This is a genomic window from Tritonibacter mobilis, from assembly GCF_001681715.1.
GTDB classification, from domain to species: domain Bacteria; phylum Pseudomonadota; class Alphaproteobacteria; order Rhodobacterales; family Rhodobacteraceae; genus Epibacterium; species Epibacterium mobile.
Map to the genome: position 1 here is coordinate 115343 of NZ_LNWY01000014.1, position 109661 is coordinate 225003.

123 protein-coding genes, 5 tRNA genes and 1 pseudogene (2 of these 129 running past the window's edge) are annotated in these 109661 nt (G+C 58.7%); 45 read left to right on the forward strand and 84 right to left on the reverse strand.

What is annotated here, in order from left to right; genetic code table 11:
- A protein-coding gene (locus UB90_RS14050; protein ID WP_065324036.1) for a helicase HerA-like domain-containing protein crosses the window boundary here: on the reverse strand, positions 1-303 show its 5' end (the start). The gene continues 1242 nt to the left of window position 1, outside the view; only the first 303 of its 1545 coding nucleotides appear in the window; the start codon lies at positions 301-303; its stop codon lies off the left edge, out of view.
- 538 nt (positions 304-841) lie between these two features.
- On the opposite strand from UB90_RS14050, the gene UB90_RS14055 reads away from it, so the two are divergent.
- Positions 842-1486 (forward strand): invasion associated locus B family protein, encoded by a 645-nt coding sequence (locus UB90_RS14055; protein WP_005615507.1) that lies wholly within the window; start codon positions 842-844, stop codon positions 1484-1486.
- 66 nt (positions 1487-1552) lie between these two features.
- Here UB90_RS14055 and UB90_RS14060 read toward each other — a convergent pair whose 3' ends face one another.
- The 4 genes from UB90_RS14060 to UB90_RS14075 are packed head-to-tail and all read right to left on the reverse strand — an operon-like array spanning position 1553 to position 5838.
- Positions 1553-2761: a beta-ketoacyl-[acyl-carrier-protein] synthase family protein gene (locus UB90_RS14060; protein ID WP_065321818.1), complete on the reverse strand. Its 1209-nt coding sequence runs from the start codon at positions 2759-2761 to the stop codon at positions 1553-1555.
- Between the two features lie 34 nt (positions 2762-2795).
- Positions 2796-3053, reverse strand: coding sequence for an acyl carrier protein (locus tag UB90_RS14065; protein ID WP_005615501.1), 258 nt, complete (start codon positions 3051-3053; stop codon positions 2796-2798).
- Positions 3054-3104: 51 nt separating this feature from the next.
- Complete coding sequence (gene lpxD, locus UB90_RS14070) at positions 3105-4178, reverse strand: UDP-3-O-(3-hydroxymyristoyl)glucosamine N-acyltransferase (protein WP_065324035.1); 1074 nt, start codon at positions 4176-4178, stop codon at positions 3105-3107.
- A 37-nt stretch (positions 4179-4215) separates the two neighbouring features.
- A complete protein-coding gene (locus UB90_RS14075; protein WP_065331982.1) occupies positions 4216-5838 on the reverse strand; it encodes a L,D-transpeptidase family protein in 1623 nt (540 codons plus the stop codon).
- Positions 5839-6195: 357 nt separating this feature from the next.
- On the opposite strand from UB90_RS14075, the gene UB90_RS14080 reads away from it, so the two are divergent.
- On the forward strand, positions 6196-6762 hold the full coding sequence (locus UB90_RS14080; RefSeq protein WP_039983777.1) for a YcbK family protein: 567 nt from the start codon (positions 6196-6198) through the stop codon (positions 6760-6762).
- Between the two features lie 203 nt (positions 6763-6965).
- Positions 6966-7042: transfer RNA gene (locus UB90_RS14085), tRNA-Arg, on the forward strand.
- Positions 7043-7100: 58 nt separating this feature from the next.
- Here the strand turns inward: UB90_RS14085 and UB90_RS14090 are convergent.
- Complete coding sequence (locus UB90_RS14090) at positions 7101-7289, reverse strand: hypothetical protein (RefSeq protein ID WP_065324033.1); 189 nt, start codon at positions 7287-7289, stop codon at positions 7101-7103.
- A gap of 72 nt (positions 7290-7361) precedes the next feature.
- Positions 7362-8072 (reverse strand): enoyl-CoA hydratase/isomerase family protein, encoded by a 711-nt coding sequence (locus tag UB90_RS14095; protein ID WP_065331983.1) that lies wholly within the window; start codon positions 8070-8072, stop codon positions 7362-7364.
- Between the two features lie 434 nt (positions 8073-8506).
- Here UB90_RS14095 and aroQ point away from each other — a divergent pair, with 434 nt between their 5' ends.
- Together aroQ and UB90_RS14105 are read left to right on the forward strand one after the other, a co-directional pair.
- Positions 8507-8956, forward strand: coding sequence for a type II 3-dehydroquinate dehydratase (gene aroQ / locus UB90_RS14100; protein WP_009178967.1), 450 nt, complete (start codon positions 8507-8509; stop codon positions 8954-8956).
- Positions 8953-9708, forward strand: coding sequence for a helix-turn-helix transcriptional regulator (locus UB90_RS14105; protein ID WP_065324031.1), 756 nt, complete (start codon positions 8953-8955; stop codon positions 9706-9708). Before aroQ ends, UB90_RS14105 begins: the two co-directional genes overlap by 4 nt.
- Positions 9709-10135: 427 nt before the next feature.
- Here the strand turns inward: UB90_RS14105 and tsf are convergent, their stop codons facing one another.
- The 5 genes from tsf to UB90_RS14130 all read right to left on the reverse strand — a co-directional run bounded on the left by tsf (position 10136) and on the right by UB90_RS14130 (position 13932).
- Positions 10136-11011, reverse strand: a complete 876-nt coding sequence (tsf, locus tag UB90_RS14110) for a translation elongation factor Ts (RefSeq protein ID WP_009178823.1) — start codon at positions 11009-11011, stop codon at positions 10136-10138.
- Between the two features lie 80 nt (positions 11012-11091).
- Positions 11092-11862, reverse strand: a complete 771-nt coding sequence (rpsB, locus tag UB90_RS14115; RefSeq protein ID WP_009179269.1) for a 30S ribosomal protein S2 — start codon at positions 11860-11862, stop codon at positions 11092-11094.
- A gap of 169 nt (positions 11863-12031) precedes the next feature.
- Positions 12032-12883 (reverse strand): lyso-ornithine lipid O-acyltransferase, encoded by an 852-nt coding sequence (olsA, locus tag UB90_RS14120; RefSeq protein ID WP_065324030.1) that lies wholly within the window; start codon positions 12881-12883, stop codon positions 12032-12034.
- Positions 12880-13641 carry an L-ornithine N(alpha)-acyltransferase gene (gene olsB, locus UB90_RS14125; protein WP_065324029.1) on the reverse strand — a complete coding sequence of 254 codons (762 nt, stop codon included), beginning with the start codon at positions 13639-13641 and terminating at the stop codon, positions 12880-12882. The genes olsA and olsB overlap by 4 nt, the downstream gene beginning before the upstream one ends.
- A gap of 108 nt (positions 13642-13749) precedes the next feature.
- On the reverse strand, positions 13750-13932 hold the full coding sequence (locus UB90_RS14130) for a DUF3553 domain-containing protein (RefSeq protein ID WP_005615470.1): 183 nt from the start codon (positions 13930-13932) through the stop codon (positions 13750-13752).
- 29 nt (positions 13933-13961) lie between these two features.
- On the opposite strand from UB90_RS14130, the gene UB90_RS14135 reads away from it, so the two are divergent.
- Positions 13962-14558, forward strand: a complete 597-nt coding sequence (locus tag UB90_RS14135) for a histidine phosphotransferase family protein (protein ID WP_005615468.1) — start codon at positions 13962-13964, stop codon at positions 14556-14558.
- A gap of 64 nt (positions 14559-14622) precedes the next feature.
- Here UB90_RS14135 and UB90_RS14140 read toward each other — a convergent pair whose 3' ends face one another.
- From UB90_RS14140 to UB90_RS14170, 7 genes are all read right to left on the reverse strand, one after another.
- Positions 14623-15888 carry a glutamate-5-semialdehyde dehydrogenase gene (locus UB90_RS14140; RefSeq protein ID WP_009178747.1) on the reverse strand — a complete coding sequence of 422 codons (1266 nt, stop codon included), beginning with the start codon at positions 15886-15888 and terminating at the stop codon, positions 14623-14625.
- Positions 15889-15978: 90 nt separating this feature from the next.
- Entirely contained in the window at positions 15979-17085 is a 1107-nt protein-coding gene (gene proB, locus UB90_RS14145; RefSeq protein WP_065324028.1) for a glutamate 5-kinase, read from the reverse strand.
- Positions 17073-18119: a GTPase ObgE gene (gene obgE, locus UB90_RS14150; protein ID WP_009179226.1), complete on the reverse strand. Its 1047-nt coding sequence runs from the start codon at positions 18117-18119 to the stop codon at positions 17073-17075. Before obgE ends, proB begins: the two co-directional genes overlap by 13 nt.
- 165 nt (positions 18120-18284) lie before the next feature.
- Positions 18285-18821, reverse strand: a complete 537-nt coding sequence (locus UB90_RS14155) for a GNAT family N-acetyltransferase (protein WP_005611264.1) — start codon at positions 18819-18821, stop codon at positions 18285-18287.
- Positions 18822-19048: 227 nt separating this feature from the next.
- Positions 19049-19318 (reverse strand): 50S ribosomal protein L27, encoded by a 270-nt coding sequence (gene rpmA / locus UB90_RS14160; RefSeq protein ID WP_005611266.1) that lies wholly within the window; start codon positions 19316-19318, stop codon positions 19049-19051.
- A 12-nt stretch (positions 19319-19330) separates the two neighbouring features.
- Complete coding sequence (locus UB90_RS14165) at positions 19331-19939, reverse strand: 50S ribosomal protein L21 (RefSeq protein WP_009179145.1); 609 nt, start codon at positions 19937-19939, stop codon at positions 19331-19333.
- A gap of 233 nt (positions 19940-20172) precedes the next feature.
- On the reverse strand, positions 20173-21048 hold the full coding sequence (locus UB90_RS14170; RefSeq protein WP_065324027.1) for a DUF2059 domain-containing protein: 876 nt from the start codon (positions 21046-21048) through the stop codon (positions 20173-20175).
- Positions 21049-21168: 120 nt separating this feature from the next.
- Here UB90_RS14170 and UB90_RS14175 point away from each other — a divergent pair.
- Positions 21169-21258, forward strand: a tRNA-Ser gene (locus tag UB90_RS14175).
- Between the two features lie 121 nt (positions 21259-21379).
- Entirely contained in the window at positions 21380-21793 is a 414-nt protein-coding gene (locus UB90_RS14180; protein ID WP_065324026.1) for a DUF1801 domain-containing protein, read from the forward strand.
- Between the two features lie 67 nt (positions 21794-21860).
- Here the strand turns inward: UB90_RS14180 and UB90_RS14185 are convergent, their stop codons facing one another.
- Genes UB90_RS14185 through UB90_RS14195 form a run of 3 tightly spaced genes read right to left on the reverse strand, consistent with a single transcriptional unit; the run spans position 21861 to position 24181 of the window.
- On the reverse strand, positions 21861-22919 hold the full coding sequence (locus tag UB90_RS14185; RefSeq protein WP_065324025.1) for a dihydropteroate synthase: 1059 nt from the start codon (positions 22917-22919) through the stop codon (positions 21861-21863).
- Positions 22920-22922: 3 nt separating this feature from the next.
- Complete coding sequence (locus UB90_RS14190) at positions 22923-23855, reverse strand: methylenetetrahydrofolate reductase (RefSeq protein ID WP_065324024.1); 933 nt, start codon at positions 23853-23855, stop codon at positions 22923-22925.
- A 29-nt stretch (positions 23856-23884) separates the two neighbouring features.
- Positions 23885-24181 carry a virulence factor gene (locus UB90_RS14195; protein WP_065324023.1) on the reverse strand — a complete coding sequence of 99 codons (297 nt, stop codon included), beginning with the start codon at positions 24179-24181 and terminating at the stop codon, positions 23885-23887.
- A gap of 267 nt (positions 24182-24448) precedes the next feature.
- Here UB90_RS14195 and UB90_RS14200 point away from each other — a divergent pair, with 267 nt between their 5' ends.
- A complete protein-coding gene (locus UB90_RS14200; RefSeq protein ID WP_005611288.1) occupies positions 24449-25561 on the forward strand; it encodes a Ppx/GppA phosphatase family protein in 1113 nt (370 codons plus the stop codon).
- Positions 25562-25631: 70 nt separating this feature from the next.
- Entirely contained in the window at positions 25632-26348 is a 717-nt protein-coding gene (locus UB90_RS14205; RefSeq protein WP_005611289.1) for an RlmE family RNA methyltransferase, read from the forward strand.
- Positions 26349-26357: 9 nt separating this feature from the next.
- Here the strand turns inward: UB90_RS14205 and UB90_RS14210 are convergent, their stop codons facing one another.
- The 3 genes from UB90_RS14210 to UB90_RS14220 form a co-directional block, all read right to left on the reverse strand.
- The gene (locus UB90_RS14210; RefSeq protein WP_065324022.1) at positions 26358-26561 is read right to left on the reverse strand and encodes a hypothetical protein; all 204 of its coding nucleotides are present in this window, start codon (positions 26559-26561) and stop codon (positions 26358-26360) included.
- A 113-nt stretch (positions 26562-26674) separates the two neighbouring features.
- Positions 26675-27538: a YihY/virulence factor BrkB family protein gene (locus UB90_RS14215; RefSeq protein ID WP_065324021.1), complete on the reverse strand. Its 864-nt coding sequence runs from the start codon at positions 27536-27538 to the stop codon at positions 26675-26677.
- A 34-nt stretch (positions 27539-27572) separates the two neighbouring features.
- The gene (locus UB90_RS14220; RefSeq protein ID WP_005611296.1) at positions 27573-28016 is read right to left on the reverse strand and encodes a potassium channel family protein; all 444 of its coding nucleotides are present in this window, start codon (positions 28014-28016) and stop codon (positions 27573-27575) included.
- A gap of 125 nt (positions 28017-28141) precedes the next feature.
- On the opposite strand from UB90_RS14220, the gene UB90_RS14225 reads away from it, so the two are divergent.
- The 3 genes from UB90_RS14225 to UB90_RS14235 are packed head-to-tail and all read left to right on the forward strand — an operon-like array spanning position 28142 to position 32266.
- Positions 28142-28804, forward strand: coding sequence for an ABC transporter ATP-binding protein (locus UB90_RS14225; RefSeq protein ID WP_065324020.1), 663 nt, complete (start codon positions 28142-28144; stop codon positions 28802-28804).
- Positions 28801-31212, forward strand: coding sequence for an ABC transporter permease (locus tag UB90_RS14230; protein WP_065324019.1), 2412 nt, complete (start codon positions 28801-28803; stop codon positions 31210-31212). The genes UB90_RS14225 and UB90_RS14230 overlap by 4 nt, the downstream gene beginning before the upstream one ends.
- Positions 31202-32266 (forward strand): lipocalin-like domain-containing protein, encoded by a 1065-nt coding sequence (locus UB90_RS14235; protein ID WP_065324018.1) that lies wholly within the window; start codon positions 31202-31204, stop codon positions 32264-32266. The genes UB90_RS14230 and UB90_RS14235 overlap by 11 nt, the downstream gene beginning before the upstream one ends.
- Here UB90_RS14235 and UB90_RS14240 read toward each other — a convergent pair.
- Positions 32260-33249, reverse strand: a complete 990-nt coding sequence (locus UB90_RS14240) for a TAXI family TRAP transporter solute-binding subunit (RefSeq protein WP_081285586.1) — start codon at positions 33247-33249, stop codon at positions 32260-32262. The two genes, UB90_RS14235 and UB90_RS14240, sit on opposite strands and share 7 nt — an antisense overlap.
- A 374-nt stretch (positions 33250-33623) precedes the next feature.
- On the opposite strand from UB90_RS14240, the gene UB90_RS14245 reads away from it, so the two are divergent.
- The 4 genes from UB90_RS14245 to ugpC all read left to right on the forward strand — a co-directional run bounded on the left by UB90_RS14245 (position 33624) and on the right by ugpC (position 37871).
- Positions 33624-34931, forward strand: coding sequence for an extracellular solute-binding protein (locus UB90_RS14245; RefSeq protein ID WP_065324017.1), 1308 nt, complete (start codon positions 33624-33626; stop codon positions 34929-34931).
- A 75-nt stretch (positions 34932-35006) separates the two neighbouring features.
- Positions 35007-35888 carry an ABC transporter permease subunit gene (locus UB90_RS14250; protein WP_065324016.1) on the forward strand — a complete coding sequence of 294 codons (882 nt, stop codon included), beginning with the start codon at positions 35007-35009 and terminating at the stop codon, positions 35886-35888.
- A 12-nt stretch (positions 35889-35900) separates the two neighbouring features.
- Positions 35901-36809, forward strand: coding sequence for an ABC transporter permease subunit (locus UB90_RS14255; protein WP_065324015.1), 909 nt, complete (start codon positions 35901-35903; stop codon positions 36807-36809).
- A 12-nt stretch (positions 36810-36821) separates the two neighbouring features.
- Positions 36822-37871, forward strand: a complete 1050-nt coding sequence (gene ugpC / locus UB90_RS14260) for a sn-glycerol-3-phosphate ABC transporter ATP-binding protein UgpC (protein WP_065324014.1) — start codon at positions 36822-36824, stop codon at positions 37869-37871.
- Positions 37872-38159: 288 nt separating this feature from the next.
- On the opposite strand, the gene UB90_RS14265 is transcribed toward ugpC, so the two are convergent.
- The 41 genes and pseudogenes from UB90_RS14265 to UB90_RS14460 all read right to left on the reverse strand — a co-directional run bounded on the left by UB90_RS14265 (position 38160) and on the right by UB90_RS14460 (position 70374).
- Positions 38160-40154 (reverse strand): methyl-accepting chemotaxis protein, encoded by a 1995-nt coding sequence (locus UB90_RS14265; protein ID WP_065324013.1) that lies wholly within the window; start codon positions 40152-40154, stop codon positions 38160-38162.
- A 307-nt stretch (positions 40155-40461) separates the two neighbouring features.
- Positions 40462-42255, reverse strand: a complete 1794-nt coding sequence (locus UB90_RS14270; protein ID WP_131818794.1) for an amidohydrolase family protein — start codon at positions 42253-42255, stop codon at positions 40462-40464.
- 290 nt (positions 42256-42545) lie between these two features.
- A tRNA-Thr gene (locus UB90_RS22830) sits at positions 42546-42621 on the reverse strand.
- A gap of 68 nt (positions 42622-42689) precedes the next feature.
- Positions 42690-43694: a contractile injection system protein, VgrG/Pvc8 family gene (locus UB90_RS14285; protein WP_065331986.1), complete on the reverse strand. Its 1005-nt coding sequence runs from the start codon at positions 43692-43694 to the stop codon at positions 42690-42692.
- On the reverse strand, positions 43685-43909 hold the full coding sequence (locus UB90_RS14290; protein ID WP_065331987.1) for a tail protein X: 225 nt from the start codon (positions 43907-43909) through the stop codon (positions 43685-43687). The genes UB90_RS14285 and UB90_RS14290 overlap by 10 nt, the downstream gene beginning before the upstream one ends.
- Positions 43875-44285, reverse strand: coding sequence for a phage tail protein (locus tag UB90_RS14295; protein ID WP_065332031.1), 411 nt, complete (start codon positions 44283-44285; stop codon positions 43875-43877). The genes UB90_RS14290 and UB90_RS14295 overlap by 35 nt, the downstream gene beginning before the upstream one ends.
- Positions 44285-47062 (reverse strand): phage tail tape measure protein, encoded by a 2778-nt coding sequence (locus UB90_RS14300; RefSeq protein WP_081285587.1) that lies wholly within the window; start codon positions 47060-47062, stop codon positions 44285-44287. The genes UB90_RS14295 and UB90_RS14300 overlap by 1 nt, the downstream gene beginning before the upstream one ends.
- 123 nt (positions 47063-47185) lie before the next feature.
- A complete protein-coding gene (locus tag UB90_RS14305; protein WP_074712571.1) occupies positions 47186-47485 on the reverse strand; it encodes a phage tail assembly protein in 300 nt (99 codons plus the stop codon).
- A 9-nt stretch (positions 47486-47494) separates the two neighbouring features.
- Entirely contained in the window at positions 47495-47998 is a 504-nt protein-coding gene (locus UB90_RS14310) for a phage major tail tube protein (protein WP_065331988.1), read from the reverse strand.
- Positions 47995-49212, reverse strand: coding sequence for a phage tail sheath C-terminal domain-containing protein (locus tag UB90_RS14315; RefSeq protein ID WP_065331989.1), 1218 nt, complete (start codon positions 49210-49212; stop codon positions 47995-47997). Before UB90_RS14315 ends, UB90_RS14310 begins: the two co-directional genes overlap by 4 nt.
- 102 nt (positions 49213-49314) lie before the next feature.
- The gene (locus UB90_RS14320; RefSeq protein ID WP_065331990.1) at positions 49315-49713 is read right to left on the reverse strand and encodes a hypothetical protein; all 399 of its coding nucleotides are present in this window, start codon (positions 49711-49713) and stop codon (positions 49315-49317) included.
- A 12-nt stretch (positions 49714-49725) separates the two neighbouring features.
- The gene (locus UB90_RS14325; protein WP_065331991.1) at positions 49726-50511 is read right to left on the reverse strand and encodes a hypothetical protein; all 786 of its coding nucleotides are present in this window, start codon (positions 50509-50511) and stop codon (positions 49726-49728) included.
- Between the two features lie 11 nt (positions 50512-50522).
- Positions 50523-51044, reverse strand: coding sequence for a phage tail-collar fiber domain-containing protein (locus UB90_RS14330; protein WP_005635532.1), 522 nt, complete (start codon positions 51042-51044; stop codon positions 50523-50525).
- Complete coding sequence (locus UB90_RS14335; protein ID WP_074712573.1) at positions 51044-51778, reverse strand: phage tail protein I; 735 nt, start codon at positions 51776-51778, stop codon at positions 51044-51046. The genes UB90_RS14330 and UB90_RS14335 overlap by 1 nt, the downstream gene beginning before the upstream one ends.
- Entirely contained in the window at positions 51771-52670 is a 900-nt protein-coding gene (locus UB90_RS14340; RefSeq protein ID WP_065331993.1) for a baseplate assembly protein, read from the reverse strand. Before UB90_RS14340 ends, UB90_RS14335 begins: the two co-directional genes overlap by 8 nt.
- The gene (locus UB90_RS14345) at positions 52670-53008 is read right to left on the reverse strand and encodes a GPW/gp25 family protein (RefSeq protein ID WP_065331994.1); all 339 of its coding nucleotides are present in this window, start codon (positions 53006-53008) and stop codon (positions 52670-52672) included. Before UB90_RS14345 ends, UB90_RS14340 begins: the two co-directional genes overlap by 1 nt.
- Before the next feature lie 69 nt (positions 53009-53077).
- Positions 53078-53773, reverse strand: coding sequence for a DUF4145 domain-containing protein (locus tag UB90_RS14350; RefSeq protein ID WP_081285589.1), 696 nt, complete (start codon positions 53771-53773; stop codon positions 53078-53080).
- Positions 53774-53879: 106 nt separating this feature from the next.
- Positions 53880-54170: a PAAR domain-containing protein gene (locus UB90_RS22515; protein WP_074712575.1), complete on the reverse strand. Its 291-nt coding sequence runs from the start codon at positions 54168-54170 to the stop codon at positions 53880-53882.
- On the reverse strand, positions 54170-54547 hold the full coding sequence (locus UB90_RS14355) for a phage baseplate assembly protein V (protein WP_065331995.1): 378 nt from the start codon (positions 54545-54547) through the stop codon (positions 54170-54172). The genes UB90_RS22515 and UB90_RS14355 overlap by 1 nt, the downstream gene beginning before the upstream one ends.
- Positions 54544-55080 (reverse strand): hypothetical protein, encoded by a 537-nt coding sequence (locus tag UB90_RS14360; protein WP_065331996.1) that lies wholly within the window; start codon positions 55078-55080, stop codon positions 54544-54546. Before UB90_RS14360 ends, UB90_RS14355 begins: the two co-directional genes overlap by 4 nt.
- A complete protein-coding gene (locus UB90_RS14365; protein ID WP_065331997.1) occupies positions 55077-55634 on the reverse strand; it encodes a phage tail protein in 558 nt (185 codons plus the stop codon). The genes UB90_RS14360 and UB90_RS14365 overlap by 4 nt, the downstream gene beginning before the upstream one ends.
- Positions 55635-55638: 4 nt before the next feature.
- The gene (locus tag UB90_RS14370) at positions 55639-55950 is read right to left on the reverse strand and encodes a head-tail joining protein (protein ID WP_065331998.1); all 312 of its coding nucleotides are present in this window, start codon (positions 55948-55950) and stop codon (positions 55639-55641) included.
- A complete protein-coding gene (locus UB90_RS14375) occupies positions 55950-56183 on the reverse strand; it encodes a hypothetical protein (RefSeq protein ID WP_065331999.1) in 234 nt (77 codons plus the stop codon). The genes UB90_RS14370 and UB90_RS14375 overlap by 1 nt, the downstream gene beginning before the upstream one ends.
- Positions 56184-56252: 69 nt before the next feature.
- Positions 56253-58334 (reverse strand): phage major capsid protein, encoded by a 2082-nt coding sequence (locus UB90_RS14380; RefSeq protein ID WP_235859297.1) that lies wholly within the window; start codon positions 58332-58334, stop codon positions 56253-56255.
- Entirely contained in the window at positions 58261-59871 is a 1611-nt protein-coding gene (locus UB90_RS14385; RefSeq protein ID WP_065332000.1) for a phage portal protein, read from the reverse strand. Before UB90_RS14385 ends, UB90_RS14380 begins: the two co-directional genes overlap by 74 nt.
- Positions 59868-60395: a hypothetical protein gene (locus UB90_RS14390; protein ID WP_235859298.1), complete on the reverse strand. Its 528-nt coding sequence runs from the start codon at positions 60393-60395 to the stop codon at positions 59868-59870. Before UB90_RS14390 ends, UB90_RS14385 begins: the two co-directional genes overlap by 4 nt.
- A gap of 12 nt (positions 60396-60407) precedes the next feature.
- Entirely contained in the window at positions 60408-62369 is a 1962-nt protein-coding gene (locus UB90_RS14395) for a phage terminase large subunit family protein (RefSeq protein WP_065332001.1), read from the reverse strand.
- Entirely contained in the window at positions 62366-62926 is a 561-nt protein-coding gene (locus UB90_RS14400; protein WP_235859299.1) for a terminase small subunit, read from the reverse strand. The genes UB90_RS14395 and UB90_RS14400 overlap by 4 nt, the downstream gene beginning before the upstream one ends.
- A 171-nt stretch (positions 62927-63097) precedes the next feature.
- On the reverse strand, positions 63098-63481 hold the full coding sequence (locus UB90_RS14405; RefSeq protein ID WP_065332003.1) for a bacteriophage spanin2 family protein: 384 nt from the start codon (positions 63479-63481) through the stop codon (positions 63098-63100).
- The gene (locus tag UB90_RS14410; protein WP_065332036.1) at positions 63481-64209 is read right to left on the reverse strand and encodes a lysozyme; all 729 of its coding nucleotides are present in this window, start codon (positions 64207-64209) and stop codon (positions 63481-63483) included. The genes UB90_RS14405 and UB90_RS14410 overlap by 1 nt, the downstream gene beginning before the upstream one ends.
- 41 nt (positions 64210-64250) lie before the next feature.
- Positions 64251-64487, reverse strand: a complete 237-nt coding sequence (locus tag UB90_RS14415) for a hypothetical protein (RefSeq protein WP_065332004.1) — start codon at positions 64485-64487, stop codon at positions 64251-64253.
- A 133-nt stretch (positions 64488-64620) separates the two neighbouring features.
- On the reverse strand, positions 64621-65901 hold the full coding sequence (locus tag UB90_RS14420; RefSeq protein ID WP_207517318.1) for a deoxyguanosinetriphosphate triphosphohydrolase family protein: 1281 nt from the start codon (positions 65899-65901) through the stop codon (positions 64621-64623).
- A 46-nt stretch (positions 65902-65947) separates the two neighbouring features.
- Positions 65948-66166, reverse strand: a complete 219-nt coding sequence (locus tag UB90_RS22835) for a hypothetical protein (RefSeq protein WP_131818795.1) — start codon at positions 66164-66166, stop codon at positions 65948-65950.
- A gap of 175 nt (positions 66167-66341) precedes the next feature.
- Positions 66342-66905 carry a hypothetical protein gene (locus tag UB90_RS14425; protein WP_065332006.1) on the reverse strand — a complete coding sequence of 188 codons (564 nt, stop codon included), beginning with the start codon at positions 66903-66905 and terminating at the stop codon, positions 66342-66344.
- A 2-nt stretch (positions 66906-66907) separates the two neighbouring features.
- The gene (locus UB90_RS14430; protein WP_235859300.1) at positions 66908-67309 is read right to left on the reverse strand and encodes a DUF1064 domain-containing protein; all 402 of its coding nucleotides are present in this window, start codon (positions 67307-67309) and stop codon (positions 66908-66910) included.
- Between the two features lie 8 nt (positions 67310-67317).
- On the reverse strand, positions 67318-67746 hold the full coding sequence (locus UB90_RS14435) for a hypothetical protein (RefSeq protein WP_131818796.1): 429 nt from the start codon (positions 67744-67746) through the stop codon (positions 67318-67320).
- A 5-nt stretch (positions 67747-67751) separates the two neighbouring features.
- Positions 67752-68039, reverse strand: coding sequence for a DUF2312 domain-containing protein (locus tag UB90_RS23120; protein WP_065332037.1), 288 nt, complete (start codon positions 68037-68039; stop codon positions 67752-67754).
- Between the two features lie 78 nt (positions 68040-68117).
- A pseudogene (locus UB90_RS23265) lies at positions 68118-68324 on the reverse strand (DNA translocase FtsK); the annotation flags it as partial.
- Entirely contained in the window at positions 68317-68616 is a 300-nt protein-coding gene (locus tag UB90_RS14445) for a hypothetical protein (protein ID WP_065332009.1), read from the reverse strand. The pseudogene UB90_RS23265 and the gene UB90_RS14445, both read right to left, overlap by 8 nt.
- Positions 68613-69620 (reverse strand): helix-turn-helix domain-containing protein, encoded by a 1008-nt coding sequence (locus tag UB90_RS14450; RefSeq protein WP_065332010.1) that lies wholly within the window; start codon positions 69618-69620, stop codon positions 68613-68615. The genes UB90_RS14445 and UB90_RS14450 overlap by 4 nt, the downstream gene beginning before the upstream one ends.
- A gap of 220 nt (positions 69621-69840) precedes the next feature.
- A complete protein-coding gene (locus tag UB90_RS14460; RefSeq protein WP_065332012.1) occupies positions 69841-70374 on the reverse strand; it encodes a hypothetical protein in 534 nt (177 codons plus the stop codon).
- Between the two features lie 402 nt (positions 70375-70776).
- Here UB90_RS14460 and UB90_RS14465 point away from each other — a divergent pair, with 402 nt between their 5' ends.
- Positions 70777-71316 (forward strand): hypothetical protein, encoded by a 540-nt coding sequence (locus UB90_RS14465; protein WP_065332013.1) that lies wholly within the window; start codon positions 70777-70779, stop codon positions 71314-71316.
- Positions 71317-71327: 11 nt separating this feature from the next.
- Here UB90_RS14465 and UB90_RS14470 read toward each other — a convergent pair whose 3' ends face one another.
- A complete protein-coding gene (locus tag UB90_RS14470; protein WP_065332014.1) occupies positions 71328-71651 on the reverse strand; it encodes a hypothetical protein in 324 nt (107 codons plus the stop codon).
- Entirely contained in the window at positions 71648-71857 is a 210-nt protein-coding gene (locus UB90_RS23310) for a helix-turn-helix domain-containing protein (protein ID WP_074712579.1), read from the reverse strand. The genes UB90_RS14470 and UB90_RS23310 overlap by 4 nt, the downstream gene beginning before the upstream one ends.
- Before the next feature lie 92 nt (positions 71858-71949).
- On the opposite strand from UB90_RS23310, the gene UB90_RS14480 reads away from it, so the two are divergent.
- From UB90_RS14480 to UB90_RS14530, 11 genes are all read left to right on the forward strand, one after another.
- Complete coding sequence (locus UB90_RS14480; RefSeq protein ID WP_081285597.1) at positions 71950-72561, forward strand: XRE family transcriptional regulator; 612 nt, start codon at positions 71950-71952, stop codon at positions 72559-72561.
- A gap of 88 nt (positions 72562-72649) precedes the next feature.
- Positions 72650-73588 (forward strand): SDH family Clp fold serine proteinase, encoded by a 939-nt coding sequence (locus UB90_RS14485; RefSeq protein ID WP_065332017.1) that lies wholly within the window; start codon positions 72650-72652, stop codon positions 73586-73588.
- Positions 73589-73818: 230 nt separating this feature from the next.
- Positions 73819-74088 carry a hypothetical protein gene (locus tag UB90_RS14490; RefSeq protein WP_065332018.1) on the forward strand — a complete coding sequence of 90 codons (270 nt, stop codon included), beginning with the start codon at positions 73819-73821 and terminating at the stop codon, positions 74086-74088.
- Between the two features lie 229 nt (positions 74089-74317).
- Positions 74318-74620, forward strand: a complete 303-nt coding sequence (locus UB90_RS14495) for a hypothetical protein (RefSeq protein ID WP_065332019.1) — start codon at positions 74318-74320, stop codon at positions 74618-74620.
- A gap of 142 nt (positions 74621-74762) precedes the next feature.
- The gene (locus tag UB90_RS14500; protein WP_065332020.1) at positions 74763-75452 is read left to right on the forward strand and encodes a hypothetical protein; all 690 of its coding nucleotides are present in this window, start codon (positions 74763-74765) and stop codon (positions 75450-75452) included.
- 27 nt (positions 75453-75479) lie between these two features.
- Positions 75480-76625 carry a DNA polymerase III subunit beta gene (dnaN, locus tag UB90_RS14505; RefSeq protein WP_065332021.1) on the forward strand — a complete coding sequence of 382 codons (1146 nt, stop codon included), beginning with the start codon at positions 75480-75482 and terminating at the stop codon, positions 76623-76625.
- Between the two features lie 49 nt (positions 76626-76674).
- Entirely contained in the window at positions 76675-76992 is a 318-nt protein-coding gene (locus tag UB90_RS14510; protein WP_131818797.1) for a hypothetical protein, read from the forward strand.
- 28 nt (positions 76993-77020) lie between these two features.
- A complete protein-coding gene (locus UB90_RS14515; protein ID WP_065332023.1) occupies positions 77021-77239 on the forward strand; it encodes a hypothetical protein in 219 nt (72 codons plus the stop codon).
- A 16-nt stretch (positions 77240-77255) separates the two neighbouring features.
- Positions 77256-77510 carry a hypothetical protein gene (locus tag UB90_RS14520; protein WP_065332024.1) on the forward strand — a complete coding sequence of 85 codons (255 nt, stop codon included), beginning with the start codon at positions 77256-77258 and terminating at the stop codon, positions 77508-77510.
- 143 nt (positions 77511-77653) lie between these two features.
- The gene (locus UB90_RS14525) at positions 77654-77863 is read left to right on the forward strand and encodes a helix-turn-helix transcriptional regulator (RefSeq protein ID WP_065330989.1); all 210 of its coding nucleotides are present in this window, start codon (positions 77654-77656) and stop codon (positions 77861-77863) included.
- Entirely contained in the window at positions 77860-78906 is a 1047-nt protein-coding gene (locus UB90_RS14530; protein WP_131818798.1) for a tyrosine-type recombinase/integrase, read from the forward strand. The genes UB90_RS14525 and UB90_RS14530 overlap by 4 nt, the downstream gene beginning before the upstream one ends.
- A gap of 122 nt (positions 78907-79028) precedes the next feature.
- Here UB90_RS14530 and UB90_RS14535 read toward each other — a convergent pair.
- A tRNA-Leu gene (locus UB90_RS14535) sits at positions 79029-79114 on the reverse strand.
- 166 nt (positions 79115-79280) lie between these two features.
- On the opposite strand from UB90_RS14535, the gene UB90_RS14540 reads away from it, so the two are divergent.
- Together UB90_RS14540 and UB90_RS14545 are read left to right on the forward strand one after the other, a co-directional pair.
- Positions 79281-79859 (forward strand): YqaA family protein, encoded by a 579-nt coding sequence (locus tag UB90_RS14540; protein ID WP_005635521.1) that lies wholly within the window; start codon positions 79281-79283, stop codon positions 79857-79859.
- A complete protein-coding gene (locus UB90_RS14545; RefSeq protein WP_065324010.1) occupies positions 79856-80320 on the forward strand; it encodes a disulfide bond formation protein B in 465 nt (154 codons plus the stop codon). Before UB90_RS14540 ends, UB90_RS14545 begins: the two co-directional genes overlap by 4 nt.
- A 15-nt stretch (positions 80321-80335) precedes the next feature.
- Here UB90_RS14545 and UB90_RS14550 read toward each other — a convergent pair whose 3' ends face one another.
- On the reverse strand, positions 80336-80773 hold the full coding sequence (locus UB90_RS14550) for an Lrp/AsnC family transcriptional regulator (protein ID WP_005635517.1): 438 nt from the start codon (positions 80771-80773) through the stop codon (positions 80336-80338).
- A gap of 109 nt (positions 80774-80882) precedes the next feature.
- Between UB90_RS14550 and rocF the strand changes: the two genes are divergently transcribed.
- A complete protein-coding gene (rocF, locus tag UB90_RS14555; RefSeq protein WP_065324009.1) occupies positions 80883-81812 on the forward strand; it encodes an arginase in 930 nt (309 codons plus the stop codon).
- A gap of 94 nt (positions 81813-81906) precedes the next feature.
- The gene (locus tag UB90_RS14560) at positions 81907-82953 is read left to right on the forward strand and encodes an ornithine cyclodeaminase (RefSeq protein WP_065324008.1); all 1047 of its coding nucleotides are present in this window, start codon (positions 81907-81909) and stop codon (positions 82951-82953) included.
- Positions 82954-83003: 50 nt separating this feature from the next.
- On the opposite strand, the gene UB90_RS14565 is transcribed toward UB90_RS14560, so the two are convergent.
- On the reverse strand, positions 83004-83588 hold the full coding sequence (locus tag UB90_RS14565; RefSeq protein WP_005676209.1) for an HNH endonuclease: 585 nt from the start codon (positions 83586-83588) through the stop codon (positions 83004-83006).
- Between the two features lie 245 nt (positions 83589-83833).
- Here UB90_RS14565 and UB90_RS14570 point away from each other — a divergent pair, with 245 nt between their 5' ends.
- Positions 83834-84517: an rRNA large subunit pseudouridine synthase E gene (locus tag UB90_RS14570; RefSeq protein WP_065324007.1), complete on the forward strand. Its 684-nt coding sequence runs from the start codon at positions 83834-83836 to the stop codon at positions 84515-84517.
- A 2-nt stretch (positions 84518-84519) separates the two neighbouring features.
- On the opposite strand, the gene UB90_RS14575 is transcribed toward UB90_RS14570, so the two are convergent.
- Together UB90_RS14575 and UB90_RS14580 are read right to left on the reverse strand one after the other, a co-directional pair.
- Positions 84520-85185, reverse strand: a complete 666-nt coding sequence (locus UB90_RS14575; RefSeq protein WP_039983771.1) for an alpha/beta hydrolase — start codon at positions 85183-85185, stop codon at positions 84520-84522.
- Entirely contained in the window at positions 85182-85814 is a 633-nt protein-coding gene (locus UB90_RS14580; RefSeq protein ID WP_065324108.1) for a DNA-3-methyladenine glycosylase family protein, read from the reverse strand. The genes UB90_RS14575 and UB90_RS14580 overlap by 4 nt, the downstream gene beginning before the upstream one ends.
- A 78-nt stretch (positions 85815-85892) precedes the next feature.
- On the opposite strand from UB90_RS14580, the gene UB90_RS14585 reads away from it, so the two are divergent.
- Positions 85893-87116, forward strand: coding sequence for an MFS transporter (locus UB90_RS14585; protein ID WP_065324006.1), 1224 nt, complete (start codon positions 85893-85895; stop codon positions 87114-87116).
- 22 nt (positions 87117-87138) lie between these two features.
- On the opposite strand, the gene UB90_RS14590 is transcribed toward UB90_RS14585, so the two are convergent.
- The 9 genes from UB90_RS14590 to pdxH all read right to left on the reverse strand — a co-directional run bounded on the left by UB90_RS14590 (position 87139) and on the right by pdxH (position 98407).
- Entirely contained in the window at positions 87139-87915 is a 777-nt protein-coding gene (locus UB90_RS14590) for a squalene/phytoene synthase family protein (RefSeq protein WP_065324005.1), read from the reverse strand.
- Positions 87905-89533 (reverse strand): citramalate synthase, encoded by a 1629-nt coding sequence (cimA, locus tag UB90_RS14595; protein WP_065324004.1) that lies wholly within the window; start codon positions 89531-89533, stop codon positions 87905-87907. Before cimA ends, UB90_RS14590 begins: the two co-directional genes overlap by 11 nt.
- Positions 89530-90903 carry a cysteine--tRNA ligase gene (gene cysS / locus UB90_RS14600; protein ID WP_065324003.1) on the reverse strand — a complete coding sequence of 458 codons (1374 nt, stop codon included), beginning with the start codon at positions 90901-90903 and terminating at the stop codon, positions 89530-89532. Before cysS ends, cimA begins: the two co-directional genes overlap by 4 nt.
- A gap of 237 nt (positions 90904-91140) precedes the next feature.
- Complete coding sequence (locus UB90_RS14605) at positions 91141-91521, reverse strand: hypothetical protein (RefSeq protein WP_227512134.1); 381 nt, start codon at positions 91519-91521, stop codon at positions 91141-91143.
- Between the two features lie 564 nt (positions 91522-92085).
- Positions 92086-95739 carry a vitamin B12-dependent ribonucleotide reductase gene (locus tag UB90_RS14610; RefSeq protein WP_065324001.1) on the reverse strand — a complete coding sequence of 1218 codons (3654 nt, stop codon included), beginning with the start codon at positions 95737-95739 and terminating at the stop codon, positions 92086-92088.
- Between the two features lie 795 nt (positions 95740-96534).
- Positions 96535-96611: transfer RNA gene (locus tag UB90_RS14615), tRNA-Pro, on the reverse strand.
- Positions 96612-96654: 43 nt separating this feature from the next.
- Positions 96655-97134 (reverse strand): DUF192 domain-containing protein, encoded by a 480-nt coding sequence (locus UB90_RS14620; RefSeq protein WP_065324000.1) that lies wholly within the window; start codon positions 97132-97134, stop codon positions 96655-96657.
- Positions 97134-97676: a cold-shock protein gene (locus tag UB90_RS14625; protein WP_005623581.1), complete on the reverse strand. Its 543-nt coding sequence runs from the start codon at positions 97674-97676 to the stop codon at positions 97134-97136. Before UB90_RS14625 ends, UB90_RS14620 begins: the two co-directional genes overlap by 1 nt.
- Positions 97677-97801: 125 nt before the next feature.
- Positions 97802-98407, reverse strand: a complete 606-nt coding sequence (pdxH, locus tag UB90_RS14630) for a pyridoxamine 5'-phosphate oxidase (protein ID WP_065323999.1) — start codon at positions 98405-98407, stop codon at positions 97802-97804.
- Between the two features lie 142 nt (positions 98408-98549).
- Between pdxH and fabI the strand changes: the two genes are divergently transcribed.
- The 5 genes from fabI to trpE all read left to right on the forward strand — a co-directional run bounded on the left by fabI (position 98550) and on the right by trpE (position 104751).
- Positions 98550-99356: an enoyl-ACP reductase FabI gene (gene fabI, locus UB90_RS14635; RefSeq protein WP_009179101.1), complete on the forward strand. Its 807-nt coding sequence runs from the start codon at positions 98550-98552 to the stop codon at positions 99354-99356.
- A 6-nt stretch (positions 99357-99362) separates the two neighbouring features.
- A complete protein-coding gene (gpt, locus tag UB90_RS14640) occupies positions 99363-99893 on the forward strand; it encodes a xanthine phosphoribosyltransferase (protein WP_065332026.1) in 531 nt (176 codons plus the stop codon).
- Between the two features lie 153 nt (positions 99894-100046).
- Complete coding sequence (locus UB90_RS14645) at positions 100047-101222, forward strand: aminotransferase (protein WP_065323998.1); 1176 nt, start codon at positions 100047-100049, stop codon at positions 101220-101222.
- A 158-nt stretch (positions 101223-101380) separates the two neighbouring features.
- On the forward strand, positions 101381-103216 hold the full coding sequence (locus UB90_RS14650; protein WP_065323997.1) for a peptidylprolyl isomerase: 1836 nt from the start codon (positions 101381-101383) through the stop codon (positions 103214-103216).
- Positions 103217-103239: 23 nt separating this feature from the next.
- Positions 103240-104751, forward strand: a complete 1512-nt coding sequence (gene trpE, locus UB90_RS14655; protein WP_009178909.1) for an anthranilate synthase component I — start codon at positions 103240-103242, stop codon at positions 104749-104751.
- Positions 104752-104830: 79 nt separating this feature from the next.
- Here the strand turns inward: trpE and UB90_RS14660 are convergent, their stop codons facing one another.
- A complete protein-coding gene (locus tag UB90_RS14660) occupies positions 104831-106330 on the reverse strand; it encodes a divergent polysaccharide deacteylase family protein (protein WP_065324107.1) in 1500 nt (499 codons plus the stop codon).
- Between the two features lie 201 nt (positions 106331-106531).
- Here UB90_RS14660 and UB90_RS14665 point away from each other — a divergent pair, with 201 nt between their 5' ends.
- The 5 genes in view from UB90_RS14665 to moaC are tightly spaced (at most 17 nt apart) and all read left to right on the forward strand, a layout consistent with a single transcriptional unit that may run on beyond the window.
- A complete protein-coding gene (locus UB90_RS14665) occupies positions 106532-107113 on the forward strand; it encodes an anthranilate synthase component II (protein ID WP_005639559.1) in 582 nt (193 codons plus the stop codon).
- Positions 107110-108132 (forward strand): anthranilate phosphoribosyltransferase, encoded by a 1023-nt coding sequence (trpD, locus tag UB90_RS14670; protein ID WP_009179283.1) that lies wholly within the window; start codon positions 107110-107112, stop codon positions 108130-108132. Before UB90_RS14665 ends, trpD begins: the two co-directional genes overlap by 4 nt.
- Complete coding sequence (locus tag UB90_RS14675; RefSeq protein ID WP_065323996.1) at positions 108132-108839, forward strand: uracil-DNA glycosylase; 708 nt, start codon at positions 108132-108134, stop codon at positions 108837-108839. The genes trpD and UB90_RS14675 overlap by 1 nt, the downstream gene beginning before the upstream one ends.
- Positions 108832-109641: an indole-3-glycerol phosphate synthase TrpC gene (gene trpC / locus UB90_RS14680; protein ID WP_009178999.1), complete on the forward strand. Its 810-nt coding sequence runs from the start codon at positions 108832-108834 to the stop codon at positions 109639-109641. The genes UB90_RS14675 and trpC overlap by 8 nt, the downstream gene beginning before the upstream one ends.
- A gap of 17 nt (positions 109642-109658) precedes the next feature.
- A protein-coding gene (gene moaC / locus UB90_RS14685; protein ID WP_065323995.1) for a cyclic pyranopterin monophosphate synthase MoaC crosses the window boundary here: on the forward strand, positions 109659-109661 show its beginning. It continues 468 nt past the right edge of the window; the window shows 3 of its 471 coding nt (coding positions 1-3); its start codon is at positions 109659-109661; the stop codon falls past the right edge of the window.

Below are 109661 nucleotides of genomic sequence, written 5' to 3' on the forward strand. Positions count from 1 at the left end.
TGGCGTGTCGTGATAGGAAAACGAGGTAAATCCGATTTTTTGCGATCTTTTCACGAATGCGTCGTGAAGCTCGACCGCCTCGCTCCCGGAGCGCGCAAGACCAGACAGGTCTCCTTTGACATCCGCTAGGATCACTGGCACGCCTTCGTTGGAGAAACTCTCGGCAAGGATTTGAAGTGTAACAGTTTTCCCTGTACCCGTCGCACCCGCAATTAACCCGTGTCGGTTGGCGTACTTCAATGTCAGATACTGAGGGTCACCATAGTCAAGCCCCCCGCCACCGATGAATATTTCCTTTGGCATCCCTGCTCGTCTCCTGAAACTGCACCTTAAGCAAAATACAATGTTAACCTTTATGTGCCAGCGTGAACTTGCCCGTTGGCTCGAATGCGGTTGAGCTGACGGACATTTCCTCCCTGTCAGACTGGCCGTGCCCTAGTGCACGGCCATTTTTTTCATGCCACATCCCGTGAGCCCCCTGTCATATTTCCACAGTAAATCTGGCATAAAACACACCGCTGAGTCCGATGATGATTTTTTTTCTATTCCATGTTGACCGAAGACGATTTCGCTCGTAACTTTCTGAATAATAACTAAGTCGGCCAGTCCGACGGGGAGATGTAGACGCAAAAAGGGGGCTTCGGTCCCCTTTTTTCGTATTTTATGCCGTATTTCCTATACGAGCCGCCCTATATGATCCTCGGATGCGGCGCCTCACGCCAGAAGCTCACAGAATATCGGCGGAAATCAGGGATATGCTGGAGACTGCGACTTTATTCCCCTGACACTCACCAGATGCCGTGGTAAACGGCGAAGACAGATTCAAACAGAAGAGGCATTCATGTTGAAATCCCTCAGCTCCGTCTCTCTCGCTCTCCTCCTCGCGGCAACCCCGCTGGTGGCGCAAGAGACGACAGATCAGGAAACGACCGATCAGACTGCAGAAACTGCAGAGCAAGATGCAGAGGCGCCAGCGCCGAATGCAGACCAGCTGCTGGATCTGGGTACACCAGCTGATGCGGCCCTGCAGGTTGGTCAGCGTTATTCCAAAGAAAAATTTGGCGATTGGGACCTGGCCTGTGTGCGCACCCAATCCGGCGAAGATCCTTGCTCATTGCTGCAGGTTCTCTTGGACGATGAAGGCGGCCCCGTCGCCGAGGTCTCCTTGTTCCGCATCGATCAAGCTGGTGGTCAGGCTGTGGCTGGCGCAACCGTCATCGCGCCGCTTGAAACCTTGCTCCCCGCAGGGCTTACGGTTTCCGTCGATGGTGCACCGGGCAAGCGTTACAACTTCTCTTTCTGTAATGCGGCAGGCTGCATTGCGCAGATCGGTTTGACAGAAGCAGATATCAACGCGTTCAAACAGGGCAGCCAAGCGATCTTTAGCCTGCGCCCCGCACCATCGCCGGAGACCACTGTTGCCGTGCCGATGTCGCTGAAAGGCTTCACCGCTGGCTTCAACGCCGTGGATGTTGTAAAGCAGTAAGACGCAAGTCTACGCATGAAAACACCCGCTAAACCGTTGTCTGGTGGGTGTTTTTTGTTCAAAGAGTTAGACGCGCTTTAGCGCAAGTACCGCGTTCAACCCTCCAAACGCAAACGCGTTTGAAAGTGCGACATTGATCTTGGCCTCGCGCGCCTCATTGGGAACCACGTCCAGAGCGCATTCTGGATCGGCTTCCTCATATCCGATCGTGGGCGCGATGACCCCCTCGCGCAACGCCATGATGCAGGCCAAAAGCTCAACCGCGCCCGTGCCCCCGATCAAATGTCCGTGCATGGATTTTGTCGAAGATATCATGAGGTTATCGGCATGAGGGCCGAAAACATCGGCCACCGCAGCGCATTCTGTTTTGTCGTTTGCTGCGGTGCCTGTGCCGTGAGCGTTGATATAGCCGACGTCCTGAGCATTTATCTGTGCGTCGCGCAAGGCACCAGAGATGGCGCGCGCTGCACCTTGCTTGCTTGGCATAACGATATCAGCGGCGTCGGAGCTCATGGCATAACCGATCACTTCGCACAGAATATCCGCGCCACGGGCCTTGGCGTGTTCATATTCCTCAAAAACAAAGATACCTGCGCCTTCCCCCTGCACCATGCCGTTACGGTTGGCGCTAAAAGGGCGGCACGCATCTTTGGACATGACGCGCAGGCCTTCCCAGGCCTTCACGCCGCCGAAACAGAGCATCGATTCCGAACCACCAGTGACCATCGCGGGGCTCATCCCACTGCGCACCATCTGAAAGGCTTGCGCCATTGCATGATTTGACGATGCACAAGCGGTAGAGACCGTAAAACTCGGCCCCTTCAGGTTGTACTCCATGGAGACATGGCTGGCGGCGGCATTATTCATGAGTTTTGGGACAACAAAAGGATGAACCCGGTTCTTTCCGTCCTCATAGACAGACCGATAATTATCATCCCATGTGGAAACACCGCCTCCGGCGGTTCCCAATACAACACCAGACCGTGCAGCAAGATCGCCGGTGAATTCCAACCCAGATTGCCGTATGGCCTCCGCAGCAGCCACCAAGGTGAACTGCGTGAAGCGATCATAGAGGACCATTTGCTGGCGATTAAAGCGACCTTCCGCTTCAAAATCGCGCACTTGACCGCCGATCTTAATCGCAAGACGATCTACGTCACGAAAGTCTAACTCACCGATTCCGCAGCGCCCTTCGCGCATGGACTCGAAGGTTTCAGCGACCGAATGCCCCAGCGCATTGATGGTCCCGGCGCCGGTAATCACAACGCGTTTCATCGCAAATCCTTTTGTCCGCCCCCAGCAAAGGCGATCAGCCCTTTTCGGCGACCAGCTTATCAATGCCGGCCACGATGGCGGCTACATTCGATATATCGAAATCGCTTTGTTCGGGCTCATTTGCGTTAAAGGGGATCGTGATATCGAACTCCTCTTCAATCGCAAAAATACTCTCTACCAGACCAAGGCTGTCGATCCCCAGATCTTCCAGCGTGCTGTCGAGAGAAACATCCGAGGGCTCCAACACCGCTTGTTCTGCGATGATTGCGATGACCTTGTCCTGCGTGCTCATGAGGCGGCTCCTGCGGGAGATAAGATTGTCAGAGGTGTACTGACTGCGTGGTTATTTGAAAACAGCCTTTTTCAACGCTTCGATATCGCGCATCAACCGTGGCAAACGACGTTGCACTTTGTACATATCCGTGTGGGTGTCCATCTTGACCGCCGGGTAACCCATCATCACCCGCCCAGCTGGAACATTGGAGAGAATTTTGGTGCCGCCACCTGCGATAACCCGATCCCCGATAAATACATTGTCGGCCACGCCACATTGCCCACCCAGAACAACGTTGTCGCCAATATCAACGGAGCCAGACAGTCCGGTTTGCCCACACAACAGACAGTCATTCCCGATGCGGCAATTGTGTCCGACGTGAACTTGGTTATCCAGCTTGGTGCCGTTGCCAATCACGGTGTCGCGGATCGTGCCATTGTCGATTGTACAGTTGGCCCCCACCTCGACATCATCGCCGATCCGAACAGATCCCAGAGAGTGGATACGCACCCAAGACTGCGCCTTGGTATCGCCCTGATCGCCCAGAGTTTTGCGAGCGTTTTCAACACCTGACGTTTCCGGAGTAACATAGGAAAACCCATCTGCCGCGATCCGCGCGCCGGGCTGGGCGCGAAAACGATCTCCGATTGAGACACGTGCCCCAATCGACACCATCTCGCGCAGGTTGGCGTCTTTGCCGATTGTGACATCCGCGCCGATAAAACAATGTGCGCCAATCAGCGCCCCATCCCCGATTACCGCATCAGGCCCAACAACTGTCAGAGGGCCTATGGTGACATTCGCGCCGATCTTGGCACTGGGGTCGATCACAGCCGAGGCGTGGATGCCAGCCGTTTCGCGCTGCCCAAGGTCAAGCATCCGGGTGACGCCGCTCATCGCGAGCCGTGGGCGCGTCACAAATACTGCCGCCTCAAGGCCCATCGCCTGCCAATCGGCCCCCTCCCAGACAAGCGCCACACGTGCGGCACCGTCCTTTAGAGCCTCAGCATATTTGGGTGACATTGCCATGGCCAATGCATCGGCCGTGGCTTCCTGTGGCTCTGCAGCGCGCGCAATACGCAGATCTAAGTTGCCTGCGGCCTCAGCGCCAAGTGCATTGGCAATCTCACGAACGGTGAACATCGGGCCATTCCTCCAAAAGCGGATCCTGGCCCGAGACTTAGCCCTGAACGCCGGGGAGTGCCACCCCTGCCCGTTCCAAAGCGGACCAGATCTTTGCGTCACGTCCATAGATATCGCGGCGGAATTCCGCCCGGCCATCCTGCGACACAAAAGCGGTACGATAGATCAGATGAACCGGCACTTTGATCTCAAGCGACACCTTGGTTTCTTTGCCGCTGTTCAACACCCGATGAAAATAATCTTTGGGGTTTTCGGTTTGCGGCGCTAGAAGCGCATAGGCGAAGTCAAACGGCTTTTGCAGGCGGATACAGCCATGCGAATAAGCCCGCACCTCACGGCCAAACAGGCTCTTCTGCGGCGTATCATGCAGATAGATATTGTATTTGTTGGGGAACATGAACTTCACCAGCCCAAGTGCGTTACGGCTGCTGGGAGGCTGGCGCATCGCAAACGGGAAACTGCGCGCGGTGAACTGGCTGAAATCAACGCTGTTGCGATTGACCACCCGACCGCGATTGTCAGTGATCTCGATATAGCTATGCGCGTTGGGATTGTTCTTGAGTTTGGGCAGATATTCTTTGGTAACGATCGAGCGCGGCACATACCAGCTCGGGTTGATCACCATATGATCCATCTCATCCGAGAATTCCGGGGTGCGTCGGTCGCTTCTGTTGCTGCCAATGACGGAGCGGGTCTCAAATGAGATCTCCCCATCGTCGACGATCTTTGCAGAAAAATCCGTGAGATTCACGAGGATATGGCGCGGGCCACGCTCCGGTGTCAGCCAGCGTTCCCGTTCCATGGCGACCAATACAGATTTGATGCGGTCAGTGACCGGCCGGTTCATCTCGGTCAGGGTGCCTTCACCTGCAACACCATCCACCTCCAGACCATGTTCGCCCTGAAACCGGCGTACTGCGTCCTCAAGCGAGAGGTCATATGTGCGCGTCGCAGTTGGCTGCAGATAGCCCATAGACACCAGACGATCCCGCAGGGCGATGACATTTGGCCCGCTGTCGCCCGGCTCCATCTTGCGCACCGGGACGGTTGCCCCCCAGCCACCGGCATTCATCAATGTCTCAAGACGCATCTTTTCGCGCAACAACGCCCGGTACTGCGGCGATGCAGGCACAAGTTTCTGAAGGAAGGCCGCTGGCCGGTCTTTTGAAATCCCCTCAAGGAAACGCGCAGCATCCACCTGATGTTTTTTGCGAACAATTCCCTCGTCGATACGGGCGGGAGCGTCGATAAGCCCGGTCTGAAGATCGGTCGCATAATCGACCAATGCCCGGCTCAAGGCGACCTCAACCGCGCCAAGATCACGGGTGGATCGCACCGAACGCATCTGTTCCACCAACTCCGAGGCACGCACCGACATGTCTGGCAGCCCATGCATCGAGGCTTCTTCGAGGGCTTGCATCAGGGCCCGGCGGCGGGCGGCTGATTCTGGTGTATCGGCGGTCCAAATGGGCGCGTAGTCGTTTTGACGGTAGTAGCTGGCAACCGCGTCGTCTTCCCAGGCCATCTCAGCAACGGCCTGACGGAACCCGGTGCTCGCGGCGCTGGCATCTTGCGCAAGGAATACGGACGCGCCCATGACTGCGGCAAGGATGCCACCGGTGACAAACGAAGAGAACTTAGGGGCGCGGGCCAGCGACATTTTTCAATAAACTCCAGTGTGTAACGCAAACGTCCGGATAGACTGTATCCAAGTGTTGGTAAACGTCGCCCTTGCAAGTCTACTCACTTTTGCATCAGGCACGCGGATCGCAGAGCACTGATGCCCCGAAACCCCAATAGCCGCAAAATGTTCCATGACATGAGGGGGAAAATACCCCGCGCACTCCCCTGTTGCGCAAGTTTTTGCCGAAAAAACACTGCATTCGGGTAAGGGATCATTCACCAGTTGGCAGTCGATTCTCTCTATGGCATATAGCTTCTGCGCAACAGAGCGCTAAAATATCCCGAAACTTCGGGACCTGTGAAATCAAAAGCGTATGGGACAACGCTCATCACAATGGCAGAAAAAAATACCGGGTTTTCCCGTCGAGCACTCCTAAAGGCATTTGCGGCCACAACAGTCGCAGCAGCCCCTACCTACTCCCAAGCCGCCGGCTTCCTTCGTGGAGGCGGCGACATCCGCAGGCTTCGTATGTATTCCGGTCGCACAGGCGAGCGTCTGGACATGATCTACTGGATCGATGGCAAATACATCAAAGACGCGGTTAAGGAGATCAATCACTTCATGCGCGATTGGCGGACCGATCAGGTCAAGACCATCGATTTGCGCACGATTGACATCATGACAGCCTCTCTGAACCTTCTTGAGGTGAATGAGCCTTACTTGCTGTTGTCTGGTTACCGTAGCCCGCAAACCAATGCGATGCTGCGCAGCCGCTCTCGTGGTGTAGCGAAGAAATCGCTTCACATGCAGGGTCAGGCGGCAGATCTTCGTCTTGCATCACGATCGGTGAGCCAGATGGCTCAAGCCGCTCAGGCATGTAAGGCGGGCGGAGTAGGACGTTACTACGGCTCGAATTTCGTTCATATGGACTGCGGCGTCGTTCGCACTTGGCGCGGCTAACAAGTCGCCGCCACCTAAACTGATCGGATCGCGCGCTGTGAGCTCACAGTGCGCCCGTTCTCACGTCTATAGCCCCCATATGGTCTCTGTCATGTGGATAGTCGGAATCCGCTGCGGTCTCTTCAGAGAATTCAATGAATTACCAGAGGTGGCCATTTTTCCATTGCAGTGTTTTCGGCAGCCGCGTATATCGCGCAGCAGACGCACCTGTAGCTCAGCTGGATAGAGCGCTGCCCTCCGAAGGCAGAGGCCAGAGGTTCGAATCCTCTCAGGTGCGCCACTTCCCTCAATCGAGAATTTAGCCCCCTGTATCCGCGCAGGTCAGATCCTGTGTCCGTTCAGCTCAGATCACGTAAAGACTGCGCCATTAAGGCATAGCCATCATAGGCGTAGTCATTGTGCATTTGCTCGTACCACTTCACCCAAGCCTCGCGTTGCTCTTCGGGGAAGGTATCGGACCAAGTGCCCTTGCTCACCAAGATCTGGCCGTCTTCGGTGCGGCGCACTTCTATCTTGTTCGCGATCATGTCACATGGCTCCAACGCAAGGGTCTTTGCCCGTGTTTACATAGCCCGCTCCCGAAGGCCAAGCAGACTGTACTATCCCGCCAGTCGCGAGGCATGCGCGGCGGGTTGAAGCTCGTCATCCAGACGGGTCTCAATACGCTCAATCGTGTCGATACGCAGATCACGTTTGATCTTCGCATAGGCCTGTCCGGGCAGCCGCGCCATTTTGCGCGCTTCTTTCAACGCATAGCCATGCAGGTCCTCAAGATCATCTGCAAGCACCTCGATGATCTGCGCATTTCGGGCGGCAATCGGACCCAGACGTTGCCCAGTTAGCATCAACCGGCGCTGTGTATTTGCGTCGAGCGTCGCGCGCGCAATCTCCATCAAGGCAACGGGGTACTCACGCCCAAGCTGCACATCGATCAATTCAAATCCCGCCCGCGCGTGCGCCACACGCAAATCGCTAGCGAGCACAAAAAACATACCCGCTCCGGAGCACAGACCAACCGTCGCAATGATCACAGGTTTGGGAAAGGTATAGAGCGCGAGAAACGCCGCGTTCAGATCCGGCGCAAGTGCCCTGGCGTCCGCAAGATCCTGATCGACCCCGGTAGAGAAATCTTTGAACGGGCTGGTCAACAACACCGCCTTAACATCAGGGTCTGCTGACATCTCTCTGATTTCACGTTCAAAATCATTTAGAAATTCTGCGGTCAGCCGATTTTCAGGCGCATGCCCCAATTGAAGCTCAACCACACCATCCCCATGAAGGCGGCGGTTGATCCATTGATCGCGTTCCATACGTCCCCCAGCACTACGATCTATCGGCGCTACGAAAAACATTTGAACGCAGGCCATCACGGGTGACTCTGGGCGCTGAGGTTTTCTATTGTGTTACCAGATTGAAGCAAGACACGTTCAATTCTAATCGCATTGCATCCAAATGAGACGCCCGCGCCCCACTATTGCAGCGCGCGGTCCATGGGTTTTTAAGTGACGCTTGCCCATCATCTGTACCAGCGAGGGGCTTTTCGGTTGTCAGCGTCTGAGTTTATCGACAAATTCCACACGTTTACCGCGTCTTGTGATCGCTTTGTGGTTGGGCCGATGGCACGTTGCGCCCTTGGTCGGGTCGCAAGGACTGACCGCGGAGATCTGACATGACACCTTACTTCCAGAGGTCATGTCGGTTTTGAAGTCGCCTCACACAACGCGCGCCACGAAAGGGCAAAAAAATGAAGAGCGTATTGATCCTGAATGGGCCGAACCTGAACCTTTTGGGCACACGGCAGCCAGAAGTGTACGGAGCCGAGACACTGGCAATGGTGGAGGAGTCGTGCCGTCAGCACGGGGTCAAGCTCGGGATCGACGTCGCGTGTCACCAGTCCAATCATGAAGGGGCGCTCTTGGACATGATCCATGCGGCAAAAGGCACGCATGATGGGATCATTCTGAACGCAGGCGCCTATACCCACACATCTGTTGCACTAATGGATGCGATTTATTCCGTGGATCTCCCGGCTGTGGAAGTTCACCTGTCCAATATCCATGCCCGCGAATCCTTCCGCCAGACCTCTTATATCTCCAAAGCTGTGATCGGCCAGATCTGCGGCTTTGGCTCCTTTGGCTACCTGATGGCGATGGATGCGCTTGTTCAGCATTGCGCGCGGAGTAGCGGGTCATGACCCCGTCCGAATATCTGCACCAACTGACCCAGTTTAAAACCATTGAGGAGCTGTGGCACGCGCATGTGAGCCAGATGAGCCGTTACGGGTTTGATCGTCTCCTTTACGGCTACACGCTGTTCAAAACCCGCACCTCGCTGGGCGACCCTGATGACTTTGTTGTTTTGTCGAACCACAGCCCAGAGTATTTGCAGGGATTTCTCGTTGATGGTCTTTATTCTCATGCTCCAATGCTGACATGGGCGCTGGAGAATGAAGGCCATGCAAGCTGGCGCGCCGCGCAGGATATGGCGGCTCAGGGACTGTTGGACTGCAAGGCGCGCAAGGTCCACGAGTTCAATCAGGCGATGAATGTCTGCGCCGGCTACACGATCAGCTTCAACTCCGCGACGGACCGATTTAAGGGCGCGATTTCATTGGCCGCCCGCCCCGGACTTGATCAGGACGCAATTGATCAGATCTGGGCGGAGCACGGCTCTGACATCGTGCTGATGAACAATGTGGCACATCTAAAGATCCTCACCCTGCCCTACCACGCCCCCAATCGCGCCCTGACAAAGCGCCAGCGTGAGGTTCTGCAATGGGTCGGGGACGGCAAGACCACGCAGGACATAGCTTTGCTGATGGGGCTCACACCTGCGACCATTGAAAAGCATCTGCGGCTTGCGCGTGAATCGCTCTGTGTTGAGACCACGGCGCAGGCGGTTCTGAAGGCTGCATTACACAATCAGATGTACGCGGTCGAACACTGATCGCCCCCCGGCTATCATCGGGCACGGTCGTCACCAGAAAGTCAGCGCCTGATTGCAACACAGGCATGACAATTTGATGTGCAAAAGATGTAGTAACCCTCTCTAATGGTAAGGAAAAGCTGACTTTACGGAAAGTTCTCTAACCCTCAGGATAGCGACGTTCCGTGAGTGGTGGCTAAGCCTGGGAACTTTGGGAAACGACCCCTGATATTGACAGGGCTCTCTGACCTGTCCGGTTATTGGTGTGTATTTTTCCGCACCGATGACCGGAACCAACTCTTTTCAAACAGATATTCTCTGCTGCGTCACAACCGCAACCAGCGCAATTGCATCGTTCATTTTTGCATCTCACACAAAAACGCCCCCGAAGCCAGACAGGCGACAGGGGCGTTTGATATTTCTCGCTGAGCAATACGCTCTGAGGTGATTAGCCCTGAGCGGCTTTGGCCACTTCGGCTGCGAAGTCTTCTTTTTCGACTTCGATGCCTTCGCCAACTTCCACACGGATGAAGCCGGTGATGGTAGCGCCCGCTTCCTTGGCTGCAGCTTCCACGGTCAGGTCCGGGTTCACCACGAACTGCTGGTTCAGCAGGGTGGATTCAGCAACGAATTTCTTCATGCGACCGTCGATCATCTTCTCGATGACCTGCTCAGGCTTGCCGGATTCACGGGCGATGTCGATTTGAACCTGACGCTCTTTTTCGACGATGGCCGGATCCAGATCTGCCTCAGAGAGAGCGGCCGGGTTTACAGCTGCGATGTGCATCGCGACCTGCTTGCCAATCGCCTCATCGCCACCGGTCATTGCAACTAGAACGCCGATTTTGCCCATGCCGTCGGCAGCTGCGTTGTGCACGTAGGACACAACGGTCTCGCCTTCCAGCTTCGCCATGCGGCGCAGGGTCATGTTCTCGCCGATGGTGGCGATCTTGTCGGTCAGGGTGGTGGCAACGGTTTTGCCGCCCAGATCCGCTTCTGCCAGCTCTTCAACGGTGTTCACGGACAGGGCTGCTTTGGCAATGCCAGCAACCATGGTCTGGAACTCGCCGTTTTTCGCAACGAAGTCGGTTTCGGAGTTCACCTCAACAGCAACACCTTTGCCGCCATCGACGACCACGGCCACGAGGCCTTCTGCGGCGGTACGGCCAGATTTCTTGGCCGCTTTTGCGAGGCCCTTGGTGCGCAGCCAGTCAACGGCAGCTTCCATGTCGCCGTCGTTTTCGACCAGTGCTTTTTTCGCGTCCATCATGCCTGCGCCGGTGGATTCGCGCAGTTCTTTCACCATTGCTGCAGTGATTGCCATCTTAGGCTCTCCTCAAGTCAAATGCGGTTTGGGGCAGGTCTACCCTGCCCCACATGTCAAATCGATGACACGCTGTCAGATCAGGCGTCAGCTGCTTCTTCAGCGACGGCTTCCTCGACAGGTGCTTCTTCCAGAGCACCGAGGTCAACACCGGCAGCGCCGAGCTGAGCGGACATGCCGTCCAGTGCTGCACGTGCAACCAGATCGCAGTAGAGCGAGATCGCGCGCGCTGCGTCATCATTGCCCGGGATGATGTAGTCTACACCATCGGGGGAGCAGTTGGTGTCGACAATCGCCACAACCGGAATACCCAGTTTGTTGGCTTCTGCGATGGCCAGTGCTTCTTTTTTCACGTCGATGACGAACAGCAGGTCAGGAACGCCGCCCATGTCACGGATACCGCCGAGAGACGCTTGCAGCTTCTCTTGGTCACGCTCCATGCCCAGACGCTCTTTCTTGGTCAGGCCTTCGGCACCCGCAGCCATACGCTCGTCGATTTCCTTCAGGCGGTTGATCGACTGGGAAACGGTTTTCCAGTTGGTCAGCGTGCCACCGAGCCAGCGGTGGTTCATGTAGTACTGAGCGGACTTCTCTGCGGCTTCGGCGATCGGCGCTGCGGCCTGACGCTTGGTACCAACGAAGAGAACGCGGCCACCTTTGGCAACGGTGTCACGGATCGCGGTCAGAGCCTGGTCCAGCATCGGAACAGTCTGCGTGAGGTCCATGATGTGGATGCCGTTGCGCGCGCCGTAGATGAACGGCCCCATACGGGGGTTCCAACGCTGAGTCTGGTGACCAAAGTGAACGCCAGCTTCCAGCAGCTGACGCATGGTGAACTCGGGAAGAGCCATGCTATTCTTTCCTTTCCGGTTTTATCCTCAGCGGGGGTTCAGACACATATGTGTCCAACCGGCGGTCTGTCAGGGATGTCTCCCCTGAACAGGCCAAACCCCGCCTGCGGGTTCGATGGCGCGCGTATAAGGCAGCTTCGCACACAGCGCAAGCGCAAAAGTGCACCCCTCACCCATCAAGCAGCGGTTCGCCCTCCGCCGCGAGTGTATCATGCCCCTCGCGAACGATCTCTTCGCAATGAGCGGCCAACGCCTTGCGATTTGCAAAGTCGGCAACGCGAACCGGCGCATGATAACGCAGCACTACCCTGCCCTGCGTCTCTGCGGACAGCACTTTCAAGAGATGCGAGCCAAAATCCATATCGCCCCACCAGCCGTAAAAACGTGGCTCTCGTCCTTTTGGGGCGTGAAACACCACAGAGACCGGCTGCACATATAATAGATCCCGCAGGTCGTCCTCGAAGAGCGATGCAAACAATGTGGTCTTGAACGGCAGCACCCGCCGCCCATCGGTGGAGGTTCCCTCTGGGAAAAACAGCAGCTTGTGCCCCGCTTTCAACCGCTCCGCAAAGAGCGCTTTTTGCTCGCTGGCCTTGGCGCGGTTTCGTTCAATAAACACCGTACCCGTCGCCCGCGCCAGCCAGCCAATACCGGGCCAGCCCGCGACTTCGGACTTTGAAACGAAATAGATGCGTTTTTTGGCATTGAGCGCAAAAATGTCGAGCCATGAGGAATGATTGGCCACAACGATACCGGGCTCACGCATCTGCGCCCTCGTGGCGCTGAACCCCATGCCCAGAATGCGAAACGCGTTTCGGCAGACAAACATCGTAATATAAGGTGTCACGGGACGTTTTACGCCACACAGTGGCCTCTCAATCAGCCGCACCAACAAAAGAAGCGCAAGGCAGCCAAAGACCAATGTCGCCAGTACCGCCCCGCGCAGCACGACCCTGACCCATCCCATCGCAGAGATACGGATCTGCTCAGGTGGTGTTTCACTGTGCCAGCTGACACTCATCCGGTGGTGGTTCCACGCGTGTAAATACGGCTCTGGCGTTCATTCATCCGCGCCGTGTCGAGGATCAAACAGACATCCGTCGTGTTGAATTCATGATCCACATAAGCGCCATCGCCAACGAAACCACCGAGCCTCAGATAGGCCTTGATCAGCGCAGGTGTCTCCAGCATCGCGGTGCGGCGATCAATCTGATCGGCCCCCAGCAGATCCATCGACTGGTAGACTTTGGACTTTACCCGCAAATCTTCGGGCGCGAGGTGGTTGGCATAGAGCATCGACAAGGGTTGCCGAAGCGACGACGCGTCGGTGCCATGAAAGGAAGCCACCCCAAAGAGCACATCAATCTCATGGTCTGCGACATAGGCCGCAAGCCCGTTCCAGAGGTGAAACATCGCCATGCCGCCGCGATAGTCAGCATGTAGACAAGACCGCCCCAGCTCCAGCAATTTACGACCGGATTGGCGCAGCGGCGTGAGGTCATATTCATCTTCGGAATAAAACCGCCCCAGACGTTCCGCCTGATCACTGCGCAAAAGCCGGTAAACACCGACCACTTCGCCAGAGGTATCGTCGCTGACCAGCATATGATCGAAGTATGGATCAAACTGGTCCTGCTCGAGGCCTGCATCATGATCCACCAGATCACCACTGCCGCCAAGCTCGCGCACAAACACCTCATAGCGCAGAGCTTGCGCCGCTCTTAGATCTTCATCGGTTTCCGCCATCCGCACGGAAAACTGTGGCGCGCCATCGTGCATGCTTCTGCTCTACCCTTGATTTGTGGCGGGCAAATAGCCCATAGGCATATTCGCGCGCAAGATTTATGCACACTTGTATGCGTTTGGTTAACCTTTCATAAACCGTTTTTACGGATCAAAGACTGGAACAAGGGCAATACGCGCGCCGTCAAAGACGACTTTGCCCTGGTCGGGAAAATTGACAGTGATCTTGCCGCCCACGTTTGACTGTACTTGCCCCAAGCCCCAGTCCGGGTGGTTGGGATGTCGGACAAACATGCCGGGTGCCAGGATCGCATTGAGGTCATTCATAGTTTGAGTGGCCCTATTGGAGGAAAGTTATGAGTGTAGATAACGCCAATCTGGCCGCATTGGTAGGCTCACGAATTTGTCACGATCTGATCAGCCCTGTTGGGGCGATTAACAACGGTCTGGAACTGCTCGGCATGTCCAACTCGTTGGAAGGTCCAGAGCTGGAGCTGATCTCCGACAGTGTGAATAACGCTAACGCCCGTATTCGCTTTTTCCGCGTAGCCTTTGGTTCTGCGGGCGAACAGGAGCTTGGCCGCATGGAAATCATGAGCGTGCTCGGTGATGTCAGCAAAGGTGGGCGCATCAAATATAACTGGTCCTCGCAAGAGGCGGCAGCGCGGCGCGATGTCCGTATGGCGTTTCTCGCCGGTCTCTGCCTTGAGAGTGCGCTTCCCTATGGCGGCAGTATCCAAATCCTACGCAGCACCGACGGCTGGACCGTGACAGGCGAGGGTCGCAAGATCAATGTCGACGAAGATCTTTGGTCTGGTCTTGCGTCAGACGCACCCAAAGTCGAGATCACCCCGGCACTGGTGCAATTCGCGCTGCTGCCCGAAGCGGCCAAAGAAGCCGGTCGTCAGTTGTCGTTCAGCCAATCGGCAGAGAAGATCTCGATCAGCTTCTAAGCGATCCTGATTGCACTATGAAAAACGCCGCTGATCTTCTCAGCGGCGTTTCTTATTTGCGGGACTATTTGCGCACGGTGCCATCACCGCGCACCAGATATTTGAAACTGGTAAGCTGCGTCGCCCCGACCGGACCACGGGCATGCATCTTGCCGGTGGCAATGCCGATCTCCGCCCCCATGCCGAACTCGCCGCCATCGGCAAACTGGGTGGAGGCATTGTGCATCAGGATCGCGCTGTCCAACTCTGCGAAGAACTGCGCCACGGCTGCGTCATCCTCGGTAATGATGCAATCGGTGTGGGCCGAGTGGTAGGTGCGGATATGGGCAATCGCCTCGTCGATGCTTGCCACTTTTTTGGCAGCAATGATTGCATCGAGGTATTCCTTGCCCCAATCCTCGGACGTGGCGCCCTGCATGCTATCCGGGCCGGGCAAGCCCTCTTCGGCGTGGATTTCCACCCCACCCATAGCGAGCAGGTCCAGCACGTCCTTGCCGATGGTCTCGGCAATATCCTGATGGATCAGCAGGCACTCCGCAGCGCCGCAGATGCCGGTGCGCCGGGTCTTGGCGTTCAGGACCACGTCGATCGCCTTTTTGCGGTCGGCATGTTTATCGATGTAGATATGTACGATACCCTCAAGATGGGCAAAGACCGGAACGCGGGCTTCGCGCTGCACCAGCCCCACCAGCCCCTTGCCGCCACGCGGAACGATCACATCCACGTAGTCGGTCATGGTCAAGAGCTCCTGCACTGCCGCGCGATCACGGGTCGGCACCAGTTGCACGGCGTCCTCGGGCAAACCTGCAGTTCGCAGCCCGGCGGCCAGACAGCCATGGATCGCCTGCGCTGAATGCAGGCTCTCAGAGCCGCCACGCAGGATCACCGCGTTGCCGGATTTGAGGCATAGCGCGCCCGCATCCGCGGTCACATTGGGGCGGCTTTCGTAGATCACGCCGATCACCCCAAGCGGGGTGCGCACGCGTTGGATCCGCAGGCCGGTGGGTTGCGTCCATTCTTCCATCACCGCGCCGACGGGGTCATCCTGCGCCGCAACAGCGCGCAAACCATCCACGATGCCCTGAATACGCGCCTCATCCAGCATCAGTCGGTCCATCATCGCAGAGGACAGCCCCTTTTCGCGGCCAAACTCCAGATCCTTGGCATTGGCGGCGATAATGTCTTCACGCTTGGCCCAGACCTCATCTGCGGCAGCGTTCAGCGCCTGTTCTTTCTGTGCCGCGCTTGCGGTGGCGAGCTGTTGCGCAGCCGCTTTGGCGCGCGTGCCGATGTCTGTCATCAGCGCGGGAATATTTTCCAGATCTTTCATGTCTTTGCCCTTTGCTTCCCTAGGCGGGGTCCGAGCCGCACCGCCACATCACGCGGCGGCGGGAAATCTCGCATGCTCAGAATGACAGGATCAAAGCGCCATGTCATCCCGATGGATCAAGGCCGCGCGCCCCGCATAGCCGAGGATGCCCTCGATGTCAGCGGAGCGATGCCCTTGGATGGCGCGGGCTTCCTCTGCCGTATACCGGCTGAGCCCCTGCCCCAGTTTGCGCCCGTCTGGACCGAGGATGGCCAGCGGATCCCCGCGGCCAAAGTCACCCTCCACATGACGCACCCCAGCGGGCAGCAGACTGTTTCCATTTTGCAGCGCCTTGGCGGCGCCCTCGTCCACGGTGATTACACCACGGGTCTTCATTGCGGCGATCCAGCGTTTGCGCGCCACTTGAGGATCACCTTGAGCGGTGAACCACGTCGAGGGCGCGCCTGCCTCAAGCGCTGCGACCGGCGACATCACCGAGCCTTCGCTGATCGCCATGGCACAGCCCGCAGCGGTCGCCATCTTGGCTGCCAGCAGTTTGGTGATCATGCCGCCCTTGGACAGTCCCGACACCCCGTCGCCCGCCATCGCCTCAATTTCAGGCGTGATGGTCTCGATCCGGTCAAACCGCTTGGCCTGCGGATCAAGCGCCGGATTGGCGCTGTAGAACCCGTCCACATCCGACAGCAGGATCAAGACATCCGCCTCCACCGTCACCGCGACCTGCGCGGCGAGGCGATCATTGTCGCCATAGCGGATCTCGTCGGTGGCGATGGTGTCGTTTTCATTGACGATGGGCACGGCGCCCAGCCCGATCAGCGTCTCCAGCGTGGCGCGAGAATTGAGGTAACGGCGGCGGTTTTCGCTGTCCTCCAGTGTCACCAAAACCTGAGCGGTGGTGATCCCATGCGGGGCCAGCGCCTCCTCATAGGCGCGCGCGAGGCGGATTTGGCCCACGGCAGCGGCGGCCTGCGATTGTTCCAGCGGTAACTCGGTGCGGGGCAACCCCAATGCGCCACGCCCCAGCGCAATCGACCCCGAGGACACGAGGATCACATCCTTGCCCTGATCTTTCAGGCGCGCAACATCCTGCGCCAGTGACAGGAGCCAGTCCTGCCGCAAGGCGCCGCTGGTGCGATCCACCAGCAGTGCAGAGCCGATCTTGATGACGACACGACGCGCCGTGTTTAGGGCTGCCAAGGGGTGTCCTCCTCCTCGGACGCCTCCGCCTGTTTGATCCGCAGGCGGTCATCGTCAATCTCGGCCCGTACGGCCCGCAGCACCTCGTCAAGACCCTCGCGGCTCACGCTGGACATGATCCGCACCGGTGCGCCCACCTCAGCCTCAAGCGCGGCACGCGCCTCGGCACGTTCCTCGTCATCCAGCGCGTCGATCTTGTTGAGCGCCGTCACGCGGGGCTTATTTGCTAGCTCACCGCCATAGGCCTCTAGCTCATTGATGATGGTGCGGTAGTCCTCGGCCACGGTTTCAGATGTGCCGTCGACCAGATGCAACAACACCGCGCAGCGTTCCACATGGCCAAGGAAGCGGTCACCGATGCCGCGGCCCTCGTGCGCGCCTTCGATCAGACCGGGAATATCCGCCATCACGAACTCAGTGTTATCGATCCCCACCACCCCGAGGTTCGGGTGCAGCGTGGTGAACGGGTAATCTGCAATCTTTGGCCGCGCGTTCGATGTGGACGACAGGAACGTCGACTTGCCCGCGTTTGGCAGACCCAAAAGTCCCGCATCCGCGATCAGCTTCAGCCGCAGCCAGATTGTGCGCTCAACACATTCCTGACCGGAATTTGCCCGCCGAGGTGCTTGGTTGGTGGAGGACTTAAAATGCAGGTTGCCAAAGCCACCATTGCCGCCCTTGGCCAGCAGCACGCGCTCGCCGACTTCGGTAAGGTCTGCCAGTACTGTTTCTTCGTCCTCGTCGAGGATCTCGGTGCCCACGGGAACCCGCAAAATAATATCGTCACCGTCCTTGCCGGAGCGCTGACGCCCCATGCCGGACTGGCCGTTTTTTGCAAAGAAATGCTGCTGGTAGCGGAAATCGATAAGCGTGTTCAGCCCATCCACGGCCTCGGCCCAGACCGAGCCGCCCTTGCCGCCGTCACCGCCATCGGGGCCGCCGTATTCGATGAACTTCTCGCGCCGGAAACTGACGCAACCGTTCCCGCCGGCGCCGGAGCGAATGTAGACCTTTGCCAGATCGAGGAATTTCATGAGTAAGCCTCTGTGTTCGAGTTGGATCGCCAATACTTTAATTCAGGGGATGGCTCAACCCTGCGTCTGTTGTTCTGCCTGCATGGCCGATCTGCGGGACGAGACACAAAAACGCGGACCCGTCCGATGACGCGCCCGCGAGTGGTGTTGCCTTTGATCTCTGGATCAGAGCTTGCGGCTGTAGGTCCATGTTGGAACATTGGCATCGCGCGCAACGCAGAAATCCTCTGCATCGCCAAGATACTCAAACCCGCAATGCGCAAGCACCCGCGCCGACGCCGGGTTGTCCTGAAACACGCTTGCAAACATCGTTGCATCGCCCAAGGGGTTGGCCTCTACCAGCAACTGAACTGCCATCGACGCAAGCCCCGTATTCCAGAACGGCGGCGCAACCCAATAGCCAACCTCGGACTGGTTGCGATCCATGGATTTCAGCGAGATCACCCCCATCAGTTCCGGGCTGCCATCCTTGGTGCCATCCATCGCCCAGATGAACTCTCCCTGCTCGGCCTCAATGCCGCGTTTGACATAGGCCTCAGCCGCGCCCGGCGGATAGGGATGCGGGATCGGCGCGGTCATCTTTGCGATGCGCGCATCTCCGGCGTAGTGTTCAATCAGACCCGCATCCGACGGACGCAAAGGCCGCAGATCAAAGCGATCTGCCTCAATGATGGCTTGCTGATCCGTTTGGTCCAAACCCATAACCACGCTCCTCCTCAAGAAACTCAAACTTCGGCAAATACACTCTGGTATTCTGGGGACTTGTGCTCCTCCATCCCCTTGCCGATGAGATGGGAAGTGCCTGAACGACAAACAAGTCACGTTTTCACGCACTTGCGTTACGATCCGACAGGTCCATCCAAAAACGAAAAGAGGGACCGGTCTTTTAACCGATCCCCCTGAAGATTTTATTACCCTTTGGGTTCGGTTTACTCAGCGGCCTCCGCCGCCGGGAGAACCGAAATAAAGGTGCGGCCTTTGAGGCCCTTGTGGAAGGTCACGTTGCCGTTGGCGGTCGCAAAGATGGTGTGATCTTTGCCAATACCAACGCCTTCGCCCGGCCAGAACTTGGTGCCGCGCTGACGCACGATGATGTTGCCCGCGATTGCAGACTGACCACCATAAAGTTTCACGCCAAGACGACGACCTGCGGAGTCGCGACCGTTACGGGACGAACCGCCAGCTTTTTTATGTGCCATTCTTGTCTCTCCTTAGCCTTGAGCCAGCTCTTTGGCCTGCTCAACCCACTCGGGTTTGATCTTGACGGCGTCGATACCAGCAATATCCGCTTCGGACAAGGCTGCGATCTGAGCGAAGGTGGTGAGACCAGCGGCCTCCAGCTTCTTGGCGGCGGCAGGGCCAACACCGGTCAGCTGGGTCAGATCGTCGGAACCAGCAGCAGCTGCGGGTGCAGCGGCTTTGGCAGCCTTGGCTTTCGGCGCGGCTTTCGCAGCAGGAGCCGCATCGCCTTTACCGGTTGCCACTTTCACGCCGGACGCATCCGCACCAGAGGACAGGATCTCCGTGATCTTGACCAGGGTCAGCTTCTGACGGTGACCGACAGTACGCTTGGAGGAGTGCTTACGACGACGCTTGACGAACTTGATGACCTTGTCACCTTTGATCTGTTCGACCACTTCCGCCTGCACGGCAGCGCCGGACACAAACGGAGCACCAACGACGGGGGCATCGCCACCGATCATCAGAACGTCATTGAATTGAACGGTTTCGCCAGCGTCTGCAGCCAGTTTTTCCACGCGGAGCATATCGCCCGCCTGAACTTTGTACTGCTTGCCGCCAGTCTTAAGGACTGCGAACATTTCAGTCTTTCCTTTTCTACCCGCGTCCTTCGGTCCCCTTTCGGGCGTTTGCGACGGGGCCTCGCCCCCTCACCTCGAACAGCGCGCCCCTTGTGCGGGACGGTATGACAATAAAACCCCGGCGCGGAGAGTCCGGGCCGGGATGCGGGCTTTTGACCTTACTGAGATAAGAAGTCAACCCTAGAGCGCAGGCTCAGATCAAAAATATCCACAGCCGCTGGCCGGATGGGACATCAAAGCTCCTGTACGGGCTGCAGGTCCCGCATACGGTGCGCGAGTTCCTCAAAGCGATTGGCCTGAATTTCATATTGGATCGCATTCAGAAGTTCATAGACCTCCTGCATCAGCGGGTTTTCCAGCGCTTTGACATAAGCCGCGACCTCATCGGTCGTAAAGTCGCGATATATATATGCAGATTGTGCGAGGCTCGATGCTGCCATCTGACGCCGCATCTCACCTTCTTGCGCTTTCATAAGCGCACGCAACCCATCAGCGTCGACCTGCATATCTATGACGCCTGCGGCCGACGCTGCCATCAAAAAGCGGAACTGGATTTCCTGAACCGCGCGAATGGCGGTCTCGGTGCCGCCAATGGCCACATTCATATCCTGATACAGCGTGACCCGCGGGTCGCCCTCTGCCACCAGTTTGCTGACGATGCGCTCGCCGGCCTCCACGGTGCCAGCGCCGTCTTCATTCATATGAGAGGCATTCTCGACCTCAACCAGACGCTGCCCTAAATCGCTGGCATAAAACTCAGCCGCAAAAAATAAGGCATCGGAGGAGAGCGTTTCTTCCAGAATATCCAGTGCGGTGGCCTGCATCTTGTTTGTGTCAAAGACCTCAGCCGTGAGACGCTCCCACTCCAGTCCGAAATCACCTGCATCGGCGCCCAGAATTTTAGGCGCATCCCCCGCCGATTGCGCAATGCTATTAAGTGCGACGTCAAACCCCGTCACCTCAAGGAAGGCCTTGATCTGCGCCCGATCGGCCGCTTCTGCCTTCGCGGGGTGCAGAACCACGATACTAAGTGCGGCAACAAAGATCCCTTTCAACAGGGCTGTCACAAATGCGGCGGGGCGCAGCGGCGCTGAAATCGGTTTGATCATGGTGCAAATGTAGGGGCAGAAACCCTAACCGCAAACCAAAATTCGACTTTCTTGAACGAACTGTGAAATCGCCCCTTGCACGCGGCGAAAATCACCTTTAAACGCCCTCACACCCCCCGCGGAGAGGTGCCGGAGTGGTCGAACGGGGCGGTCTCGAAAACCGTTGTGCCTTCACGGGCACCCAGGGTTCGAATCCCTGTCTCTCCGCCATTTATCATTTGAATATTTCGCTGAAACGTGCGGGCCGTGCCCTGCTAACAGCCTCGTTGCCTTCAGAAATATCACCCCATAGGGTCACAGCGTAGTTGTTAAGCGCTGAAAGGGCATCAAAATGACGCGCGGCTCCCCCGCATTTGCAAGCGACGAGATCGCGTCCGCATTTGCTGCGTTTCCTGAACCAGAGCGGGCCGGACTGCTGTCGTTACGCAGCCTGATCTTTGAAACCGCCGCAAAGACCCCGGCAGTGGGCCGCCTGAGCGAGGCACTGAAATGGGGACAACCTGCCTATCTGACGCCCGAGACCAAGTCGGGCTCGACGATCCGATTGGGCATCCCCAAGTCTGGCGGTTTTGCCATTTACACCCACTGCCAGACAACGCTTCTGACGGATTTTCAAATCCTGTTCCCGGATGATTTCCAATACGAAGGCAACCGCGCGATCCATTTTTGCGCAGGAGACGGTCTTCCCTTGGAGAAGCTGGAGATCTTGGTTCGCAACGCTCTGACCTATCACCTGAAAAAGTAATGCAATTCAAGGGCATCAATAGAAAAAGCCGGGCAAGTGCCCGGCTTCATTTGCGCGAACGGATGCGTCATGCGCGGCGGCGGCGACCTCCACCGCGACGACCGCGACCTTCGCCCTCGCCTTCAGCAGCAGGTGCTTTGTTGAATTTGATCCAATCCCCCCCGTGCGGGTCGTTATTGGTCAGAAGGTTGGCAGCGCGAATGGCCTCCATTTCCTTGCCTGCGCGCGGCTGCGTGGAGCCAAGGCCAAACATGGTCACAAAGGTCTCATCATCCATACCTTCGGGCAGGATAATACCGGCGGCGGCCACCTGTTCTTTTTTCTCGGCAATCGCCTTTTGCGTCACTGGCAACGCCACCGGGTTCATGATCGCGGAGGTCATGCCCGCACCCATCGCCATCGGCAGGAACGCGTTGTTGATGCCGTGACGGTTGGGCAAGCCAAATGACACATTCGACGCACCGCAGGTGGTGTTCACGCCCAATTCTTCACGGAGTTTGCGCACGAGCGCAAACACCTGCTGACCTGCCGTGGCCATCGCGCCAATCGGCATGACCAGCGGGTCGACCACAATGTCGTGAGCCGGAATGCCAAAATCGGCTGCACGCTCGACAATTTTCTTTGCCACTGCAAAACGCACCTCTGGATCTTCAGAGATCCCGGTATCGTCATTGGAGATCGCAACCACCGGCACATTGTACTTCTTAACCAGTGGCAGAACCAGTTCCAGACGCTCTTCCTCACCTGTGACGGAGTTCAAGAGCGGGCGCCCCTCTGCCGCAGCCAAACCGGCCTCCAGCGCGCCGGGCACCGAGGAGTCGATGCAGAGCGGAATATCCACAAGCCCCTGCACCAGCTCGACGATTTTGGTCATCAGCGGCGGCTCGGTCTCGTTGGGGTTCGGGTTGGAGTTGTAGACAACACCCGCATTGATATCGAGGATGTTGGCCCCGGCCATCACCTGCGCCAGCGCGTCTTTTTCAACGGTTGAGAAATCGCCCGCTTCAAGCTCCGCAGCCAGTTTCTTACGACCAGTCGGATTGATACGTTCGCCGATCACGCAGAAGGGTTCATCAAAGCCCAGAACAGCAGTTTTTGTCTTAGATTCTACGACAGTACGGGTCATGGTTTATCCTTGCTGTTGTGCGGGGCGTGCAGACTCGCCGCCGTTGTTGATGGCCCAGGTGGCGTTTGTCTTGATACCACCAAGGGGGAAGAAGTGGACGTTGGTGATGTTAAAGTCAGGGTTTGCAGCCTTGTGGGCGGCAAGCTCGGTCAGAACATCCGTCGGCTCGTAGGGTAGCATCAGTTTGGTGACGTCCATGGCACGTTTCTGCAGCACCTTGAGCGAGGGGCCCACACCGCAGGCAATCGCAAATTTGATCAGCGTCTGCAGCTTCGCAGGACCGGCGATGCCGATGTGGATAGGCAGATCAACGCCTGCCTCCTTGAGACCATTTGCCCATGCGATAATCGGCTTCGCCTCAAAGGCGAATTGGGTCGCCAGAGCCATTTTCGCATCGGTGCGCTCAGAGAATTTCTGTTTCCACTGAAGTGCTTCGGAGACGTTCTTCATCGAGCCATCCGGGTCGATGTCTTTATTGCCCTCGGGATGGCCTGCAACATGAAGATTGGTGAAACCTGCCTTGTCGAACAGGCCCGTTTCCAACAGTTGCATCGAGCTGTCGAAGGCTCCGTGAGGTTTCGCCACACCGCCAGCAAGCATCAGCGCTTGTTTGACATCGGCCTCGCCCTGATACCGCGCAATCCAATCGGCCAGTGTCGCCTCGTCCTTGATGATCCGCGCGGGAAAATGCGGCATCACCGGAAAGCCTGCGTCATTCAGGCGCTTGGCGGTGGCGACCATATCCTCAATCGGGGTCCCTTCGATATGCGCGATGTAAACGCGGGTGCCCGCTGGCAGCAGTTCGCGGAAATCCTCGACCTTCTGTGCCGTGCGCGGCATCACTTCGATCGAGTAGTCCTTCAAGAACGCCTCGACCTCCGGGTTTACAGTGACCTCAGTCTCAGTCGCGCGTTTTTTGAAGTTCAGCAAAGCCATGGCGGCCTCCCATAATCCGTTGAGGGCTGTCATGCCCAGCCATCGTTTGCGATCAGCGCCTTGAGCCGCTCTTGATCGTATTCCTCCTCCAGACGCGCGGCCTGAGAGTCAGCAATATCACCGGGCTCACCCTCAACGCTGAAAGGCGCGGCCTTGCGCCACTCCGCCAGATAAGCGTCGCTGTCCTTGGCGTTCACCTTCATGGCTGCGCGATCAATCGCTTGCTCAAACCGTTCTTCGAGCTGGCGTTTGGCGCCGCGCCGCCCCTTGCCCACAATGACCTGAGCCGGGATGTCGCGCCAGTATACGATGGTGACGTCGGGCATTGCCGTTCCTCTCATTCCGTCTGTCGTACTGCGTTTCTAGTCTGACGTTTCGCGTCCGGTACGTCGGATTTCGACAACAAAGATGGGAGGAGCGACGTTTACGACTTTTGCGTAGGCTTCTGTCCCTTTGATCTCAGATTGCAAATTTTGGAATTGCCGCGCACCGCGCGCATCCAGCTTTCCCACTATTGAACCGATACAGTCCCTTGCAGTGAGGCCAGCGCGGACGTACTGTGAATTCAACACGATAATCGGAGGGCGTGATTCATGGCGCCCAGGCGTTCCAAAGGTACAGGAGCGTTTCCCAGAGCGGTTGAGACCCCTGTACCGGCCCGGCCAGATCCAGATGCGCTTTATGCGGCGCTGGATCTTGGCACCAACAGTTGCAGGATGCTGATTGCCCAACCCAAGGGCAGCGGTTTCCATGTGGTGGATAGTTTTTCCAAGTCGGTGCAGCTCGGCTCCGGCCTGGAAAAGACGGGGCGGTTGTCACGTTCCTCCATGGCGCGCACCATTCAGGCGCTGCGCATCTGCCAGCAGAAAATCAGCAGAAACCGCGTAAAACGCATGCGACTCGTCGCGACAGAAGCCTGTCGCCGCGCCAAAAACGGGCGCGATTTCATGCGTCAGATCAAACGTGAAACCGGCCTCGCGATGGATATCATCCAACCCGAGGAAGAAGCGCGTCTAGCAGTGATCTCATGCGCGCCCTTGGTGTCGACAAAAACCGAACAGCTTCTCGTGGTGGATATCGGCGGCGGCTCGACCGAGTTGGTCTGGATCGACATTTCCTCCGTTCCGCGCCGCGACCGCCCTTCGGCCATCATGCGGTTGCATGCCGGATTTCACACCGTTGAAAGCCCGTTTCCCGCAGCCAAGGTTGTGGACTGGATCTCGGTTCCACTGGGCGTGGCAACGCTTCGGGATCAATTCAACGATGTTGAAGATGACGCTGCACGGTTTGCCTTGATGAGCTGGTATTTTGAGGAGCATCTCGCCGATTTTGCGCCCTATAAGGACGAACAGGCGCGCGAAGGCTTTCAGATCGTCGGCACCTCCGGCACGGTCACGACAGTTGCGGCCTCTCATCTGGGCCTCAAGCGCTATGACCGAACCAAAGTCGACGGGCTGCGGATGACATCCGATCAGATCGACAAGGTGATCCGCGGCTATCTGGAACTTGGCCCCCAAGGCCGCCGTCGCGATCCGAGAATTGGCGAAGACCGACAGGCGCTTATTATGTCAGGTGCCGCTATTTTGCAGGCACTCTTGCGTTGCTGGCCCACGGATCGTTTGTCGGTAGCTGATCGCGGTCTGCGCGAGGGCTTGCTCTATGCACAGATGAGCGCAGACGGCGTGTTGGAAGACGGCCCTTTCTGAGCGGCGCGAGATCGGCTATAGCGCCTCAGCCGCGACTTGAGGCTGCGGAGCACGCGAAAGAGGAAAGACCATGGCGAAGAAACCGACAGGAAAGAACACGTCCGGCCGTGGGCAGCGGGATCTGACCGTTAAGGTCAAGACCGCGCGCGGGCGCAGGCTCAGTTCTACGCGCTGGCTGCAACGGCAGTTGAACGACCCCTATGTCAAACGGGCACAGGCCGAGGGGTATCGCGGACGCGCAGCGTTTAAGATTATGGAACTCGACGACAAATACCGCTTTCTGGTTCCCGGAGCGCGGGTTGTGGATCTGGGTTGTGCGCCGGGCGGTTGGGCGCAGGTGGCGGTGCCGCGCATCAATGCGCTGGGCGAGAAATCCGGCAAAGCCATTGGACGTTTCATCGGCGTCGATCTGCAAGAGGTCGAACCTCTTGCTGGCGCGGAGTTTCATCAGCTCGACTTTATGGACGAAGGCGCTGACGATCAGGTCAAGGAATGGCTTGGCGGTCAGGCCGATGTGGTGATGTCTGACATGGCGGCATCCAGCTCCGGCCATAAACAGACTGACCACTTGCGGATCATGTCCCTATGCGAGACCGCCGCCTATTTCGCCTTTGATGTGCTTGAAGAAGGCGGCACTTTTGTTGCCAAAGTCCTCGCGGGCGGGGCCGAGGGTGAGTTGCAAAAGCTCCTGAAGCAGAAGTTTAAATCCGTCGCCAACGTAAAACCTCCCTCGTCGCGGGCGGATAGTTCTGAAAAATTCGTCATCGCCACTGGCTTTCGTGGGTAACGTCCCGGGCTAACGCGAAACCGGACGCGAATAGGGCGTGCGCAACGAGCGCACTGCAAGATCCCTGAGGTTTTGCATGGCAGAGAGATCAGCCTTTTCGCCATAGCGCTTCGCTTCACCCGGTTTGGATTGCCGGAACACAGCGCAGTCAGTCTTTGCTCGCGCAAGCTCAAGCAGGCGCGCACGCCCTTTGACCGATACCCTATGTGACATGATGGTTTGCCTCATGCTGTCCTGATGACACAGATCTGGCCAGCAACGGCGACGCAAGCAGGGCTGGATTGCGGCGAAACCCGCGCCTTTCACAACAATTTACGCCGATGTCGCTATTCTTCCTCGGCGAGCCGGTCGGTTTGCAAGACACCATTGATTTCCGCCCCAAGGATCAGGATCGCGGCGTTCAGATAGAGAAAAATCAGCGCCGCCATCGCCCCTGCCAGCCCGGCGTAGGTCGCAGAATAGCTTGCAAAACTAGAGACATAGAGGGCAAAACCCGTCCCGGCGGCCCACCATAGCAGCAGTGTCACCACAGCGCCCGGCAGAATATGGCGAACCGTTTCGCGCCGTGGCAACAGCACCAGATGATAAAGAAACACCGCCGCGACCGGGATCACAGCGACCACCAGACCATTGGCCCCATCCTCCCAGCCTCGCAGAAAGTCGAGGTCGGGAAAAAACCGTGCCACAAAACGGGCACCCAAGGGCAGGAACAGCTCAAACACCGCCGTCAGCAATAGCCCTGCCCCGCCCATGATGACCAAGCCCAAAGAGATCAGCCGGTGTTTCCAAAACGGACGCGTCTCCTCCTGACCATAGGCCCTGAGCATCGCAATGCGGATCGCATCAACTCCGTTAGAGGCAAAATAAAGCGCAAGCACCCCCCCAAGCGTCATCAGACCGGTGCCCGAGGTTTCAAGGACAGCGTAAACCTCGCGGGTGATCGGCTCTGCCACCGACTGCGGCCAGCTGCCAAACACCAGATCGACCACATCGTCGACCACCACCCGATGCGAAAACAGGCTGGCAATCGCCCCGCTGAGGGCAACCGTGAACAAAACAAACGGAAACAGCGCCATCATCATCGACATGGCGATGTGGCTGCTCAACACCCAGGCATTTTTTCTGCCGAACCGGCCAAGTGCGCGGCGCAATATCCGAATTGCCTGCATGAGTTTTTGCACGGCTGCCATGGTAAACTCCTAAAAACAAAAGAGGCTTTGCCTGTTATTCATCACGAAACGGCCCATGAGCGAGGCCTGAACGCATGACCGCCACCAAAAAAGCAGTGCTGATCCCGAATGCCAACATGCCGGTCATCGCCGCAAAAGAAGCAAAAATCCGATGTTCTTCATCCAGCACGATGTCGCCGTAGCCCAGCGTTGTGTAGGTCGCGACCGAAAAATACACTGCGGTGTTCCATGTCTCGAACGTCTGTGCCTTCAAGAGCAAGGCCGCCGACCAAATCCAGATCTGGGCCGTATGCGCCGCAACCACAAATCCGATGGAAATCAAGAGCACGCCGGTCTGGTGCACCATCGCGGAATAGCGCTGGAACCGCGCGCGGTGACGTTGCAGCGCATCGGCACACCAAAGCAGCATGATCGTCTCAAGGACCAGACAGACAAACAAAAACAGACCACCCCAGAAAATTTGCTCGATCAATGTCATAGCGGTGTGGGTTCCTTTGGTCGGACAGGATGGCGGCACTATGGCGCAGCTTAGAAATCAGGGCTTGATCGTGCAACGTCTGCATTACATCCATGAGACAAGATATTGGTTCAAGGGACATTCTGATGCTTTTGACTGTAAAAGGCGTGACCCACCGCCACCCCGGCGGTACCCGGGATGTGCTGAGGGATGTGTCCTTTGAGGTTGCGCGTGGTGAAAGTGTCGCCCTGACGGGAGAGAGTGGATCAGGCAAAAGTACGTTGCTGCATATGCTGGCAGCGCTGGATCACCCCCTGCGTGGGTGCATCGAATTTGGCGGCCAAGACATCACCGCCCTGAGCGACAAGGCCGCATCGCAATTGCGCCGCAGCCACATTGCATTGGTGTTTCAACAATTCAATCTCGTGCCGGCACTCTCGGTGGCCGACAATATCGCCCTTCATGCCAAACTGGGGCAGCGTTTTGATGCAAGTTGGACAGAAGAGGTCACTGCCCGCCTTGGCCTCTCGGAGCTGGTAGGACGCTACCCGGAGCAAATCTCCGGCGGGCAGCAACAACGCGTGGCGATTGCACGCGCACTTGCCTTGCGCCCTGATCTGTTGCTCGCGGATGAGCCGACCGGCAATCTGGATGAAACCGCCAGCGCCGAGGTTCTGCGCCTGATGCTGGATCTGGTTCAGGACACGGGCTGTGCGCTGTTTCTCGTGACCCACTCCGCCGCTATTGCCGCACGCTGCGCCAGCCATCTGCATCTGAGCGGCGGGCAGGTCCGGGTGCAGTCCACATGAAGCACGCGCTGTATTGCTTTCTCAGCCACTGGCGACGCGCCCCGCTGCAATTATTGTTGCTGATCGCGGGCCTCGCCTTGGCCACCGCGCTTTGGTCTGCAGTACAGGCGATCAATTCCGAGGCACGCGCCTCTTACGCCCGCGCTGTTGAGCAGCTTGGCGCGGCGCAATTGACGGCGCTCACCTCTCCCGAAGGGACGATCCCGGTTGAAACCTATGTGCGTTTACGCCGCGCGGGCTGGCAAGTTTCGCCCGTGTTGGAAGGAACATGGCAGGCCGATCAAAACGCGCTCACCCTGCTGGGCGTCGACGCCTTAAGCTACCCCGGCGCGCCTGCGATGTTTCAGGCCGCCAGCGCGCGCGGATTGGATCTGTCCGATGTGTTGACACCTCCGAGATTGATATTCGCCCACCCGACCACCCTGCCCGACCTCATGGCGTTTGAGCGCTCGATCCCATTGCCGCAATTGCCACCACGCGTCGTTCTGGCAGATCTGTCGCTTGCCGAAAGGCTGCTTGATCAGCCTGGGCGGCTCTCGCGTATTTTAATCCTGCCCAATCAACCAAAGGGACTGCCAGACCTCGCCGAGATTGTACCGGAACTGCGGCAATCACAAAATTCGGATGGCGCGCTCGCGGACCCGCAGCGATTGACGCGCAGCTTTCACCTCAATCTCACCGCATTTGGCTTTCTCTCCTTCTGCGTCGGTCTGTTTATCGTGCAAGGCAGTGTCACATTGGGCATCGAGCAGCGCCGGGGAACGATCCGTACCCTGCGTTGTCTCGGCGTTTCAACCGCGACACTGTTACAAGCGCTGTTTCTGGAACTGCTCATCCTCGCGCTGGTTTCAGGTGTGTTGGGTCTGGTGATAGGCTATGCGTTGGCGGCCCTTTTGCTGCCGGACGTCAGCGCCACCTTGCGCGGGCTTTATGGTGCTCCCGTTGAAGGCAGCCTGACCCTGCGCCCCACGTGGGTGATCTCCGGGTTGGTGATGACCTCGCTGGGCACCGGGGCCGCCGGGGCGCAGGCGTTTGTTGCCATGCGCAGGATGGCGAACGCGCTCTCCCGTTCCCCGGTTGCAAGCGCGCGCATGACTTGGCGCAGTCAACGGATCTTTCTCGGCGCCTCAGCTGTGTTGATCGCTGCCGGTTATCTTGCCCTGAAACTGGTGCCCGGGCTGATCGGAGGTTTTGCTTTTCTCGGCGGCACCCTCCTCGGTGCGGCTCTCCTGTTGCCCCCGATCCTGTTTGCAATGTCCAGCGCCTTGCTGGGAGTGTTGCGCGCGCCCCTCTGGCGCTGGCTGGTGGCCGACAGCCGACTGCAACTGCCGGGTATATCCCTATCGCTGATGGCGCTTCTTCTCGCGGTCGCCACCAATATCGGCGTTGGCACAATGGTGTCGAGCTTCCGCCTGACGTTTCTTGACTGGATCGAACAGCGCCTGCCTGCGGATGCTTATGTCGAGGTCACATCTGCGACAACGGCCAATCAGATCATGGAGTGGGCGATGCAAAACGATGCGCGTGCGCTGCCACAATACCGCATCGACAGCCGTACGGACTCGGCCCCCCTGCGCATCTACGGCATCGTAGATGATCCGCTCTACCGTACGCATTGGCCACTGCTTGAGGCGGAGGCGCGGGTATGGGACCGGATTTACGATGAGGGCGCGGTTTTGATCAGCGAGCAGCTTGCACGTCGTGAGGGTCTGCAGACCGGGGATCAGATCGCCCTCACGCCAGACTGGACCACCCAGATTGCCGGGATCTACCCGGACTATGGCAATCCAGATGGTCAGGCCGTTGTGGCGCTCTCGACCTTACAGGCCCGGGCCTCCGGCATCACCGTGTCACGGGTCGGAGTGGTCGCGCCTCCGGGTGTCTCCACCGCGGATCTGATGCAACGACTGCGGCAAGATCTGAACCTCACCAGTGACAAAGTGGTCGAGGCTGAGATGATCCAACGGGCTTCTGTAGCAATCTTTGATCGCACATTTGTTGTCACAGGCGCACTCAACATCCTGACGCTGGGGGTTGCAGGGTTTGCCCTCCTCACGAGCTTTCTCAGCCAATGGAGCAAGCGGCTGCCGCATCTTGCCCCGGTCTGGGCCATGGGCATCACCCGACCACAATTGGCCAGGCTCGAACTGATGCGCAGCCTGGCCTTCGCGGTGGTGACATTTGTGCTGGCCCTCCCCCTCGGGTTGCTTCTGGCTTGGGCACTTCTGGCCGTCATCAATGTGGAAGCCTTTGGCTGGCGCTTGCCGATGTATCTCTTCCCGATGGAATGGGGGCGCTTGTTTGCAATGACGCTGATTGTGGCGGCGCTGGCAAGTCTGCTGCCCGCGTTGCGTCTGATGCGGATGTCACCTGCCACCTTGCTTGGAGTATTTGCCAGTGATCGCTAACCTCCTGCACCCCGGTAAAATAATAGCAATCACAACGCTCGCATTGGCACCGCTTGGCGCGTGGGCACAGGGGTTTGCCAATCTTGGCAGCACGGCTGAGGATTTTACCGCGCCCCGGCCCGGTGTTGATCTAATCTTTCCCAACGATCACGCGGCACACCCGGATTACCGGATCGAATGGTGGTACCTGACCGCGAACCTCAAGACCGCAGCAGGCGAAGATCTCGGCATTCAGTGGACCTTATTTCGCTCGGCTCTTGCCCCCAGCGAGGTCGATGGCTGGCAAAGCCCGCAAATCTGGATGGGTCATGCCGCAGTAACCACCAAATCCGATCACCGGTTTTCTGAGCGTATCGGTCGGGGCGGCACCGGTCAGGCAGGCATCAGCGCCGCGCCGTTTTCGGCGTGGATCGACGATTGGGAGATAACTTCTTCAGATGCAACGCTTGATGAGCTTACCGTCAAAGCGCGCGGTCAGTCGTTTTCCTACAACCTCCACCTTCGCACCGATGCCCCACTGATCTTGCACGGTGATGCGGGCTATTCCGTGAAATCCGCAGATGGTCAGGCCAGTTACTACTATGCGCAACCTGCCTATGAGGTGAGTGGAACCATCACCCTGCCCCAAGGCCCCGTCGCGGTCACTGGAGCCGCTTGGCTGGACCGCGAATGGTCGAGCCAGCCTCTTGCAGAGGATCAGGACGGCTGGGACTGGTTTTCGCTTCGTTTAGATGATGGCGCCAAACTGATGGGGTTTGTTTTGCGCGGGGAACGGGGCGATTTCACCTCTGGCACATGGATCACCCCAGACGGCACCGCCCAACCGCTTGCACCCGGCGCGTTTAACGCCGCGCCTCGCGCATGGTCGCAGGTCGAGGGGCGGCAAGTCCCGACCTCGTGGCAGGTCTCCTTGCCAGAACGCGATCTAAACATCACCGTGGATGCGCTGAACCCGCAGGCATGGATGGGGGTCAGCTTTCCGTATTGGGAGGGGCCGGTGCAGGTGTCGGGCAGCCACAGCGGCGTTGGATATCTGGAAATGACCGGCTACTGAGCGTCCCGGTCCAGCAAACCAGTGGAGCGATAATACGCACGCGCTGCGCGGTGGATCGGAGCGGTTTGACCGTTTTCCACCATGGCGGTGGCCTCCAGCCGGGAAAAGGCCGGATGCGCACGGCGCAGGGTATCAAGATCAGAAAACACCGCGCGCACAAGCTCTTGCACCACCTTCAAGCGCTGCTGACGGGTGGTGACCAATGTTGCTGCAAAGCCAAAGGAATTTACCGGCATCGGATTGCCGCGATAGAGATTTGCTGGGATCTGAGCGAACTCAAAATACTTGTTTTCAGCAATCATGGCGCGAATTTCCGGCTCATCCAACGGCACCAGTACGGAATCGCAAGCGGTTGTGGCCTCCTCCACGGATGCCGCCGGGTGACCAACCGCAAACACCATTGCGTCAAAGGTTCCTGAGCAAAGCGCTGCGGACTGTTCTGCTGCGGATAATTCGTGAACCTCAGAGAAACTCTCCATTGTCCAACCAAGCGATGCCATCAATGCAAGCATCGTTGCCCGCTGGCCCGAGCCGGGATTGCCAATATTCACCCGCATTCCGCGCAGATCAGAAAAGCTCGCGATCCCGGAATCTGCGCGCGCGACCACGGTAAAGACTTCTTCGTGCAGCGAAAAAACGGCGCGCAGATCGGAAAACGGAATGCCGCGTGACAGCTGTGAAGTGCCCTCATAGGCCTTGGCTTGCCAGTCGGATTGCACCAGAGCAAAATCAACCCGACCATCGCGCAAATCCTGCAAATTAGAGAGCGACCCCTCGCTGGTATCTGCCGTGCAGCGGATACCGTGGCGCGGCCTGTCTTTGTTCAAAAGGCGGCAAATCGCGTTGCCGAGCGGGTAGTACAGCCCCGAGACTGAACCCGTGCCGATGGTGATGAAATCCTCGGCCCGGGCTCGATCAGCAGATGCGCCATACGCAAACGCTACCGCTGCGAGCAATCCCATTGCCCTGTTGATCACACTCATCCTGCCCCCCCGAACAGATATTTTCGCGCAAACTTTCAAAAGGTCCAAAACCTGTCAAGATCGATAAGCCCGCATATTTAACATCAAACTCGATTGCGACCCAATTCCCAACCGCTACTCGCTTATAGCGCTAACGAGCAACCTAAGCGTGCGTCATAAAAGCGTTATTCAACACCGATAGCTCAGCACCCATGCCGCCGGAATCATTCCTGCAGCCCGCCACGGATGCCCAATCCGGAGGCCGCTTGGGGATTGTAACCGGCGCTGATTGCCGCCTCGCTCTGCCATTCGCTCTTCCTGAATGGTGGCAGCTCTCTGGCATTGAAACAACATATTCAAACTCCGTTCATGGGGTCACAGACTAGGAGATGTCGATGACATTCTGGAAAATTGCAGCGCTGAACGTCGCTGTTATCATTTCGGCCAGCGCAGCATTTGCCGAAACCGAAATCACCCTCTGGCACGCAATGGGCGGCAAGCTCGGCGAGACGGTCAACAAGATCGCCGAAGACTTCAATGCCTCGCAGGATGATTACAAGATCACCCCCGTGTTCAAAGGCTCCTACGAGGAAACCCTGACCGCAGGCATCGCCGCCTTCCGTGCGGGCGAGCAGCCCAACATCATGCAGGTGTTCGACGCTGGCGCTGCCACCGTGATCGGAGCCAAAGGCGCGACCATCCCGGTTCAGGACCTGCTGACCGACAATGGCGTCAACTTCGACATCAATGATTACATCTCCGGCGTGCGTTATTTCTACGCCGATAGCGATGGCAAGATGATCGGCATGCCGTTCAACTCTTCCTCACCGATCATGTACTACAACGTCGATGCACTGGAAAAAGCAGGCGTCACACCGCCAAAAACATGGGAAGAGTTCCAGTCCGTCACCGCACCTGCGCTGAAGGAAGCGGGCTATATCGGCATGAGCCAGTCGCATTTGCCCTGGATCTTCACCGAGAACTTCATGTCCCGCCACAACCTACCGTTCGCGACCAACGACAACGGCTACGATGGCGCAGAAGGCACTCAGATCCTCGTCAACAACGACGCGATCAAGGCGCATTTCACCGCCCTGACCGAATGGAAAGACAGCGGTTTCTTTGAGTGGTACGGCACCGGTTGGGACGACAACCAAAAGCCGTTTGAAGATGGAGATGTTGCGATCTGGCTTGGCTCCTCCGGCTCTTTCGGCGGCCTGATGAGCAAAGACCTCGGCTTTGAATTCTCTGCGACCTACCTGCCGTATTGGGAAGCCGTGACAACCGAACCCAAACAGACCTTCATCGGCGGTGCCTCCCTTTTTGCAATGTCGGGCAAAAGCGCTGAGGAGAACGAAGCCACCGCGAAGTTCTTTGAATTCCTGACCTCTGCGGATGTGCAATACTTCTGGCACAAAGAAACCGGCTATGTGCCGATCACCGAAGCCGCTTATGAGCTCGCCAAAGAAGACGGCCACTATGATCGCTTCCCCGCCGCCGAAGTTGGTATCCAGCAGCTGTCCCTGCCCGGTGGTGACAACACCAAAGGCTACCGCATGGGATTCTACGTTCAGATCCGTGACGTGATGAACCGCGAATACGGCCGCATCCTGACCGGTGAAACCTCGGTCGAGGACGCCTTCAACAACATCGAGAAAGAAGCCAACGACCTGCTGGCCCGCTTTGCCAAGACCCAAGGCTAAGCTCTCTCATATCCGGGGCAATCCGCGTCACGCACGCGGGTTGCCCCATCTTCTTTTGCCGATGGAATACCCCTCATGAAACGTGCCGGATTTACCACCGTCTGGTTGCCCATAGCATTGCTGTTGCCGCAGTTGATGATCATTGCGATCTTCTTCTACTGGCCAGCCGCATGGGCGGTGCAGTCGTCTTTCTACCTTCAGGACCCGTTTGGGTTTGGATCAACCTTTGTCGGGGTCGAAAATTACACCGACCTGATGACAAATACCGAATACGGCAAGGTGGCGCGTTTCACCCTGATCTACACCGCGTTGGTGACATTCTTCTCGCTTTCGATTGCCCTGCTGCTGGCTGTGAAGGCCGACAAGGTCATCAAGGGTGCCAAATCCTACCGCACATTGTTGATGTGGGTTTACGCCATCGCCCCCCCGGTTGCGGGGTTTCTGGGGTTGATGTTCTTCGATCAGCGCAACGGGCCGATGACGGAGATGTTTCAGACGCTGGGCTGGGATTTCCGCCTGGGCGCTGATTACAACTCCACCGCCACCGCGATGGTGATCGTGGCAGTGTGGAAGCAGATCCCGGTCAATTTCATTTTCTTCCTCTCGGGGCTTCAGTCGATCCCGAAATCAGTGCGTGAGGCCGCGTTGATCGACAACCGCTCCGCCTCAGGGCGCTTCTGGGACGTGACCTTTCCCCTGCTCGCGCCGACCGCGTTCTTCCTGCTGATCATCAACATCACCTATGCGCTGTTCGACACCTTCGGGATCATCGACACGCTGGTGCGGTCAGAACCCGGCAACAACCCGGTGACGCTGGTCTACAAGGTCTTTGTCGATGGGTTCCGCGGCAATGATCTGGGCGGGTCCTCCGCACAATCGGTGATCCTCATGGTGCTGGTGCTGCTGCTCACCGTGTTTCAGTTCCGGCTCATCGAGCGCCGGATTCACTACACCTGAGGGGGACGGATCATGACAGATATCACCGAAACACACGTCACAAGCCCCGCACCTTCGCGCTCGACCAAACGCATACGCTGGTCGCAAGTGTTTGATCATACGATCCTGTGCACGGGCGCATTTTTCATGCTGTTTCCCGTGCTTCTGGTGCTGATGACCACCAGCTTCGAGGACGCAGATATCGTGCGCAACGGGCTTCAGTTCGGGTTTGAAGGCCAGATGCTGGAAAACTTTGACGCCGCGATGTTTGAGGCCGCCGGGTTCAGCAAGGCGATCACCGGCACCCGGATGCTGATGAATTCGCTGATCCTCGGTTTTGGCTTTGCGATCGGCAAGATCGTCATTTCCATGATGGCCGCCTACGCCATTGTGTATTTTCGGCTGCGCTTTGCGACTTTTGCCTTCTGGATCATCTTTACCACGCTGCTGCTGCCGCTGGAGGTGCGCATCCTGCCCTCTTACGAGGCGATCCAGAGCCTTGGCCTTGCCAACACTTACAGCGGCCTCATCATCCCGCTGATCGCCTCTGCGACGGGTACGTTCTTCTTCCGTCAGTTCTTCCGCTCGATCCCCGAAGAGCTGGTCGAGGCCGCACGCATTGATGGCGCTGGGCCGATCAAGTTTTTCATCGACATTCTGGTGCCGCTAAGCCGCACCATGATCGCGGCGATCTTCATCATCATGTTTGTCTATGGCTGGAACCAATACCTCTGGCCCACCTTGATCACCACCGATGAGGGCATGTTCACCCTCGTGCGCGGCATCAAGCAGATCGTGCAGGTGCTGAGCCAGACCGGCGCGATGATCCCCGAATACGGCAAGGCGCTGGCGCTCTCTCTGATCGCCATGATCCCGCCTGTCCTCATCGTCATTTTCTTCCAGAGCTGGTTCGTCAAGGGCCTGACGGAATCCGATAAATAAGGAACTGAACCTATGGCACAGGTAACACTGGACCGTGTCCGCAAGACCTATCCCAATGGCTTTGAAGCCGTGCAGCCCTGCTCTGTTAAGATCCCCGATGGTGAACTGGTGGTGCTGGTCGGCCCCTCGGGCTGCGGGAAATCCACTTTGTTGCGCATGATCGCAGGGCTTGAGGACATCACCGATGGGGCGCTCTCGATTGGCACGGATGTGGTCAACGACAAGGACCCGGCAGACCGCAACATCGCGATGGTTTTTCAGAACTACGCGCTCTATCCCCATATGAGTGTTGCAAAAAACATGGGCTACGGGCTGAAGAACCGCGGTGCCTCCAAAGCCGAGATCGACGCCAAGGTGCAGGAAGCCGCCCGTATTCTGAACCTCGGCGACTATCTTGACCGTCGCCCGAGCCAGCTGTCGGGCGGACAGCGGCAGCGCGTCGCCATGGGGCGCGCCATCGTGCGCGATCCGGAGCTGTTCCTGTTTGATGAGCCGCTGTCGAATTTGGACGCCAAGCTGCGCAACCAGATGCGGATCGAAATCCGGGCGTTGCAGCAACGCCTTGGCGTGACCTCGGTCTATGTCACGCATGATCAGGTTGAGGCCATGACAATGGCCGACCGCATTATCGTCCTGAACGCCGGGCGCGTGGAGCAGATCGGCACCCCAACCGAGATTTATGAGTACCCTGCCTCTACCTTTGTGGCAGGTTTTATGGGTGCGCCTCCTATGAACCTCCTGACCGCTCAGATCTTTGAGGGCGCTTTAAAATTGAATGAGGACACCGTTCTTCCGATCACGGCTCCCGCAGGAATGGGCCATAAGGTACTGGTGGGGTTGCGGCCAGAGGATGTACGCCTCGGTGGCGATGGCTCTGTTCTGTTCAACGTCGAAATTGTCGAAGAGCTTGGAGCCAATCGCCTGCTGCACGGCAAACTCGGTGGCCAGGATTTCTCGCTGAGTGTGGGCAAGGACGAAGCGGCAAGAACCGGCGTGCAGCCGATTACCCTGCCAGTTGCGCGCGTGCATTTCTTCGACCCGGATCGCGGCACGCGTATCTAGAAATACGGGGGCGTTTATGCCCCCGCCGCATCAAACCCGTCTCACGCCTTGCCTCGCGTTTCAGAACCTATAGACTCGCGTCATGACGGTTGCGCAGATCATAGCCTTCGCGCTGGGGATCAGCACGGTTGGTCTTATCCTTTATGGGCTGAGCTATTACCTCATGTCTGATGATGACGAGGACTGATCAGCCGCACCTGCGCCGGGCGTCCACCGGATGCCAGACACAATAGTCAAAACGCATGGCATGCCCTCAGTTTCCCAAGGGCATGCCATTTTTCTTTGGTATTAACCGCCTGACACCAAGCGCATAGTGCGTGTCGACGCGGCATCATGGCTGATGTGGAAGCTCGCGACGGCCTGCTGGATCAGGTTTGCCTCATTCAATACTTCCGTGGTGGTGCGCGTCGTGTCATGCACCATGCTGGTGTTTTGCTGCGAGTTTTCATCCAGACCGGTCAGCGCAACGGAGACCTCGCTCAAGCGGGTAGATTGCTGCTCGGCCTCATCGGCAACCGCATCGACAAGGCTCGAAATATTCCGAATTTCGGACCCGATCTGGGTGATCGCTTCACCAGCTTGTTGGGCAAGTTTGCTGCCTTCCATGATCTGATTGCCACTGGTTTTGATCAGCTCGCTAATCTGAGCAGCAGAAGACGACGTCCGCTGCGCCAGCGCCCGCACTTCGTTGGCCACCACGGCAAAGCCACGTCCAGCCTCGCTTGCTCTGGCCGCCTCGACGCCTGCGTTCAACGCCAAGAGGTTGGTCTGGAACGCAATATCGTCAATCAGATCAGAGATCTTCGCGATCTCAGCCGAGGAGGACTCGATACCAGTCATCGCGTTGATCACCTCTTGGAAGAAGTCCTTCGCCCGATCCGCGCCCTCGCGGGCAGAGGTGGTGGCAATCCGCGCCTCATTGGAGCGATCCGCCGCGATGCGCACCGAATTGGACAGCTCCATACTGGCAGCGGTGGTCTCTTCCAAAGCCGCCGCATTGGATTCCGAGCGCAAGGCGACCTGATCAATGGCCTCGTTCAACTGCTGACATTGGCGCGTCAACGCATCCGCGCCGCTGCGCGCCCGCGACACAATCTGAACCAGCGATGCTCGTGCAGCCTCAGTGTGGGCCAGCACTTCGCCAAACCGACCTTCCAGATTGGACGAGAACTCATGCGTCAGATCCCCTGCCGCAACTTTCTCGAGCGCAAAGGCAATCTCATCAAACGACGCGTCAAGCTGCTCCATCAAACCGTTCACCGCACCCGCGATTTCCTGGCTTTGTGCATCCTCCATTTCAATCTCAGCGCGGCGCGAAAAGTCGCCTTGCTGAGCGTGCAGAGCAATGTCCAAAACAGATTTACTCAGTTCGCGATTGGCTTGTGAGCTGTGGATCGATTTCTCCAGATTGCGCGCAAGGATGCCGTATTCATCGTGACGCTTCGCACCGGGTACATCCTCAATGGTTTCGCCACCTGCAAACCGCTCCAGAACTCTGGTCAACTGCTGCAGGGGGCGCAGCATAATCCAGAAAATGACCCACGCGGAACAGGCCGCAACGGCGATCATCACAATCGACGCAATGCGCGCCAGAACGGCCAGACGGTGATACTCTGACGTCAACGCGGCCAGCTGTTTGTCAAAGCGGACCTCAACCGCATTCAGGAACTTGTTCACCGGAACCATGATATCGGCCTTAAAGGCGTGATATTCCTTGGAATGCAGCAGGTCCCGCGCGAGTTTCATGTCCGGTTCGCCCTTGACGGTATAGGCGCCGGAGGCATCCGGGTAGAGACCTTTTACAGCGTTCATCGCCTGAACTTCCAGATTTACAAGCCCGTCAGAATTGGCCTGCGCTTCAACCAGATAGTCGAATTCCTCTTCGGTAAACCCGGCTTCTCGCATCAGATCCTGTAGCGGCCGCGTCACACCACTGCCGCCGGGCACCTCGCGATCTGCGGCGACGAAATCCCAATAAATCTGATGATAGTTCGCGGGCCGTTCTTTATCACCGTTACGGATGGCCAGAATGTCCAGATACTGCGCCTCGTAGGACGCGTCCCCGGTGACGACATAGGTTCGGGCAAGGCGAGTCAGATCATCGCTGGATTGTCGCAATTCGTCAGCAAGCAGATAGGATGTGTAGCGGCTCTTGCCTGCGGCGGTTACTTGCTTGCCTGTGTTTTCCAACCACAGGTTGGTGAGGGCGACAAAGAGTGCAGAAACAAGACCGCAGAGCGTTAATGTGACCCCAAGGACACGTATTCTATGGTTCTTCAGCATGTAAGGTTTCCTGGGCAGATTTACTCATTACAAGCCCAAACTATACACCTATTTTATTTTGAATAACTTAACTTGCCCCGGGTATAAGCATATCCACCTGACCAATAGGATAGGCACATAAGGCGGCGTGCCCTCGCCCCGCAACCTCTCGTTATACGCGGATCAATTTTGAATTCCGTAAAACTCCATTGCTCCTGAGGTCGCTATCAGATCGAGTTCGGATTTACAGCAGCGCGATACGAGGACCCGCACCGATGCGGCAGGCAACTTCGCATGCCCGCCGCAAGACCCGAGCTACCCAACTGATTTAATCAATGCCCAAATAGGCTTTGGCGTTTCCAGACATGATCAGCTCGGGCGCGTCTGAGATGCACAGTTCAGGGTTTTGGAAGTCCGGGTGCTCGAAAAACTCCAGAAACACATTAAGGAAAGACCGGGTCTCCCCGATCATCTGCGGCATGGACCAATCCGTTCCAAAGATAAGTTTCGTTTTGATCGCATGACCACCACGCAAAGCTGGATCTTCTTGTTTGAAGACAGATCTCAACCGTTTAAGGATCTTATCACGCCCCGCCGATTTCAGCAGCGGGATCAGGTAACCAAGTCCCATATAGACATTCCGGTAGGTCCTGCACATGAGCAAGCCACGATAAGCCATTGTCTTTGGCCAGTCTTCCTCTTCGGCCAACCAACCTCCGAAATCCACATTTGTCGCTCCGCCACCGTGGCCAAGGCACAGGCGCAGGTCTGTCGCTGCGTACTCCTCCATCGCCGAAGCCCAGAAAGCGGGGTGACAGTTCACGCCAAAGCCCTCTCTGGCTTCAAAGCCTAAAGGCGTGCAATGGGTGAAGAGCCCGAGGTCATTTTCGGAAAAATACCTGATGATATCGGCCATAGCGCGTTCGGTTTCTGGTTCATTTTTGACCTTAATCTGCTTTACGTATTCGCGATACTCGGGCGCTGGTGAGAGCTCTATTGGAGCAAAGATTGGATCTTCGGAATCGTGCAAGCGGCTGATCGGTCGAAATCCCATTGGCGGGTAGATCTTGAAATGTGTGACACCAAGATTCTGCGCGTGGCGCACGTTGGTTTTCCAGCCATGACCACGAAACGGGTCCACCGTTCCAAATGGGATAATCACCCCATCCGTCTCCTTCGAAAGGGACACGGTGCGGGCAACCTGAGTGCTGGCGCTGAAATAGGGCTTTTTCGGGCTCCCATCTATGACGCGCTCATAAGCGCGCCGCATATCCGGCAGGAGTGAAATCAAATGCTCAGGATCATATCCGTCCGCCGGTTTATTCCGCGCGTAGTCGCGTTGCAGAGCCCGATATCTATTGCGTTCTGACAGAAACATACTGAGGAAGAAGATCAGCATTTTAAGGAGCGTTCCGGCCTGCTGCGCTGGAAAGGCCTTGTTGCCAAACCCATCGAGATCCGCATCCGCGCTATGGGGGTCATGACCATGATCATGGCCCTCAAAGTAGCCATTCCCCTCGGCATGATGCGCCGCGTCCAAAAACGCAGGCATTAATATCTCGTCCAATTGCTCCAGAAGTTCAGATGGCTCATCTGACGTATCATCTGGCTCGGAACTTTTCTGAATCAACAAGTTGGATGATAGAGTGAAGGTGTTCTTCTCATTGACGTATTGGCCGTAGAGATCCTCAAGCGCCAGCATCATGTCTTGCAGATTTTCCGCATGGCTTTGGTCGTCAAGGCTGCTTTTCGCAGACTTGCGCATCGCCTTTTCAAGACGCTTTAAGATTGTCCGATGAATGCGCCCGACCGTTCCGTCCTCGAGCGCAGCAATGACGTCGTCCTGATTGTCATCACTTTGCGGGCCGTACTCAAAGCGGCTCTTTCCGACCAACGGCACAAGGAGCACCGTGAGGGCGCGCGCCGTAAGACGAGGCACGCCCCAAGATCGCAGTATCCCGTGCAATGGCAGATATCGACCATTGAACAGATGTGTATGGATGTCGATGAAAGGAATTTGTCGGGTCATGAGTTCCCCCTGAAAACTGAAAATCCATAAATGCAGTGCGCACCGAGCCAAACGATTGGGTCGCGCGCCAAGCCTATGACGGTTCCAACTCACATGCCAAGTTTTATATCTATCCTGTCCGTGCAGCGCGTTTTTGCTTCGGCCTGTCGGGGGTGGACCGCCTCATCTTTCGGGTCCAACGGAAACGGCTTTCAATGGCTTCGGCAATTGGCCGAGCGCCGAAATATTGAGCAACTGTTATGAACACACAGCCCAGAGCAACAGCGCACAAGAGCGACGCGAGTGAAAAAACACTGAAAGAGGCCGGGTGAGATACACTACACAAAGAAAAACCGCCGATCTTTCGACCGGCGGTTTTCTCAAGCGAAAGCAATGCTTTGCGATGGTACCCAAGGCCGGACTCGAACCGGCACGCTGTCACCAGCGGGGGATTTTGAACCCTATCGAAACTATTTAGATTCAACAATTTAGGGAAAAGAACTCCCACAGACATAACAAAAACAAAGGGTGAAAGTGGGAGTCGCCGCCTAAATCTGCTCAGCCGTAATTGCGGTGCGATATCCGCCACTGTCGAGGCTGTGAACTGCTCGGCTGATCAGCCACTCGCCATCGATGTAGGATCGAAACCCACTCGCTTGCAGCCTAGCCTCCGCGACCGCATCGGGGTTACCCGGCATGGTCAGCGACAGAGTGCGCCCAGCGCGACCCAAGCGTTTCAGCTCTGCGTCTGCGGATCGCTGGGCACTGGCCTTGTCCGGAAATCGCCGTTTCAATCGCGAGATCGGTTCGCCGGCGCCCGCCTCGACGTCGACCGGCTTGCCTTCCTTGAGATCCTGCGTCGTGGCAATCACGCGCCCGACCCTTTCGCGCAGGCTGTTTCGGTAACGCCATTCGGTAACCGCTTTTTTGTGGACTTCGACAACCGGCATAGGCTGCCCAGATGCCGTTACGCTCTCACCGCGTCGGGTGAAGATCAGTCGCCCGTTGCCGGGCTTTGCTATCGCGTCAAAGTCACGCGCGATCCTCGAAAGGAGATTGATATCGCTCTCGTCGATCTGATCGATGTGCGGCAATACCTCTGCGCGCAGGCTTTCCGACACCATGGCGTCAAGCCCATGCTCGCCCGCGATCTTGTCCACCATCGCGCCGATGGTGGTGCCCTCGCGCCAGCTGCGCTTTTTCTGATCGGTCAACGCGGTTTTGCCGCTAGTCGTTTCCCCGTTCACTGAGGCGGTGCCCGTGATTGTCACGGCGTCGGGCGGGCCAGTGACTTCGACCGTGTCAGCGATGAATAGGCCCATGTAAGACAGGCTGAACGGGAAGCCCAACCAGACCTTGATTTCAGCCCCCGCGCGGGGCTCCTGGATCTTTGCAAGATAGCCGGTGTCGCTCAACGTGATCTGCACACTATCAGACTGCACCCCTGCCCCATCTGTAACGCGCAGACTGACCAAGCGCGGTGCCAGCACGTTGCTAATGTCCTGGCCGTCGACGATGATCCGAAACAACGGTCGGAAATCAATCAATCCCATAGGCGCAGGCTCTCGGCTTTTTTCGGTTCCTCGATCTCCGGCAAGAGAACCCGCGTACCAACCGGCAGGATAGGCCCAAGCGCCGCGATACCTCGGTTCGCCTCGATCACGATCTCAATCGCGCCGCGGATTCCGGCGTCGTAGTGCCGCCAAACGATTTCGTCGAGGGTTTCCCCCTCTTTAGAAAGGTAGAAGACTGCGGAGCCCACCGTCATACCTCCGAATGCTGATGCCAAAGTCCTGCCGCAGGGGTGCCCCTTGCGGCCCAAAGGTCCGTTGCCCCTCGCGGACGCTCTCCACCACCCACACGCCCAGAATGCGGCCTGTGCCTGCCACCAGCGGCAGGGGAATACCGATTGAGGCTTGCCGGCGTATCTTGTCGAGCTGCTCGAGGCCCCCCTTGTAGTGGGGATAGATCACGCCGCGCAGCGAAATCGTGTCTGCGCCGAAGCCGGTGAACTGCAAAGCGTCATGTGCACCAACGCGTTCTTGCGCGGCCCAGCGATATTCGGTCGACCGCTCTAGGCTCTGATAAGCAGCATTGTCGACGCTGAACTGATAAGCGCCCAGCTGCATCATCGTCTCAGCCATCATGTGCCCCCATATTGGCCGTAATCATGCGGCTGATCGTAGAGCGCACCAGCTTGCGCATCGCGCCCGCGCCGTTCCAGCTCGTCGATCAGGTTTTGCGGATTCATATGGCCCGCGTGAATTTGCGCGTGAATGATGACCGGCGCGGGCTGTGCAGGTTGTGCGGGTTGTTGCATGGCAAGCCCCTGCGCGTTGCCCGTTTGCACCTGGACGCGCTGCACCACCGGCGCGACGGTTTGCTGCGCACCTGCAATCGCTCTCTGCAATCCAGTCCCCAAGGCATCCAGGACAGGCCCCGCACGATCCGAAAGCCGTGCCAAACGCTCCGTGGCATTGGCATGCGCCACATAACCGCCCTTTGAGGTCCAGATCGTTTCTGGCCCCTGCTCTCCGACCTCCCGAAACCCGCGCCCGATGGTGCCGCCCAGATAAGAACCCGAGATTTTCTGCGGCGCTGCTTTCCCGCTACGGGGATTCTGTCGCGGCGAGGTGGTTTCACCGACTTGCGTTGTAGGGCGCTGATCGCCCTGCGGCGATTGTTCTGGACCTCCAACACCGAATAGATCGCGGACACCAGTGCTGATGCTGTCTCCGATGCCTTTAACGCCCTCGACAGCACCAGCGCCTTTGTCGCGCAACCAGCTCAGGCCATCGAGAACCGGCTGCAACCTCCCCATCAGCAGATCAAACTTTTCGATCAACCAATCGACAACGGCACCGACGGCTTTCTTGACCTCCTGCCATGCGCTCGAGATCCCGCCGGTTGCCCCCATCGCCTCGATAACAGGGCCTATTATCTCATCATAGCCGGATTGCAGCGCCTTGCCGATTTGGCCAACGGCACCGCCCACGGCTTCGCGCGCAGCGCCCCAAGCTTTCGTGATCCCACTGGTAATACCAAGCTTGTCGGTCACCGGTTTGATCAGGTTTTCCCATGTACTGCGGAACACGCTGCCGATGCCGCCTAAGATGTTGGACAAGATCGCCTTGCTACCGGCCCAAACCTCACCGATACCAGCGGCGGCTGCATCCATATCTCCACTCCAGACACCGGAAACATACCGGCCAAAGCCGCCAAAGATCGTTTTGACGCCGTCCCAATGGCGCAAGAAAAAACCGCTTAGCCTACCCCAAGCTGCGGTGATGTGGCTGGTGATCCCGAGTTTATCGGTGATCGGTTTAATGCCCCGTTCCCACGCAAACCTGAACACGCCCCCGATGCCGTCGAGCGTGGTGGATAGCAGCGCCTTGCCGCCTTCCCAGGCATCGGCAAGCCCTGCGGCGGCGGCATCCATATCGCCGCGCCAGATGCCGGAGACGAACTGGCCAAAGCCGCCAAAGGTGGTTTTCACCCCATCCCAGAGACGCCCGAACCACGGCCCGACGGTCTCCCAATTTTCATAGATCAGATAGGCCGCACCCGCGATCCCGGCGACAGCAAGGCCAATGGGGTTCATGAGCAAGGCTCGCCCGACAGCACGAATGCCCGTCTTGACCAGTGCAAGCCCGCCCGCGAACAGCTTCATTGCGCCCGCGCCAGCCGTGCCCCATGGCACCAGAGCCGCCATAGACACCCCAAGACGCCCGACAGCCCAACCGAAGTTGAGCACGCTTGCAATGGTGCGCCCTGCAAGGACCGCGCCAACAACGATGCCGAAGTTCTTCCAGCCCCCGACCATTTCCGCCGTTTTGGAGATCACACCCCCGACCGTCCTAGAAACCTCGCCCATGCCCTCGGCGACCTGGCCGATCACTGGCAAAGCCGCCTCGAGCCTGGTTGCGGCGGTATCGGCGAACGCCGCCACGTCCTCGCGATTTGCCACCGCCCAATCGCTGAACCGCTGCATCGACCGGGTAACCACTGGCATCAATTCCGCCCCGATGGTGTTTTTCAGACCTTTGACGGTCAGTTGAGCGTCGAGCTGCGCATCGGCGAACTTCTCGGCATCGCGTGCGGCTTCCTCGCTCAGCACATAACCGGTGCGCCGCGCATCCTCGCGCAGCTGTGTCAGCGCATCGGACCCGTTGCCCAGCATGTTCACCATGCCTATGCCCGACCGGCTGAACAGGGCGGCGGCAATGGCCGCGCGTTCTGCAGGTGCCTCGATCCCTTGCAGTTTGTCTGCGATTGCGCCCATGGCGCGCTCAGGCCCCATGGCGATCAGGTCGCTTGCGCTCAACCCGATCTGATCCAGCGCCTTTTTCGCGGCACCGGTGCCCTGCGCAACCTCGCCCAGCCGCTTCTGCATCGCGGTCAGTGAACTATCGAATGTCGCGGTCGAGATCCCCGACCGTTCCGCCGCATATCGGAACTCTTGCAGCGCCTCGATCCCGATGCCCAGCTTGCCGGCCGTTTTGGCCACCTGGTCTCCATAGGCCGCGGTCGAGCTGGTGAGCGTAAACACACCGGCCCCGGCTACCGCGAGACCAACGCCCACCTGACGGCCCAAGCGCCCGATGCGGTGTGTCATTGTGCTGAACGTGTCGCCGACGCGGGCGCTGTCACGCATGGCGCGTTCCCAGCGCCGTTGCTTGCGCACCAGATCCTCGAGCGTCCGCTCGAGCGCCTCATATTCGCGATCAAGATGCGCAACCGACTGCCCCTGTTTGATCAGGGTTGACCGCTCACGCGACAGTTCTTTTTGCCGCGCCTTCACATCGCGGATGCTTTGCCCGACCTTGTCAAAGCCGGACCGGACAAAGCCGATGCCTTTGCGGAAGGAGTTTTCGACGACTCCGCCGATGGTGACCGTAGCATTAAGGCGCTGATTTGACATTGATGTTCCTCAGACCCTCAAGCCACCATTTCATGCGGCTGACGCTCATCGCGGAGATCTCGGCACAGGACCAGCCCGTTTCCCGCGCGATCAGCAGCGCGCCTTGACGCGCTGCCTCAGGCGTCACCCATTTAAAAAATCCAGCGCCTCTTGCAGGCGGGTATAGTCCCGCATTTTTGCAGAGCGGATTTCCTCAGGCGATAGGCCAGCTAGGTTCGCCAACAGATTGACCTCGTGCCCGGCATTGTCGCCTTTCGCGCTTTGGCGAGCAGCCATGTTGTCGCCGACGGTCGGTTCGCGCAGAGTAATTTCCGTGCGCTTTTCACCGCCTGCCATGATGCCCTTTGCAAGGGTGACCGTGATCGTTTCCTCGTCGCCGTCAACGTTGTGTTTGCAATAGTCAGGGAGTGCAGGGTTTTGCATGGTTTCTCCTTAGATGCCCAACGCGGCGCGCTGTTCTGCCAGCTGGTCGACGCCGTCGATGATCCGTTTCATGTTGATGACGTCGATATCGCAGACCACGCGGCCCCCGATGGTCTCCTTGAAGGCCTCAAGCGTCATGTTGAACGTCAGGGTGGCCGACTGGCCCGGTGACCAGGTGCCCCGATCCCCCACGATGATCTTGCCGCGCATGTTGTGGATCGCCGGTGTGACTGTGCCATCCTCGCTTTCCAGCGCGCCGCGTGCGGTCACCTGGACCAAACGCCCCGGCGCCACGCCCCAGAGCGCAAGCACGTCGGCGGTGTAATTGCGCAGGACAAACGACGTGGTCATTTTCTCCTGGCCCATGTCGATATCGATGGGGCCATTCATGCCGCCTGCGCGATATTCCTCGGCAGCGATGGACGGGTTCGCGGGGGTATAGTCGCCCAGCTCGCCCGCGAACCCCCGACCGTCAACGAACAGATTGAAGTTTTTCAGGATGTTGCGGATCATGCCAGCGCCTCCGAAATGTAGTCATTCACAAGATGCGAGCGGAACGTCACCCGCTCAGCCGGATAGACGGGCGTGAAGTCGAAGTTGAACCAGACCTGCCCGTTCTGGATGCTCGCGGCGTTGTTGAGATCTGGGTCAGCCCAGCACTCGCCACCCAGCAACGCACCCTGCGCAACCAGGTTTGCGATGAAACCATTCACGCCCTCGACGACGTCCTCGAGATAGGTCTTGGTAATGCCGCGATCCACCGCCCACAGATGCGCGCGCTGGATGCTCTCGTTCAGAACGTCGGCGGTACGGCGCACGCACAGAAATTGCCATTTCGGATCGGACGTCGGCACGCGGTTACCCCAAAGGCGGTAGCCGTCCTGGCGGATGATGGTTGCGACGTCGTTTTCGTTGAGCAGATTGGCCCGACTCGAGATATCGCCAAGCTTGAAATCGACCGGGCGCGAGGTGCCGATGATGCCGAAAATCCCTTTGTTCGACGGGGACACCCAGAACCCTTCGTCATTATCGGTGCGCGCAATCACGCCCGCGACGCGTGCAGATGCGGGCTGGTCGACAATATCCCCCGCAGCGTTCAGCACCTTCACCCAAGGGTCGACCACGTAGATGCGGGACGACGTGCCCCAGTCGCCGGCATAAAGCTGCGCGGCGGCATCAGTTGTGTTGGGGCCATCGGCGATGACAACGGCAGCCATGCGGTCAGCGAGCCCCTCAAGCTCTGCGACAACGGGGTTCGCAAAATAGGTGCCGGGGTTACCCTCGTCTTCGGGCCGCTGATGGGTCCAGCCCGGCGCGCAAAGGATGCGCGGCGCGTGCCCAACGACACTTTCTGCACCGACCAACGCGTGAACGCCCTCGAGCTGCCCGGTGTTTGCATTCACACCCCCGATGATATTTGCAAGGGTCTCGCCCTCGTCCGCCCCCTCTTCGACGCGGACACAGATCACGACAGCGCCCGCCTGATCCATGATGCCATCGAGCGCGCCAGGCAGCGTGCCGCCCCCAGTGCCGTCCTCGGTCGTGTCCAGTAGTGCCGCCTCGCGACGACTGCCGGCGATCAGAACGGGAGTGTCGAAAGGAAAGGCATCAGCGTCTGCGCCCGGCGCGGTGCCTACGATGCCAATGACGCCGGTGCTGATGGTGCGGATCGGGCGCGGGCCCGAGTCGATCTCAAGCACTTCGACGCCGTGGAGAAAACCAGCCATTTTGCCCTCGCTGCTAATAGAGTGTTGCAGCGATTATCGGCCATAAAAATACCCGCGCCCTCTGGCGGAATTCCACAGAGGGCGCGGTTGAAGCATGGGGGGTCAGAATCGTTCGATTAGGGGCGGGATTTCGGGTGGCAGCGCAGGCCAAGCCGCGTCGCTCATGAAATCCGCATCGGGATCTGCAGCCAAAGCCTCGAATGCCGCACGCATGTCAGCAACCCAAGCAAGCGCCAGATGCACGCCATCCAGCACCGTTTTGTCATCTTCGGTGCGGTCAGCTTCTGCCTTCGCAGAAGTGATTGCAGCAGCGGTCGCCATGTTCATTTGCGCTTCGGCGGATGCGGCAGCGTAGATGCGGCGGCGGCATTCAGCACTGACTGCACGGCGGCGCACATCCTGCTTTGCTGCTGCGATAGTCTCCGGAGGGACGCCCGCACCCAATGCATCTTGCTCTGTCCAGCCCTCGTAGCGTCGGCCATTGTAAGTGAAGTTCAACATTGCCTGCCCTCCTTAAAGCGTGGCCATGGTGGTCTGAATAAACCGGACATAGTCGTCAGAAACGGCAGCGGCGGGCACTTCCGGATGTACCTTGCCCGCGATGTCGCCGTTGATGGTCAAGGCAGTGGTCAAGAGATACCAACCAATCCCTGCACTGAAGATCGCGCCGTAGTAATCTGCAGGAACGATTAGCTCGCAATAGCGCAGCGCCACCGAACCTGCGCGCCCGTGTGAACTTGACCGAATAGCAAACAAGCCGCGTGGATTAGTGCTTCCGGTATTGGAGCCGGGCAATGCAGCCGTGACATCGGCCAGACTTGGAAGCTGAATCTTGAAACCAATCACGTCGATGTAAGTATCATACCCACAATGAAAGCCCGCAACTTCGGCAAACCCGCTGATGTCGTAGTATCCGATGGTTAGGGTCGGGCGCTGTGCTGGGTCATCCGCTGTGGCCCATTCCGATCCGGCAATGCACCCAATGATGCTCAACATACGGCCATTGGTGACGACGCGCACTGTGGCGGTGTAGTTGCCTCGCACTTTGATCATATTGAAACCGTCATGGGGTGAGAGATCAATCGCACGCTGGATCGATGCAACGGGCGCGTCAGCAGTGCCGTTGTTGGCGTCATTCCCGGCTGCTTGATCGACATGGACAGTCGAAAAGAACCCCTGATAGCGAGATGCAGCAGCGGCAAGTGCATCTTCAATGCCGTCCTTTGCACCTTCGAAATAGACTTTCAGGTCCGTATAGGCCCCGATCAGATTGTTGATTTGCTCTGTGCTGGTCGCCATCCTTTGGCCTCCTAGATGAAGAACGTGCCTTCAGCCTTGCGGATGGCATCCGCTTGGCGCAGCTGTTCAAGTTGCAGGTTTGCGATTGCGGTGCCGGTGGTGACAGCAAGGTCGAACACCACGTCATCCGGTGCGTTGACGATGACCAGGCCGTCCTGAACGCGAGTAAAGCTCAGCACATGGTCGACCAAATAGGTGATCGCTCCGGTCTGGCGCGCCACCACATCGTCGCCAGCCCAGATCGCAATCAGGTCGCCGTCGGCATCGAAGAACCCCATTTCACGCACGAAGAATGACGGTGTCTCCGGGCCGAACTCCGCTTTGACGCGCCAGGCATTGTTCCCGACAATGTGGCGTGTCTCGATGGGTTGCCGCGCCAGCTCGCGCTGCAAGGCAGTCTGTCCAAATCCAGGGCCGTAATTGCCGCCGTTGCCGTCTCCCAGTGCAATGTGAGTGATTGCGACCTGAGTGCCAGAGCCAGCGGCGGCAGTCAGCTTTGCCTCGGCGATATCGGTAAGAAGCGTTGTGGGCATTACGCTACGGCCCTCCTTTGAACGTCGTGAAGCTGTTGACTGATAAGGAATACGCGTGCGCCTGTTTGAGCGGCGACCGCCACAGACCCCCGCCGCGAACGTGGTCTAGGATCTAGCTCCAGGGCTGCAACAGTTCGCACCCTTGGCGCTGTCCGCATGACCAGCTCGGCGCTGGCCGTTGCTGGGCGCGGTTCTGGGTCAGTGTCCAGCCGGTGCGAGTATGCAGGGCGAGTGCCGCTGCGGATTTCGCATTCAGACCTGAACCCCTCTCCTATCCTCAAATCAAAATGAGACCGCGCGGGCTTTACGTGCTCAATCAGGTTCGTGATCCGCGCAAACAGATCGCTGTCGATCTGATATCCGGCATCAAAGATATCTTCGCCAAATGCATCAATGCGGAAGGTATGCGGATCGCCCCCGTATTCGAACCATTCGCTAAGGTCGACATTGAAGCCCACAGCCCCTAGCGCGCGCTCGACGGCCTGCCTTGTGCCCTTGTGCTGATGAACCTCAAAGCTCCGCCGAATGGCCTCGCGTTGCGTTTCCTCAGGCCATTCCGCGTCCCAAACGTCGACCGAGAACGCAAAGGCCAACCAGGGCAGCAGCTCGACCGGGCAGCTCACCGGGTCCCAGATCGCACGGAGAAGCACTGGCGGCACCTGAGCCGGTCCCGTCACGGCCTCGAGGGCGCGCTCTGGTGGCGTTGCGTTGTGAGGGAGAAGGCTATCAGACATTCTGCCCCCCGACGGTAATGTCGATCCCGGTGCAGTAGCTTGCCTGGGTGTCATCTGCGACAACGTCCGCCACCGGCGAAATCAACGAGACGTTCTGGACGCCTGGTTGATGCAATGCGGCATACAGCCCCGACAGGGTGACGTCGCGCCCCAGCCTATGCTGTTCGGTGACAAAGGCCTCTGTCGCGGCCTGTGCCGCTGCCAGCACGATCGCGCTGTCCGGCCCCGGGTAGACCGTGAGAACGGCCTCGACCACATAGGGGAGGATCTGCCCGGCTTGAACCGTTACAAGATCCGTCAAAGGTCGAACATCATCGGCGTTTACAGCCGCCTCAACGGCGGCGATCAACTCGGCGGAGGGCGTCCCGTCGCCTTGGCGCGACAGGACAGTGACCAGAACCTCGCCCGGAACAGGACTCAACACACTTGCGTCAGCGACGTCCGGGTCAGCCCCCAGCGCGTGAAACACGTAGGCACCGACAGGCCCTGCGGTGCTCAACCCCTCAAAGGCCAGCAGCATCCGGCGCCGAAAATCCTCGTCGCCTTCCATGGTCGGCAACACCGGCGGCAGCGCGTCCGGATCGCCGGCATCCAGTACCAGGCGCGCCACGTTGTACCGCGCCGCGATGTGATCGAGATCGGCACCTTGCGCGTATGCAGGCATGACAGCCCGTGCAGCGTCGTTGAATTGCTGAATCGCGAGCATCCGATAATAGGCAGCGATTTCGAGGATCTTGTAAGCTGGATCGCTCTCGACCAAGGCGTCAAAAGCGGAGTCCCTAGCGCGGAGCTCGGCGAGCATATCCGAAAGCGTGGCCTCATAGTCCACCAGCTCCAACACGTCAGGCGGCGGCAAGAGAGACAGATTGATCGCGGTGAAGCCTGCCCCCATCACGTCACCTCGAGCCCATCAAGGTTGACTGTCTCGCCGGTTGGCAAATACCGCCCCACCAGATCAATGATCACGTTACCAGGTTCCGAAACCCCGACGTTGACGCTCTCAAGAGCGAGGCGCGGCTCCCAAGTTTCCAAGGCCTCGTAGGTTGCCGCGACCATGTCGAGACGGGTTGCCGCATTCATCGGCGCATCGACAAGGCGATAGATACGGCTGCCGTAGTCGCGCCGCATGACCCGCGTCCCAATGGGGGTGGTAAGAATATCGCGCACAGACTGCCGCAGATGCGCCAGTCCCGAAATGTGCTTACCCGTGGTTGTGTCGATGCCAATCATGGGGCGATCTTTGCTGAGATCGCTCCCTCCCGCCTCTGGCGGTTTTCCTGAGTTGGCAGCAGGTCGTTATTACGCTTTTTTACGGCTCCTCAGCCTGTTCACCAGCGTTTGCAACTGGTACCGCGATTTAAGAATCTCTTTTGCCAGACCAATAGAGTCCTCCGACTCGTTCTCTCCGATATCTAGATAGTTCTTCGCTGTAATATGCGCTGCATCATTTCCCAGCGCCTTGAGTTCACCCATCGCTTCAAAGAGTTCATGAGGCATAGAGATTTTATTCTTTAGCGTTTCCAATCGATCATGAAGTGTTTTTCCAGTAGCGTCACAATCTTCACATAACTCTTCCAGTAGTCTGCGAACCATCATGGCAGCCGCCCTGTATGCTCCGACTGAATGACACAGGATTGCTTCTTCTAAGGTTGTTTTCAGACGTTCCGGGATGTCGGTATTGTCATAGTCGATGACCTCAGGCGGGAATGACTTAACTAGAGTTGGCTTAACCCAGCTATTTGTCGTTATCGCAAACACAAGTCCGCGGCACTCACCGTTGGGGCATACTCTGATCCCAGCTACGAAACCTTCACTTTCGCTGTCTTCGATCTTCTTGTGTTTGTACCAGCGTATGCCACTCGAAACCCCCGAGAATGTACCAATATGCCGGCAGTGAGGACATCGCATACTAATTGATCCAAATAGATTTTCTTCTTTTTCAATAATTCCATCAGGCTGAAGAAGATTGGCGTTAACGAACTGGATTTCGTGCATGTATCTTACCGTTCTGGATTGAGTTCACCGCCGTAGGGTTAACGAAAATGGTAGACTTAGAACTCAATTGTTTCTCGATTGTCACTAACAACCTACCCTAAGGACTTTATCCTCCAGCTTGAACATCATGTGAACCCATCGCAACAACCGAACCACAAGAAACTGGATCACCTACACGACCGATCTGTTTTCCTTCAACAAATACTGTTCCCGATCCTGCTGCGAGACTGCCGCCATGACAGGCATTCAGCGGGTTGCAATGCACCGCCCAGGCATCGCCTCGGCGGTGAACAGGCTTTCCGTTGACAAACACTGTGCCGCTGCCGCCGGTGCTGGGTCGAGGTGGAAAATCCCCGTGGCCGGTGCAGCTATCTCCTTTTCGGGTCACCGCTGGCATCAGTTCAAATCAATCTTGGGGGCTTTGATGCGGATTCCGCTCGCGTCGATCTCTATCGACGACGGGCCGACCTGGATCTTAAACAGGCCAGCGCTTGCGGCTGGGCTCGCATTGCCATTACTGAACGCTGATCCAATTATTACGCCCTGCGCGGTATCGCCGGACTCCGAAAGAACGATCACCTGCTCCCCCTCGCTGGGGGGAGCCCAGACACTGATCGCAGCCGCCCGGGGAGCAAGCCAGGGCAACCAGCCGCTTTCACTCTCGCCCCCGAAACTGACCTTCGCTCGCGCCGCCCCTGGGTCCAATGCGGTCACGACACCGAAACGAACAATCCCCTCGCGCGCCTGTTCGCTCCTAGCGGCTCCGTAACTCATGGCGCAGCCTCGACGCTGTCGGAATAGTCGGCTTCATTGCCCGGGCCGATATCCGGCGACCACCCTACCTTGACCACCTGCGGAACAACGCCCTCGCCGGTCCAGACGCTTTCCCCCAGGTCGATCTGTTGATCCCATTCAACCGCCCAAACCTCGAACTTGTCAAAATCAGGGTCGAAGGCGTCCGGGCCGATATAGGTCACCTGCGCGGGGCTCACAGCCTGGCCCCACCGCTGCTGATGCACTTTCGCTCCCAACGCCGCGGCAAGTTTGCGCACCTCGCGTTTCACGTCTTCCGCTTTGGAGCCAAGGATTACCCGCGCGACCCATTTGGAAACGAAAGGCGCTTGACCGGTGCCGGGGTCTGCATCCGGGTCGCCTTCCATATCGATCAATTCGATCAGAACCGCCGGAACGGATAGCGTTCTGCGATCCTCCTGATAGTCGCCGACGGTCTCGAGAGTTGGAAACCATGCTCCAATTTGCGCGATAATCGCGTCGTGCATCACATCAAGGTCAACAGTTCGGGTCATTTTTTGCCCACTCCGTAGATCGTTCGGGCGCGCACCTCGGCCCGGAAATAGTGGAAAAACACCTCTTCGATGCCGTCGAAAACCTCGTCCTCGATGTAGGTCTCGGCTACGTCGTCGATTGGCATTCTGGCCTCTTTGACAGGATAGGCGCGCGATCCGGCACGATGCTTTACCGTTGGTCGACCCTTCGCGTTCCGACCGATGAAACCGCCCTCAAACGCCTGACCTGCGAAGCTCGCGCCGGTCGCAGTCTTTACAGCCCGACCTTTGAAAGCCGAAACGCGCATGTCATTTAGGCCAAACCACATGCGAACGGTCCCCATGTTAGCGGTGCGCTTAAATCGAAATCCCTGCAAACGACGTCTCAGCTCCGCCGCAGTGCGCAGGTGAAGCTTGGTGCGTAACCCCTTGCGCGCGCGGGTTTTCATGGTCTGCGCTGTACGTCGTAATGCGCGGGAGTATGCCGCGCGCAGGTCCTTCTTGCTGGCGTCGAACTCGTCCGCGATCCGCTGCAACTCGCTTTCATCAAAAGTTTCGATGATGGGGCGGAACATCGCGCTATTCCGGCACCAGTCGCAGCACCGCCAAACCGGTGCCGTCGGCTTGCGGATAGGTCGCAAGGTAGTAGGCACGGCCAGCCACCTCGACGGAGTCATGCGGGGCTAAATCCGTGACGTCCAACTCGTTGCACGTTAGGCGCGGCTCGGAACTGTCAGCCTCATATTCGCCCAGTTGAGCATTGAAATAAGGCTCGTCGAAGATGCCTCGCACCGGACGCGAAACGCCTCCCTGTGGCGTGATGTTCGCCTCGAGGGCAAAATCATCAACGGACAGGAAGGCGTCGGGATTATCCCAGCTCGGCGTTGGCATTAGGCGGGCGCTTTGGGCGCTGCTGCCGTGCCGGATTTGGCTGCGTCGGTCGCTGCCGCCTTCTTGCTGGCTGGTTTCGCCGTTGGCTCTTCGATCTTGCCGCGTGCTTTCAGCCCGTGGGCTTCGGCTGCGGTCAGCTCGACCTTGTCGCCTGGCTTCTTGATCGCCTTGTCCCAGACAAAAGCACTGGTGACGGCGTAGGTATCTTTCTGCGGTTTCTTGGTGTCAGCCACTTTTTCGATCCTTTTTCAGGGGGTGTTGCCCCTGGCCCGATCCGGCCAGAGGTCTAATTCGAGCGCCGGTTAGCTGGCGTCGGTGCCGTAACAGAGACCCGCAGGGTGGCGCAGAACATAATCCGCGTCCTGCATGGTCACGATACGCAGGCGCCCGCGACGGCTGTGTGTGTAGGGGTCGACGGTGATATCGAGACCACCCCACATGCCCACCAGAACATTACCGAAATCACCATGGAACACGTCGCCGTTTGCGATCTGGTTCGTGACTTCGCCGCGATAGCCGTTGACGGTGTTGTCGCTTTCCCAGATCGGAGCGCCGTTGGTGCCGTCGAATTTCTGGGTGCTCTTGAAATGGCCGCGCATTTTCGCGTTCTGCACATAGGCCATACGGTTCACGTCAGCATTGGCGGCAGCGATATCGCTTTCCATCTGGATCACTTCGGCCCAGGTCGGCATTGCAACGCCGCCACCAGATCCGGCCCCCGCAAAATCCACCACGTTCACGCCGTTTGTATTGGCAATCCCAAGCGGCTGATCGTCGGTGCCAGTGCCATAGAATCCGGCCAGATCCAGCTTTGACGCCAAGGCGAGGGCAAGGTCACTGCGCACAAGCGCCTCGATATCCATGCTCGACTGTTTCAAGGTGCGGCGGGTAATCTCGGAATAGGCTGCGACGGTCTTCGGCGAAAACTGGCGCTGCCCGAGGCTCAAAAGGTCCTCTGCCGCCTCGTCGTCCTCTCCGATCCAGTAGCCTGCGGCGCCGCCTTCTTGCGTCGGAATATCCGGATTTCCCACCAGCCCCATCAACGGCGTCGCGAGCTGCAACAAGATCGTACGCGCACGCAACATCTGAATAAAACTCTGCGTCAGCAGCGGATTTGCGATGGTGTTGCCGCCGGTGTCCGCCGCTGTGGCCCCGCCACTGCCCGTGTTGAGCGGCGCGCGCATCAACACATCCATCGGCACCATGACACCCTGTGCATCACGGCCCTGCGCCTCCGCAGCCGCGTCGGACACCTCGAACTCGAACGCTGCGGCTTCCTGCGCGCTGCGGTCTGTCGGATTCGCCAGCGCCCGGATCGCGCGCAGGAAAGAGAATTGCTCGGTTTCGCTATCGGTCAGGCCGATGCCGGAACGTTCGGACAGCTGGCGGTCCTGAGTGCTGCGCTGGTGCAGGTGGTCCAGCAGCCGTTCGCGCATATCGGACACACCATGGCGACCGGCGATCATTTCGGTTGCGAGATCCGGCGCACCGTATTCGCGGCCCAACTCGGTCAGCTCACGCACGCGGGCCGCTTCCTGTTCTTGGGCGCGCTGCACAATCGCAGTTTCCGCCGCGCCTGCGCGTTCGAGCACCTCGATCACTTCGATGATCTGATCGTTTTCGTCGACCTTTGCCCGGACAAGATTGCCCTCGGCGTCGCGGGTGATGATGGTTTTCATCTGTGTTTCCCTTTGTCCTGTATCGTTGGGCTCGGCCACCGCGCCCGCATTCTCTCCGCCAGTTTGCCGGGCTTCTGCACCGCCTGCCTCTGGCGGATTTTCCAATCCCCGACCGATGCCGACGGTCGGATCAGCTGGCACCGGCACAACCGAAATCTCGAACGGCTCCCAGCGCGTGACCGTGACAAGGTTTGGCTGACCTTCCCGAATTTCCTCGCTGATCGTGATCACCCGATAGCCAACCGAGACGTGCTGCCGAATGCCATCGACAATGTCTTGAAAGATCTCGTTGGCGCGGGCGCTCTTGCCGAACCGCACGACAGCGCGCCCGACGCCGTCGGAATCGACGCGCGCACTTTGCACAACGCCGACCTGATCGTCCCAATTGTGCCCGACCAATACCGCCCCGCCGTCGAGCAGACGGTCGAGAACCACGGCATCGGCGTCATGGGAAAGCACCTCATCGCCAAACCAGCGCCGCACCGGCGTCGTGCTCGAGAACGCAAGTTCGACCGTGCGCGCCTCGACGTTGATCTCGCGCACCTCACCCATGCGGCGCATGGCACCGCCTTCTCCCCGCGCGTTGATTTGCTCGGCAGTGACTTCCCGGGTCAAAGACCGCCCGATAACATCACTCGCCTTTGTCGGGGTCTGGGTCGGCGTCTGGATCGGTTTCTCCGGTGCCGGTTTTGGCTGGCTGTCCACTGCCCTGCCCTCCTTTTGATTTTGCTGTGATCAAGGCCTCAATCACGTTCTCGGGGATCTTCGCCTCACGCATCGCCGCGATATCGGCGGCAATCTCGGCATAGACTTCGCGCGGGTCGCGCCCGCGCTCGCGGATCACCTGGCCGCGCGACTTGAACAGATTATCGACGGCGTCGGTGTCGGCCTTCACGTCTTTTGCAGGATCAATCCACTGCCAGCGGCGCGCCTGAAACGTCACCGCGAGGAATTTCGACCGCTTGCCCGCCGGAAGCGGTGAGCCGTTTTGCAGCGTGATTTTCTGTTGCAACAGCGCATGGGCGAGCCAACGCTCATATATCGGCAGGGCAAAGGCCTCGATCAGGCTCTCTTGCAGCTCCATCCATTGATCGCGCTCACTCAGAACGCCATGCCGGATGCTCGACAGGTTCACCCCCTCGAGGTCATTGGCAAGATCGTTGTAGGCAACGCCCAGACCGGTCGCGACACCGCGCAGCATGTGTTTTGAGAACACCTGCATTTCACCGTTTGGATACCCGGTTTCCACCCGTTTCAGGCGGGCGCCCGCTGGCAATTGGTGGTAGACGCCGCTTTCGCTTTCCAGCTCGATATCGACAAGACTGCCGTCTTCGTTCTGAATTTCTTCGTCATCGATGTCCGGGCCCATGCCCTCGGCCCACTCGATCACGCCAACCTTGTTCGCGCCTTCACGGGCATTATTGAGGGCGCTTTTCTCAAACTCGCCCAGCTGACGCATCCGCAGCAACGCCGTCGCCATCCACGGCAAGCCGCGTTTCTGGCCTACAAAATCCTCTTCAAACCAGTGAATGATTTCATCGGCGGGCACGCGTAGAAACGCCCGGCCGGAATAGTGATAATCCGCCTGCGACTGATCCAGAGTCGTGAAGTAGTAGGCCACCGGTCGGCCCATCTTGGTATATTCGATGCCGGCACGGACAAACCCGCCACCGGGGCGCCGATCTTCGTCGAAATCCACCGGGCACAGAACCGGATCGAGGACCTGCAACGCAAAGCCCCACGGGCCTGCATCAGCCCCATAGACCATGCGCACCATGAACTCGCCGTCGGTGCAAAGCCCGTTGACGATTGTTTTCTGGATCTGGCGAAAGGTGCGGCGCCCCTTCACATCGCAATTCATGGCCTGGCACCATGTGCGCCAGGCGGTCTCGATTGCCTTGTTTGCCCCGGCATCCAGGGCATCGCCCAAATCCGTAGCCTGAGCCTGGAGCACAAGCCCCTTTTGCCCGATCAGGTTGCGCCGGGCGCTGGCTTTGAATGCCTTGGCATAATCGTTGTTCGCCGACTGCTCGCGCGACCGCGCCACCAGCACGCGCCAGTTACGGCGAATGATTTGATCCGCCGGCATTGGTGCATTGGTCCAACCGCTCGTCATGCGGTCGGTCTCTGCGGCGGCGAACATACGTTGGCCACGACGCCGCGGCACCGTAAGCATCGGAGGCGGCTTGCGCCCCGGTTCCGGCGCAACAGGATCTTCGCGTCTGAACAGCCGCCCGATCATGTCAAACGCACCTTTATCGAGCGCCCGAAACCACCACGTCGCCGCGTCTTCTTGGCTGCCAGCTCAGTGCGATACTGGTTGCGCAATTTCACCAACTCAGACAACGGTGTGCGTTGCAGGGATCGGTTGTTGATGGTGTAGCTCTGCTGGTCGATAGTCGCGCGGTTTTCGATCACCGCCTCGATTGCGTCCAGCACCTTGCGCACGTGATCGCGACTGTCAAAACCCTGCGCCTGTGCCGCGATATCCTGGCCGATCAAAACCTCGCCCTGCGCGACCTGCTGCACATCGCTGCCGTCGGTCGCACGGATCACATAAGCATAGCGCCCCGGTGCCCAATCCTTTGTAACCGTGGCCGCCGCTTCGAATGCATGGGCTGACCCGGTCGCGATGCTTTCCAGGTCAATTGTCCCCGGCCCCCGCAAGAACAGGGTCAAACCCCATTCAGGCGCCGGATAATGCGGCTGCTCGACGACGGCCCGAAAAGTCAACCCAGCCCCGATTTCGTTTGGAATGTCGCCCACGCTTCGCCCCGCCTAGTGCCTGCGGCGGCGCTTCTTCGCTGCCCAGCCGCGCTTTTTGACAGGTTGCCGGGTTTCCGGCTCTGGTTCCTCTGGCGGATTTCCTTCTGCCGTAGCCTCTGTCGGCGCGACCGGATCGGCGGCGGTGTCTTCGATCTCCGCCTCGATCTCATGGTCCTGTGGATGCAGGGCCTCGACCAGACGTTTCACGTTCGGGCGCAAAATCCGCAGCGCGGCATAGGCATAGACGCGACAGTCAAAGGCTTCGTTGCGCGGGCGCACATTGTGCCATTCCCGCACGGCGAACCCCTTCACATAGCGGGTGCGCAGAGCCTCGGCGGTGAACATGTCGAACCATGCCGGATCGCGATGTTCTGGAAAATGGCAGTGACCCGGCCCCGGATCTTTGATCCGCGCCCGCTGGGCAACCACCGCTTTCGCCTCATCAACACCGACAGAGTGCAGATAGACCGGACGTGTTCCGCGCTGCTTTATTTTCGACGGCGCGGTCACGATAGGACGGCCCCAACCGCCAACACCCTTGATCGCCCAGACCTTGCGGCCCAGCCGCTTGCGCGCGTAGTCATAGGCCGCTTGCGTGCGCCCGCCCTCACCGCCGGTATCGAGGCACGCCGCAGAGATCCGCAACTCGGCGCCGCTCTCATGTTGCCATGTTTCCGACAGCAGAGCGTCCAGTTCGTCCCATACATCCTGTTGCAGAGGATCGCCCCAGAGCGTTTTGTAATCGACAGACCAGGACTCCTCTCCCAGCCCCCAGGCAACGATTTCCACCTCGAGCCGGTCATTCTGCATGTCGATCCCGGCAGTGAGTACGCCTGCCCCCATCGGCACCGGTGCCGCGAATTTCGCGGCACGCGCCATCAAGACCGACGCCTCAAGCTTGTCGCCCTCTTCTTCCCATGTTTGGGCCAGGGACACGTTCACAAAGGTTTGCAGATCCCCCGCCGCCCTTTTTTCGAGGAAGGATTGCACAATATCCTCGAGCCGCCGAAAGCAGGAATACAGCTCAGACAGATGATAGGACGCATGACCGCGAAACGGCTTCGTCGCGATCCAGCCACCGCCCTCGCGCTCTGCGTTGCGGATCGCGGCGCAGCGCTCGCCGTCGCTCCACACCGTGCCGCAGCCGTCACCAGCGCACAGATAGCCGGCTGTTTCGGCGAGGTGCACACCGTCGGCATCTTTGGACCAGGTCACCTGCGACCAGTCCAGCTTTTGCAGGTGGCCGCAATGCGGGCAGCGCACATAGAAATACCGCTGGTCGCCCTGATCAAAGGCCTTTTCGATCCAGCTGCCGCCCTTGATCGTCGGCGTGCTGATTTCCAGCAAGAGCCGCTGATCGCCAAAGGTCGCCGCCCGCTGCCACAACAGGCCGACCGGGTGGCCCTCATTGGTCCGGTCATAGCCGTCTGTCTCGTCGCAGACGATAAACGGCGCTGACCGGCCCCGCATGGTTTTGGGCGATCCCGACCAACTGAACATAAGGAACCCGCCGGGGTAGCTCTTCATTCGCTGATTGTTGACGCCATGCCGCGCCCGGGGCTTGGCGAGCACCTCGGCCAAGCCGTCGTTTTCCTCGACCAGCGGATTAAATTTGGTCTCGAGCCACGTCGTCAAGTCGCCTTGGCTGGGCTGCATCATCATTTGGGAAACAGGATTGAACCCGATCCGAAACGCCTGTGCGGCAAGCGCGGTCTGCGTCTTGCCAACCTGCGCGCCCCACATGAGCGAGATCCGATTGCAGCGCGGATCTGCCGTCATGTCGATGACTTCGCGCTGATACGGCGCGTTATCGAACCGCATCGGCCCCGGCACCGCATTGCCGATGGGAATTTTGATATTCTGTTCGGCCCACTCCGACGGCTTTAGGTCAGGTGGCGGGCGCAAAAACGCCCGGGCGCGCCGGGTGCTGCGGACAAGCGCCCGCGCATTGGAGAAATCAGCCCGGGCGTTCACTCACTGTTCGCCCCCTCGTCGTCGTCTTCCTCGTCGTCTTCGACCTCAAGATCGGTTTCGTGGATCAGGTCGGAATCCGACAGAACCAGGAGGATCTGATCAACTTCGTCGATCAGCACCTCTTTCATCTTGGTCTCGTCGCTCTCGCCGATCAGGCGCCGCGCGGCACGGCTGGGCAGCACATTGCGAAATCCCGCCCGCACTTCGCCAAATGCCTTTGTCATCGCGCGGTCAAATTGCTCGACGGGCACCAGCTCATTGCGCGCCTTCGACAGATCAAGCTCGGCTTGTTCGGTCTCGGCTCTCAGCTTGCGCAGGATCAATTCGTCTTTCGTGGCCGGGCCAGCCTCAACAGCCTGTGCGCGAATATCGTCGTCGCGCCAGTTCCGCACCTCGGCAGTGTTGAATTGCCAGGCGCGCCCACGCGCACCCCGCTGCATCACTGGGCAGCCACGGCGCACCCAATCGTCAATCGTCGGCAGCGACACGCCGTTGATATTGGCGAGGTCCGCCCGGTTTACTACCTGTCCTTTTGATTTCTTATTCTTGTCAGACACTTGAGGCCCCTTCGATAAATTTCGGCCAAACCTCGGCATGGATGCCGACTTTATGTCTCAAAGCGATTTTGTCGTTCTCTCTCAATCGCTTGCGCGATCTATATAATAAACAACCCCATCGCCCGGCGGCACGCACACATAAATTTCGGCGCGTACGGCTACCCACAGACGTCACCCCCCAGGGAGGGACCCGCGAAAGGGTCTGATGATCAAAGCGAACAGCCCGGCGCCGATCTGTCCTGGCGTCGGCAACAGCCAGCCCAACAGCGCCACAAGCAAGAGCCAAGGCGGCGGATCTTCGCGGACAATGATGGTCTGGACGCTCTCGGTCCTGACGCGCGTATCGCCCGTGCTCTGCTCTATGTCGCGTGCCTCTGTCGCCTCGATCCGCTGATCGCTGACGACGCTCTGTCCGACGGTCTGGGCATTGGTGCGCCCGGCCTGGACGTTCGTGGCAATGCTGGGTCTGCTGCCGATAGCCCCGCCTACGATCCCGGCAACCTTGGAACACGAGGCCAGAACTGCGCAGATCAACAGGAGGGACAGCCAGCGCATCAGGTCAGCCCCTCTAAACAAAGAGCCTGTTTGCTATCGGCGCGGCGATTGGCGAGCCCACGCACACGTTGGCCACCTGCGATGACCCAGCGGCGCAGCTCATCACACGCGGCACGATACCGACCCGCATTGGCTAGCTGCATCATGGTAGAACGGCAAACCGACGGCACGCCCACGTTATAGGCCAATTCCAGCATGGAAGCTTGAACGCCTGGCGGAATGTTCGGGTTCGTCATGCAAGGACGGATCTCGGCATAGAAAGCTCGAACGTCACGCTCGAGCCGGTCGACACAATCGGCCATAGTCGCGGTCTCGCCCATCTGGACGCCGTGTGTGTCGCCAAAGCAAATCGTCGGCACGCCTACGATATCGCGGTAGGCCTCGAGCCTCACGCCTTCCCATTTGGCAATGAATGGTGTTGCCAGTGCAGCTACCAGCGCACCGACGCCAAGCCCGACCGCTGCCCGTGTTCGGATAGCACCGCTTGTGTCCCGCCGGAACTCTGCCAGCATGTCCGACAGCCCCGCCTGCGCCAGCAAACGCGCCGGAATTGCAAGCGCGTTGACCACCAACGCCCCCGCTGCAAACATCACTGGGTCAACACCCAACAGGTCCGGCGAAATCAACGAGAGGAATACCGGCACCGCCGACAGAAGACAGGCGAGGAAAATCAACTTGATCGACCACGCGCCTTTTGCGGTTTGTTTCCATTTTTGAATGAGTTGCATGTCAAAATCTCCTTTTGCCCCAGTCAGGGGCATTGCCCCGGTTATCTGCGGTGAAGGATGTCGCGGATCTCGCGCACGTCTGTTCTGACGTCGGCGAGCGCCTCGCGGTCTTCGTCACGCTGCCGGTCGCGATCTTCCAGCGACCGTTGCAGCATTTCGATCTGCTTTTGATTGGTGAAGATACGGCGCACCAACCAGATACTGCCGGACGCCGCGCCGGTGATCGCAGTCACCACCAGCCCGGTGGATGCCTGTTCAATGCGTTCAATAAGCGACATGCGCGCGACCCTCTGCCCGTTTTGGGCAAGGTCGCGCGTTTAGGTTAGGGGATCCTCTGGCGGTTTTACCTTGACCGAGCCGCTATCACTTCAGCTCATTGACCGCCACTTGTAGCTGATCCGCAAAGTCTATTCACCTTACGATAGGATCGAGCACTGACCCAGCTTCATAACCTACAAGGCGAGAGTGGAGACGACTGATTTCCCGCTCGGTGAGAGAAGACAGGCAGTCAGCGACGAACCGAGCTAGGCTTTCCGAAAGATCGATGAGGTATTCCAATCGCGGCGGCAAATAGTTCGGGACCTTGCGGTTGCCGACATCACCCCAACAAGTATCATTCATAATCATCTGAAAGAGTTCGCGCAGTATCCTTTCTTGCCCTTTCTGCTGGGCCGCCAAGGATGGGTTTGAGATAATATAATCTCTAGCCATCGTTTTTAATAGTAGGACTTTTCGCTCAGTTTCCGGTGGAACATCTATCGACATAGGCCACTTTAACTTGGTTTGCTGGATGAAGTTGCCCACAAGCGCAGACGTCATCTGTCGCAGTCCTACCCGGACGCTACGACTACCATCGTATCTTTGTTGCAAAATTTCTTGATAGAGATCTAGTTGCTCAATGAGCTGTGCGAGAGCTTCTTGAAGAACTTCGATCGCGTTCTCAGGTCCACCATGCCACTTTTTTGCTGTACGATGAACGATCTGGAGCTGCTCATCCTGGTCGTTTAGGATTTTCGTCCATGGAATAAGGTTACACCGGTGAAAATCCTCCAAGTCGTGGACGGAATACGCGATGTCATCAGCCCAATCCATGAGGGCCGCTTCTGGAGACGGAACGTCTTCTTTCTGACCCTTTCGAGCCCATTCAAACTCGTCTTTCTCGCTAGCATACGCAGACCATTTCTTCGATTTATTCGGATTGTGCGCATCCCTGAGCCACGGGTACTTGAGAACGCCACAAGCTACCGCTCGAGTAAGGTCCAGACCGTCTGTTTCATTCCATCTGACTGCTAGCTTGGTGATGATTCTGAACGTTTGTGCGTTGCCTTCGTACCCTTCTTCACCTGCCTGCTGAACGAGATCATTAAGAGTGTATTCGCCCTTATGACCGAAAGGTGGATGTCCCAAGTCATGGGCAAGGCTTGCAGCCGCAACCACCTCAGGATCTAGCTGAGGACATTGTATGTTTCTTTCTTCGCACTTTCGAAGCAGATGTTGGCTAAGCCTTCGACCGATTTGAGCAACTTTGTGCGTGTGTTGCTGACGCGTATGAAATATGTCCTCTTCCCCAGCCCGCACAATCTGCGTCACACCGGCCAACCTCTGAAAATATGAGGAATATAAAATTCTATCGTGATCAGTCTCAAATGGCCGGCGCTGGTCGCGTACACCAGCGCCGGAAAAACGATCCATTCTCATCATAGGTCCCCCGCATTGCTCAAAGCAGGAGATATGCGGATCAACCAGTCGCAGTCAAATGCAATTTAAAGTTGCGGTCGGTGCGTAGTTCGCCTTTGTCGATCGCCAAACGTACGGCATACCGAGCTTTTTGAGCTGGAATCTGTCGAACTTTCGACAGTTCTTCGACAACATCAGAAATTTTCACACCCGAGTCGCCGTGCATGCTCACAACTCTTGATATTTCGTCAAACTCTTGGCTATGCTTTATCATTTTCATGGTGACACCTAATCTTCGAAACAGACGTTTTCGCCGACCTTCGCCTCTTCATACCAGCGAACGCTAGGCGTTCCAACCAATACTTTGTTAATTGGTATATCCAATTAACTCACCGCACGCCATATTGTTCCGCAGAGGTTCTACTATCTGTTTTTAGCCTCCCCCCCCCCGGCTCTCAGCCTTCGAGCTTTCTACGCCAGTAGTCGGCCTGATACAGCAACGTCCGCGCGGTCTTGATCTCGACTCCCATTTCCTGGGCGATCTCAGTGACTGATGCTCCGGCATCCCCTTGGCGCAAAGCGTGATCAGCCATGTAGGCCTTGCGCAGCCCGTGACAGCTCGGCAGCTCAAGGATGCAGTTGGCGTGGCTGTGACTGAGCTTTATCGCGGCCTCAATCCCAATCATGGTGGCGATGCGGTGATCATCGGGGATGCTTCCGGGGACATAGAGCTGACGCCGCCATTTCCGAGCGCCGGTCGCCCGAGTGCCCTCCACAAGTCGCACAGCATTTCGGCGACCGATCACCTCGGCAATTTCCTGGACGCTCTCGGGCAGCGGCACATTGCGGCCCCGACCTGCGGCAAACTCCGCCAGCGGATAGCGCACCACCGCCGGCAGATCGGGTTGATAAAGTGCAGGTGCCGAGGCGGAGGCTTTCCGCTGTCCGGAGCGCTGCGCCTGATCGAGCAATTTGCGCAGGTTCGACACTTCGTGTTTCAGATCCTCGACAACACCCATGGTCAGCCCTTGGCCCGGGTGATGTGGATCTCCATGCCCTGCGCGGCCAAGATCGCTTTCTTGAGCTTGAACACCTCGGTTTCATGGCCTTTTCGATCCTCGATCACGGTCACGCCGAGACGGTTGTCGACATAAACAAAGTCTGCGCGATAGACGCGCTGCTTTGCTCCGCTGTCGGTCATGATCGGGCCGTCACGTCCGGTCAGGCCGATATCGACCTGGCGACGCAGGCCGCAGATTTCGCCCGCCTCCTGCAGCAGTTTTAATTCCTGCCAGCGTTGGGCCTCTGTCTTGCTGTCGTGCGTTACGCCGTCTGCCGTTGTGGTCCGTTTGGTGCCGCGCACCCGGCGCTTATCTTCCCCTATCGAGGGGAGTTGGGCGTCCCTGTATTCCTCTGCTGTCATGCGTTCCGTCATTGCGATGCCTTTCTCTTCTTGGCCTCTGCCTCCATTCGCTCTCGAAGGTCCTGCTCGAAGAACTGTGCGAGCGAGATCGTCTGAACCCACCCACCTGTTTTGCCCGTGTCGGTACTGCGCGACCGGCGCGGCAAGCCCATGACGCCGGCACGTGAACCAATCGCAGAGCGGTGCAAGTATCCGAAATGCTGCGCCATTTCTGTCGAATTGACCCCGGCGAGCCACATCCGGCGAAACGTCTCGTTGTCACAGAGCTGTTTGCGCACTTTCGCGCGGCTGGGCAGACCAAGTGTGCGCGCCTTGGAGCTGATCGCCTGCCGGGTCACGCCCAGCGCCTGGGCAATGCGTTCTGTTGGGATATCCTCGCGAGCCCATAGCGGAGCGAGCGTTTCACGGGTGATGTTCTTGAGGAGCTGCGCGGTCATGACGATCACCCCATGCCCAGGCATTCTTTGTACATATCGAGTACCGCCTCTTCCTCGGCGATATCGTTTTCGTCGCGCTTGCGCAGCGCGATCAGCTTGCGCAATACCTTGACGTCGTATCCGCGCCCCTTGGCCTCTGCCATGACCTCTTTCTGTTGCTCGGCAATGGCCTTCTTCTCTTCGTCCAGGCGCTCAAACCGTTCGACGAATTGGCGTAGCTCACTCGCATTGGCGCGATAGGCGTTGTCTTTGGCGCCTTCCCTGACAGCGCGGTCCTCGGCTGTCTCTCGCATATGGGTGGTCTTCTGCCCGGCCACCTGGTCGGCAGCCATGGCAAACAGACGCGCTGGCACCTCATTCGCGACAATCTCACGACGTCCGACGTGATCAGATGCGGTCACCACGCCCAGCGCCTCGAGCGCATCTATCAGGCGGGCTGCTTTGTTGTACCCTATGGCGAGGGACCGCTGCACATGTGTCGTGCTGGCCTTTTGGTCCTCTATGAGGATCTGAGCCGCCTTTGCTAGGAGCGCGAAATCAACCGGGGTCTTTTGCAGTTCCTTGTATGCGTCAACCACGGCGCTTCCTTTCCTGTTCTGCTTTCAGGAGTTGACCGGCGAACTTGAGCGCGCGCGCCATATCTCCGGCATGTGGGTGTTGTTGTGGTTTCCGGCTCAACCAGTTCTGCGTTCGATGGGCCGCATAGATCTCATCGAGCGTGTTGAGCCGCGTCTTGCGCTCTACGGTAGACACCGGGCCTTTGCAGGGTTGTGGGGCACGGATCATGCAATCACCGGCCACAAGGTCGACCGTGACAACCACAGCGCCGAAACGGTGCCCGTGTGCGGCAGGATCAGCGTGCACGCTCATTGCGCCACCTCGAGCATGGCCCGTGCGTCTGCATCGGAGATCCCAAGCCCAGCGCGACGGCAATCCTCGGCAGTCACGGTACGGGCGGTGAGGCACTTGGTGACCGTGTCGCGGCTGATCTTGCCGAACATGAAATGCCCGGAACCAGCCTTGCCAACCTCAAGGATCGTCTTGCCCCACTGCTCGACGAATGCAGCCGCCTCAGCGCTGGGCGTGGATTTCTGGGCCGGGATGTAAGCCCGCCAGAAATCATCCGCGAAGAACCGTTCGCTGCGCCGGATGTATTTCGGATCATTGCCCCGCTGCTCGGCGGCATAGGCGCGGGCAGCGTCGAGGATCTGGTCAGATGTTGCACCGGTGGCCAGGGCCTTGCTGATCGCCTTTCGAGTTGCCTGCGCTGTCCCCAGCTTGGGAAACACGCGCTCAAACTCCCTCAACAAATCATCAGAACAATCATCAAGCGTGGGCGCGGGCTCAGCCGCGCAACTTGTTTGTTTTTCTTTTTGTCTGTTGTTCTTTCTTATGGGGCCGGTTTTTCCGGCGGGCGGGGTCAACCGGCGGGCGGGTTTTTCCGGCTCACGGTGAGAGGGTTCGACCGGCTGCGCACCGGTAGCCGGTTTTTCCGGCTCACGGTGGTTACCGCTTTCCCCTGCATCTTGTGGCTCACAGCCCCCAGCTGACACTGCATCTGGTGCCTGCGGTTCGTCGAACACTTCCCAGATATAACCTTCCAAGCGCCCGTTTTCGCCGTTCTTGGCATGAACGCGCAAATAGCCTGCCTCGATCACCTCACGGCGGATGCGCTGCCACTTGTCTTTTTTACAGCCCAGGATGCGCTGACATTCGGAAACGTAGAACGTCCAACTGCCACTGCATGACATGATGTAACAAAGCAGGAGCCGCGCCTCTGGCGAGATCTCCACATCGCGGATCAGAGCGTTCGGGATTGTCGAGAATGCGGTACGGCGGCGAATGCTGACCGATGCCTCTTTCTTGGCCGTCATGACCGCCCCCTGACCTGCGCCCAGATCTGCGCCCAGATCTGCGCCCAAAACCGAAGGGTGAAAGCGCGGTGATCCCGCGCCGACTGAGGTTTCGGCGGATCTCTCACGATGCCGTGCGTGATCTCTCTCGCGCGTTCGGTCGCGGCGTACTCAAGCCGGGTGTCGCGCCGCTCCTTTGCAGCCTTCACAGCTGCGCAGACCTGCTCTCTGGGATTCATGCTCATGCCCTCCCTATGAATTCGGTGCGCCCGTGGCCCTCTGCTGTGAACAGATGCCAGGCGCAGTTGTCTTTTCCGGTGTGCTTGCTGCCCTCGATCCATTTGACCCGCCCGACCGAGACGATCTTGCGGCAATGGCGCAGGTACGGGCGCGCCTGCTGGGTGTGGCTCCAATCCGCATCGAACAGCAGCCACGTCGGGCTGATCTGAACGCAACGCATGATCAGCGGATGCAGGATCTCGCGCGACCACGGCGGGTTGGTGATGATGAAATCCAGGGGTCGCAGCGGGCGTTGCAGCGGTTGCCAACACAGGGCGTCTCCCTGCCCTACGTCCCCGCGCCCCGGATTGATATCGACGGCCTCGGCGCACGCCCCACCGATCCGGCGCAGGTGGTCAACCAGCTTGCCGTTGCCGGCGCAGGGCTCCGCGAACCGAAACAGGGCGGGCAGATGACGTTTAAGGACCGGGACCGCTTCCCAAGGCGTGCGATACAGATCGTTTTTGCGGCGTTTGAAGGAGCTGCGCTTACCCATGGGCGGCACCTCCTGAGAATAGCTGACGGTGGCGGGAGAACCCGCCTCTGGCGCCCGTCCGCGCCCCGGTGATCGCGCTTATCAGGCAACTCTCTGCCCTTAGGCCACGCCGGGTCCTGACGTCAGCACGTTCTTGGTGTTCCGCTGTCCCGTGATGTTCAGCGGGGAAGTATCCCAGCGCGTGTTCGCAATTGATGGAAAAACCGCCAGAGGCGCAGGCAAACGAATCGCCGGATGCTTGGGGTTCGTGCAATCGTGGGATGCGCGGCGGGGCTGCAACCCCACCGCGCGCATTCATCCCGCCCAACGAAAAGGAGACAGCAGGATGAAAGCTGTTGAGCCGCATGGAGCGGCATTCAAAACCATTGATCATTTGTGCCAACCCCCTCGAAACGAGGCCGGATGGACTCTGGCGACGTATCCCTCTCGCGCGAAAGATGCGAGCTGATGGGTATCACGCTGGACACCGCGAAAGCCGCGCTGGATCTTACGACTTCTGGCGCAACGACAATCCAAGCGATTATCGGAACTATCCGGGCGCTCGAGAAGAACACGCAGACGCCGCAAGCGACACCAGAACCGGAGATCGCGGGTGCCCTCGAAACCTTGAAAACACAGGTACTCGAGGCGCAAGAGCAGAACATAGCGCTGCGCAAGGCGATACTCGAACTTGAGCAAGAGTGCCTCGAGCTGAAACGCGCAACGGACAAGTTTGTCGGCTACGAACTGTGGAAAACGCCCGCTGGGCATCTGGTCTACAAATCGGGCGCAGGCATAGAGCCCGTCCACTACCTTTGTCCCAGCTGCCATGACGCAGGTATTAAATCGATCCTGCACGGCAATGGCGCATTGAAGGCCTGCAAGCACAACTCGCGTCATGGCAGCTTTCGATTTGAGCTGCGAAACCCAAATTCGGGCTGGGCTGCGAAACGGCGCAGGTGACCGCAGCCCACTCATGCCGCCACCTCGGTATCCTGCGCGAAAAACTCAGGCGCGCCGGGGTCGGTCAGCATGACGAGCAGCGCGATATGGCTGGCGGGCGCTGTGACGGCGCCCCACCAGTTCAGCGCGGTCTGAAACGATACATCGCAGAACAGCGCGACCTCGCGCGGGCTGTGGAACCGGGCGCGGAAATAGCTCGACCATAGGTCAGGCGCATTGACCTTTAGGGCGTGCGGGTCAAACTGATTTGACCAAGACTTTTGCCCAGCGCCACGCGCATCATCACCGCATGGCACATCATTGTTCACAATCAGGGTTAGACGTGGGCGGCTCATGCGGCGTCTCCAAAGATGCTAGCCAGATCTGGGCGAAGGTCACGAACAGAAACGCCAAGGGCTCTCGCCAACTTCTCAACAGTGTGGAGCCCGGGCCTGCGCGCACCACTTTCAATCAGGCTGAGAAATGTGCGCGATATCCCTGCCTCTTCGCAAATTTCTTCCCGAGACAGGCCCCTAGCACTGATATGTTCGCTGATATTCATTCCAAATATTTACTCTATGTGAATTTTTGGAACAAGCGAATTTTTACATAATGTATATGGATGCGCAGGTGCCCTTACCGCATAGAGTGGGCATGAAATTCAGCATACGTGAAAAACGCCTCGCTGCTGGCCTCACCCAAGAGGACATGGCAGAAAAGTTGGAGATTTCGACAGGCCTCTACAACGGCTTGGAGAAAGGCAAACGACGTATGAATGAGACCTACCTTGAGGGTATCGCTATCATCCTTGGGGTAATGGTGTCGGATCTTATCATCGAGGATAAGCCGACAATATCAATCGCGGGCAAGGTCGGTGCCGGTGCTCAAGTGCCCTTGTTCGACGCCTACGAGAAGGGTGACGGCCCGCAGGTGGAGTGCCCACCCGGCATCGGGCCGCATGGCGTAGTGGCAGTTGAGGTCGAAGGTGACAGCATGGAGCCGGTATATTCCGACGGGGATCTGCTGTTCTACTCACGCAACGGGCACGACAGCGTTCCTGATGAGGTGATCGGCCATAAGTGCGTTTGCGAGGATGCGGACGGCATGGGTTGGGTGAAACAGGTGAAGGCCGGTGATGAACCTGGACTGTTCCACCTGATATCGATTAATCCATCCGGCAAGAACATGCACAACGTGCGTCTCAAGTGGGCTGCCCGCGTCCGGCTGCATTGGCCTGCGGAGTTTGCGAGGAAGAAGTGGTCCTAGTTCGCTCACCATATTAGAGGCAAAAGCCCGACACTCGATCATAAATCACTTAAGCATTTAAGAAATAAAGTAAAACAGGAGGTTAAATTTGACCGACGTCTTTGCCTACTCCGCACCAATGCGTCGCGGACAAGATCTAGAGTTCATCAAAACAGTGTCTGACTTGCAGGATTCAGAGGAACTCATACTCATTCTTACAACGAATGGGGGAGATCCTGATGCTGCCTACAAGATTGGTCGGTACCTCCAGCACAAATACCCATCCTTCAAGATACTCATCCCGGGCCTGTGCAAAAGTGCTGGGACGCTCCTTGCAATCGCCGCCGAAGAGATCATCTTTTCACCATATGGAGAGCTTGGGCCTCTCGACATCCAGATGTCCAAGACAGACGACATTGCTGGAATGGAGAGCGGGCTCAACATCAGCGAGGCTTTTACATCATTGGAAAGCCGAGCCAGGGAAACGTATCACAACTTGGTGATGGAGATTATCAACAGTAGTGGGGGCGTTATATCCTTCCATACAGCATCGCACTCAGCGTCTGAAATCGTATCAGCAATCTACAGTCCGGTATTTTCTAAGATCGACCCGGAGGAAGTTGGCTCACGAACGCGAGCAATGCGGATTGGCGAGGACTATGGCCTCAGGCTGAACATGAAGCACAAGAACCTTCGGGTAGACAAACTATCCATGCTCTCTCAATCATACTCAAGCCATGGTTTCGTCATTGACATGCTGGAGGCCAGAGTGCTCTTTAATAACGTAAGGGAGGCGACTGAAGTTGAAAAAAGCATTGTTGACATGCTCGGAGAAACAGGGCGTATCAGCGGAAATTCAACCTTCTTTAAGAATCTCTCGGCAGAATACGCCAAGTTACGGGAGACCCAGGCGGATGATGACACACCAAACTGCAACGCAAGCCCCGACAGCGAAAGCTCCACAACGAGATCAAATGGAAAAAATCCTCAAGGAGCAAGCTCAGCGTCAGCACCTAAAACCAGCAAAGGCGACACTAAAGCCAAGTGAGCGCTCTGACATGCAAAAGCAACTACTCACTGCAAGCTAACTCACGTCACATAAGATGATTTCAAGAGACCCCGCTCCGGCGGGGTTTTTCTTTGCGTGCACCATGCGGTTACAGGGTCGCGGCACTTGGCACTGAGGTGAATATCATAAATTTCACATATTGTAAAATTTTCACTTGCCCCACATATTCACATATTGTAAAAATACTTCATCAACCGATGGAGGATTGAATGCAAGACATAACCCAGACTGCCCGGCAGATCGCCGGTTCGCCCGAGGATCACCTCGACGAAATCCACCTGTTCACATCCGCATGGGCCACAATGAAGGCGGCGCGCGGCGAGGGGTTCGACCCTGCGCGCTTGCGCCCACAGCATCTTATTGATCGCCCGGCGCCAACGCCGGAACCAACCGATATGGTTCTGGATCGCGTTGGCCAGAAGGTCCGCGCGATCATGGATGAACAGGGCATCCTACCGCATCGCCGCCATGCGGCGTAACGCCCGGCGCTCCCGAAACGCCTCTCCGTTTTTTGCGACCAGCGCGGCGCATATCAGGCAACCCCCGCGGGCACCACCCGCCCCACCATGAACATCACGCGGCAAGGATTTGAGGATTGGCCTTGCCGCGAATTCCAGAGGTTTCGCACCCGTCTTGCGGTGCGGATCGGGCGCGGGCGGTTCAATCCTCCAAATTGCACGCCGCCCGCGCATTTCTCCGAGAGACAGCATGACACCTTACACCGCAGCTCAGACGCTCAAAGCGACGCCCCTACTCAACCGTGCCCGCCTCTTTCTCGATCTAGGCGGCAACATCTGGCGACCTGACCGTGATCCTTGGGTTTATGAGGAAATGCTTTGGCTTGTGGAGCTGCACGGAATCCGCGCCACCGCGACAGCGCGGACAGAGGCGTTTGCCAATTGGATCAAACAGGCGACCGATCAGACCGCCAAACGTGCGAGCGATGGGCGGCCTGAATGTCCCTATAACGGGCAATGCCCTGCACCGAACAAGATCCCCGTCGAGGCCTGAAACCTGCCTCCGACCAACTGACGGGGAGTTCCGCCTCCCCGTCCCTTTCTCACACCCTGTGGCTTTGGCCACAGCGCCCGGGGCGATTACCGCCACTCACGCAAACAAACGCACCCCGGGCAAAATTACAAAGGTGATCCACATGGCAAAGATTCTGATAGGTTGTGAAACCAGCGGCATCGCCCGGCGCGCCTTTGAGGCCCGTGGCCACGACGTATGGTCTTGCGACATTGAAGCAGCAGAGGATGGCTCGAACCGACATATCCGCTGCGACATTCGCGACGGCATCCTTGACGAGGGCTGGGACCTTTTGACCGTGATGCACCCGCCCTGCACGCGCCTTTGCCGCTCTGGTCGCCGCTGGATGAGCGGCCCCGGCAAGTGGACACCGCCCCGTCAGCTCCCCAAGGGAAAGACTTGGCAAGATATGCGCACCGAGTTCGAAGAGGGCGTCAGCATCTTCACCGCTTGTTGGCGCGCTCCCATTGATCGGGTCGCTATCGAAAACCCGGTGATGAACGACCTCGCCCGCGACCGGATGCCTATCGACCTGCCCGTGCCGCACCTAGTACAGCCGTTCTGGTTTGGAGAGCCGACCTATAAGGCAACCGGGTGGTATTTGCGCGGCCTCTCCCCTCTGGCCGCCACCTATCGGCTCGAAGAGCCAGAGCGCGGCTCTGAGGCATGGAAGGATTGGAGCCGTATCCACCGGATGCCGCCCAGCGCAGAGCGCGCACGCCTCCGCAGCCGCTCTTTTCCCGGGATGATGGAAGCCGCCGCCCAGCAATGGGGCGACCAAGCATCAGAGCAACTCGCCGCCGCAGCGGCTTAACCCACGAACCAACCGAAAGGCCTCAAGATGAATGCTCATACTGAAATCAAAGCCGATGCCGTGATTAAGTCTCTGACGGTTGATATTGGCGATCTGCGTGCGGCCCTCGCATGGGTGAACAGCGTGCGGCAGCACCGGAACACGATTCCGATCATCAGCCACAACCTGTTCCGCGTCGAAAATGGCATTCTGTCCATAACCGCGACGGATCTCGACCGCGAAACCACCGAGACCTTGCTTTGCGAAGCATCTGAAAACTGGGGTTTTGTTGCCAATGGCTACAGGATCTTGAAGGTAACGGCGGGCCTGACCGGCTCCGTAAAGATCGAACACGATGTTCCGAACGAACGCCTGACCCTGACCGCTGAGGGCATCACCCTAGTCATGAACCTGCTGGCACCGGCAGAGGATTGGCCGGCTCTGGTAAAGCACAAACACCTCGGCAGTATCGAAGTCGGCGAGGCGGTGCTGCATCAGGCCTTGAAACTGGTCAAGCCCTGCATTTCAACCGAGGAAACGCGCTACTACCTCAACGGCATCTTCTGGGCCGCGCACGATGGGGCGCTGCGCATGGTCACGACAGACGGTCACCGTTTGGCCCGTCTCGATCTCGATGCGCCGGAGCCGCCGCACAACGTGATTTTCCCGCGTGACGCTGTTTCGCCCTTGCTGGCGATGCTGACCGCCAAAGGCAACCAGTCTGCCAAGATCAGCTTTTATGGGAAGGATAACACCGCGCGTGTGATGTGCGCCCAGGTCGGTGAGCGAACGCTCTATGCCAAGCTGATCGACGGCACATATCCCGATTACACGCGGGTGATCCCTTCCGATGAGCGCGAGAACAAGATTGATATCCTCGTGCCCCGCACTGCCGCTCAGCGCCTTCGGCTTATGACCGACGGCGACCGCTGGGCAAACAAAGTCTGCCGCATAAGCCCGGAGAAAGGCACCATGACGGTTGCACCCAGCGGAGGAGACGAAACCTTGTCAGTGACCTATGCGGCCGCAGGCAAACCCGCCCCCGAGGTCGGCTTCAATGTCAACTATCTCGCCCAGGCCACCGCAACGCTGGGCGATATCCGGCTCCGCTCATCTTCGGGCGCTGACCCCGCACTGGTGACCTGCGAAGCGCATACGAACCTGCTCATGGTCCTGATGCCGATGCGGGTTTGACCGCGCGTTCTTTCGCCCCTGCGTTCTCACAAAATCCAATGGAGTCGTAATGAAAACGCCCCATCGAAACAAAACAAACCCTTGCGCCCGCGTTTTGGCTGACATGGCGCGGACGTGCTTTCTGATCGGTGAGGAGACCGATTTTGACGCACACTTTCGCTGGTCAGCGCATGTGAATGAGGTCGAAGTCACCGTTACCCCGGCCAACGCTAGTCTGGATCACGCTGTGTTGCAGCTAGACGAATACCTAAACATTCCCTCACGCGGCGGGAGGTGGTCAGAAAATGAGTTCCGCACCGATACCTACCCACGCGTCAAGGCCTTCGCGAAGGAGCTGGAAGCCTTCTATCTGGCCCATCAAGCCTAAATCCAACAACTTCCAGAAAGGTACCACAATGCAGGAAATTGACCTGATCCCCGGGGCAGAAATCGGAAATAAAACTGCATTCTGCCCGGAGAAAATGGATGCCGCAGGCGTTGACGCGGTATCGCTTTCGAAAGCCCTGACGGAGCGCCTTGCGCCGTTCGCCGCGCTGCTCACCGATGGTCGCGGCGTTGGCCTCTTTGTTCGAGGCGAGGACGCCTCCGTCGTCGGCATCCTAACAGACGATTAATTCCCCGGAGGCACCCATGGCCGCACCAGAAGCGAAAGAACAATCTGATATCGACGGCAGCGAAAAGCTCATTGTGTTCTTCATGATGAAAGGGCAGCCGGAACACCTTCGCATTTCACTCAAGTCTGAAGCCGCTATCGAGCTTATGGAAATGATCGAAGGGCACGTAACAACGCACGGTTTCAAAGGTTGGCGGCGCTTCAATGGCATACTGCTGAATATGCAGGAGGTGCAAGCTGCATGGATCTCACAGCCCCAAACGTCCAACTAACGCCCGAGGAACCATGAATGGAATTGAACGCATCGCAGCGGCGCGGTTACCGCAAACTCACAATCACGTATCCACATTTCGGCCTCAATCCGGTCGAAGTCTGCGCTATCCGCGTCAACTAAAACGCCTAAGGAGATTTGCCCATGGTAAGCTTTGCACCTGCCGCCCTGCGCGAGGCCAATGCCGCTGCATACCTTGATCTTTCGGTCTCGAAATTCCGCGACCTGGTCAGCAACGGGGCATTGCCGAAGCCTGTGCGGCTCGCGGACGGCGTCGAACGCTGGAAGTCTGACGAGCTGCTCGCAATCCTCAACGGCACATCGGCGCGTCCATGCGAGGAATTTGAACTGTGAGACGACCGCCAAAGCCACGGATCGCTAAACCGCACCTGAAATGGACTTGGGACCACCGCAATAGCGTGTGGGTTCCGTATCATCGGATCACTTGGTTTGAATCGGGAAAGCGAAAAGAAAAGGCGATCAAGCTGGATTGGCAAGGCCAAGGCGAACGCCTCGATCTACTCTATTGGCAATGCGAGACTGGCAAGCATGATAAGCAGTTCACGCCTGCCAAATACACATGGGCGGAGCTGATCGAAGTTTGGCGGCGCGATCCTCGTATCCAGGGGCGCTTGTCCGATGGAACAAAACAAAGCTACCGGCGAGATATGGATCGCATCCTCGAAAAAAATGCCGGAAAGGATGTTCGCAAAACGTCGCGGCAGGCGGTTCGCAACGCCCACACCAAAATGTCGGACACTCCAAGAAAGGCCGATAAGTATCTGCAAACGATCAGCCTTCTGTGGAACTACGGTGTCGAGAAACTCGATTGGCCCCTTGGCGCCAATCCGGCGAAGGGCATCGATCATTTTGGCAAGCAACGCGAATTTGAACCCTGGCCGGAATGGCTGATCAATAAGCTTCCAGAGGCCCCAGCCAATGTACGCACTGCGGCGGAGTTGATACTCGGCACGGGACAGCGTCCCAACGCAGCTATTCGAATGCGGCGAGATCAATTTCGTGGCGAATGGATGGAGGTAATTGACGAGAAGGGCAAACAGAGCTTCGAAACGTACTGTCCGCAAGCGCTTCGCGAGTATTTGGATACGCTGCCGGTTGCTGGGTCCCATGTTCTGGCCAAGAACCTTACACAGCCCTTAGGTTATGACGCAGTCGAGAAGGCATTTCGCGCGTGGCGCAACGGCCTTGGCCCCGAAGCAAAACCTTATGTTCTGCATGGCCTTCGCAAACTTGCGATTATTCGCCTGGCAGAAGCCGGATGTAGTGATGCGCAAATCCAAGCGGTTACCGGACAAAGCGCCGAAATGGTTGCCTACTACCGCAAACGGGCCAGCCGCAAAGCACTCAGCAAAGCTGCACACGAACGCCAGCAATGACCATGGAACAGAACAAAAACAAAACGAGACAGTGGGAGTCGCATGTGGGAGTCAGCCACAATGAAGAAAAACCGCCGATCTTGCGACCGGCGGTTTTCTCAAGCGAAAGCAATGCTTTGCGATGGTACCCAAGGCCGGACTCGAACCGGCACGCTGTCACCAGCGGGGGATTTTGAATCCCCTGCGTCTACCATTCCGCCACTTGGGCATGGGGAGGTTCCTATCGCTGCTTTTGCCCAAGGTCCAGAGGCAAATTCAGTGTTTTATGAAGAAAATTTGTCACCGGCCCCATGCTCACGAAGTGGAGAGTTGACCCGGTGATGCCCACATGCCACCTGAACGCAATAGCTTGTTGAAGAGGTCTTTTCCGTAAAATGCTGCGTTCCCTTTATGATCGGACCATGGCGCTTGCCGACCACCCGCATGCGCTGTGGTGGCTGGCGATTGTGGCATTTATCGAGAGCTCGGTCTTTCCGATCCCGCCGGACGTGCTGATGATCCCGATGATCCTTGCACGACCTTCGCGTGCCTGGCTCATAGCCCTTGTGGCGCTTTTGGCGTCCGTTGCAGGTGGTCTATTGGGCTACGCCATTGGTGCGTTCTTCTACGAGGGCATCGGCCAGCCGATCCTCGAGGCGATGGGCAAGGCCGACAAGATGGCCGAGTTTAACGAGCGCTTTAACGACTTTGGCTTCTGGGCGGTGCTGATCGCGGGGGTGACGCCGTTTCCTTACAAGGTCATCACCATCATGTCCGGCTGGACGGGCATGCCGATCATGACTTTTGTGGCGACCTCGCTCCTTGCTCGTGCCTTGCGGTTCTTCCTTGTGGCAGGGTTGCTGTGGCAATTCGGCGCGCCGGTGCGTGACTTTATTGAAAAGCGCTTGGGGCTGGTGTTCACCGTCTTCTGTCTGCTGCTCTTTGGCGGTTTTCTTGCACTGAGGTATCTATGACGTTCAGCCGTTTTCTAATCCTGCTTGCCGCTGGAGGCTCTGCAGCGCTACTGCTTGGGGCATTTGGGTTTCAGTATATTGGCGAGCTTGCGCCCTGCAAACTCTGTATCTGGCAGCGCTACCCGCATGGGGCAGCCGTTGGCATTGGTATTCTTGCAGTCCTGATCCCCGGTGCGATTTTGCCCTATCTGGGGGCACTGGCCGCCTTAACCACATCCGTTATCGGTGCCTTTCATGCGGGCGTTGAACAGGGATGGTGGGAAGGTCCGACCACCTGCACCTCTGGCGCGATTGACAACCTCAGCGCGGATGAGCTGATGTCGCAGATCATGTCTGCACCCCTCGTGCGCTGTGACGACATCCCGTGGGAGATGTTAGGCCTGTCCATGGCAGGCTGGAACGCGGTGATCTCGCTTGGTCTGGCCGCGCTGTGGTTCGCAGCTGCCCGTCACGCACGCTAAGGGTCAGCTTGAGGGTCAGCTTACGGCGCGACTGTCTTTCTTAGTGGCCAGCAACAGGTTGGTTTCGCTGGTCACCACACCATCAAACATACGGATTTTCGCAAGCGCCTCATCAAGCGTCTCAAGCGTTTCTGTCCCCAGCTCTACAATCAGATCCCAGCGCCCGTTGGTGGTGTGGACCGCCCGCACTTCGGGCAGGCCCTGAAGCTGCCTTGTGATGCGCGATGCCCCGCGCCCCTCAATACCGATCATCATCAGACCTCTGACCGGATCGCGCAGCACGTCCTCCTTCAGAACCACCGTGAACCCCAGGATGTCACCGCGCGATTGCAGCCGCTCGATCCGCGTGCGCACCGTCGTGCGCGACAGTTCCAACTGCATGGCAAGATCGGAGAGTGAGGCTCTGGCATCGTGGCGCAGGGCCGCAATCAGGCGTTCATCCGTTTTGTCCATGTATCGGCTCCGTTTTGTGTTATCTCTTCTCCTTATGAGCAATTTGTTCTCTGTATTCCACCTCAAATCGGAGAAATATCAAACCCAACCCCAATCAAGGAGATCGCGGATGTCTTCTCGTCATTGTATTCTCGTTGGCGCACCCGTCGACAGCGGCAAGCGTCGCACCGGTTGCCTCATGGGCCCGGACGCCTATCGCACTGCCGGGCTGGCCGGCGCATTGGAAAGCCTCGGCCACACGGTCGAGGACATTGGCAATGTCACCCCTGCCCCGCATGCGCCCGATGATGGGGCGGGCAAACTGCATGAACCAAACCTCACCCGCGCTTGGACCGAGAGCCTGTCAGAAGCCGCAGAAGCTGCTATGGCACGCGGTATGCCGATTTTCTTGGGCGGCGATCATGCCTTGGCGCTGGGGACCGTGCGTGGTGTCGCAAACCACGCCGCAACTCAAGAGCGCCCGCTGTTTGTGCTCTGGCTCGATGCCCACAGCGACTACCACTCACTTGAGAGCACCGATTCCGGCAATCTTCACGGCTGCCCCGTGCGCTATTTCACCAAACAGGCGCAGTTTGATACTTTCCCGCCGGTGCCCAACCCAGTGCCGCCCGAAAATGTCTGCATGATCGGTCTGCGTTCGGTGGACACCGCAGAACGCGAAGCCATGGAGAAGGTCGGCATTCACCGCCACGACATGCGCGATATTGATGAGAACGGCATCGCCCGTCCGCTCAGCGCCTTTTTGGAAAAGGTCGCCGCGCAAAACGGCATGCTGCATGTCTCATTGGATGTGGATTTCCTCGACCCTTCCGTCGCACCTGCGGTTGGCACCACAGTTCCGGGCGGTGCCACCGTGCGCGAGGGCCATCTGGTCTGCGAAATCCTGCATGACAGCGGGCTGATGACCTCAATGGATCTGGTGGAACTGAACCCCTTCCTCGATGAGCGTGGCCGCACCGCGCATCTGATGGTGGATCTTTGTGCCTCTGCCATGGGACGGCGCGTCTTTGACCGCCCCACCCGTAGCTACAATACCTGAGAGACGCACACCCGCGTCGCTCGTTTTGACATCAACTGGCAGAGGGTGAGGCGAGTAAACTCGCCCCCTTCGGCCCCCGCAACAGGATAGCCCAATGACCCAGCCATCAGACAAGGCCCTTGTCCCTTTTGTTAGCGTAGACAATATGATGCGCCTCATTCATCATGTCGGCGTCGAGGATATGATGCGTGATCTGGCCGACTATATCGAGGCCGATTTCAAACGCTGGGAGCTGTTTGACAAAACGCCCCGTGTCGCCAGCCATTCTGACGTTGGTGTGATCGAACTGATGCCCACCTCCGATGGCGAGGCTTACGGGTTCAAATACGTCAACGGCCACCCCAAGAACACGTCTGAGGGGCTGCAAACCGTGACGGCCTTTGGTCTGCTCGCCGATGTCTATACCGGCTATCCGGTGCTCTTGACCGAGATGACCATCCTCACCGCCCTGCGCACCGCCGCGACCTCGGCCATGGTGGCCAAGCATCTCGCCCCCAAGGGCGCGGATACCATGGCGATGATCGGCAATGGCGCGCAGTCGGAATTTCAGACGTTGGCAATGAAGGCGATCATCGGTCTCAAGGCCGTGCGCCTTTATGACAAGGACCCGGCGGCGACCGAGAAATGCGCGCAGAACCTCGCAGGGTTGGGTATTGATGTGACCATCTGCAAAACCCCGGAAGAGGCCATCGAGGGCGCACAGATCCTCACCACCTGCACCGCGGACAAGCAATATGCCACCATCCTGACCGACAACATGGTCGGCAGCGGTGTGCATATCAACGCCATCGGCGGCGACTGCCCCGGCAAGACTGAGCTCGCACCCGGCATCCTCAACCGGTCTGACGTGTTTGTGGAATACCCGCCGCAAACCCGCGTCGAGGGCGAGATCCAGCAGATGCCCGAGGACTTCGCCGTGACGGAACTGTGGGAAGTGATCTCCGGTCACAAACCGGGCCGGACCGGTGATCGTCAAATCACGCTTTTTGACAGTGTCGGCTTTGCGATCGAGGATTTCTCGGCCCTTCGCTACATTCGCGACCGCATCAAGGGCACGGATTACTTCGTCGATCTTGACATGCTGGCAGATCCGGATGATCCGCGTGACCTCTTTGGCATGGTGCAACGCGCCAAAGCCTGATGCAGAAAGCGCGCCTTTCGGGGCGCGCTTTTCTTTTTATACCAAAGGGTTCAGGCTTCCAGTTCACTGTCCCAATAGAGATAATCCATCCAGCTTTCATGCAGGTAGCCGGGCGGGAACTTGCGGCCCGTATTGCGCAGCTCATCCGCCCCGGGACGGCGCGGTGGTTTGCGCAGGGACATGCCCGCACGGTGCAGCGGCTTGGAGCCTTTCTTGAGATTGCAGCGCGAACAGGCCGCCACCACGTTTTCCCAACTGGTGATCCCACCAGAGGCGCGCGGCACCACATGGTCAAAGGTCAGATCGCCCTTGGCGCCGCAATACTGACAGCGAAATTCGTCCCGCAAGAATAAATTAAAGCGCGTGAAGGCCACGCGCTTTTGGGGTTTGACAAAATCCTTCAGTACCACGACCGATGGTATTCGGATCTCGGTACTGGGACTGCGCACAACCTCGTCATACTCGGCCACGATGGCAACCCGGTCGAGCCAAGCGGCTTTGACGGCGTCCTGCCATGGCCAGAGTGACAAGGGGTAGTATGACAAAGGACGATAATCCGCGTTCAACACCAGCGCTGGATGTTGTTTCAGAGCCCCCGGCTCCCTTACGAATTCTGTCCTGAAGTCTCCGTCCATGAACGTCTTCCTCGCCCTGCTTGCCTCGAGATGGCACCAGAGCGGGGAACCCGCCCCAGCTTGTGATTGACTATATATCGTGGCCGGAGCCTGACAAGCCCCAAAGCGCCACCAGATGTCGTGTGAGATAGGATGATTCCGTTACAGAGGCGTGACAGTTATCCACAGCCCGGACATCAGGCATTCCGCAGCGCGGCATCTGCACAGGCTTGCACCTCGGCCCGCCTGCCCGTAGAGCCAACCCCATGAGCCGCTTGATCCGTTTCAACAAACCCTTTGATGTGCTGCCGCAGTTCACCGATCGTGGCAGCGAAGGCAGCCCGTGCGCCACGCTGAGCGACTATGTCGATTGCCCCGGCGTCTACCCCGCCGGGCGTCTGGACCGCGACAGTGAAGGGTTGATGCTGCTCACCGACAACGGCCGCCTACAGGCCTGGATCAGCGACCCCAAGCATAAGCTGGAAAAAACCTATTGGGTGCAGGTCGAGGGTATCCCCGATGAAGACGCTCTGAACTTACTCCGCCAAGGGGTTGAGCTAAAAGACGGAATGACCCGCCCTGCGAAGGCGCGTCTTATCAATGAGCCTGCTCAGCTCTGGGCCCGCACCCCGCCGATCCGGGAACGTAAATCCGTGCCCACCGCATGGCTCGAGTTGAAGATCACCGAGGGCAAAAACCGACAGGTCCGGCGCATGACAGCCGCCGTAGGGCATCCAACCTTGCGGCTGATCCGCTACGCCATTGGTGCCTGGACACTGGATGGGCTGGCGCAGGGCAAATGGCAGGACCTCGACCCGCCGCGCGTGCCCGGCCCGCCAAAACCCTCGCAAAAGCCGCCCCGCCGCAAACCGCACGCACAAAATACAGAAAACGGCGCCTCAAGGTCTCCCTCAAAGCGCCGCAAACCACGTTCAAAATCAACGCGCTAGGATCACAAGCTCAGTTTGTCGCGCATGAAAGCCAAGGCCACACTCAGCCCATCGGGCGCGATCCCGTGGCCGGTGCCCTTCATCACATGGGCAAACACATCCTGAAAGCCCGCTTCTTGCAGCGCTTCAGCAGCCTGTGGCAGCGATTGCGGTGGCACCACGTCGTCCTCGTCTCCATGCACCAGCAGCACCGGCATCCGGCTCACGACCTCGTCGCTAAAGGTGTCCGGCGACAGCAGCCGACCGGAAAACGCCACGATCCCCGCCACGGGGTCTTCGCGACGCGGGGCCACATGCAGCGCCATCATGGTGCCTTGCGAGAAGCCCAGCAGAACCACCTGCTCCGGCAGCAGATCCTCGTCCACCATGAAGGCATCCAGAAACGCGTTAAGGTCATCCACCGCCGCCATCATGCCGCGCATGGATTCCTCCTCAGATGAGCCGTCAATCCACGGAATTGGGAACCACTGGAACCCCATCGGGGCACCGGCGCAGGCCTCGGGCGCATCGGGGGCGACGAACAAAGTGTCCGGCAGATGTTCGGCCAGCGGGTCGGCGAGCCCGAGGAGATCCGCCCCATTGGCCCCATAGCCGTGCAAAAACACCACGGCCGAGCGGGTTTCACCGGAGAGCGGCTCTTTGCGGCCGGCAGTCAAAACGCGAGTCATCGGATCCCTTCCCTGTCCTTTGCCACATGGTAATAGGCCCACAAAAGCCGCGCCGCAACCGACCGCCACGGCGACCACGCCGCGGCCATGTCGCGCAGGGCACGCTCTTTGGGCCGCTCCGGCAGGTCAAACAACAGCCGCGCGCTTTCTTGCAAAGCCAGATCGCCAGGCGCAAAGACATCCGCCCGGCCAAGGGAAAACATCGCGTAGATCTCTGCCGTCCAGATGCCGATGCCCGAAACCTGTGTCAGCTCTGCCACCACATCTGCTGTAGGAGCATCCCGTAAGGACTTGAAATCTATACGCGCCTCCGCCAATGCGCGGGCATATCGGATCTTCTGGCGGCTCAGGCCCGCCGCGCGCAGATCCTCATCGCTGGCCGAGAGGATTTTCCGCGGCCCGGTCAGTTTCGCCGCACGCAGGCGGTTCCAGATCGCATTGGCCGACGCCACCGAGACCTGCTGACTGACGATGGCGCTCAGAAGCTGCGCAAACCCATCGGGCTTGCGCCGGAGCGGCAGTGGCCCCGTGAGTGTCAGCGCATCAGCAAAGCGTGGATCTTGCGCCGAGAGCCATGCGGCGCCTTCGGCCACGCAGGCTGGGGTCTCGATGATGCGGCCAACCGTCATCTGGTGCCCCGCGCGAAAATTGTATTGGTGCACTGCACGCTGCTTGTTCCTTCACCTGTTCAGGGCTACGCAATTGCCATGACTATGACCGCTCCCGCCCCCGACGACCATATTGCAAAGCGCAATGTTCTGATTCTTGTGCTCGCGCAGGCCTTTCTGGGCGCGCAGATGCCGATGATCTTCATCGTGGGCGGACTGGCCGGTCAATCCCTGGCGACCAACCCCTGTCTGGCAACCCTGCCGATTTCGCTGATCGTCGCAGGCTCGATGCTCTCGGCCACGCCAATCTCAGCGATCATGCAGCGGTACGGACGCCGCGCCGGATTTGCCATTGGTGCCACCGGTGGTGCGCTGGGTGGGCTGATCGGCGGCTATGGTCTCTACCTCGGCTCATTTCCGGTGTTTCTGGTGGGCAGCGCCCTGACCGGTATCTATATGAGCGCGCAAGGGTTTTACCGTTTTGCCGCCGCCGATACCGCATCTGACAGCTTTCGCCCCAAGGCGATCTCCTATGTGATGGCCGGGGGCCTGTTGTCGGCGATTGTTGGCCCGCAGCTGGTCAAAGCCACCAGCGATGCATTCGTCATTCCCTTCCTCGGCACCTATCTGGCGGTGATCGCAGTGAATGTGCTGGGGGTCGGCCTCTTTGCCTTTTTGCGCATTCCGCGACCACCCGCACCGAAGGAAGATGCCCCCATTGGTCGCAGCCGTTGGGAACTGCTGAAAACCCCCACCATCGCGGTCGCCGTGATCTGCGCGATGGTGTCTTATGCGCTGATGAATTTGGTGATGACGTCTACGCCGCTGGCGGTTGTAGGCTGTGGGTTCAGCCAGAACACCGCTGCGGATGTGGTCACCTCGCATGTTCTGGCGATGTATGTGCCGTCCTTCTTTACCGGGCATCTGATTGCACGTTTCGGCGTGGAAAAGGTCGTTGGCGCGGGGCTGGTGATCCTCGCAGGTGCTGGCGCTGTCGCCTTGCAGGGCGTGGATCTGGGCAACTTCTTTATCGCGCTGATCCTTCTGGGCGTTGGCTGGAACTTCGGCTTTATCGGCGCGACCACCATGCTCGCTGGCGCACATGAGGCGCATGAGCGCGGTCGGATGCAGGGTCTCAACGACCTGCTGGTCTTTGGCGGTGTGACCGTCGCCTCCGTTGCATCCGGTGGATTGATGAACTGCTCGGGTGGCAATCCGGTCGAGGGTTGGGCCGCCGTCAATATGGCCATGGCCCCCTTCTTGGTGCTGGCGGGCGGCGCCTTGATCTGGCTGGTGCTGAAGCCCAAATCCGCCACCGCCTGATCGCAGATTGCACCGAGGCGCGCTACCAGCGCCCGGTGCCAGCCTGCCACATCAGCGAGACCCGCCTGCGAAACTCACTCAGGCCAAGCGCGCCTGCCGCCACCCGCGCAGGTTCTGCCCGGACCTGTCGCAATATGGCGCCTGCCTGCCAGCCGGGCAGGAAGGCACTGCTTGCCGCAGAAGAGATTGCCTGCCGCCTCCGTCTGGCAGCGGCAAGCCGGTCCAACCCACGTTCCGCCAGTTGGATCAGCCCCGCGTTGGTGCCATCCAACAGCGGCACCCGTTTTTGGGCCTCGAACTCCGGGATTGCGCGCAGATAGGCTGCAAGCCCCGCCGCATAGGCATAGTCGCGCACAATACCTTCGTCTGCTGGCCCCAGCGAGGCAGCTGCCATCCACATCAGACCGCCCGATGTGGCGTCGATATAGGTGTCAAAGGCTGCCTCATCCTCAAACGGATCGCGGTAGATATCCCAGCGCCGCGCCTCGGCCATCGCGTCAATCACCTGCGCGGCCTCGTGGTTGACCAACCGCGCCAGCGGTGTCGCCACATAATGCCTGCGCACCTGGCCGCCGGACGCAATCTCCGCACCGACATCACGCCACCACTGCACCCGCATTTCGGCAATCATGCTCTCCTGACTGGCCCAGGGCGCGCGCGACATCTCGATGTTAAAGGCGTAGAGCGCAAACAGCAGCGGGCGCGCCTCGACGGGAGCGGCCATTGCGGCCAGAAAACGATCCGGATCGCCTTTCTGAACCGCCTCAGCGCAGGCGATCAGGTCATCGTCAAACTGCATCCGCCGCCTCGGCCGCATCGCGCAGCAGCTTCCAGTTCATCGCATCGAGCAGCGCGTCAAAAGACGCATCCAATATGTTCGGACTGACGCCAACAGTGGACCAGCGCCGCCCCTTGCCGTCTTCGCTGTCGATGATGACGCGGGTCACAGCCTCGGTGCCGCCCTGGGTGATACGCACCTTAAAGTCGACCAGCCGCATGTCGTCCAACACTTTGGAATAGCGCCCCAAATCCTTGCGCAGTGCCTTGGCCAAGGCGTTCACCGGGCCACGGTCACTGCCCGAGGGATCAAGCGACTCACTCACCGAGAGGAGTTTTTCGCCATCCACTTTGACAACCACAACAGCTTCCGAGAGGCTGATCATCTCATCATACTTATTCTTGCGCCGCTCCACCGTGACCTTATAGCGCTTGACCTCAAAGAACTGCGGCATCTGCCCCAGTTCCTCGCGCGCCAGCAGCTCAAAGGACGCCTGCGCCGTATCGTAGGAATAGCCCTCGGTTTCGCGTTCCTTCACCCGCTCCAGAATGCGGCCAAGCGCAGGGTCGCCCTTTTCAACCGTCAGGCCCGCCTCTGCCAGACGGCGGCGCAGGTTCGACTGCCCCGCCTGATTAGACATCGGGATGACGCGGCTATTGCCCACCACCGCAGGCTCAATATGCTCGTAGGTCGAGGGGTCCTTGAGGATCGCGCTGGCATGCAGCCCCGCCTTATGCGCAAAGGCCGAGGCCCCCACATAGGCTGCCTGCTTTTGCGGCACCCGGTTGAGGATCTCATCCAGCATCCGGCTCACCGTGGTCAGCCGCGCCAGCGCCCCCTGCGGCACGCCCGTCTCATACGCGCTGGCATAGGGTTCCTTCAACAGAAGCGTCGGGATCAGCGTGGTGAGGTTGGCATTGCCGCAGCGCTCGCCCAGACCGTTGAGCGTGCCTTGGATCTGGCGCACGCCTGCATCCACCGCCGCTAGCGAACAGGCAACCGCATTTTCGGTGTCGTTATGGGTGTGAATGCCCAGATGATCGCCCGGCAGCCCCGCAGCGATCACCTCGGATACGATGCGATGAACCTCATGCGGCAGCGTTCCGCCATTGGTGTCGCACAGCACGACCCAGCGCGCGCCCGCCTCCAGCGCCGCGCGACAGGCCGCCAGCGCGTAGTCTGGATTGGCCTTGTAGCCGTCAAAGAAATGTTCGGCATCAAACAGCGCCTCACGCCCCTGCGCCACGATATGCGCCACAGACTGCGCGATATTGTCGAGGTTCTCCTCAAGCGTGATCCCCAGCGCCGCAGTCACATGATAGTCATGCGACTTGCCCACCAGACAAACACTCTTGGTGCCCGCGTTCATCACCGCCGCCAGCACATCGTCATTCTCTGCCGAGCGCCCTGCCCGCTTGGTCATGCCAAAGGCCGTGAGCGTCGCTCGGGTCTCGGGTGCCTCATCGAAAAAGGCACTGTCGGTCGGGTTGGCACCGGGCCAACCGCCCTCAATATAGTCTACACCTAGGTCATCAAGTGCCTGGGAGATCTGCTTTTTTTCCAACGTGGAAAACTGCACCCCCTGCGTCTGCTGCCCGTCGCGCAGGGTGGTGTCATAGAGATAGAGCCGTTCCGTCATTCCAGCCCCTCCAGCTTGGCCGCGTCAAACCCTGTGCCGGGCACAAGTTCCACACCGGTTTTCGACATGCGCACCTCCAGCCCTGCCTCCGTGTAGGCCGACTTGAGGCGATCCACCTCGGCAAAATCCTTGGTTTCCATGGCCGTCTGACGCACCGCGAACAGTCGCGCCTCATGCGCCGAGAGGTCAACCGACGGCGCTGCGGCCCAGTCACCCATCTCATCACTCAAGAGGCCCACCAACTGCCCCGCCGCCAGCAATCCCGCCGCATCGCCAGCCGCTGCCAGCTTGTGCATCTCGGCAATTGCCCCAGCGGTATTGAGATCATCCGCCAGTGCGTCCAAGACCGCGGCAGCAGCGGTGGCGGCGGGCTCGATGCCCGCTGTCAGCGCCCGCCACTTGCGCAACGTCGCCTCCGCCTCGGCGGCCTTCTTCTCGGTCCAGTCCATCGGCTTGCGGTAATGCGTCTGCAGGAACACAAACCGCACCACTTCGCCCGGAATGCCCTGCTCCAGCAGATCGCGCACGGTGAAGAAATTGCCTAAGGATTTGGACATCTTCTTGCCTTCGACCTGCAACATCTCATTGTGCAGCCAGTAGCGGGCAAACTCGCCTTCGGGATTGGCGCAGCAGCTCTGAGCGATCTCGTTTTCATGATGCGGGAACATCAGATCGTTGCCACCGCCATGAATGTCAAAACTCTCGCCCAAGAGATCATAGCTCATGGCGGAGCATTCGATATGCCAGCCCGGACGCCCCCGTCCCCAAGGGCTGTCCCAGCCCGGCTGCGCCGCATCCGAAGGCTTCCAGAGCACAAAATCCATCGGGTTTTTCTTGTAAGGCGCCACCTCAACGCGGGCCCCCGCGATCATATCGTCAACGGAGCGGCCCGAAAGCTGACCGTAGCCCTCGCGCCAGGAGTCCACCGCAAACAGCACATGGCCTTCGGCAGCATAGGCGTGACCCCGCGCGATCAGGTCCTCGATCATCGCGACCATTTGCGGGATATACTGGGTCGCGCGCGGCATATGCGTGGGCTCCAACGCTCCAAGCGCGCCCATATCGTCCAGAAACCACTGGGTGGTCTCGGCGGTGATTTCGCCGATCTCGCGCCCGCTTTCGGCTGCGCGCGCATTGATCTTGTCATCGACGTCGGTGAAGTTGCGCGCATAGGTGACGTGCGCGACGCCGTAGACATGGCGCAGCAGTCGGTACAGCACGTCAAACACCACCACCGGCCGTGCATTGCCCAGATGCGCCCGATCATAGACCGTGGGGCCACAGACGTACATCTGCACATTGTCCGGATCAATCGGGGTAAAGACCTCTTTTTTGCGGGTCTTTGAGTTGTGCAATTTGATCGTCGTCATGTCAGCTCCTTCGACAACACGTCAGCTCGGGCGAACCCCAAATACCTCACCAAGCGCACTGCGCGCAGCGCGGGCTTAGCAACTTGTCACATGAAAGAGAACGACAGAAACCAGCCCGCTGAAGATCAGCAAGCAATACAAATGGTAATAATGGTTTCGATATGCGCCATATTGTTCAGCTAGCACATGTTTTTGGATCGGCCAAGCCCGGAGTTCACCCGCGCCATGATATCCCCCTCAGAACCGAAAGGCTGCAGTGAGGGCCAGTTGCCGGTTCTCGCTCGACAAGGAGTAATCCCCGTCCGCGCTGCGTCTTCCGCTGAGGCTGCCACTCAACTGCACGCCCGGCGATATTTCAATCGCGACGCCAAAGCCAAGAATGCCAAGTTCCTCGTGATCTTCGACAAACAGGCTGCTGCTTCCTTCGGGCTGTAGATCATAACTCGGCCTTGATTCCGTCGTAGGCAGGGCTGGAATATATGTGCTCGCTTCGCGGACGGGGCGCAGGTCCGTGCCAGCATTGGGCCTTTCGGCCTCATCAGACACAACATCACCGACCAGCGTCATCCCCAGAAACCGCCCGGACCAGTCGTCAGAGGCCGCAGGGGTGCTCAGCATTGCGGCTCCTAGCACGGCGCAAGCGCCCAACAGCAGAGCAGAATGCATGCAGCAGATATTATGCCGAGCAAAGCGGTGCATCGGTGAAACCCTATAAGACATGGAGATCACAGCCCATCCCCGGACTGTCAGGCCGTACCGTCCCGACCCTGTCTCATATCTCGCAGATTATACTTAACAATTCGTTCAGCTTCGCCGTTAAAACGCAAAAACTATAGGGGCATGCGCGGCGGGCCTACGTGCATTAGATTTACAAAAGCAAAAGGCCCTCTCCAGTTCGGAGAGGGCCAGTTTCGCCGATCAGGCTCTTTTCATTGACCGCCCGTGTTTTTCTTGCCTTGTCCTTCTCGGCGTATGGGATGAGCGCACCCACCCCAGACAGATTTCAGAAACCCAAAGTGTTTTGGTTCCCGATCATGGTGAAGCGCCGAACTTGCCGGTGCTTCAATTTTGTCGGGGATATCAGCAGATCACAAAGAGCCGCCTCATCCCCTGTGCATCCCCCAAGGTAAGCCTATGGATGCGGTTCCGTTTCCCGGCACATGACGCGCACCGGGACTTTCCTTAGCTACAGCCCGAGGTGGAGCCGCAGGTGTTGCATTTCATGCAGGTGCCGTTGCGCACCAGCGTGTAATTGCCGCATTCGCCGCATGGATCGCCTTCATATCCCTGCATTTTTGCTTTGGTGCGCGCGTCCATTCCGCCGCTTACAACTGGTGCGTCAGAGGTTTCCGGCACCAGTTTCTGCAATGCCGCCACGGGATCGGCGCTGCCGTCCAGCGCGGTCACCGCAACGCTGGTCTGACCGCCTTGCAGCACCACGAGTTCCTGCGGCAGGCGCTTGCGCAAATAACCGGTGGAGGAGATCTGCTTCAGCACCTCCAGCGATTTCGAGGCCGCCCCGTCGCTCAGCTCAGAGAGGTTCGAAAGCCCTTCCTCCGCATCGCCACGACCCAGATCATCGAAAGTTGCGCCTTCGGGCTTCACATGCGCCAGATCGGTGCGGTCGAGGTAGCTCACCGCCAGTTCGCGGAACACGTAATCGAGGATCGAGGTCGCGTTCTTGATCGAATCGTTTCCCTGAACCATCCCCGCTGGTTCGAATTTTGTGAAAGTGAAGGCATCGACAAATTCTTCGAGCGGCACGCCATATTGCAGACCGACCGAGACCGCGATGGCGAAGTTGTTCATCATCGCCCGGAAGCCCGCGCCTTCCTTGTGCATGTCGATGAAAATCTCACCAAGGTTGCCGTCCTCATACTCACCAGTGCGTAAGTAAACCTTGTGGCCGCCGACAACCGCCTTTTGCGTGTAGCCCTTGCGGCGCTGCGGCATCTTGGTGCGGTGAGATTTCATCACCTCCTTGATGACCACTTTTTCGACGATCTTCTCGGCGAGAGTGACCGCTTTTTCCGGCACCGAGCCTGTTTCCAGAATCTCGGCGGCCTCATCGTCATCCTCGACCAATGCCGCGGCAAGTGGCTGGCTCAGTTTCGAGCCGTCACGATAGAGCGCATTGGCTTTAACGCCCAAGGACCAGCTCAGCTCATAGGCTTTTTGGCAGTCCTCGATGGTGGCGTTGTTGGGCATGTTGATGGTTTTGGAAATCGCGCCCGAAATAAAGCTCTGCGCGGCCGCCATCATTTTGATGTGGCTCTCAACACCCAGATAACGCTTGCCTTTTTTGCCGCAAGGGTTGGCGCAGTCAAAGATCGAATAATGCTCTTCCTTGAGGTGCGGAGCACCTTCGAGCGTCATGGTCCCGCAGACGTGATCGTTCGCGGCGTCAATGTCGGATTTGGTGAAACCGAGATGGCGCAGCAGATCAAAGGCCGTGTCATTGAGCTTATCGGCCGGAATGCCCAGCACGCCGGTGCAGAACTCCTCGCCCAATGTCCACTGGTTGAACACAAACCGGATGTCAAAGGCGCTTTCGAGTGCCGCATCAACCTTTGCCAGCTCATTGGGGCCAAAGCCATGTCCGGTCAGCGAGGTATGGTTGATCCCCGGCGCATTCCCGATGGAACCATGACCGACCGCATAAGAGACGATCTCTTCGATCTGAGCGGAGGAATAGCCGAGGCCCTCCAGTGCCGAGGGCACCGAGCGGTTGATGATCTTGAAATACCCGCCACCGGCAAGCTTCTTGAACTTCACCAGCGCAAAGTCCGGCTCGATCCCGGTGGTGTCGCAATCCATCACCAGACCGATGGTGCCGGTGGGCGCGATCACGGTGGATTGCGCATTGCGATAGCCGTGTTTCTCACCAAGGCTCACCGCCTCGTCCCAAGCGCTCATCGCCAGTTCCGTGAGGCGCGCGTCGGGGCAGTTCTGCAGATCGAGCGGCACCGGCTTCACGGTGAGCGCATCATATCCTTCGGTCGCGCCATAAGCGGCATTGCGGTGATTGCGCATCACCCGCAGCATGTGATCGGCATTGCGCGCATAGCTCGGGAACGGCCCCAGCTCGGATGCGATCTCGGCAGAGGTGGCGTAAGCCACACCGGTCATGATCGCGGTCAACGAACCGCAGAGCGCGCGGCCTTCGTCGCTGTCGTAGCCGTAACCCATGTTCATCAGCAGCCCGCCAATGTTGGCATAGCCCAGACCCAGCGTGCGGAAATCATAGGACAGTTGCGCAATTTCCTTCGATGGGAACTGCGCCATCATCACCGAGATTTCCAGCGTCAGCGTCCACAGACGGCTGGCATGCATGAAGTCCTCGGCCTGAAACACGCCGCCCTGATAGAAGGTCAACAGGTTCAGCGACGCCAGGTTGCAGGCGGTGTCGTCGAGGAACATGTATTCGGAACAAGGGTTTGAGCCACGGATTTCACCGTCTTCGGGGCAGGTGTGCCACTCGTTGACAGTGTCGTGGAACTGGATGCCCGGATCGGCGCAGGCCCAGGCTGCGTGGCCGACCTTCTCCCAAAGATCGCGCGCCTTCACGGTCTTGGCGACCTTGCCGTCGGTGCGGTTGATCAACTCCCAATCGGCGTCTTTTTCGACCGCATGCAGGAATGCGTTGGTCACGCGGATGGAGTTGTTGGAGTTCTGGCCCGACACGGAGGAATAGGCCTCGGAGTCCCAATCGGTGTCATAGGTCGGGAACTCGATGCTGTCATAGCCCTGACGGGCATAATCCAGCACGCGCTTGATGTAAGTCTCTGGAATTGCGACCTTCTTGGCTTCGCGGATCGCTTTTTTCAGAGCGGTATTTTCAGCCGGATCATAGGCATCCTCAGCGAGACCATCCCAAGTGCGCAGAGCCTCAAAAATGCCGTTCAGCATCTTCTCGTGCATTTTGGAGCCGGCCACAATGGAGGCGACTTTCTGTTCCTCAAGCACCTTCCATTCGATGAACTGCTCGATATCCGGGTGATCGGCATCCACGATCACCATCTTCGCTGCTCGACGGGTTGTCCCGCCTGATTTGATCGCGCCAGCGGCACGATCGCCGATTTTCAAAAAGCCCATGAGGCCCGAGGATTTGCCCCCGCCGGAGAGCCTCTCGCCCTCGGCCCGCAGGTGGCTGAAGTTGGTGCCGGTGCCGGAGCCATATTTGAACAGCCGCGCCTCGCGCACCCAGAGATCCATGATGCCTCCGTCCTGCACCAGATCGTCCGACACGGACTGGATAAAGCAGGCATGCGGCTGCGGGTGTTCATAGGCGCTGTTGGATTTGGTCAGCTTGCCGGTCTTGTAGTCGACATAGTGGTGGCCCTGCGCCGGGCCGTCGATGCCATAGGCCCAGTGTAGGCCGGTGTTGAACCACTGCGGACTGTTGGGCGCGGCACGCTGGGTCGCCAGCATATAGCGCATCTCGTCGAAATAGGCGCGTGCGTCCTCCTCGGAGGAGAAATAGCCGCCTTTCCAGCCCCAATAGGTCCAGGCCCCGGCCAGACGGTCAAACACCTGCTTGGAGGAGGTCTCGCCGCCAAGTTCCACATCGTCATCCGCCGGGACCGAGCGCCACAGGAACTCTGGAACGCCCTTCTCGCGGACCTTCTTCAGGCGCGATGGGACACCGGCCTTGCGGAAGTATTTTTGCGCGATGACGTCACTGGCGACTTGGCTCCAGGTCGATGGCACCTCAATGCCCTCAAGACGGAACACGATGGTGCCATCCGGGTTGCGGATCTCGGACGTCGCCCCGATGAAATCCAAGGATGCATAGGCATCCTGTCCTGCTTCTGTGAAACGACGCTCGATCTTCATGGCTACACCTGTCCCAATTAGTCCCGCTTGCGCACCGGTGCATTTTTGTACCGGCCTTCATATCGCTGACCGCAGAGGGCAATACCTGTTAACTGGCGTAGGTTCAGGCCCACGCTCACGGGTCCTTCACCGACCCGGATTTAACGGTTTTGCACGAAGCAGCCTGATCGGGAGCAACTGCTCTATCTCAACAAGATCTAGTGGCGCCCCCAAGCGACACACACAATCTCGCGTAAGTTGGCATAGGCGGTCAACGCAAAATTTCAAATTTTACGGACCAGTTTTCAGTTGACCGGTTTCATGATTTCGAGGGTCTGACAGACGCTATGATTCATCCACAGCGTCTCCTGCGGATCGGTGCTTTTGAATATTAAGTTAAGGAAATCTGAAAACCCGCGTGTTGCGAGGGGGTTGTCCTGCGGAGATCATCTACGCTTGAGCTGTGCCCTCCCGCGGAGGCCCGCTTTTTGATGCTGGGATGTGGATCCAGTGAGCTGCGACACAACGCGCGTCCGTTCTGCAACGCCTCTGGGTCAGCATTCAGCTTCCGCAAATTTTTGAGGCAGGCAAATCACGATTTTGATGCCCTTGCGCGTCAGTTCCTAAATAAAGAGTAAACACCAGATATGCCGCCCTGCCCCTCACTGGCACCTAAACCTTGGTAGTGATTCTCGGCTCACCGTAAGGCGCGCGTCAACTCACCCAAAAGAGCGGGGTCACTATCAACATCCCAAAGCCCCTGCTGAACCCGAAGGTTCAGCAGATGACAGGGACTTCATTCATATAAAGAAGAAGTGGTCGGGGCGGCGAGATTCGAACTCACGACCCCCTGTACCCAAAACAGGTGCGCTACCAGACTGCGCCACGCCCCGGACCGTGCGCCTTCCTAGCGGTGCTGTTCTGATTTGAAAAGCCCTAACAGGGCCATTTTGCAGTTTCTTTTGAAAAAACTTCGTGGCGCATCTCACTGCCCACGGAAATCCCATAGGATTCAACGATACCGGCGTTGACTTCGAGCACCACCAAGACCTTATCGCCCCCGGGGATCGGTGTCAGATCGCCCGGCAAAGCGTTCTTGTGGATATGGCTCACAACGCCGTCCGCACCGACAAAGATCATGTCGAGCGGGATTAGCGTGTTTTTCATCCAAAAGGCCACGCGCTGTGGCATCTCATAGATAAAGAGCATGCCAGATCGTTTTGGCATGCTGGGGCGATGCATCAACCCCTGAGCGCGTGTTTCGGGGGTGTCGACCACTTCGACCGAAAATCGCGCCTGCCCCCAAGGACCGCGCAGATCGACTTGGTCGCGACTACAGGCCGCCGCAGCGAGACTGCAGGTCGCCACAAGCCAAAGGGCGGCGGCTGCGATACGCGATGCAGCCACCCTACGCATCAGTCGATGTAGTCCACATCGGATGAGGCCGCCTCCCAGGCGAGCACATCCACGGCCATTCGTCCGCGCTTGCCTTCGATCACCCGCATTGCGAGCGCCTCTCCGGATTGCACGTCTGACAGACCAGACTGGCGCAGCACCTCGACATGCAGGAACACATCTTCGTCGCGCCCGAACACATTGGCAAAGCCAAACCCTTTGGCTTTGTCGAACCACTTGACCCGTGCGGGCTCCAGCGGTGTGTTGCTGATTTCTTCGTCATCCAACTGCGCCAGATCGCTAAGAACGGGTGTGTCCTCACGTTCTGGTGGGGTAATGGATACGATTTCTACCGCCTGCACACCTCGATCTGTGCGATGGGTGACAACTTCAATGCCAGCACCATCGGCAATCGAGCTTTGCCCGAAATTGCGCAGGACGTTTACGTGCAAAAGAATATCAGGTCCATTGTCAGGACAGACAATGAATCCATAACCTTTCGCGGGATCAAACCACTTCACTAGTCCACGGACATGCTGCAAACTGCTCAAATCTTCGGCCACTTGCGAATTCCACCGGTTCGTTTGTTATTTCCGTGTTGCTTCTCGTAACTGCGCGAATTCCGCACAAGAGTTCAAGAGCAAAAGAGTCAGGAGCCAAAGTGACCGCTAACTGATTTGTCGCAACCTTAAGGGCTAAGACGGGTAATTGTCCAATCATCTTGGACATTTTTACGTCGCCAGACAAAACGATCGTGTAGTCTGAAGGCACCATCTGCCCAGAATTCTATTTCTGTCGGCACGATACGGTAGCCTCCCCAGAAATGGGGACGTTTGGGATTCGGTCCTTTTGTCGCGGTGACCTTTGCAACCTCTGCCATAAGTGCGCTGCGCGAAGACAACGGTTGCGATTGTTTTGACGCCCAGGCCCCGAGCCTGCTTTTGAGCGAGCGTGAGGCGAAATATTCATCCGCTTGCGGCCCATCTTCTTTGCTGACGTGCCCGCGCACCCGGATCTGACGGCGCAAAGACTTCCAATGCATCACAAAGGACGCAGTGCCGCTGGCTTCGATTTCCTGCGCCTTGGTGCTCTCGTAGTTTGTGTAAAACACAAAGGCTGCGTCTTCGATTTCTTTCAGCAAAACCATACGACTGTTGGGCATCCCGCTGGGGTCCACCGTCGCCAGCGCAATCGCGTTGGGGTCATTGATTTCGGTCTCACTGGCCTCGGCCAGCCATACGCGCGCTATTTCGAATGGATCGTTCCCTTCGAAGAGCCCCTCTCTGTCCGACATGATGTTATATCCTTACTGATTGCCTTCGTACTTAGTGACCTTTGTGCCCGATTGGAAGGGGCCGGTCGGCGAGTAGACTTGATGCCCTTGTCACAGCGGGCTAAAGGACGTTCTATTAACCGATCACAGGCGGAGAACCTGCATGTCTAGTCAACTGATGGCCGGAAAACGTGGCCTCATCATGGGCCTGGCCAATGACAAATCCATCGCGTGGGGCATTGCCAAAGCCTGCGCTGAGGCCGGAGCTGAACTTGCGTTCTCCTATCAAGGTGAAGCGCTGAAAAAGCGGGTCGACCCGCTGGCGGGCCAGCTTGGCAGTGATATCGTGCTGCCCTGCGATGTCGCAGATGAGGCGTCCATCGACGCGCTCTTTGCTGCGCTCGAAGAAAAATGGGGCAAGCTCGACTTCATCGTGCACGCCATCGGCTTTTCCGACAAGAGCGAGCTGCGTGGCCGCTATGTCGACACCAGCCGCGCAAACTTCCAGATGACCATGGATATCTCGGTCTATTCCTTCACAGCCGTTGCAAAACGTGCGGAGAAGATGATGGACGCAGGTGGCTCCATGCTCACGCTGACTTATTACGGCGCTGAACAGGTGATGCCGCACTATAATGTGATGGGTGTCGCCAAGGCAGCACTTGAGGCTTCGGTGAAATACCTGGCCGAGGATCTGGGTAAGGACGGCATCCGCGTCAATGCGATCTCTGCCGGCCCGATCAAGACGCTCGCGGCCTCCGGCATCGGCGACTTCCGCTACATCATGAAGTGGAACGAGTACAACTCGCCCCTGCGCCGCAATGTGACCACCGATGACGTGGGCAAATCCGCGCTGTATCTCCTATCGGATCTGGCTTCGGGTGTCACCGGCGAGAACCTGCATGTGGATGCGGGCTATCACGTGGTCGGCATGAAGGCCGTGGACGCCCCGGATATCGAGAAAGGCTAACCCCAGATGAGCACCAAGGACCCGAGCCGCCTGCCCCATGAAAAGGGGTTTCACATCTCTTGGGATCAGATCCACCGTGACAGCCGCGCGCTGGCGTGGCGTCTGGACGGGCTCGGGCCCGATGATGGCCACTGGCGCGCGGTTGTGGCGATCACCCGCGGCGGCATGGCGCCGGCGATGATCGTGGCGCGCGAACTCGACATTCGCACCGTCGATACGATCAGCGTCAAATCCTATCATTCCGGCGGCGGCAAGGCCGATCAGCGCCGCGAGGCCGAAGTACTAAAAAGTCCTGACGCAGAGATGATGGGCGACGGCACCGGCATCCTGATCGTCGACGATCTGGTTGACTCGGGCAAGACGCTGGAACTGGTGCGCAGCCGTTACCCAAAGGCGCATCTGGCGACCGTCTATGCAAAACCGCAGGGCGAACCACAGGTCGATACATTTATCACCGGCGTCAGCCAGGATACGTGGATCTTCTTTCCGTGGGATATGGCGCTGCAATATGTTGAGCCCTACCGCGGCACTGATTGACGTAGGGTTATTTTACAAATTAAATAAAACGCGCCCTAAACGGCGCGTTTTTTCTTTTCGGCTCTCCGGTTTCGTCCTCTTGCTTTGGGCAATTGAAATCGACCAAATGGCAAAAATCCGCGTATTGCGTGAGACTTAAAAAAGGAATTTCCGATGCATCTTGCCAGAACCAACGCCACTTTCGTTTCTCCGATCGTGGAATCCCGGCGCTGGCTGCAGGGGGTTACGTTTTCCGAGGACCAGCCGCTTTTAAATCTCAGCCAAGCTGCCCCGGCAGATCCACCACCGACAGGTTTACGTCAGGCAATGGCTGAGGCGGTATTGAACCAAACCAGCGCCCATCTTTATGGACCTGTGTTGGGCAACCCGGATTTACGGGCGGCATTGGCAGAACAGATCAGTCGCCACTATGAGACCGAAGTTACCGCCGAAGAGGTCGCCATCACCTCAGGCTGCAATCAGGCTTTTGCGGCCACGATCCAGAGCCTCTGTGCTGAGGGCGACGAGGTGATCCTGCCGACGCCTTGGTATTTCAATCACAAAATGTGGCTCGATATGCAGGGGGTCACCACCCTGCCCTTGGCCGTCGGCGCGGGGATGCTGCCCGAGGTCGACAAGGCCGAAGCGCTGATTACCGACCGGACCCGCGCCATTGCGTTGGTCACCCCCAACAACCCCTGCGGCGTCGAGTATCCTGCTGCGCTCCTTGATGCGTTCTATGATCTGGCGCAGCGATATGGGCTGACGCTTATTGTGGATGAGACTTATCGTGATTTTGACAGTCGCTCCGGCGCGCCGCACGGCCTGTTCCAGCGCAGCGATTGGCATAACACGCTGGTCCACCTCTATTCCTTCTCCAAAGCCTATCGCCTCACAGGCCACCGCGTCGGAGCCATCGCCGCCGCCCCCGCGCGCTTGCTTGAGATGGAGAAGTTCCTCGACACGGTGACCATCTGCCCCGCACAGGTCGGCCAGATCGGGGCCAAATGGGGGATCGAGAATCTCGACCAGTGGCTTGCAGGCGAACGGGCAGAGATCCTGAAGCGCCGCGCCGCGATTGAGGCGGGGTTTGCGCCCCTCTCCGACAAAGGCTGGCAGCTGTTGGGCCTCGGCGCATATTTTGCCTATGTCGCGCATCCGTTTGAACAAAGCTCCGATGAGATCGCCCAACGGCTCCTGCGGGAGGCGGGAATGCTCCTGTTGCCGGGCACCATGTTTACCCCGGAGGGCGCGCCAGAAGGCCATCGTCAGTTCCGCATCGCGTTCGCCAATGTGGACGAGAGCGGCATCCACGAGATGCTCTCGCGTCTTGCGAAATTTGCCGGGTAACAAAACCTCTACACCTCTGCCGCCCTCGACGCTTGCTCCTGCCGGGGCAGACGCGTATTCAGGGCGGCAACAGGAGACAGCCGACCCAGTCGGCACAATATGGCCGCCCGGCACCCGTCCCGGCGCGCCGCCAAAAGACGACATAAAGGGCCGCAGGCATGAAAAACCTCTCAAAGACCTTCGTTTGGATCCTTATGGGTCTGTTGTTCGTGGGGCTTGCGGGCTTTGGTGCGATCAACGTATCCGGCACCACACGCACGCTGGCCACCGTCGGCGACGCAACGGTCAGCGTCGACGACTACGCGCGCGCACTTCAGCAGGAGCAACGCGCCATTCAGGCCCAGTCCGGACGGTCGATCCCACTCTCGCAGCTGATTTCCATGGGCGTGGACCGCGGCGTGCTCTCCGGCTTGGTGGCCTCTGCCGCACTGGACAATGAACTTGGCGAACTTGGCCTCTCCGTAGGCGATGAGGTGCTGCTCAAAGAAATCACCCAGATTTCTGCCTTTCAGGGCTCAGATGGCAGCTTCAGCCGCGACAACTATCGTTTTGCTCTTGATAACGCAGGCCTCTCCGAGGCTGATTTCGAAGAAGATATGCGTTCCGAGACTGCCCGTACCCTGCTGCAAGGTGCCATCACCGGCGGCACCCGCATGCCCGCCGTGCTGGGAGAGACGCTCACCGATTACATTGGCGCGCGCCGCAGCTTTGCCTATGTGCGCCTCTCCGAGAATGACGTGATCCTCACCGCTGTTGAACCCACAGAGGATGAGCTGAAAACCTTCTATGAGACCCATATCGAGGATTTCACCCTGCCCGAGACCAAGGTCATCACCTATGTGGCCCTGCGCCCCGATGCGCTGGTGGATGAGGTCGAAGTGGACGAAACAGCCCTGCGCGCACTCTATGAAGAGCGCGATGCAGAGTTCAACGTCCCCGAGCGCCGTCTGGTCGAACAACTGGTTTTCCCAAATGAAGATGCGGCCGCAACCGCCAAGGCGCAACTGGACGTGGGCGGCACCACTTTTGAAACCCTCGTTGAAGAACGCGAACTGACGCTGTCGGATATCGACATGGGCGACGTGGCAATCGACACGTTGGGCGCGGCAGGCGAGGCGGTGTTTGCCGCAGAGGTTGGCGATGTCGTTGGCCCGCTGCCGTCGGACTTTGGCCCGGCGCTCTATCGTGTAAACGGTGTGCTTGAGGCCAATTTCACCAGTTTTGAGGACGCGCTGCCGACTCTGCGCGAAGAACTGGCACTGGACCGCGCCCGCCGCGTGATCGAGACCCGCTCTGAAGGTATCGATGATGCGCTTGCCGGCGGGGCCACCCTCGAAGATCTGGCCAAAGAGGAAAACGGCATGGTGCTGGGTCAACTTGATTGGACCGCAGACACCACAGACGATATTGCCGCTTATGACACCTTCCGCAATGCGGCAGAGGCGGTCACGGTCGAGGACTTCCCTGCAGTGGACTACCTTGAGGATGGCAGCCTCTTTGCCCTGCGCCTTGATGAGGTGCTGGCCCCCCGTCCCCAGCCGTTTGAGGATGCCCGCACCGCCGTTACCGAAGCCTTCAAAGGCGACCGGATCGCCAAGGCACTGGCAGAGCAGGCCGACCAGATCAAAGCGGCGACCGAGGCCAATGACGGCCAGTTCCCCGAGGACCGCGAGGTGGTTGAACAGACCGGCCTCACCCGCACGGCTTATCTCGATCAGACCCCGGTTGATCTGCTCAATCAGGTATTTGAGATGGAAGTGGGCGAGGTTCGCGTGGTTTCTGACGCCGAGGGCACCGTGGTTGTGCGTCTCGATGAAACCCTGCCGCCCGATGATGGCAACGACATGCAATTCCTGACGCAGGCTCTGAATGAGCAACTGAATCAGTCCCTGTCGAATGAGATCTTCCAGATCTATCTGCAAGCGGTGCAGTCACGCGCGCGTCCGCAGGTGAACCAACAGGCGGTGAATTCAGTTCACGCCACCTTTCAATAACTAAGCACGAGGCGCATGCGCTCATGGCCCTGATCCCCGACTTCGACACATTCGCCAAAGCCTATGAGGCAGGCGAAAACCAGGTGGTCTACACACGGCTTGCCGCCGATCTGGATACGCCCGTCTCCTTGATGCTGAAACTCACCGGCGCACAGAAGGATGCCTTCATGCTGGAATCGGTGACCGGCGGTGAGGTGCGCGGGCGCTATTCCATCATCGGTATGAAGCCAGACCTGATCTGGCGCGCGCGGGGCGAACAGGCAGAGATCAACCGCGCCGCCCGCTTTGATCCCGACGGATTTGCCCCTGTCGAGGGCAATCCGCTCGACACATTGCGCGCGCTGCTGGCCGAAAGCCGCATCGACCTGCCCGATGATCTGCCGCAGGCGGCGGCAGGGCTGTTTGGCTATCTGGGCTATGACATGATCCGCCATGTGGAGCATCTGCCCCATGTGAACCCCGACCCGCTGGGCCTGCCCGATGCGGTGATGATCCGCCCCTCTGCGGTGGCGGTGCTGGACGGCGTGAAGGGCGAGGTCACGGTGGTCTCTCCCGCGTGGGTCAGCGACGGGCAATCGGCGCGTGCGGCCTATGCACAGGCTGCCGAACGCGTGATGGATGCGGTGCGCGATCTCGAACGCGCCATGCCCGCCGAGACCCGTGATCTGGGCGAGGCGCGCGAGGTGGCCCCGCCGGTCTCAAACTTTACCAAGGACGGCTATATGGCCGCCGTGGAAAAGGCCAAGGATTACATCCGCGCCGGGGACATCTTTCAGGTGGTGCCCGCACAGCGCTGGACGCAGGATTTCCCGCAGCCGCCTTTTGCGCTTTATCGCTCGCTCCGGCGCACCAACCCCTCGCCGTTCATGTTCTACTTCAACTTCGGTGGCTTCCAGGTGATTGGTGCCAGCCCCGAGATCCTCGTGCGGGTCTTTGGCAACGAGGTCACCATTCGCCCCATCGCTGGCACCCGTCCGCGCGGGGCCACCCCCGAAGAGGACAAGGCGCTGGAACAGGATCTGCTGGCCGACAAGAAAGAGCTGGCCGAGCATCTGATGCTGTTGGATCTGGGCCGCAACGATGTGGGCCGCGTCGCCAAGATCGGCACCGTGCGCCCCACCGAAGAGTTCATCATCGAGCGTTACAGCCACGTGATGCATATCGTCTCCAACGTGGTCGGCGAGCTGCACGAGGACAAAGACGCGCTGGATGCGTTTTTTGCGGGCATGCCTGCGGGCACGGTGTCCGGTGCGCCCAAGGTGCGCGCGATGGAGATCATCGACGAGCTGGAGCCGGAAAAACGCGGCATCTATGGCGGCGGTGTCGGCTATTTCAGTGCCGGGGGCGACATGGATATGTGTATCGCCCTGCGTACCGCGATCGTGCAGGACCAAAAGCTCTATATTCAGGCCGGGGGCGGCGTTGTCTACGACAGCGACCCGGAAGCGGAGTATATGGAGACTGTGCATAAATCCAACGCGATCCGCCGCGCGGCTGCGGATGCCGCACGCTTTACCGGCGATGGCAACCGCTGAGAAAACATGACCCCAAAATGAAAAACGCGCTCCCGAGACCATCGTGGAGCGCGTTTTTGTATCTCAGATCGGACGTGGCCTACTGCGCATTCGGCTCCAGCAGGCGTTTGAGGCTGGTGGAGATGGGCACCAGCTCGACCCGGCTTGCCCGGTCTTGCAAGCCCCAGATCAGCAAAGCGGAAATGGTATCCGGTTTCAAACGCCCAAGCATGATCACCGCGCCTTCCTGACCGGAGCGGAATGCCGCCTGATCGAGGAAGCGACGCATGGCGCGCGGATCTTGTCCGGCACCGTCAAAATCGCGGAACACCACGCCCGAGGGGATGCCATCGCGCAGCGCCATTTTCTGCACCGTGTTCAGACCATTGTCCTGCAACACCAGCCCATAGCCCAGATCTGCCGCGATGGTTGCCACCTGATCCGCCAAGGGCCGATTGCCCTGCACGCCACTATCGATTCCCTCAAGAATGCCCACCGCCTCAGGCAAGCGGTCAAACCACACGGGCATCGCAGTTTCCGCGTCCTGCGGCTGGCCTTCACGCGGCAGATCTGCCAGCACCATGACCTCAAACCCAGCCGCCCGGCGCGCTTTCATGCGCGCCACGGCGTCCGGGTCGCTTGGGTCAATGGCAAAGGTCAGCGGATAGGGGAAATCTTCCAATGCCTCGGCCCCGACCGCGCCCTCTTCCTCAATCAGGATGATCGACATCAACGGCACGCCGGGCTCCGGGCTTGCAGGTTCCGCGTTGCGTACAAACGGCGGCGTCTCGGGCGTCGCTTCCGCACCCGTCTCAGGCGCGGCTTTATTGCGCTCTGTAAGGGGCACCACGCGCGTGCCGATGCTCGGCCCCGGCTCGGTGCCCGCATCGCCAGCGGTTTGCGGCAGATCTGCGATCCTCAACTCGCCCGCGTCATTCTCGCCCGTCTCATCCGATCTGACCGAGGGCGTCGTCAGGTTTGGCGAGGGCGTGGCATCGGGCGGCGTGCCGATCCCCGGTGCCTCAACCGCTGCACTATCAAGCCGCACCGGAGCAGGCGTGTCCTCTGCCTCCTGCGTCAGTTCAGGCGCGGGTGTTTCTTCTTCGGGTGCGCTCAGCGCAGGCTCCCCGCTGTCCGCAACCTCGGGGGCGGCGGCAGGGTCATTCACGACCGCAGGCGATTCTTCCACGAGAGGCGCTGCGGGTTGTGTGCTATCACCTGCATCCGTTCCCGGCAAAGGATCATCCGATGCAACCGAAATCTCGGGCGCGTCGACACCTTCTGGCGCGGAGTCCAGCGCAGCCTCCGTCTCGGTGGATACAGCCGGGCGCTCTGGTGCGGTGGTGTCGATCTCACTGGGCGCATCGTCACTGATGGTTCCTTCAGCGGTCGGCTCGGCGGGGGCCGTCTCAACCACATCCGCATCGCTGCCCGGTGTATCAAGGCTCTGTGTCGGTGTTTCACGCGGCTCCAGCGTCGTGGTCGGCGTATCATGTGAGACATCAACCGCCTGCGGCAAGGGTGTCGACAGTGACCAGACCGCCGCCCCAGCAACCGCGACCAGCGCCCCAACGCTTACGCCACCCAGAAATCCTCGCATGCCTGTTTCGCCCTCTTGCCTGTGCCCGTTTTCCTGCGCGCGCCCCAAAACGAGGTGCCTCAGCTCCGGTCATCTTCTCCGTCTGACGCGCGTCAGCCCGGATGTGCCCTTGACGCTGCCGCGCATCCCTGAACATGTATGGTCCCACACACTATACTGCGGCGCGGCCCCCGCCCGCCACCCTTAAAAGAGCGTCCCAAGATGTTGCTGCTTATCGACAACTACGACTCCTTCACCTACAACCTTGTGCATTATCTTGGCGAGCTGGGCGCCGAGATCGAGGTCTGGCGAAACGATGCGTTGGATGTGCAGCAAGCCATGGCGATGAAGCCCTCCGGCATCCTGCTGAGCCCCGGCCCCTGCGACCCCGATCAGGCGGGCATCTGCCTTGCGCTCACCGAAGCAGCCGCCGAAACCCGCACGCCGCTGTTGGGCGTCTGCCTTGGTCATCAGACCATCGGTCAGTCCTTTGGGGGCAAGGTGGTGCGCTGTCACGAGATCGTGCATGGCAAGATGGGCAAGATGCATCACACCGACAAAGGTCTCTTTAAGGGGCTGCCGTCGCCGTTCGATGCCACCCGCTATCACTCGCTGGTGGTGGAGCGCGAGAGCTTTCCGGACTGTCTGGAGATCACCGCAGAGCTGGAAGACGGCACCATCATGGGCCTGCAGCACAAAGAGCTGCCCATCCACGGCGTTCAGTTCCACCCGGAATCCATCGCCTCCGAGCATGGGCATGCGCTCCTGCAGAACTTCCTGAATGAGATGAAGGTCCCGGCATGAGTGATGCGCTGAAACCTCTGATCGGTCTGGCCGCAGATCGCGCCCTGACCCGTACCGAAGCCGAAACCGCCTTTGCCGCGCTGTTCAATGGCGAGGCCACCCCAAGTCAGATCGGCGGCCTTCTGATGGCCCTGCGCACCCGGGGCGAGACGGTGGATGAATATGCCGCCGCGGCCGCCGTGATGCGCGCCAAATGCAACAAGGTCACCGCGCCTCAGGGGGCGATGGACATCGTCGGCACCGGCGGTGATGGCAAGGGCACGCTCAATATCTCCACCGCGACGGCCTTTGTGGTGGCGGGCGCAGGCGTGCCTGTGGCCAAACACGGCAACCGCAATCTGTCTTCGAAATCCGGTGCGGCAGATGCGCTGACCGAGATGGGCATTCAGGTGATGGTCGGCCCGAAAGTGGTTGAAAAATCACTGAAAGAGGCGGGCATTTGTTTCATGATGGCGCCGATGCATCACCCGGCAATTGCCCATGTGATGCCCACCCGTCAGGAACTGGGCACGCGGACGATTTTCAACATCCTCGGCCCCCTGACCAATCCGGCGGATGTCAAACGCCAGCTCACCGGGGCCTTTAGCCGCGACCTGATCCGCCCGATGGCAGAAACCCTGCAGCAGCTCGGCTCCGAAAAGGCATGGCTGGTGCATGGCTCTGACGGCACTGACGAGCTGACCATCACCGGCGTCAGCTGGGTCGCGGGGCTTGGTGAAGACGGCAGCATTTCCGAATTCGAGATCCATCCCGAAGAAGCGGGCCTGCCCGAACATCCCTTTGAGGCGATTGTTGGCGGCACCCCCGCCGAGAATGCCGAGGCGTTTCGCGCGCTTTTGAACGGTGAACCCTCCGCCTATCGTGACGCGGTGCTGCTCAATTCTGCTGCCGCGCAGGTGGTTGCGGGCACGGTGTCCTCGCTCAAAGAAGGCGCCGAACGTGCCGCTGAGAGCATCGACAGCGGTGCGGCCCTTGGCAAGGTCACGGCGGTTGCACGGATCACTTCGGAGGCCGCCTGATGGCCCCGCAAGACCACGCCTCAGCCCTGCGACCTGCGGTCGTCGGGGGCTGGGCGGACCTGCCGTTCTTTCAGACGCATTGGCCCTTGATCGAGGCAAAGCTCGCACAAGACACGCGGCAGATCCTGCCGCCTGCGCATCAGCGTTTTGCCGCCCTTGAACTGACCCCGCCAGAGGCCACCCGCGTGGTGATCCTCGGTCAGGATCCCTATCCCACGCCGGGTCACGCCCATGGGCTGTCCTTTTCGGTCGAGCCCGATGTGACACCCCTGCCCCGATCATTGCGCAACATCTATCAGGAAATGCGCGACGACATCGGCTGCTGCCCCGACACCGGCGATCTGCGCCCTTGGGCCGCGCAGGGCGTGCTTTTGCTCAATACGGTGCTCTCGGTGCCTGCGGGCGACGCCAATGGCCACAAAAAACTGGGCTGGCAGGAACTTGCGCATCAGGTGCTGGATCATAGTTCTTGTCGCCCAACGGCCTATGTCCTCTGGGGCAATCAAGCGCAGAAGCTCGAGAGCCACATTCGCCCCGGCGATCACCTGATCGTCAAGACCGCCCACCCCTCTCCACTGTCGGCACGTCGGGGCTTTTTTGGCTCCCGCGTGTTCTCGGCGATCAACGACTGGCTCACCGCGCGCGGCGAGCCGCCTATCACGTGGGCCGCCCCACGCACTTCTCAAGGGAGCCTCTTCGATGTCTGAGACCATCCTCGATAAAATCAAAGCCTACAAACTCGAAGAGGTCGCTGCCGACAAGGCCGCCAAACCGCTGGCAGAGGTCGAGGATGAGGCCCGTGCCGCTGATCCTGTGCGCGGGTTTGCAGATCGTTTGCAGCAGGCCACGCACGAAGGCTATGGCCTGATCGCCGAGATCAAAAAAGCCAGCCCTTCCAAAGGTTTGATCCGTGCCGATTTTGATCCCGCAGCGCTGGCCAAAGCCTATGCCGACGGCGGGGCAACCTGTCTTTCGGTGCTCACCGACACGCCGAGTTTTCAGGGCGCTAAGGACTATCTGGTGGAGGCGCGCGCCGCCTGCGATCTGCCCTGCCTGCGCAAGGATTTCATGTATGACACCTATCAGGTCGCCGAGGCCCGCGCGCTTGGGGCCGACTGTATCCTGATCATCCTCGCCTCTGTCAGCGATGCACAAGCCGCCGAGTTGGAGGCCTGCGCCTTTGAGTGGGATATGGATGTGCTGCTGGAAGTCCACAACGAAGAGGAACTGGAGCGCGCCTGTCACCTGAAGTCACGCCTGATGGGCATCAACAACCGCAATCTCAAGACCTTTGAGACCACGCTCGACACCACCCGGACCCTGTCGCGCATGGTGCCGCCGGATCGCACAATCGTCTGCGAAAGCGGCCTGTTCACGCCCGAAGATCTCTCTGATATGGCCCGCTATGGTGCGCGCAGCTTCCTCATCGGCGAGAGCCTGATGCGTCAGGACGATGTAACCACGGCCACCCGGGACCTGCTGGCCAATCCGCTGGTTCCCACGGTCTAAACAAGGAGGCCTGTGCCATG

Coding starts and splice junctions, on each gene's coding strand:
- UB90_RS14495 (WP_065332019.1), top strand. CDS start 74,318: ATGACACCTTACACCGCAGCTCAGACGCTCAAAGCGACGCCCCTACTC.
- UB90_RS23310 (WP_074712579.1), bottom strand. CDS start 71,857: ATGAATATCAGCGAACATATCAGTGCTAGGGGCCTGTCTCGGGAAGAA.
- cysS (WP_065324003.1), bottom strand. CDS start 90,903: ATGACGACGATCAAATTGCACAACTCAAAGACCCGCAAAAAAGAGGTC.
- UB90_RS14105 (WP_065324031.1), top strand. CDS start 8,953: ATGACCCCGTCCGAATATCTGCACCAACTGACCCAGTTTAAAACCATT.
- UB90_RS14340 (WP_065331993.1), bottom strand. CDS start 52,670: ATGGGGGCAGGCTTCACCGCGATCAATCTGTCTCTCTTGCCGCCGCCT.
- UB90_RS14185 (WP_065324025.1), bottom strand. CDS start 22,919: ATGACCCGTACTGTCGTAGAATCTAAGACAAAAACTGCTGTTCTGGGC.
- UB90_RS14515 (WP_065332023.1), top strand. CDS start 77,021: ATGCAGGAAATTGACCTGATCCCCGGGGCAGAAATCGGAAATAAAACT.
- obgE (WP_009179226.1), bottom strand. CDS start 18,119: ATGAAATTCCTCGATCTGGCAAAGGTCTACATTCGCTCCGGCGCCGGC.
- UB90_RS14155 (WP_005611264.1), bottom strand. CDS start 18,821: ATGGGTTTGGACCAAACGGATCAGCAAGCCATCATTGAGGCAGATCGC.
- UB90_RS14460 (WP_065332012.1), bottom strand. CDS start 70,374: ATGGGTAAGCGCAGCTCCTTCAAACGCCGCAAAAACGATCTGTATCGC.
- UB90_RS14330 (WP_005635532.1), bottom strand. CDS start 51,044: ATGCCCACAACGCTTCTTACCGATATCGCCGAGGCAAAGCTGACTGCC.
- UB90_RS14210 (WP_065324022.1), bottom strand. CDS start 26,561: ATGTCACATAGGGTATCGGTCAAAGGGCGTGCGCGCCTGCTTGAGCTT.
- UB90_RS14360 (WP_065331996.1), bottom strand. CDS start 55,080: ATGACCCGAACTGTTGACCTTGATGTGATGCACGACGCGATTATCGCG.
- cimA (WP_065324004.1), bottom strand. CDS start 89,533: ATGACGGAACGGCTCTATCTCTATGACACCACCCTGCGCGACGGGCAG.
- UB90_RS14130 (WP_005615470.1), bottom strand. CDS start 13,932: ATGAATGACCTCAATGCGATCCTGGCACCCGGCATGTTTGTCCGACAT.
- UB90_RS14580 (WP_065324108.1), bottom strand. CDS start 85,814: ATGACGGTTGGCCGCATCATCGAGACCCCAGCCTGCGTGGCCGAAGGC.
- UB90_RS14620 (WP_065324000.1), bottom strand. CDS start 97,134: ATGCGTAGGGTGGCTGCATCGCGTATCGCAGCCGCCGCCCTTTGGCTT.
- UB90_RS14220 (WP_005611296.1), bottom strand. CDS start 28,016: ATGACATTGATCGAGCAAATTTTCTGGGGTGGTCTGTTTTTGTTTGTC.
- trpC (WP_009178999.1), top strand. CDS start 108,832: ATGTCTGAGACCATCCTCGATAAAATCAAAGCCTACAAACTCGAAGAG.
- UB90_RS14080 (WP_039983777.1), top strand. CDS start 6,196: ATGGCAGAAAAAAATACCGGGTTTTCCCGTCGAGCACTCCTAAAGGCA.
- UB90_RS14540 (WP_005635521.1), top strand. CDS start 79,281: ATGCTGCGTTCCCTTTATGATCGGACCATGGCGCTTGCCGACCACCCG.
- UB90_RS14075 (WP_065331982.1), bottom strand. CDS start 5,838: ATGTCGCTGGCCCGCGCCCCTAAGTTCTCTTCGTTTGTCACCGGTGGC.
- UB90_RS14510 (WP_131818797.1), top strand. CDS start 76,675: ATGAAAACGCCCCATCGAAACAAAACAAACCCTTGCGCCCGCGTTTTG.
- UB90_RS14295 (WP_065332031.1), bottom strand. CDS start 44,285: ATGGCTGAGACGATGATGCAGCTGGGCGCTTATCAGTTCAGCGTCGAC.
- UB90_RS14645 (WP_065323998.1), top strand. CDS start 100,047: ATGCATCTTGCCAGAACCAACGCCACTTTCGTTTCTCCGATCGTGGAA.
- UB90_RS14520 (WP_065332024.1), top strand. CDS start 77,256: ATGGCCGCACCAGAAGCGAAAGAACAATCTGATATCGACGGCAGCGAA.
- UB90_RS14135 (WP_005615468.1), top strand. CDS start 13,962: ATGAGTGTAGATAACGCCAATCTGGCCGCATTGGTAGGCTCACGAATT.
- UB90_RS14265 (WP_065324013.1), bottom strand. CDS start 40,154: ATGCTGAAGAACCATAGAATACGTGTCCTTGGGGTCACATTAACGCTC.
- rpmA (WP_005611266.1), bottom strand. CDS start 19,318: ATGGCACATAAAAAAGCTGGCGGTTCGTCCCGTAACGGTCGCGACTCC.
- UB90_RS14585 (WP_065324006.1), top strand. CDS start 85,893: ATGACTATGACCGCTCCCGCCCCCGACGACCATATTGCAAAGCGCAAT.
- UB90_RS14450 (WP_065332010.1), bottom strand. CDS start 69,620: ATGACGGCCAAGAAAGAGGCATCGGTCAGCATTCGCCGCCGTACCGCA.
- UB90_RS14610 (WP_065324001.1), bottom strand. CDS start 95,739: ATGAAGATCGAGCGTCGTTTCACAGAAGCAGGACAGGATGCCTATGCA.
- UB90_RS14225 (WP_065324020.1), top strand. CDS start 28,142: ATGCTTTTGACTGTAAAAGGCGTGACCCACCGCCACCCCGGCGGTACC.
- UB90_RS14255 (WP_065324015.1), top strand. CDS start 35,901: ATGACAGATATCACCGAAACACACGTCACAAGCCCCGCACCTTCGCGC.
- UB90_RS14550 (WP_005635517.1), bottom strand. CDS start 80,773: ATGGACAAAACGGATGAACGCCTGATTGCGGCCCTGCGCCACGATGCC.
- UB90_RS14305 (WP_074712571.1), bottom strand. CDS start 47,485: ATGCAAAACCCTGCACTCCCTGACTATTGCAAACACAACGTTGACGGC.
- UB90_RS14285 (WP_065331986.1), bottom strand. CDS start 43,694: ATGGGATTGATTGATTTCCGACCGTTGTTTCGGATCATCGTCGACGGC.
- UB90_RS22835 (WP_131818795.1), bottom strand. CDS start 66,166: ATGAAAATGATAAAGCATAGCCAAGAGTTTGACGAAATATCAAGAGTT.
- UB90_RS14065 (WP_005615501.1), bottom strand. CDS start 3,053: ATGAGCACGCAGGACAAGGTCATCGCAATCATCGCAGAACAAGCGGTG.
- UB90_RS14405 (WP_065332003.1), bottom strand. CDS start 63,481: ATGCGCTGGCTGTCCCTCCTGTTGATCTGCGCAGTTCTGGCCTCGTGT.
- pdxH (WP_065323999.1), bottom strand. CDS start 98,407: ATGTCGGACAGAGAGGGGCTCTTCGAAGGGAACGATCCATTCGAAATA.
- UB90_RS14565 (WP_005676209.1), bottom strand. CDS start 83,588: ATGGACGGAGACTTCAGGACAGAATTCGTAAGGGAGCCGGGGGCTCTG.
- olsB (WP_065324029.1), bottom strand. CDS start 13,641: ATGCACGATGGCGCGCCACAGTTTTCCGTGCGGATGGCGGAAACCGAT.
- fabI (WP_009179101.1), top strand. CDS start 98,550: ATGTCTAGTCAACTGATGGCCGGAAAACGTGGCCTCATCATGGGCCTG.
- tsf (WP_009178823.1), bottom strand. CDS start 11,011: ATGGCAATCACTGCAGCAATGGTGAAAGAACTGCGCGAATCCACCGGC.
- UB90_RS14410 (WP_065332036.1), bottom strand. CDS start 64,209: ATGCAACTCATTCAAAAATGGAAACAAACCGCAAAAGGCGCGTGGTCG.
- UB90_RS14365 (WP_065331997.1), bottom strand. CDS start 55,634: ATGTTCCGCCCCATCATCGAAACTTTTGATGAAAGCGAGTTGCAGCGG.
- UB90_RS14245 (WP_065324017.1), top strand. CDS start 33,624: ATGACATTCTGGAAAATTGCAGCGCTGAACGTCGCTGTTATCATTTCG.
- UB90_RS14420 (WP_207517318.1), bottom strand. CDS start 65,901: ATGGATCGTTTTTCCGGCGCTGGTGTACGCGACCAGCGCCGGCCATTT.
- UB90_RS14570 (WP_065324007.1), top strand. CDS start 83,834: ATGAGCCGCTTGATCCGTTTCAACAAACCCTTTGATGTGCTGCCGCAG.
- dnaN (WP_065332021.1), top strand. CDS start 75,480: ATGAATGCTCATACTGAAATCAAAGCCGATGCCGTGATTAAGTCTCTG.
- UB90_RS14545 (WP_065324010.1), top strand. CDS start 79,856: ATGACGTTCAGCCGTTTTCTAATCCTGCTTGCCGCTGGAGGCTCTGCA.
- UB90_RS14090 (WP_065324033.1), bottom strand. CDS start 7,289: ATGATCGCGAACAAGATAGAAGTGCGCCGCACCGAAGACGGCCAGATC.
- UB90_RS14325 (WP_065331991.1), bottom strand. CDS start 50,511: ATGGCGACCAGCACAGAGCAAATCAACAATCTGATCGGGGCCTATACG.
- UB90_RS14320 (WP_065331990.1), bottom strand. CDS start 49,713: ATGTTGAACTTCACTTACAATGGCCGACGCTACGAGGGCTGGACAGAG.
- trpE (WP_009178909.1), top strand. CDS start 103,240: ATGGCCCTGATCCCCGACTTCGACACATTCGCCAAAGCCTATGAGGCA.
- UB90_RS14525 (WP_065330989.1), top strand. CDS start 77,654: ATGGTAAGCTTTGCACCTGCCGCCCTGCGCGAGGCCAATGCCGCTGCA.
- UB90_RS14385 (WP_065332000.1), bottom strand. CDS start 59,871: ATGATCGGGCGGCTGTTCAGACGCGAAGATCCTGTTGCGCCGGAACCG.
- UB90_RS23120 (WP_065332037.1), bottom strand. CDS start 68,039: ATGCGAGAGACAGCCGAGGACCGCGCTGTCAGGGAAGGCGCCAAAGAC.
- UB90_RS14055 (WP_005615507.1), top strand. CDS start 842: ATGTTGAAATCCCTCAGCTCCGTCTCTCTCGCTCTCCTCCTCGCGGCA.
- UB90_RS14665 (WP_005639559.1), top strand. CDS start 106,532: ATGTTGCTGCTTATCGACAACTACGACTCCTTCACCTACAACCTTGTG.
- UB90_RS14575 (WP_039983771.1), bottom strand. CDS start 85,185: ATGACTCGCGTTTTGACTGCCGGCCGCAAAGAGCCGCTCTCCGGTGAA.
- UB90_RS22515 (WP_074712575.1), bottom strand. CDS start 54,170: ATGCCAGCGGTGACCCGAAAAGGAGATAGCTGCACCGGCCACGGGGAT.
- UB90_RS14315 (WP_065331989.1), bottom strand. CDS start 49,212: ATGGCTGGTTTTCTCCACGGCGTCGAAGTGCTTGAGATCGACTCGGGC.
- UB90_RS14470 (WP_065332014.1), bottom strand. CDS start 71,651: ATGAGCCGCCCACGTCTAACCCTGATTGTGAACAATGATGTGCCATGC.
- UB90_RS14660 (WP_065324107.1), bottom strand. CDS start 106,330: ATGCGAGGATTTCTGGGTGGCGTAAGCGTTGGGGCGCTGGTCGCGGTT.
- UB90_RS14240 (WP_081285586.1), bottom strand. CDS start 33,249: ATGAGTGTGATCAACAGGGCAATGGGATTGCTCGCAGCGGTAGCGTTT.
- UB90_RS14675 (WP_065323996.1), top strand. CDS start 108,132: ATGGCCCCGCAAGACCACGCCTCAGCCCTGCGACCTGCGGTCGTCGGG.
- UB90_RS14095 (WP_065331983.1), bottom strand. CDS start 8,072: ATGGAACGCGATCAATGGATCAACCGCCGCCTTCATGGGGATGGTGTG.
- rocF (WP_065324009.1), top strand. CDS start 80,883: ATGTCTTCTCGTCATTGTATTCTCGTTGGCGCACCCGTCGACAGCGGC.
- UB90_RS14300 (WP_081285587.1), bottom strand. CDS start 47,062: ATGTCAAATCAGCGCCTTAATGCTACGGTCACCATCGGCGGAGTCGTC.
- UB90_RS14415 (WP_065332004.1), bottom strand. CDS start 64,487: ATGTCGCTTATTGAACGCATTGAACAGGCATCCACCGGGCTGGTGGTG.
- lpxD (WP_065324035.1), bottom strand. CDS start 4,178: ATGTTCACCGTTCGTGAGATTGCCAATGCACTTGGCGCTGAGGCCGCA.
- UB90_RS14650 (WP_065323997.1), top strand. CDS start 101,381: ATGAAAAACCTCTCAAAGACCTTCGTTTGGATCCTTATGGGTCTGTTG.
- UB90_RS14205 (WP_005611289.1), top strand. CDS start 25,632: ATGGCGAAGAAACCGACAGGAAAGAACACGTCCGGCCGTGGGCAGCGG.
- UB90_RS14590 (WP_065324005.1), bottom strand. CDS start 87,915: ATGCAGTTTGACGATGACCTGATCGCCTGCGCTGAGGCGGTTCAGAAA.
- UB90_RS14140 (WP_009178747.1), bottom strand. CDS start 15,888: ATGAAAGATCTGGAAAATATTCCCGCGCTGATGACAGACATCGGCACG.
- UB90_RS14170 (WP_065324027.1), bottom strand. CDS start 21,048: ATGATCAAACCGATTTCAGCGCCGCTGCGCCCCGCCGCATTTGTGACA.
- UB90_RS14335 (WP_074712573.1), bottom strand. CDS start 51,778: ATGTCTGATAGCCTTCTCCCTCACAACGCAACGCCACCAGAGCGCGCC.
- UB90_RS14310 (WP_065331988.1), bottom strand. CDS start 47,998: ATGATCCGCAACATCCTGAAAAACTTCAATCTGTTCGTTGACGGTCGG.
- UB90_RS14345 (WP_065331994.1), bottom strand. CDS start 53,008: ATGATTGGCATCGACACAACCACGGGTAAGCACATTTCGGGACTGGCG.
- UB90_RS14200 (WP_005611288.1), top strand. CDS start 24,449: ATGGCGCCCAGGCGTTCCAAAGGTACAGGAGCGTTTCCCAGAGCGGTT.
- UB90_RS14215 (WP_065324021.1), bottom strand. CDS start 27,538: ATGGCAGCCGTGCAAAAACTCATGCAGGCAATTCGGATATTGCGCCGC.
- UB90_RS14290 (WP_065331987.1), bottom strand. CDS start 43,909: ATGACGGTGGGCTCCGCAGTCTTCTACCTTTCTAAAGAGGGGGAAACC.
- ugpC (WP_065324014.1), top strand. CDS start 36,822: ATGGCACAGGTAACACTGGACCGTGTCCGCAAGACCTATCCCAATGGC.
- UB90_RS14445 (WP_065332009.1), bottom strand. CDS start 68,616: ATGAGCGTGCACGCTGATCCTGCCGCACACGGGCACCGTTTCGGCGCT.
- rpsB (WP_009179269.1), bottom strand. CDS start 11,862: ATGGCTCTTCCCGAGTTCACCATGCGTCAGCTGCTGGAAGCTGGCGTT.
- UB90_RS14425 (WP_065332006.1), bottom strand. CDS start 66,905: ATGGGTGTTGTCGAGGATCTGAAACACGAAGTGTCGAACCTGCGCAAA.
- olsA (WP_065324030.1), bottom strand. CDS start 12,883: ATGAGTGTCAGCTGGCACAGTGAAACACCACCTGAGCAGATCCGTATC.
- UB90_RS14190 (WP_065324024.1), bottom strand. CDS start 23,855: ATGGCTTTGCTGAACTTCAAAAAACGCGCGACTGAGACTGAGGTCACT.
- UB90_RS14370 (WP_065331998.1), bottom strand. CDS start 55,950: ATGCCAACGCCGAGCTGGGATAATCCCGACGCCTTCCTGTCCGTTGAT.
- UB90_RS14435 (WP_131818796.1), bottom strand. CDS start 67,746: ATGACCGCGCAGCTCCTCAAGAACATCACCCGTGAAACGCTCGCTCCG.
- UB90_RS14500 (WP_065332020.1), top strand. CDS start 74,763: ATGGCAAAGATTCTGATAGGTTGTGAAACCAGCGGCATCGCCCGGCGC.
- UB90_RS14165 (WP_009179145.1), bottom strand. CDS start 19,939: ATGTTCGCAGTCCTTAAGACTGGCGGCAAGCAGTACAAAGTTCAGGCG.
- UB90_RS14180 (WP_065324026.1), top strand. CDS start 21,380: ATGACGCGCGGCTCCCCCGCATTTGCAAGCGACGAGATCGCGTCCGCA.
- UB90_RS14480 (WP_081285597.1), top strand. CDS start 71,950: ATGAAATTCAGCATACGTGAAAAACGCCTCGCTGCTGGCCTCACCCAA.
- UB90_RS14465 (WP_065332013.1), top strand. CDS start 70,777: ATGGACTCTGGCGACGTATCCCTCTCGCGCGAAAGATGCGAGCTGATG.
- aroQ (WP_009178967.1), top strand. CDS start 8,507: ATGAAGAGCGTATTGATCCTGAATGGGCCGAACCTGAACCTTTTGGGC.
- trpD (WP_009179283.1), top strand. CDS start 107,110: ATGAGTGATGCGCTGAAACCTCTGATCGGTCTGGCCGCAGATCGCGCC.
- UB90_RS14350 (WP_081285589.1), bottom strand. CDS start 53,773: ATGCACGAAATCCAGTTCGTTAACGCCAATCTTCTTCAGCCTGATGGA.
- UB90_RS14490 (WP_065332018.1), top strand. CDS start 73,819: ATGCAAGACATAACCCAGACTGCCCGGCAGATCGCCGGTTCGCCCGAG.
- gpt (WP_065332026.1), top strand. CDS start 99,363: ATGAGCACCAAGGACCCGAGCCGCCTGCCCCATGAAAAGGGGTTTCAC.
- UB90_RS14230 (WP_065324019.1), top strand. CDS start 28,801: ATGAAGCACGCGCTGTATTGCTTTCTCAGCCACTGGCGACGCGCCCCG.
- UB90_RS14250 (WP_065324016.1), top strand. CDS start 35,007: ATGAAACGTGCCGGATTTACCACCGTCTGGTTGCCCATAGCATTGCTG.
- UB90_RS14355 (WP_065331995.1), bottom strand. CDS start 54,547: ATGAGTTACGGAGCCGCTAGGAGCGAACAGGCGCGCGAGGGGATTGTT.
- UB90_RS14560 (WP_065324008.1), top strand. CDS start 81,907: ATGACCCAGCCATCAGACAAGGCCCTTGTCCCTTTTGTTAGCGTAGAC.
- UB90_RS14430 (WP_235859300.1), bottom strand. CDS start 67,309: ATGACAGCAGAGGAATACAGGGACGCCCAACTCCCCTCGATAGGGGAA.
- UB90_RS14195 (WP_065324023.1), bottom strand. CDS start 24,181: ATGCCCGACGTCACCATCGTATACTGGCGCGACATCCCGGCTCAGGTC.
- UB90_RS14060 (WP_065321818.1), bottom strand. CDS start 2,761: ATGAAACGCGTTGTGATTACCGGCGCCGGGACCATCAATGCGCTGGGG.
- UB90_RS14605 (WP_227512134.1), bottom strand. CDS start 91,521: ATGCTGAGCACCCCTGCGGCCTCTGACGACTGGTCCGGGCGGTTTCTG.